Below are 114,916 nucleotides of genomic sequence, written 5' to 3' on the forward strand. Positions count from 1 at the left end.
GGCTCTCGCTGCCTTTACGGCGCAGGATGGCGCGAATGCGGGCCAGCAGCTCGCGCGGCTCGAAAGGCTTGGGCAGATAGTCGTCGGCGCCCAGTTCCAGACCGATGATGCGGTCCATGGGATCGCCCTTGGCGGTCAGCATCAGCACGGGGACCTGTGCCGGAGTGCCGGGCATGGAGCGTATGCGACGGCAGACCTCGAGACCGTCCATGTCGGGCAGCATCAGGTCAAGGATCACCAGGTCAGGCAGCTCGACCGAGCCACCATCGCTGGGCTGCAGCTGTTCGAGGCCGCTTTTGCCGTCAGCCATATGGGTCACTTCCAGGCCGTTATTGCCCAGGTAATCGCTCACCATTTGCGCCAGGCGAACGTCGTCCTCAATCATCAGAAGTTGGTGCGTGCTCATAGGGGGCAGTGTAGTCATGCTCGCGCCTCGGTATTTCTTCAAGACGTCATGCTGCAGCACGCAGGTGACCTGCTCTTGTCTGGTGCGTAAAGTTGGGTAAACGCCAAGTCACTCAAAAACAATAGCTGTCAGTGCTTACCCATCAATCGTCAGAGCCAATTTTTACTCTGGATGCCAGGAAAATCAGCAGCAGCACGGGGAAGCCCATCAGCGCCGTGGTGTGGAAAAACGCCTCGTAACCATAAGCATCGACAAACGCCCCCGAGAAGCCCGCCAGCCATTTGGGGGCCAGCAGCATCATCGAACTGAACAGCGCATATTGCGTGGCCGAGTACTGCACATTGGTCAGGCCCGAGAGATAGGCGATGAAGGCCGCCGAGGCGATTCCCCCGGCGAGATTGTCGGCGCTGACCACCCAGACCAGCGCCGAGACATCGTGGCCGCGCGTAGCCAGCCAGGCAAACAGAATATTGGTGCAGGCCGACAGCACGGCGCCCAGCATCAGCACGCGCATCACGCCCCAGCGCACGGCCATGGTGCCGCCCACAAAGCCCCCCAGCAGCGTCATGATGACGCCGAACACCTTGGTCACGGCAGCCACCTCTTCCTTGGTATAGCCCATGTCCACATAGAACGGATTGGCCATGATGCCCATGACCACGTCGCTCACGCGATACAGGCCGATCAGCGCCAGCAGCAACAACGCCTGCCAGCGGTAGCGGCCTATGAAGTCGGCAAACGGAGCGATCAGCGCACCCTTGATCCACTCGGCCGCATTGCGTGCCGGTGCCATGGGACGAGCTTCAGGCTCGGGCGAGAGCAGCACTGTGATCATGCCCACCAGCATGCTCGCCGCCATGGCCGTGTAGGCCACATGCCAGGCCTGCACCATATAGCCCTGCACATCACCTTGAACCTGGGCCGCTACCCACAGCACGCCGGCGCCAGCCCAGATCATGGCCAGGCGATAGCCGGTCTGGTAGGTGGCCGCCAGAGCCGCCTGATCGTCGACCTTGGCGGACTCGATGCGATAGGCATCCAGCGCGATATCCTGCGTAGCCGAGCCGAAAGCCACCAGCACCGCGCACAGCACCAGCGGCTGCAGGGATTGCTTGGGGTCCATGAAGGACATGCCGAGCAGGCCCGCCACGATCAGCAGCTGCGAAAACAACAGCCAACTGCGGCGACGCCCCAGCATCCGCGTCAGTGCCGGCAAGGGCAAACGGTCCACCAGCGGAGACCACACCCATTTGAAGGCATAAGCCAGACCCACCCAGCTCAGGAAACCGATCGTCGTGCGATCGATATCGGCCTCGCGCAGCCAGAAACTCAAGGTACCCAGCACCAGCAACAGCGGCAGGCCTGCCGAAAAACCCAAAGCCAGCATGCGCAGGCTGGTGGGCTGGGCATAGACCTTGAAGGCCTGGCTCCAGCTGCGCTTGGGCTTGATGACGACATCTGCGGAGGAGGGGTTGCGACTTGTTTGGGACGACTCGGTCATGGTCTGGTTCTCTGAGGCAGAGGGCATTATCGGTTGCCCACGCCAGTCGCCGGGCGCTACCATTACCGCGACCGTCGTCTCTTTCTGTAAGCAGGATTGCCCCATGAGCCGTGACACCGCATCTCCGCGCCCTGTGCTTGACCAGGCACAGACCTCGGTGCGCAGCTACAGCGGCGAGCATCAGGCCCATGCCCATGACCATGCCCAGATTCTGTTTGCGCTGCAGGGCCGCATGGAGCTGGAGGTGGGTGGCAGACCCAGCTTTGTGGACAGCGCCTGCGGCATGGTCATACCCGCAGGTACCGGCCACGGCTATCTGGCAGCACCGCAAACCCAGGTGCTGGTGATCGACGCGCCCATGACCCAGGGGCTGGACAAGCTGCGCCGCTTTGCCGTGCCCCCGGCGTTGCGCTTTCCGCAATCAAGCCTGTCAGCCGCCGCGCAGATGGCGCTGGTGCTGCAGGCTCCCACCTTGCTGCAGCGTCGCGGCATGGATCTGCTGTGGCTGCAGCGCCAAGTACAGGCGGCTTTGCATGAAAGCTGGCCCACGGCCCGGCTGGCGGACCTGGTGCATCTGAGCGTGGCCCAGTTCCACGCCCGTTTCGTGGAACTGACGGATCGCACGCCGCAGGACTGGCTTCGCGGCCTGCGTCTGGACGCTGCCGTGCTGCAGCTCAGAAAGGGGGCGGCACTCGAAGCGACCGCACTGCGCTGCGGCTACGCATCGGCCAGCGCCCTGGCCTATGCACTGCGGCGCGAGCGCGGCCTGACATCGCGCCAGCTGCGCGAGCGCCGCTGAGCCACCCCTCGCACTTCAAGCGTTTCTCGACAGATGAGCAGCCCTGGCCCGCGCATGATGGCTCGCTCATGTCTGTCACTTCCGCTATCTCTTCTCCCTCGCCCCGCAGCGCCTTGGGCCCTGTCGGCCTGGTGCTGGCCGCCGCCATGCTCTGGGGCACCACGGGCACGGCACAGCATTTCGCGCCTGCACAGCTCTCGCCCTACTGGGTGGGCGGCCTGCGCATGGTCATGGCCGCGCTGTTCTTTGGCGCGCTGGCGCTGCTGCTGGACCGAGGCCATGCGCGCCAACCCATGCGCTGGGCGCGCATCGTGTTCTGCGGCCTCTGCATGGCCATCTACAACCTCAGCTTCTTTGCCGGCGTCAAGGCCAGCGGTGTGGCCCTGGGTACGGCGCTGGCCATAGGCAGCGGCCCCATCTGGGCCGGCCTGATGCAGGCCGTGGTGCAAAAGCGCATGCCCAGCCCTCAATGGTGGCTGGGCACCTGCACCGGCGTTGGCGGAGGCATTGTCATGGCGCTGGCCGCCACCGACAGACAGCATCTGCCATGGGCGGGCATGGCCCTGTGTCTGCTGGCCGGTCTGTCCTATGCCGCCTACGCGCTGGTCAACCAGGCACTGGTGCTGCAATCGCGTGTGGCCACGGTCAATGCCTGGGTGTTTGCCTGCGCGGCCCTGCTGTCACTGCCCGTTTCGGCCTGGCTGGGCGGGCCGCTGCAGATCAGCGCCGGCGGCTGGGCCGTGGTGATCTATCTGGGCATGTTCGCCACGGGCTTTGCCTATCTGCTGTTCTCCGTGGGCCTGCGCGGCATGTCTGCCGCGACCGGCGTGGCACTGAGCAAGGCCGAGCCGATTACCGCTTTTGCGCTGTCGCTGTTGGTGGTTGGCGAGCGCCCCGCCTGGTGGTCCGTGATCGGTCTGTTCGGCGTGATCGGTGGTCTGTGGCTGGTAGTACAGGCAGAGCGCAAGACTGCAGAAACCGTCTGACCCGAGGCAGGCTGCAGCTCGCATAGACTTGGCGCTTATGCACGCCCTCATCTCATCCCTGCGCCTGCCCGCCACCCGCAACTGCCTGCTGCCCGCACTGGTCTGTGCTGCGCTGATGCACGCGCCAGCGCAGGCTCAGGTGGAGGTAGGCAAGGCCTCGGTGATGCGCCAGCTGGTACCGGCCGAGACGCTGGAAAGCTCTGCGACCCAGCAGTACCAGGAGCTGCTGCAAAAGGCCAAGGCCCAGGGCGCGCTGGCAGACGCCGGCAACCCGCAGCTGCAACGCCTGCGCGGCATTGCCCAGCGCCTGATTCCCTATGCCGTGCAGTGGAACCCGCGCGCCAGCCAGTGGCGCTGGGAGGTCAATCTCATAGGCAACAAGCAGATCAACGCGTTCTGCATGCCCGGCGGCAAGATCGCCTTCTACACAGGCATCATCGACCAGCTCAAGCTCACGGACGACGAGATCGCCATGATCATGGGCCACGAGATGGCCCATGCCCTGCGCGAGCATTCGCGCGAGCAGCTGGCCAAGAACCAGGCCACCAGCATAGGCATATCGCTGGGCGCGCAATTGCTGGGTCTGGGCGATATCGGCAATGCCGCTGCACGCCTGGGCGGGCAATTGCTCAGCCTCAAGTTCAGCCGCAATGACGAAAGCGATGCCGACCTGGTCGGGCTGGAACTGGCCGCACGCGCCGGCTACAACCCGCAGGCCGCCGTGAGTCTGTGGCGCAAGATGGGTCAGGCCACGGGCGAAGGCGGCATAGGCTTTCTCTCCACGCATCCGACGGGCCCCGATCGCATACGCCAGCTGGAGGGTAACGTGCCGCGCGTCATGGGCTTGTACGAGCAGGCACGCAGGCGCTGAACACCAGCGACCAGGCAGCTGAAAACCCGCTTTGCGTCAGCCATGCGGCGCTCTATATTGGGCTGTGACGAGCGCACAGCCACAGGAGTGATCGCATGCAGGCCCTGGACACCCATGACGTCTTCAACCAGTTCGATGAGCTGACCGGCATCAATCTGCTGCAAGCCGACGCTGCCTTGCAGGAAGTGCTGCAGCGCCAGCAGGCGCAGAGCTTTGTGCCGGCCCTGAAACGCTTTGCGCAACAGCTTGGCGAGAAGCACAACTGGGAGCATGCCGAGCTCGCCAACCGCCATACCCCCGAGCTGCAGCGCTTCGACGCGCGCGGGCGTGTGCAAGATGCCGTGGAATTCCACCCCAGCTGGCATCGCCTCATGGAGCTGTATCGCAAACAGGGCCTGATCTCCTTGCCCTTCGAGAGCCCAAGCCGCGGCCGCTGGAGCGCCTGGGCCGCCGGCTTTTACCTGCACGGCCAGGTGGAGCAAGGCACGTTATGCCCGGCCACCATGACCACGGCGGCCATCCCCGTTCTGCAAAAAGAGCCCCAGCTATGGAGCCAGTTGCAGGCCCGGTTGTTCAGCCACGAGTACGACGCACGCGATCTGCCCTTGGACCAGAAAAAATCCATCTGGATAGGCATGGGCATGACGGAAAAACAGGGCGGCTCGGACGTGCGCGCCAACACCACAGTGGCTCGCCCCGTGCATGAGGGAGGTCGCGGCGGCGAGTATCTGCTGCGCGGCCACAAATGGTTTTTCTCGGCCCCCATGTGCGACGCCCATCTGGTGGTGGCTCGCATGGCCACGCCAAGCGGTGAGCTCGGCGGTCATGCCTGTTTTTTCGTGCCGCGCTGGCGTCCCGACGGAAGCAAGAACCCCGTGCGTGTGCAGCGCCTCAAGGACAAGGTAGGCAACCGCAGCAACTCCAGCTCGGAAGTGGAGCTGCAGGACGCCTGGGGCATTCTCATGGGCGAGGAAGGCCGAGGCATTCCCACCATCATCGAAATGGCCAGCTACACGCGGCTGAACTGCGTGCTGGGCAGCGCGGCCATTTTGCGCAGCGCCACCGTGCAGTCGATTGCCTATGCGCGCCAGCGCTCGGCCTTTGGCAGACATCTCGCGGATCAGCCGCTGATGGCCACCGTGCTCGCGGACCTGGCACTCGAAAGCGAAGCCTCCATGCAACTCGCCATGCATCTGGCTCAGGCCTATGAGTCGGAGGCCGAAGGCGATCTGCTGGCCCGCGCCTGGAAGCGCATCATGACTCCAGCCGCCAAGTTCTGGGTCTGCAAGCGCTCGGTGGAGATCACGGGCGAAGCCATGGAGGTCTTTGGCGGCAACGGCTATGTACAGGACAGCATAGTCGCGCGCCTGTTCCGTGAAGCGCCGGTCAACTCCATCTGGGAAGGCTCGGGCAATGTGATGTGTCTCGACGTTCTGCGCGCCATGGGCCGCGAGCCTGAAGCCACGCGCCTGCTGTTGCAGGATCTCGGCGATATGGCTGCCGACCAGCCCCTTCTGACGGCGATGGCGCAATCGCTGGCCAAACGCCTGTCCGGTTCCCCCGAGGCACTGGAGCCGCAGGCCCGCCGACTGGTGCAGGACTTGTGTCTGCTGGCCCAGGCCTGCCTGCTGCACAGGCATGCGCCCGCCCACATGGCCGATGGCTTCATCCACACCCGCCTGGGCGCACAGAACGGAGCCATGGTGGTAGGGGCATTTGACCCCGCAGGACTTGACATCGCCGCCGTGCTGGAGCGTGCCCTGCCCCTGTGAATACCGTCAGGCTGCGACCAGCACTTTCAGCTGCTTGAGGCTTTGCGCCACGCTCTTTCCGCTGGTGTCCAGCACATGATCGGCCTTGGAATAAAAGGCCGATCGGCCGTCCAGAATCCGGCGCAAATCATCCATGGCCTCGGGGTTGGCCGCCATGGGCCGCGTGTCGCCCTGGGCCACGACACGGCTCATATGCTCATCGGGCTGGGCCTGCAGCCAGACTGTGGTGCAATGGCTGAGCAGTTCGTTGAAGGTCGCGGGGTCCGAGACAATGCCTCCCGGGGTGGCAATCACCACGTCGCTGTAGATCTGCACGGCCTCTTCGAGTGCACGGCGCTCGTAACGGCGATAGGCGCCAGCTCCATAGAGGTCATAAATCTCGCGCACGCTGCAACCGGCCACTCGCTCAATCTCCTGGTTCAGCTCGAGAAACGGCACATTCAGTTGCTCGGCCAGCATACGCCCCAGCGTGGACTTGCCCGCGCCGCGCAGGCCTATCAGGGCAATGCGCGAAGCCCGGTGCGGATCGCCCATGGGCGCCGTTCCCAGAATCTCTCCGGCGGCCAGTCGCACGCGCTGCAAATCGGCCTCGCTGCGGCCTTCCAGCAATTCGCGCAGCAACAGCCATTCGGCACTGGCCGTCGTCACATCGCCCAGCAGCTCGGCCATGCTGCACTGAAGTGCATGTGCGATCTGCTGCAGCACCAGGATGGAGACATTGCCCGTGCCGTATTCGAGATTGGCCAGATGGCGCTCCGACACCACGGCGGCCGAAGCCAGCCCACGGCGCGTGAGACCGCGGCGCGCACGCAGATTGCGCACCCTCTCGCCCAAGGCCTGCAGCAACGGGCTTTTGCCCGCCTCATCCCCTTCCGCAACCGACGCGGATGCCATGTCTAACTGATCCATAAAGCTCCTCAGAGGCCGTGAATGATAAACAGTCGGGGTTAACGCGAATCATGCAATATATTGCTTGACACTGCATTGTCTCGTATTTATCTTTTGATTGCACGCACAATATTGCATGTTTCACCGAAGATTTGATGCTGATCAGAACAGCACTTCAGGAGACCCCCATGACTGAGTTACTGGCCAACCATGTGGCTGGCCGCTGGCAAACCGGCAGCGGCCGGGGCAGTTTGTTACGCGACCCGGTACTGGGAGCCGAGCTGGTGCGTGTCGATGCCACAGGGCTTGATCTGGGCGCCGCCTTTGCCTTCGCACGCGACACCGGAGGCAAGGCCTTGCGAGCCCTCAGCTACGCCCGGCGCGCCAGCCTGCTGGCCGATATTGCCGCCGTGCTGCAAAGCCGCCGCGACGCGTATTACGAGATATCCACCGCCAACAGCGGCACCGTCAGAAACGACACCGCCGTCGATGTGGACGGCGGCATCTACACTCTGAACCAATACGCCAGATGGGGCGCGGCGCTCGGCGATGCGAGGCATCTGAGCGACGGCGAAGCCGTGGCGCTGGCCAAAGACGGTGCCTTTCTGTCCCGGCATATCCAGGTCCCGACACGCGGCGTGGCGCTGTTCATCAACGCCTTCAACTTCCCTGCCTGGGGGCTGTGGGAGAAGGCGGCACCGGCCCTGCTCTCGGGCGTGCCCGTCATCGTCAAGCCGGCCACGGCCACCGCCTGGCTGACCCAGCGCATGGTCAAGGATGTGATCGATGCCGGCATATTGCCGCCGGGCGCTTTGTCCATCGTCTGCGGCAGCGCTGCCGGATTGCTGGATCAGCTGCAACCCATAGATGTGGTTTCGTTCACGGGGTCTGCGGAGACGGCTTCGACCATACGTTCTCACGCGGCCATAGCCCGCCACTCGGTGCGCAGCAATATCGAGGCCGACAGCGTGAATTGCGCGCTGCTGCTGCCCGGCCATGGCCCGGACAGCGAAGCTGCCGCCTTGCTGGCGCGTGAGGTGGTGCGCGAAATGACGGTCAAATCCGGCCAGAAATGCACGGCCATACGCCGCGTGCTGGTACCACAAGCTCTGTACGACGGTATGGCCCAGGCCCTCGGTGCGCAACTGGCAAAGATCGCCGTGGGCAACCCGCGCAACGACGCCGTACGCATGGGATCTCTGGTCAGCCGCGAGCAGTACGACAGCGTGCAGCAGGGCCTGGGCCGGTTGCTGGAGCACACCACGGCCCTGCATGACGGCCGGCGTAATGCGCTGATCGATGCCGACCCGGCGATTGCCGCCTGCGCCCAGCCCGTGCTGCTGGGAACACAGGACCCCGATGGCAGTGCACTCGTGCATGACATGGAAGTCTTTGGCCCGGTGGCCACGCTCATGCCCTACCGTGACCTGGCACATGGCCTGGCACTGGCGCATCGCGGCCAGGGCTCGCTGGTCTGCTCGATCTACGGCGATGACGACCAGGCCCTGGCCGCAGCCGCCACCGATCTCGCAGCCAGCCACGGCCGCGTGCACGTGGTCACGCCCGCTGTCGCCAGGCTGCATACGGGCCACGGCAATGTCATGCCCCAGTCCCTGCATGGCGGTCCGGGCCGCGCCGGCGGCGGCTCCGAACTCGGCGGCCTGCGGGCACTGGATTTCTATCATCGCAAAAGCGCCATACAAGCCGCACCACAGCTTCTGCAGGCACTGGCCGAAACGACGGGAGCATGAGCCATGACCGACTTCAGCCAAGCCTTCAACTTTGCCCAGCATCTGTTTGATCTCAACCAGGGGCGCGGTGACAAGAACGCCTACACCGATGACCAGGGCACGCTCAGCTATGCTCAGTTGCAGGAGCAGGCGCGCCGCCTGGCCCATGGCCTGCTCGCTGCCGGCATCCATCGCGAGGAGCGCGTGCTGCTGGTCATGCACGATATGCGCGAGTGGGTGATCTCATTTCTGGGAGCCATGTACGCAGGCGTGGTGCCGGTGGCGGTGAATACCTTGCTCACTGCTGCCGACTACGCCTATATGCTCGAGCATTGCCGTGCTCAGGCGATCGTGACCAATGGCGCGCTGGTTGCCGTGGTGCAGCAGGCCCTGGAGCAGGCGCAGCATGAGGTCAACCATATCTGGGTCGCCAGGCCCGATGAAGCACCGCAAGGCCTGCCGCCGGCCTTCGAGCCGCTGCAGCCCTGGCTGCAGCAGCAAATGCCGCTCGCTCATGCCGCCAGAACCATGGGCGACGACCCCGGCTTCTGGCTGTATTCCTCAGGCTCCACCGGCAAACCCAAGGGGGCGGTGCATACCCACGCCAACCCCTACTGGACGGCCGAGCTGTATGGCAAACCGGTGCTGGGCCTGAACGCAAACGATGTCTGCTTTTCCGCCGCCAAGCTCTACTTCGCCTACGGCCTTGGCAATGCCCTGACCTTCCCCCTGAGCGTGGGAGCCAGCGTGGTGCTGATGGCCGAGCGCCCCACGCCGGAAGCCACTTTCAGGCGCTGGACCGAGCACCAGCCCACAGTGTTTTTCGGAGCGCCTACGGGCTTTGCGGGCATGCTGGCTCACCCCACCCTGCCGGCACGCGAACAGGTCAGCCTACGCATGTGCTCGTCGGCAGGCGAAGCCCTGCCGGCCGAGATTGCCCAGCGCTTCAAGACCCACTTCGGCGCCGATATCGTGGACGGCATCGGCTCCACCGAAATGCTGCATATCTTCCTCTCCAACCGCCCGGACGATATACGCTACGGCAGCACCGGCAAACCTGTGCCCGGCTATGCGGTGGAGCTGCGCGGCGAGGACGGACAGCCCGTGGCCGATGGCGAGATCGGCGACCTCTACATCAAGGGCCCGAGCGCGGCCCTGATGTACTGGGCCAACCGCGACAAGACGCGCGACACCTTCCAGGGTGCCTGGCTCAAGAGCGGCGACAAATATGTGCGCGATGCCGACGGCTACTACACCTATGCAGGCCGCAGCGACGACATGCTCAAGGTCAGCGGCATCTATGTCTCGCCCTTCGAGGTCGAATCCACGCTGCAGCAGCACCCTGCCGTACTTGAGGCGGCCGTGATCGGCGTGACCGACGAACAGGGCCTGACCAAGACCAAATCCTATGTGGTGTGCAAGCCCGGACAGAGCGCCAGCGAGGCTGAACTCAAGGCCTTTGTAAAGAATCGGCTGGCCGCCTACAAATACCCGCGCTTCATTGAATTTGTCGATGAGCTGCCAAAGACCGCGACAGGAAAGATCCAGCGCTTTCGTTTGCGTGAGCTGGAATCCAAGCCGCGCTAATTGCTTATCGCAAGGTTGCAAGAAGCTATCAAAACAGTAGTCACAAACTAGGGCAATCGCTGGTATTGCTTTAAACCTAAAGTTGTTAGAGTGCGCTCGTGCATCAGTGCCAACCCCAGCACCACAGCCAGTCATAACCGTTGATCTGAGAGTAAGCCGGCATTCGTCCATCAACCAGCAGGAGACAAGCATGAGCAAGCAATGGGCAATATGGAGCGCAATCGCACTGGCTGCCGCCGCAAGCGGCAGCAGCGCCATCGCGCAGGAGAAGATCAAGGTCGGCTTCATGCTGCCTTTCAGCGGCACTTATGCAGCCCTGGGCGTGGCGATCGAGAACGGCTTTCGCATGCAGGTAGCCGAGCAAGGCGGCAAGCTGGGCGGGCGCGAGATCGAATACTTCAAGGTCGACGATGAGTCAGATCCCGCCAAGGCAACGGACAACGTCAACCGCCTCATCAAGCGCGACAAGGTCGATGTGATCATCGGCACCGTGCACTCCGGCGTGGCCATGGCCATGGCCAAGGCCGCCAAGGAAAGCGGCACCGTGCTCATCGTGCCCAATGCGGGAGCCGATGCAGTCACCGGCCCCATGTGCGCTCCCAATATCTTCCGAAGCTCCTTCTCCAACTGGCAGACGGCCTACCCCATGGGCGTGGTCGCAGCCAAGGAAGGCAAGAAAAATGCCATGACCCTGACCTGGAAGTACGCTGCCGGTGAAGAGGCCGTCAACGGCTTCAAGGAAGGCTTCGAGAAAAGCGGCGGCAAGGTCAGCAAGCAGCTGACGCTGCCGTTTCCCAACGTTGAATTCCAGGCTCTGCTGACCGAGATCGCAGCGGCCAAGCCCGATGCCGTGTTCTCCTTCTTCGCGGGCGCAGGTGCCGTGAAATTCGTCAAGGACTATCACGCCTCGGGCCTGTCCAAAACCATTCCGCTCTACGGACCGGGCTTTCTGACCGACGGCACGCTGGACGCTCAGGGCGAGGCCGCCCAGGGCATGCTGACCACGCTGCACTATGCCGACGAACTGGGTACGGCGCGCGATCAGGCCTTCCGCACCAATTACGCCAAGAACTACAAGCTGCAGCCCGATGTCTATGCCGTGCAAGGCTATGACGCCGCACAGATGCTGGCCGTGGGCCTGAAGGCCGCCGGCGGCGACATCGGCAAGAAGGATGTCTTCCGTACAGCCATCGAGAAAGCCACGATTGCCAGCCCGCGCGGCGACTTCACCTTGAGCAAGGCCCACAATCCCGTGCAGGACATCTATCTGCGCAAGGTTGACGGCAAGGAGAACAAGAAGATCAGCGTGGCAGTAAAGGCTCTGGCGGACCCAGCCCGCGGCTGCCGCATGTAATAGACGCGAGCCATACCGCCCTCGATACCTGCTTGCTCTGTCCTGCCGCACCTTCGGTGCCGCCTGCGACAGAGCACCTCGTCTCCAGCGCGAATCGACGATTCGCCGGGCTGTATGCCCCGCTTTGCAGCCTCCTGCTTCAACAAGGATTGCCGTGGATCTCGCCACTTTTCTGGTGCAGTGTCTGAACTCTGTTCAGTACGGACTGCTTCTGTTTCTGCTGGCCTCCGGCCTGACGCTGATCTTCGGCATCATGGGGGTGATCAACCTCGCCCATGGCAGCTTCTACATGATCGGTGCCTACGTGGCGTTCTCGCTCGCACCGTACCTGGGCCAGCATTTCATCATCATGCTGCTGGTCGGCGTGGTGCTGGCCGTGGTGCTGGGCTATTTTCTCGAATGGGCATTCTTCAGCTTTCTCTACGAACGCGATCACCTGCAGCAGGTGCTGATGACCTATGGCCTGATTCTGGTGTTTGAAGGCCTGCGCGCCATCCTCGTGGGCAACGATGTGCATGGCGTGGAAAAGCCTGCCTGGCTGGCCGGCAGCTTCCCTTTGATGGGCATGATGCAGTACCCCTGGTACAACGTGTTTGCAGCCGCTGCCTGCCTGCTGGTGGCGCTGCTGATGTACTACACCGTCAACCGCACGCGTCTGGGCATGATGATTCGTGCCGGTGCCAGCAACCGCGACATGGTGCGCGGCCTGGGCATCAACATCAAGCGCCTCTACCGCATCGTCTTTGCCGTGGGCGTGGCCCTGGCGGCCCTGGCCGGGATGATCGCGGCGCCCATGAGTTCGGTCTACCCCAATATGGGCTCCAGCGTGCTCATCATCTGCTTTGTGGTGGTGGTCATCGGCGGCATAGGCTCGATCACCGGCGCGCTGATTGCCTCGCTGCTGGTGGGCTTTGTGGATACCTTCGGCAAGGTGTTCTTCCAGGAACTCAGCGGCATGAGCATCTATCTGCTGATGGCCGTGATCCTTGTATGGCGCCCGGAAGGCCTGATGGGCAAGAGATGATGAAGCTCCCCCTGAGTCGCTTCGCGCCTTCCACCCTTGCTCGCCACGCGAGACGGGGACAACACCTTCGCTGCGGGGCGGCCGGTCAGGCCCTTGCCCCATGTCCCCTGCTTGGCTCACGCCAATTCTGCAAGCAGTGTCAAGGATCACTGATATGAGCGACACCTCCTATACGCCGCTGCCGCAATCCAATCAGGCCTATGCAGAAGCACCGGCCGTCACCAACCAGAGCCGCCCCATTCGCGCCAAAAGCGTGTGGGTAGCTGTGGTGCTGCCGCTGGCTGTTGCAGCGCTGCTGGCTGCCGCACAGCCCTTCTGGTCGGCCTATCTCTCCGATCTGGTCGTCAAGATCATGATCCTGTCCATCTTTGCACTGAGCCTGCATATCCTGGTGGGCGGCGCAGGGCTGGTCAGCCTGGGCCATGCGGCCTACTTCGGGCTCGGTGCCTATGCGGCGGTGAAGGCAGCCGGCCAGGACGGCAGCAACTTTCTCGTCATGCTCGGCGCCGCCGTCGGTGTCTCGGGCCTGTATGCGCTGTTGGTGGGCGCCCTGAGTCTGCGCACCAAGGGCGTGTACTTCATCATGGTCACGCTGGCATTCGCGCAACTGGCTTTCTTTGTCGTGCACGACGTGGGCTATTTCGGCGGCAGCGACGGCATCTACCTGATGCAGCGCCCGGCCATAGGCGCACTGGACATGGAAAGCAGCAGCACGCAGTACTTCGTGGTACTGGCCGCGCTGGTGCTGGTCTATGCCTTCATCGCCATGCTGCGCCACTCTCGCTTCGGCCATGCGCTGGCCGGCATTCGCGTCAACGAGCAGCGCATGCGCGCTGCCGGCTTTGCCACCTACGGCTACAAGCTCGCCGGCTTTGTGATTGCCGGTGCGCTGGCGGGTCTGGCGGGCTTTCTGCTGGCCGCACGCGATGCCGTGGTCAACCCCGAGCTGCTGGCCTGGCACCACTCCGGCGAGGTATTGCTGATGCTGATTCTGGGTGGCGTGGGCTCGCTGCGCGGTGCCGTACTGGGCACCATCACCTTTGTGCTGCTCAAGGAGCTGCTGAGCACGCATGCCATCGTTGGCAATGCCGCAGATCACTGGCAGCTGACGCTTGGCATCTCCATCATCGCGCTGGTCGCGCTGCTGCCCAAGGGGCTGGTAGGCATCAACGACAAATGGCAGAAGAAGGCAGCGGCGCGGACCGGCAAGTCGCCAGAAGCTGCCGAGCAAGGAGCGGATCATGGCTGATACAGGCAATGCTCCCAAGATGTCCGTGCGCGGCCTAACGCGGCGCTTTGGCGGGCTGGTGGCCGTGAACAATGTGGACCTGGATCTGCATCAGGGCGAGGTCCATGCCGTCATCGGCACCAACGGCGCAGGCAAGTCCACGCTGATCAACATGCTCTCGGGCGAGATAGCGGCCAGCAGCGGCAGCATTGCACTTGAAGGCCGGGACGTCACGCAGATGCCGCAGCCACTGCGCGCCAAGGCCGGCATCGGCCGCAGCTACCAGCGCACCACCATCTTCCCCGAGTTCACGGTGCTGGAGAACTGCCGGCTCACGGCCCAGGCCCAGGCGCTGCCCAGGCCCTGGCGCATCTGGGAGTCAGCCCAGCATTGCGCAGCCAGCATGCAGCGGGCGCAATCTGCGCTGCAGCGCGCCGGTCTTGCCCAGCATGCCGGGCGCCTTGCCGGCAGCCTGAGCCATGGTGCCAAGCGTCAGCTGGAAGTCGCCATGTGTCTGGCCACAGCGCCGCGCGTGCTGCTGCTGGACGAACCTCTGGCAGGCATGGGCGCCGAAGAGACAGAACGCATGCTGGAGCTGCTGCAGGAGCTCAAATCCGCGCATGCCGTGCTGCTGGTGGAGCACGATATGGATGCCGTTTTCCGCATCGCCGATCGCATCACCGTCATGGTCAACGGCAGCGTGGTAGCCACGGGCACGCCCGATCAGATTCGCAACGACCCGGTCGTGCGCACCGCCTATCTGGGAGAAGAAGAACATGCTTGAAACAAGGCACCCCCTGAGCGGCTCTGTCGCTTCCCCCTCTCTCGCTGCGCGGGAGGGGGACGGCACCATCGCTGCGGGGCAGCCCTTGCTTGCTGCCTCTGGCACAGGCACGCGCCCACTTTCAGGGCCTTCGAACCATGCCATGTTCAGCCTGCAGGAAGTGCACAGCTTTTACGGCGACAGCCATATCCTGCATGGCATCTCGCTGGATCTGCCCCAAGGCCAGGCCGTGGGCCTGCTGGGCCGCAACGGCATGGGCAAGACCACGCTGATCCGCACGCTGATGGGCTATGTGGCGGCACGTTCGGGCCGGGTGTTTGCCGACGGCAAGGAGGTAACGAATTCCGCCCCCGAGAAAATGGCGCGTCTCGGCATTGGCTACGTCCCCGAAGGGCGCGGCGTTTTCCCCAATCTCTCCGTCAAGGAAAACCTCTTGATGAGCGCCAGAGCCGGCCTGGACGGCAGCCGGGGCTGGACCTACGAACGTGTGCTGGAAACCTTTCCACGCCTCAAGGAGCGACTGTCCAACGGCGGCGATCAACTCTCGGGCGGCGAGCAGCAGATGGTCTCCATCGGCCGCGCACTGATGACCAATCCTCGCCTCATGATTCTGGATGAAGCCACCGAGGGCCTGGCTCCGCTGGTGGTGGCCGAAATCTGGCGCGTGATTGCACAGATTCGTGAAACCGGCATCTCCACGTTGATCGTGGACCGCGATTACAAAAAGGTGCTGGCCCATACCGACAAGGCCGTGGTGATGGAAAAAGGCCGACTGGCCTTGCAGGCTCAGTCCGCGGATCTGCTGCTGCAGCCGGAGAAGTTGTCGGTGTTGTTGGGAGTTTGACTGTCGTCTTGTTTTGATAGCTGTTCACGCCTGATAGATAAGCTTTTGAGACTTCCTCTGTTTGATGTTTGGAGTGAAACTGGGTACCTGATTTATGGACAGAGGCCGGGACTCGCCCCGGCTGGCGACCTACTTTCTAGCGCGCTAGAAAGTAGGCAAAGAGCGCTATCCGATTGCCTGTGTCCCTGCGCTTCGCTCCGGGTAAACCTGCGTCACACAATTCAGCCTACGGTGCCGCCCAACTCGCTGCGCGGCATGCCGCTGCGCTCAGACAAACGGCGGCAAGCCAGTTCACAAAGCAATGCTGTCCTGCGGCAGCATTGCCCGCAGCCTGAACCGCGTGCCGCAGGCACAGCCAGACGGGTGGGAGCGGACAGCCTGCAAGACTTGTGGCGAAATCAGGCTCAATCGCTTATATGAATTGCGGTTGCAGCTATCAAATTTATCTCGGAGCTATCCTGTCTCCGGTATTGCCCCTTGTGCCCACGCCTGCGACGGCAGCCTCTTGTGGCGCGCGGCTGCACCGTAGAGTGCAGACGCATCGTCATCACTTTTACGGCAATGTGTTTGAACGAAGAGCGAAGCTCGAAGTGAGTTTTGCCGTACAGCAACAAGAGGTTGTCGGCGCAGGTTGCCCACAGGCGAAGCCGGAGGGACGTGGGCAGTAGGGGCCTGCTCTTTGCCTACTTTCTTGCGAAGAAAGTAGGTCGCCAGCCGGGCGAAACCCGGCCTATATCCTCAAAACAAAGCAGTTTCGCAAACAAAAAACCTACTGAACCCCACCCAACGAAGCCGCATCCAGCCGCGCATTCTTGGCTGCCTCTGGCGGCAGGATCGCCATCGTCAGGCTGCAGTTGCAGGTCAGCTTGCCCTCTTCATCGCGCAGCTCCACCGCCCAGACATGCGTGGTGCGCCCCAGGTGCGTGGGCCGCGCCGTGGCGGTGATCCAGCTGCCCTTGCGGCCTGCTCGCACATGATTGGCAGTCACGCCCAGGCCCACGCAGCGATAGCCTTCGGGAATGCTGCAGGCCGCGGCCATGGAGCCCAGCGTCTCGGCCAGCACCACGCTGACACCGCCGTGCAAAATGCCATAGGGCTGGCAGGTGCGTTCATCCACATGGATGCGGGCGCGTACATAGTCGTCGCCGTATTCGGTGAACTCAATGCCCAGGTGGGAAATTGCAGTGTTTGCGCTGCCTGCGTTCAGCGCTTTCAGATCGAGCTCTCGGGTCCAGATCGCCATACCAGTCCTTGTGGTGCATGAAAAAAGGACGCTCTTTGCAGAGCGTCCTTCGATGCTAAGGACTTGGAGCAGCAGACGCCAGCACCAAGCGGACTAGTACACGGCGACCAGTTCACCAGCTACCAGATCAGAGACACCAAGCAAGAGCCTAGGCGGCCCCGCCGCCCCGCAGCAATGGTGTCGTCCCCCTTGGGGGAAGCCGCAAAGCGGCTCAGGGGGTAACTCAGCCCCGCATATCGCCCTTGTCCATGAAGCGCTGATGCCAGGACAGTGCCTCGGTCAGGATATGCGGCGTGTGCTGTGCACCCTGCTGGCGCGAGCGGTCGAAATAATCCTGCAACTGGGCGCGGTAGTCCGGATGGGCACACCTGTCGATGATGACTTGCGCACGCTGCTTGGGCGACAGGCCACGCAGATCGGCCAGACCCTGCTCGGTGACGATGATCTGGGTGTCATGCTCGGTGTGGTCCACATGCGAGCACATGGGCACGATGCAGCTGATCTTGCCGTCCTTGGCCACCGAGGGCGTGACAAAGAAGGACAGATAGCCGTTGCGGGCAAAGTCGCCCGATCCGCCGATGCCGTTCATCATGCCCGTGCCCATGACATGGGTGGAGTTGATGTTGCCGTAGATGTCGGCCTCGATCATCGAGTTCATGGCGATGATGCCCAGGCGGCGCACCAACTCGGGGTGGTTGGAGATTTCCTGCGGGCGCAGGATGATGCGCTCGCGGTAGAAGTCGATGTTGTCCTCGAAGTCCTTGTAGGCCGCAGCAGACAGCGAGATGGAAGTGGCCGAGGCCTTGCTCATCTTGCCCGCGCGCAGCAGATCCAGCATGCCGTCCTGCAGCACTTCGGTAAAGCCCAGCAGGTTCTCGAACGGGCCGGTCAGCAAGCCTGCCAGCACGGCATTGGCCACATTGCCCACACCCGACTGGATGGGCAGCATTTCCTTGGGCAGGCGGCCCATCTTCATCTCGTGGGCCAGGAAGTCGATGATGTAGCCGGCTATTTTCTGGGAGTTCTCGTCCGGTGTGGCAAACACATTGTCGCGGTCGCCCTTGTGGGTCTCGACCACGGCCACGACCTTGGCGGGGTCCACCTTCAGGTAGGCATCGCCGATACGGTCATCGGCATGCGTCATGTTGATGGGCATGCGGCGCGGCGGGATGGCCGTGCCGTAGTAGATGTCGTGCATGCCCTCCATCCGGGCGGGCGGCTTGGTGTTGACTTCCAGAATCACCTTGTCGGCGATCTCCAGCCAGGTCTTGTTGTTGCCCACGGCCGTCGACGGGATCAGCAGACCATCGGCGGTCACGCCCAGCACCTCGATCACGGCGATGTTCATATGGCCCAGAAAGCCGAACCAGGCATGCTGCGCCACATGGGACAGGTGCATGTCGATGAAGTCGATCTCACCCGAGTTCACGGCCTTGCGCGCGATGGGATCGGTGTTGAAGGGCAGGCGCTGACCCAGTGCGTGGGCTTCGGCCATCACGCCGTCGCATTCGGCGGCGGTGGACGCGCCGGTCCAGACATTGATCTTGTAGGGCTTGCCCTGGGCATGCTCTGCCTTGGCACGGGCCGCTATGGCCTGTGGCAATGCCTTGGGATAACCGGCTCCGGTAAAGCCGCTCATGCCGACATTGACACCGTGGGGAATCAGGGCGGCGGCCTCTTCGGCCGTCATGACGCGCGAGAGGAATTCTGGGTAACGTACGCGATCTGCGATGGACATTGCATGCTCCAAACTCAGAGGCTCCGGCCCGGCACGCGAGCCTGACCGGCGCCAACGCGCTGGCATTCTTGCGGCTCATGCTCGGCGCTCAGACTGGCACCTCTAAAAAAAACCGCCCGGGTAGGGCGGCATATCTCCAGAGAGAAATGTTACCAGCGCGGAACATTAACACCGGGATTCTCGGCAAAGGCCCCGCGCTGCTGTCAGGGGAATGTTCCCTCGATTACATGTTGGCACTCACTTGGCCTGTACCTTGGTTTCAGATTTGCGCTCGCCCATGGTCAGCAGCGCATACAGGATGATGGCGCCAAAGGTGGCGCAGCCGATGCCGCCCAGCGCGAATTCGCCGAACCTCAGCGTGAATTCTCCGGTACCCAGGATCAGGGTGATGGCAGCCACGATCAGATTCTTGGTGTCGGAGAAGTCCACCTTGTTGTCCACCCAGATCTTGGCGCCGGCAATGGCGATCAGGCCGAACACCACGATGGAGACACCGCCCATCACGGGCAGGGGAATGGCCTGGATCAGCGCACCGAACTTGGGCGAGAAGCCCAGCAGCACGGCCAGCAGGGCCGCCACAAAGAACACGGCCGTGGAGTAGATGCGGGTCGCCGCCATCACGCCGATGTTTTCGGCATAGGTGGTCACGCCTGTGCCGCCGGCTGCGCCGGAGACCATGGTGGCCACGCCGTCACCGATGAAGGCACGACCCATGTATTGGTCCAGGTTCTTGCCCGTCATGGCGGTCACCGCCTTGATATGGCCCAGGTTCTCGGCCACCAGGATGATGACCACGGGCACGATCAGCAGCATGGCATTGCTGGTGAACACCGGCGCATGGAAGCTGGGAATGCCGAACCAGGCGGCATTGAGCACGCCGCTCAGATCCACGGGCTTGCCCCAGCCCAGGCCGTTGGTGAAGACGGCGTAGAGCACGCTGGCAATGATCAGGCCGATCAGAATCAGCAGGCGCTGCAGCATGCCGCGCGTGAACACCGCCACCAGCGCCACGGAGACAAAGGTCAGCGCCTGCATCCAGGACTCGAAGTTGTTGGACGCCATGTTCTTGATGGGAATCGAGGCCAGGTTCAGGCCGATGATGGCCACCACGGCGCCCGTCACCACGGGCGGCATGAAGCGTTCGATCCAGGCCGTGCCCACCATCTGCACCAGCAGGCCGACCAGCATGTAGACAAAGCCGCAGGCAATGATGCCGCCCAGCGCCACGCCGATATTGGCGTTGGCAGGTCCCTGGCTGGCCACGTAGCCGGTGGCGATGTTGACCACACCGATGAAGGCAAAGGAAGAGCCCAGATAGCTGGGCACCTTGCCGCCGGTGATGAGAAAGAAGATCAGCGTGCCGATGCCACTCATCAACACCGCCAGATTGGGATCGAACCCCATGAGGATGGGAGCCAGCACCGTGGAGCCGAACATGGCGATCACGTGCTGGATACCCATCAAACCGGTCTGCGTCCAGGGCAGTCGCTCATCGGGGCCGATGACGCCACCGCCCTGCAAGACATCGGACGATCGCTCCGTCCATTGAAACATTCCCATCCCATCGCTCCTTGGAGATATCAAAAACGGAGCAGATTATGGCAAGCAGTGCTTGCCCGCTGGGGTCGTGCAAGCACTGGTAAACCAGGGACTGTGGTCTCTTGCACACGCGGGAAAACGGCGGCAGAACGTCAAACTATCAAATACATAGCTTCCAGCGCCAACCCATCAATGACTTCATTGATAAATAGATATGAAGTGATTGATCAGCAAGCGCAAGAAGCTATCAAATTCATTGCTTCTGCTGCAGCGCGCGCGCAATGCGATCGCGCTTGACCGTAGGCTTGGGCACCTTGAACGGGAACCACATGCGCACATCCTCCTCCAGCGCGATGCCGTGCATGAAGTTGTAGATGGCCTTCTTGAGCGCCGCGCCCAGTGCGTCGTGATCGACGCCCGTGGGGTCGATGAAGGGACGGTCGTTCTTGGCAAAGTTGCCCTCGGGCAGCGGCGGCAGCTCGATGCCGTATTCCTCGGGGTTGAGGCCCACGGGCGAGTGCACGGTGCAGCTGAAGCGGTGAAAAAAGCCGCTTTGGATACAGCCGTTGAGGAACAGCTGGCGCACATACTCGAGCGCGTCCACCGTGTCCTGCACGGTCTGCGTCGGAAAGCCGTACATCAGATAGGCATGGACCAGGATGCCTGCCTCCGAAAACGCCTTGGTCACACGTGCCACCTGGTCCACGGTCACGCCTTTTTTCATCAGCGCCAGCAGCCGGTCGGATGCCACTTCCAGGCCGCCGGAGATGGCGATGCAGCCGCTGTCGGCCATCAGCTCGGCCAGCTCGGGCGTGAAGGTCTTCTCGAAGCGAACATTGCCCCACCAGGAGATGCCGGCGTTGCGCGCAATCAGCTCCTGCGACAGCGCCTTGAGCGCCTTGGGCGGCGCGGCTTCATCGACAAAGTGAAAGCCGGTCTGGCCGGTCTCGGCGACGATGGCCTCGATGCGGTCGGCCAGCACGGCGGCGCTGGCGCCCTCGTAGCGGCCGATATAGTCCAGGCTCACATCGCAGAAGCTGCACTTCTTCCAGTAGCAGCCATGGGCCACGGTGAGCTTGTTCCAGCGCCCATCACTCCACAGACGGTGCATGGGGTTGAGCATGTCCAGCAGCGACAGGTATCGGTCCAGCGGCAGGCCGTCCCAGGTGGGCGTGCCGACCTCGGCAAACGCGATGTCGGATTCCATCATGTTGATGTACTGGACCTTGCCACCTTCGTCATCACTGCCGCGCACAAAAGTGCGCACCAGGCGCGATCTGCCACGCTCGCCGCGCAGGTGCTCGAGCAGCGCCAGCAGCGGGCGTTCGCCCGCATCCAGGGTCACGAAATCGAAGTAGTCGAACACGCGCGGCTCGGCCAGCTCGCGCAGCTCGGTGTTGACAAAGCCGCCGCCCAGCACGGTGGCGATCTGCGGGAAGCGCCGCTTGATGGTCTGGGCAATGCGAAACGCCGCATAGGCCGAGCCCGGAAAGGGCACGGACAGCAGCACCACCGTGGGCTGGTGGCGCTCCACGGCCTCCAGCGTCAGGCGCTCCAGCACTTCGTCCACCAGATTCGGCTCTGCCGCCAGTGCGCTGGCCAGCGGATCGAAGCTGGGCTGGCTGCCGGCCAGCGATTCGGCATAGCGCACGAACTCGAAGCGCTCGTCCACGGCATCGCGCAGCACATCGGCCAGATCGTTGAGGTATAGCGTGGCCAGATGCTTGGCCTTGTCTTGCAGGCCCAGGGCGCCAAAGGCCCAGCCCAGCGGATCGCCGTCTTCCTCGTCCTCATACACATCGAGCGTGGCAAAGCGTGGGCCTTCGGGCAGAAAGTGGCGCCCCACGATGCGATGGGCCAGCGTGGAGTCTCGCCCCTGCAAAAACGCAATCGTGGGCGCGATCGTGGCCAGATAGCGCTCCTGCTGCGCGACAAAGGACTGGACGGCAGGCGTGTGCTGCCTGGCAGGCAGACTCTGGATGCGCTCGGCCACGGCGCGCAGGCCATCGGGCGAGAGCAGTTGCAGCACCAGGGCCAGTGCCAGGTCTTCCTGCATGGCGGTGATGCCGCGCGAGCGCAGAAAGCCGGTCAGATAGGCCGTGGAGGGGTAGGGAGTGTTGAGCTGCGTCATCGGCGGAATGACGGCCAGCACGCGGGTGGGCAAAGCGGACATGGGGTGCGGGTCGCCGGCATGCGCCGTTGACGGTGTAAACAGGCCCCGATTATCGGTTTGACCGCTCAGCTGTGCTCGTGTGCGCCCATACAGCCGACCGCGCTGCTGCACAGGTGACATCTGGCGGGGCCACCACCAATGACTTGCAAGGGCTGCAGCGCTAGGCTGGACCCATGTCTTCCGCACCGCAACACCCCGCTCCCTATATCCCTCAGATCCGGCTGTACCAGAACTGGCTGCATGAAACGCGCGGCCTGAGCTTTGCCGACTATGACTCGCTGTGGCGCTGGTCGACCAGCGATCTCGATGCCTTCTGGCAAAGCATCTGGGACTACTTCGATCTGCAGTCGCCCACGCCGCACAGCGCGGTGCTGGCCGGGAACACCATGCCCGGTGCGCAGTGGTTCCCGGGCGCGCAAGTGAACTATGTGCAGCAGGTGCTGCGCCATGTCCAGCCGGCCCATGCCGCCGGCATGCCGGCCGTCATCAGCCGCAACGAGCAGGGTCTGCAGCGCGAGCTGAGCTGGCCCGAGCTGCAGCGCCAGGTGGCGGCCCTGGCCCTGCATCTGCGTGCCCAGGGCGTCGCCAAGGGCGACCGCGTCGCGGCCTATCTGCCCAATATTCCCGAGGCCATCGTCGCCTTTCTGGCCTGCGCCAGTCTGGGCGCCATCTGGAGCATCTGCGCGCCCGACATGGGCACCCATGCCGTGCTCGACCGTTTCAAGCAGATAGCGCCCAAGGCGCTGATCGCTGTGGACGGCGTGCATTACGCAGGCAAGGACATAGACCGCCGCGAGGTCCTGCAGGAGCTGCGCCAAGGCCTGCCCAGCGTGCAGCACGTGGTGCTGGTGCCCAATCTGGATACCTCGATAAAGATAGCCGACACCGCAGACTACACCAACGTTACCGCACGAAATGATGCGGAGACGGCAGCCTTCACGCCAGAGTGGCTGCCCTTCGACCACCCGCTGTGGATCGTCTACTCCAGCGGCACCACGGGCCTGCCCAAGCCCATAGTCCACGGCCATGGCGGCATGGTGCTGGTGGCCTTGCAGCTCAAGGCCCTGCACAACGACATCGGCTGCAGCTACGAGCCCAATAGCTGGGGCGAGCGCTACCACTGGTACAGCTCCACGGGCTGGGTGATGTGGAATGCCCAGGTCTCGGGCCTGCTGGGCGGCACGAGCTGCGTGATCTTTGACGGCAGCCCCGGCGGCAGCAAGGACAAGCCCGACTGGGGCACGCTGTGGCGCTTTGCGGCCGAGACTGGCGTGACCAGCTTTGGCTCGGGCGCGGCCTTCTATGCCAACTGCATGAAGGCCGGCCTTGAGCTGTCCACCTGCGGCGACCTGTCGCGCATACGCGGGCTGGGCAGCACGGGCTCGCCGCTGTCTGCTGAAGTTCAGCAATGGGGTACAGACCAATTCGAGAAACTGGGCCGCGCCAATATTTGGTGGAATAACTTATCCGGCGGCACCGACTTCGCGGGCGCCTTTATCGGCGGCAACCGCGATCTGCCGCTGGTGCCCGGCGTCATGCAATGCCGCCAGCTGGGCGCCGCCGTCGAGGCCTGGAACGAGCAGGGCCAGCCCGTGATGGACGAGGTCGGCGAGCTGGTCTGCACCCAGCCCATTCCCTCCATGCCGCTGTTTCTCTGGGGCGATGCGGACGGCAAGCGCTATTTGTCGAGTTACTTCGATATGTACCCGGCTGGCCATGGCCGCCAACCGGGCGGCGGCGATGGTGACGCCGAAATGGGGCCTGTTTGGCGTCATGGCGACTGGATCAAGCTGCTTGGCGAGGGCGGCTGCATCATCTACGGTCGCAGCGATGCGACCATCAACCGCCATGGCCTGCGCATGGGCACCAGCGAGATCTACAGCGCCGTCGAGGCCCTGCCCGAGGTGCTGGACAGCATGGTGGTGGATCTCGAATATCTGGGCAAGGACAGCTATATGCCGCTGTTTGTGGCCCTGCGTCCGGGCGTGGAGCTCGATGCGGCGCTGCGCGAGCGCATCAACAAGGCCATCCGCTCGGCGCTGTCGCCCCGCTTTGTGCCCGACGATATCTTTGCCGTGGCCGAGATACCACGCACGCTCAGCGGCAAAAAGCAGGAGCTGCCCATCAAGAAGCTGCTGCTGGGCCAGCCGCTGGCCAAGGTGGTCAACAAGGACGCCATGGCCAACCCAGGCTGCCTGGACTGGTACGAAGGCTTTGCCAGGGAATATCTGGCCAGGACAGAAGCAGGCACAGTGTCCTGACGCGGCAGGCGCGGTGCGAGGGCCTGGGTGGCCCCCACCGCCTTGCAAAGGATTACCGTCCCTTCTTGGGGATCAGTGCCCCTGAAAGCGGGCAGCTCTCTTTTCGCGCCAGGCCGCACCGCCTTCCTTCAGATCGGCCGAGGCGATGGTGGCCTGCACGGCAGCATCGATGCCGGCCTTGTCATGCACGCCGCGGGCAATGGCGTTGAGATGTTTCTTCATTCCCAGCAAGGCCAGCGGCGCCATGCCGGCCAAGGTGGTCTGCAGCTGCATCACGCGCTCGCCGATATCGGTGCCGTCCACCAGATCGGTCAGAAAGCCGCAGTCCTTCATGGCCTGGGCCTGCAGCTTCTCGCAGCTCAGGAACAGGCGCTTGGCCGTATCCACACCCAGGCGGGTCACATAGCGCTCCAGGCCCGAGAGGTAGAAATGCAGGCCCAGCCGCGCGGCGGGCATGAACATCTGGCTGTTGGCCCCGCCCACGCGGAAGTCGCAGGCCAGTGCCATATCGGTGGCGCCGCCGAACACGCCGCCCTGAATCGCGGCAATGGTGACGGGACGGCAGTTCTCGATGGCATCCACCATCTCGCCGAAGGAGCTGCCCTCGTTCTGGCTGTTGGCGATCTCGCCAATGTCATAACCGCTGCAGAAATGCCTGCCCACCGCCTGCAGCGTCAGCACCAGCACCGCGGGGCTGGCGTTGACCTCGTCGATCTGACGGCGCAGCACGATCAGGTCTTCGGGCAGCAGTTTGTTGGCAACTTCGGGACGGCGCAAGGTGATGCTGGCACAGGCGCCCTGGATCAAAAGCTCTGGAGACATGACTGTATTTTCATCCAGACCTGCACAGACAGAGGCCTCTGAGGTGCATCAAGTGTTGCAGTGCAAACACTCGGTGACCATATCTTTTGCCGGTAGGCAGGTACACTTTGTCGTCCTCATAGAGCACCTGATGTGCGCTGATCCCATCCATGTCTGTTGAATCGACCGGCGCCGAGCGCCCCAGCTTTGACCTCAAGAGCGCACAACTGCCGGTGCTTTCCGTGGTACTTCGCAGCACCGACATGCAGGCGCTGGCCCAGGATCTGGCCCGCCGTCTTGCCGACGACCCGGACTTCTTCGACAACGACCCTGTGCTGATCGACCTCAGCCAGGTGCGCGAAGCAGAGGAAGAAATCGACTTCCCGGCCCTGATCGAGGCCCTGCGCAACCACCGCACAGTGCCCGTTGCCGTGCGCAGCGGCAGCGAGGCCCAGATGGAAGCAGCCAAGGCCCTTGGTCTGAGCGCAGCCCCCGATGCCATGCCGACGCGTCGCGCCGAGCCGGAAATCCACGAAATCATTCGCGAAGTGGAGGTCGAGGTGCCTGCTCCGCTGGCCGATGCCGTCATCGTGGACCGGCCGCTGCGCTCGGGCCAGCGCGTCTATGCCAAAGGCACCGACATTGTGGTTCTGGACATGGTCAGCTATGGTGCCGAGGTGATTGCCGACGGCAACGTCCATGTCTATGCGCCGCTGCGCGGCCGCGCCGTGGCCGGGGCCAGCGGCAACACCAGCGCAAGAATTTTTAGCACTTGCATGGAGGCGCAACTGCTTTCCATCGCAGGTATCTACCGCACAATTGAAACCGATCTCCCCAAGGACGTCGCCGGCAAAGCTGCCAAGGTGCGCCTGGAGGGAGAAAGAATCGTTATCGAACCGGTATGAGAGACACACCGGACACCCTATCAACCTGCCCCATTTGTCTTAAAGGAATCGTGCAAACATGGCCAAAATCGTCGTCGTGACCTCTGGCAAAGGCGGTGTCGGCAAGACCACCACCAGCGCCAGCTTCGCATCCGGCCTCGCACTGCGCGGCCACAAGACCGCAGTGATTGACTTCGATGTGGGTCTGCGCAATCTCGATCTGATCATGGGCTGCGAGCGCCGCGTGGTCTATGACCTCATCAATGTCATCCAGGGCGAAGCCAATCTGAACCAGGCCCTGATCAAGGACAAGCAGTGCGAAAACCTGTTCGTGCTGGCCGCTTCGCAGACCCGAGACAAGGAAGCCCTCACGCAGGAAGGCGTGAAGAAGGTGCTGGACGACCTGTCCGCCATGGACTTCGAGTTCATCATCTGCGACTCGCCCGCCGGCATTGAAAGCGGCGCACTGATGGCCATGCACTATGCCGAAGAGGCCCTGGTGGTGACCAACCCCGAAGTCTCGTCGGTGCGTGACTCGGACCGTATCTTGGGCATGCTCAGCTCCAAGACGGAGCGAGCGGTCAAGGGCGAGCGCATCAAGGAGCATCTGCTGATCACGCGCTACAACCCCAATCGCGTGGAAGACGGCCAGATGCTGTCGCTGGAGGATATCCAGGACATTCTGCGCATCGAGCTGATCGGCGTGATCCCCGAATCCGAAACCGTGCTCCAGGCCTCCAACCAGGGCATTCCCGCCGTGCACATGCAAGGCACGGATGTGGCAGAGGCCTATCAGGACGTGGTGGCCCGATTCCTGGGCGAAGAAAAACCCATGCGCTTTACCGAAGCCGTCAAACCCGGTTTCTTCAAGCGCATGTTTGGCGGGAGGTAAGCCTGATGTCCATGTTGTCGTTTCTGCTCGGAGAGAAGAAGAAGTCCGCCTCGGTCGCCAAGGAGCGACTGCAGATCATTCTCGCGCGCGAGCGCGTGGGCGGCGAAAGTGGCAAGCCCGACTATCTGCCTGCCCTGCAAAAAGAGCTGATGGCCGTGATTTCCAAGTATGTGGACATCAACCCCAATGACATCAAGGTACAGCTGGAGCGCCAGGAAAACCTTGAGGTTCTGGAAGTCAAGATCGAGCTGCCGGACGCCGCGCGCGGCTGATACCAACTCATCTATCCATAGCGCTAGCGCTTGATGGACAAGGAAATGGGCCTGAAAAGGCCCATTTTTCATTGCGATGCCGCCGCGCGGCCCTGCACCCTGCGAAAGCGTGGGGTGTCATTCCTCATTCGCGCACCGGCTCGCGCATGGTCACCAGCTCCTCGGCCACGGTCGGGTGTATGCCTATGGTCGCATCGAACTGCTGCTTGGTCGCGCCGCATTGCAGCGCCACGGCAAAGCCCTGCATCAGTTCGCCCGCGCCCTCTCCCACCATATGCACGCCGCGCACGCGCTGGTCGGCCTTGGAGACGATGAGCTTGAGGAAGACGTTCTCGGGCTCGGCCCCCATGCGATTGGTCAGCGGCCTGAAGCCGGACTGGAAAACCTGCACTGCGCCGAAGCGCTCGCGCGCCACCTCCTCCGACAGGCCCACGGTGCCCACCTGCGGATGGGAAAACACCGCCGTCGGCACCAGCTCGTAGTCGGGAGCGCTCTTGCCGCCCTGGCCGAACAGATGATGGGCGAGCACCGTCCCCTCAGCCAGCGCCACGGGTGTCAGAGCCATGCGATCGACCACATCGCCCACGGCATGGATGGAGGGCACGTTGCTGCAGAAATGCTGATCCACCTCGATGGCGCCCTTGTCGTTGACCTTGACACCCGCAGCCTCCAGCCCCAGGCCTGCTATCAGGGGAACGCGACCCGTGGCGTACATCACGCAGTCCACCGCCAGCTGCTCGCCGCTCTTGAGCTGCAGGTGCAGGCCGTCCGCCTGCTTGCTGATGGCCTGGATTTCTTCACCCCAGCGAAAGTTCACACCCAGCTGAGCCATTTCCTGGCCCAGATGCAGACCCAGGTCTGCATCAAAGCCGCGCAGCAACTGCTGGCGGCGATGCAGCAGAGTCGTCTCGGCGCCCAGGCCGTTGAAGATGGAGGCAAACTCCACGGCGATATAGCCTCCGCCCACGACCACCACCCGCCTGGGCAGATGCGGCAGATGGAAGGCCTCGTCAGAGCTGATGGCATGCTCTACACCAGGAATATCGGGCAGGCTGGGCGTTCCGCCCGTTGCAATCAGGATATGGCGGGCATGGATGGTCTGGCCGTTCACCAGCACGCTATGCGGCCCCGAGAGCGCCGCACGGCCATGGATAAGGGTAATGCCTGCGCCGGCCAGCATGCGGCCGTAGACACCGTTCAGGCGCTCGATTTCGCGGTCCTTGTTGGCAATCAGCGTGGGCCAGTCGAAGCGCGGCTGCTCCAGCTGCCAGCCAAAGCCTCGGGCCTCCTCGGCCAGCTGGCTGAAGTGCGCGGCATGGCTGAGCAGCTTCTTGGGGATGCAGCCCACGTTGACGCAGGTACCGCCCAATTGGGCAGCCTCCACCACAGCCACACGGGCCCCCAGGCCGGCAGCCACACGGCTGGCGCGCACGCCGCCCGAGCCACCGCCTATGACCAGAAAATCGTAATCAAAGTCTTGTTGCTGCATGTCCTGTCTCGCTGTTTGGGAGGTTCAAAGCAGATGCTTTCTGCTTTGAACTCTACAAGACAAGACTGCCGCAGGTGGTTTAACGCAGCGTTAAACCACCTGCACGACCCAGTTTGATTGGCGGGAGGCTCAGAACGGTTTGTCGCCCACGACCGTGGCGCGATGCATGCGGCGCACGGCCGGGAAATAGTCCTGAATTGCGTAATGCTGGGTAGAGCGGTTGTCCCACATGGCAATGGTGTTGGGCTCCCAGTGCAAGCGCATCTGGTATTCCAGAATCGCAGGCTGGCGCAGCAGATAGTTCATCAGATCCTGTTGCTGGGCATGAATTTCGTTGGCCGAGCGGAAGCTGTCGAAGTTCGAGCTGAAGTTGGCGAAATGCGTGACGAAGGTCTCGTTGACGTAGAGAATCTTTTGGCCGCTTTCGGGGTGGGTGCGCACCACCGGGTGCACCACGGGCGGGTATTTGCCACGCGCCTGGGCCTGCTCTGCGGGCGTCATGCGCGCACCGAACGAGGGCAGGATGTCATGCACGGCATACAGGCCGGCGATCTGCTGCTTGCGCGTCTCGGGCAGCTGCTCGTAGGCCTGCTCCATATTGATCCAGACCGTGTCGCCGCCGACCTCGGGGCATTCCACGCAGCGCAGCACCGAAGCCATGGAAGGCGTCTCGCGCCAGGAGACATCGGTGTGATAGACGTTCTCGGTGCCAGGGATCTTGCTGTTGCCGCCCAGCAGCACCAGTTCGGCATGGTCGGGGTGATGGGGAAATACCGGATGCAGCTCCAGCTCGCCGAAGCGGCGCGCAAACGCCACATGCTGGGCAGGCGTGATGTTCTGCTCGCGAAACACCAGCACCTTGTGCGCCACCAGCGCCTGGCGCAGCTCGCGCGCCTGCTCCTCGCTCATGGGCTGGCGCAGGTCTATGCCCGAAACCTCCACGCCGATGGCGGGTGAGATGCGCCTGAGCTCGATACCCGTCCTGCTTGCCACGGCCACCTTGAGCTGGGTATGGGCCGGCCTGTCTTCGCAATCGATCATGATGTGTCTCCAAAGCGTTGCAACCACTGTCCTCGGGCCTGACGCGGCAGGCCTGGGGGCAATCTAGGGCGGGCCTTGGAGATCGGTATCGTTCAAGCCGACTAGGTAGGGTTCCCAGTCGGCAGCCGGCCTTACCTGACGAAGCCGTGGGCGTGCATATGGCCCGAGTGGTAGAGCAGCGGCGCGCGGTCGGCATGGTGCTCGCAGCGTTCCACCTCGCCGATGAAGAGCAGATGGTCGCCTTCCTCATGCTGGCGCAGATTGCGGCACTCGAAGACCGCGCTGCAGCCCTCGAGCAGCGGCACGCCATGCTCGGAGTCATGGTGCTGCGTATGGCTGAAACGGTCCGCGCCCTTGCGTGCAAACAGCTCGGCCAGCGGCTTTTGCGAAGCCGCCAGCACATGAATCGCGTAATGCATGCTGTGGCGGAACACGGGCAGTGAGTTGGCCTTCAGACCCAGGCTCCAAAGCACCAGCGAGGGCGCCAGCGACAGTGCGTTGAAGGAGCTGACCGTGGAGCCCACCGCATGGCCCTCTGCACTGCGCGCCGTGATGATGGTCACGCCGGTGGCAAATTGCCCCAGCGCATCGCGAAATTCGCGCTGCGAGAAAGGCAAGGCCGAACGCAAGACGGAGGTAGGCAAGGCGGAGTTCACGAAATTCAGAGCTCAGGTCAGCGACCACAACGGTGCGCCACGGTTCAAGATCAGCAGATCCAAAGAGCATCTGCAGGACTTGATCAATTATCAACTTGAACCTTGCCGGTCACAATCCGTAAGGGCTTAAGGCCAGAATCATCAATTTTGATAGCTTATCGCGCAGTAATGCAAAGGCCTGCAGGCCTAAACCTTCATCAATCCTGGGTCTGAGCTGCCAGCAGCCCTTGACCGGCCTGCTGCGCCAGCCAGCCGCCGACCTTGGCTTTGCTGCAGCGTTGCAGCTGAATCAGCAGCTCGTGCTCGGGCCAGGGCAAGGCATGGCGCTCGCACAAATCCTGCTGCATGCGGGCCAGCAGGGCTGCCGCCATCTCGGCATCGGCCAGCGCCCGGTGGGCGCGGCCCGTGGAAGGCAGGTGCAGGTAGCGCGCCAGATTGCCCAGGCTGTGGCTGGGCGCCTGCGGGTAGATGCGGCGCGACAGCAGCACGGTGCAGGCAAACAGCTGGGGGGCGGCTTCGCCCGCCAGCGCCAGCTCGGCCTGCCAGAACTTGCTGTCGAACGATGCGTTGTGGGCCACCATGGGCGCAGCGCCCACAAAGCGGGCCGCATCGCGCATCACCTCGGCGGCGGGCGGCGCCGTGCGCAGCATGGCATTGGTGATGCCGGTGAGTTCGGTGATGAAGGGCGAGACCCAGGCCCCGGTCTGCATCAGGCTCTGGAAACGGTCCACCACACGGCCCTGCTCCAGCAGCACGATGGCCACCTCGGTGGCCCTGGCACCCTGGGCGGGCGTCATGCCCGTGGTTTCGAAGTCGATGACGGCAATCGCAGCACTCATGACTGCATTGTGCCGTGGCCGGCGCCTCAGTCCTGGCCCAGCTCGTCTTCGCCGGGCAGACCCAGGCTCTGCACCACATGCTCGAGTATGCGGAACAGCTGCTCGCTCTCGGCGCTGCCCAGTTGCTCCTCGATCTCGGTGTAGATGGTCTCGAAGTGCGGCACGATCTGGGCCACCATCTCCTGGCCTGCTGGCGTGAGGGCGAACTCGGAGCCCCGCAGGTCGGCCACATGGCGGCCGCGCTTGATGAGCAGGCGTCCTTCCAGCGTCTTGAGCAGGCGCGAGAGGCTGGGCATGCTGATGAAGGTCAGCTGCGACAGCTCCATGGGACGCAGACGCTTGTCGGCCACCCACATGATGCGCAGCACGCGCCATTGCTGCTCGGTCAGGCCGTGCGCACGCAGCGAGGGACGAAAGCGCACCATGACCGCCTCGCGGGCCTTGAGCAAAGCCATGGGCAATGAGCGCGCGAAGGAACGTGAGGTTTCAAGGGCAGGAGTGATGTCGTGCTGGATCATGGCATGGACGAGTTGCTGGCGTGATTGTATGTAAGAGCCCCACGCAGCGATACCGTCAATCCGGGCAAAAGAGTCAGCCAGCCCGTACTCGTCCTGCAGTCCTATGCCCTGTCTCAGGCCGACGCAATCCGCGCGCCGCGTGCGACCTCGGGTGCCGGCTCATCCCAGAACCGGAAATCCAGCGCCGGGCGCTCACCGCTCATCAGCGCCGCCATGGCCTTGCCCGAGCCTGCACCATGCGTCCAGCCCAGGGTGCCATGCCCGGCATTGACCCAGATTCCGGCAGCCTGGGTCGCACCGATGCAGGGAATATTGCTGGGCGTGGCTGGCCGCAGACCGCACCAGAACTGCGGATCGCCACCCTGCTCGGGCAGGCGCGTGTCGCAGACGCCGGGCATCAGCTCCTCCACGCGCCTGACCAGCATCTCGCAGCGCGCCCTGGCCGTGGGCGTGTCCAGACTCAGATCGAAGCCACCCAACTCTATGGTGCCGGCTACCCGCAGTCGGTTGCCCAAACGGCTCATGGCGACCTTGCGGCTGTCGTCGATGGTGGAGACCATGGGGGCTTTTTCAGGCCGCAGCAGCGGCAAGGTGGCGCTATAGCCCTTGCCCGGATAGATGGGAACCTTCACGCCCAAAGGCTTGAGCAGCAACGGCGTGTAGGAGCCGCAGGCGACCACCACGGCATCCGCGCTCAGCATGCGCGGGGCGCCATCGCTGCCGTCGCGAATCTGCACCTGGGCAGGCTTGCCCCGACGCGCCGACTGCAGACTCAGGATGTCGTGGCCGTAGAGGAATTGCACACCGGCCTGGGCACAGAGATCGGCCAGCTTTTCGGTGAACAGACGCGCATCACCGGACTCATCGGTGGCGGTGAAGGTGCCGCCCGCAATCTGCGCCGCATAGGGCGTGAATGCTGGCTCGATGGCCAGCAGCTCGTCGCGGCTGACCAGACGACGCTGCACGCCGTATTGCCGCATCAGCTCCACGCCTTCGGCGGCCTCGGCAAACGCCTGCGGGCTGCTGTAGAAATGGGCAATGCCGCGCTCCAGCCGCTCGAACTCGATACCGGTCTTCTGGACCATGTCCTTGAGCGCCAGATGGCTGTAGGCGCCCAGCGCCACGATCTGCTGCACATTGCGCGCAAAGGCACGGTCGTTGCACTGGGCCAGGAACTGCAGGCACCAGCGCCATTGCGCGCTGTCGGCCTGGGGCCGCAGCAGCAGAGGAGCCTCTTTGTCGAACATCCATTTGAGCGCCTTCCAGGGCGCCTGGCGATTCGCCCAGGGCTCGCAGTAACTGACCGATATCTGGCCGCCATTGGCATAGCTGGTCTCCAGGGCCGGACCGCTCTGGCGGTCCACCACGGTGACTTGGTGACCGCGCTCGCGCAGATGCCAGGCGGTGCTGATGCCGATGATGCCGGCGCCCAGGACGATGATGTTCATGCGGCCAGTGTCTGCACTCTTGCAGGCAAACAAAAGCAGCATTAAATTTTCAGCAGTTTCATCAGAAATGCTAATGGAATTGCCATGAATTCCTGGGACCCTGTTGCGCTGGAATGCCTGGCCGCCATCGTGGAGGAAGGCGGCTTCGAGCGCGCGGCGCAAAGGCTGCACATCACCCAGTCGGCGGTGTCCCAGCGCCTGCGGGCGCTGGAAGCTCAGGTGGGCTCGGTGCTGGTGGAGCGCACGCGTCCCGTCAAGCCCACCAGCGCCGGGCGGCTGCTGCTCAAGCATGCCAAGCAGCTGCGCCTGCTGCGCGCCGATCTCGCTCATGAGTTGCAGGAGCTGGCACCGCAAACCGGGCAGAGTCTGGCCGGAGAAATCGTCTCCATCGCCATCAATGCCGACAGCATTGCCACCTGGGCCATGACGGCTCTGGACGAGCTGGTGAAGAGCGGCCTGCCGCTGGAGGTGGTGGTCGACGACCAGGACTTCACGCAGGAGCTGCTGCGCTCGGGCCAGGTCATGGGCTGCGTCACCACGCTGAGCCAGGCCCTGCGCGGCTGCACGGTGCAGCCCCTGGGCGCCATGCGCTATGTGGCCGTGGCCTCGGCCGAGTTTGCCCGGCAAAGACTGCCGCAGGGGCTGACGCGCAAGAACTTCAACCAGCTGCCCTATCTGTCCTTCAACCGCAAGGACGATATGCAGGCCGAATTCGTGGCGCGCTGCCTGGGCCTGCGCAATGTGTCGCTGCAGCACCAGATCCTGCTGCCCAGCTGCGAGGCGCAGGTGCGTGCCGTACGTGCCGGCTGGGGCGTTGGCGTGCTGCCGCAACTGCTGGTGCAGCCCGCGCTGGATGCCGGTGAGCTGATCGACGTAGCAACAGGCCATGCACTGTCCATCGCATTGTTCTGGCATTGCTGGAATCTGGAGTCACGCGTGCTGGCCCGTGTCAGCCAGGCCTTGCTGGGCAAGGCCCGCCAGGTGCTGCAAGCGGTTTGATGCAGACAAGAAAAAAGGCCGTGCTTTGCAGCGCGGCCTTGAGAGCTTGATGTCAAACGGAGGTACTTTGGTTTTTGTAGCTGTGGACGCTCATCTAGCCTTGATTTGAAGCTGAATTAAGCCTGATACGCATGTAAATCAAGCGCAAGCAGCTATGAAAATCAGCGAATCAGCAGCACGGGAATGGTGCAGCCCGCCAGCACCTGCGAGCTGACCGAACCCATGACCAGACGGCCCAGCGCACCGTGGCCATGCGTGCCCATGGCGATCAGGTCGAACTTGCCGTCCTGGGCGGCATGGATGATGGTGTCGGCAATGGGGCCGACCTTGGCGATGCTTTGCGCCTCGACGCCACGCCCCTTCAGGAACTCCAGCACGGGCTGCAGGATCTTGGCGGATTCTTCGTCGTAGTACTGCTCCACCACTTCCTTTCCCAGCGCAGCGCGTGCACGAGGCGGCAGCAGCGGCTGCACGGTGATGATGGTGTACTCATGGCCCGTGCCCAGCATCTCCTGATGCGAGGTCAGATAGGCCAGCATTTTCTGGGTATAGGCACTGCCGTCCACGGCGAGCAAGATCTTCATACCAATTTCTCCTTGTTGATGTCTCAAGCCTAAGGGCTGGGGACAGTCAGCATCTTGACTTGGCTCAAGTCAATTGTCGATGCCGGCAGAAAGTCATCCTGCTCTCCCTTGCGGGCATAGCCCAGGGGATTGGCCACCACACGGCATTGCCATTCGCTGCCGTCATCGCGCTGGCCGCACGCGATGTAGTCGCTGGCGCAATGCAGATGGCCGTGCAGCCAGAGCTGGGCATGGGGCAGAAAGTCGTCCATCACATTGCAGAAACCGGCCGTGCCGGGTACCAGGCCGTAGCGCGGATCGGCACTGCGCAGGCTGGGTGCAAAGTGGGTCACGGCCACCGTGGGTCCGTCAAAAGGCTGCTGCAGCGCAGCGCGCAGCCAGTCCTGGCAGAGCAGGCTTTCCTCGCGCATGGGCGCGGCCAGAAACGGCTCGCCCTGGCGACTGCCGCCTGTCTTTTGCAGATAGAAATTGGCGGCGCGAAAGGCCTTCTCGCGCAGCTTGTGCAAGCGCGTGGCATCGCTCACGCCTTCATGCATGGCCATGGCGTCGAAGTCGCTCCACAGCGTGGTGCCGATGAAACGCACCCCGTCCATGACCACGGTTTCACGATCGAGCCAGATCAGGCCCAGCCTGTCGCACACACGCTGCAGGCGCAGCCTTGCCTCGTCGAAGTCCTGCATGTCGTATTCGTGATTGCCGGGCACGAACAGCACGGGTGTGGGCCAGTTGGCGTATTGCGGCAGCGGCGAGAAACGCTCCAGCCCGAAGTTTTCGCCGTCGACCTGGGTGCTGCTCTGGTAGGAGCCGATGTCGCCGGCCAGCACCAGCACATCGGCGCCCGCGGCTGGCTGGGCCACGAATTGGGGGTGGACTTCGAGGTGCAGGTCGGACAGCAGCTGGATCTTCATGTGGCTAGTTTAGTCAACCATGGTGAGTGACCTGGGCCGAACCGTTGGCAAAGGTGATCTCGGCCGAGCGCGTCAGCGTTTTCAGCAGCCAGTCATAGGCCTGCGGGTGCGGGCCGCGCCGACGCCACAGTGCATCCACATGCACGGGCGTGACATCGAAGGGCAGATCGCGCAGCTCCAGCTGGTCGCTCATGCCGGTCACGGGCACAAAATGGCGCGGCAAGATGGTCAGCAGATCGGAGTTGAGCACCACGCGCGCCGCAGTGAAGAACTGGTTGACGGTGAGCACCACTTCACGCGAACGCCCCAGCGAGGCCAGGGCCTCGTCGATGAAGCCAAAGGAGCGGCCCGAAAAGCTGACCAGCATATGGCGTGCCGCGCAATAGTTGTCCAGCGTCAGCGGAACATGCGCCAGCGGATGGCCTTTGCGCATCACGCACAGGTACTCGCCCTCATACAGACGGCGGCTGTCAAACGCCACCAGACCGCCAGCCTGGGCACGCGCCGTCAGATCGGCCAGTACGGCGGGGAAATAGCCCACGGCCATATCGGCCTCGCCATCATCGAGCAAGGGCCTTGGATCGCGCGTGGTCAGCGGCAGCAGGCGTATGCCCAGGCCCGGTGCCTCGCGCGCCAGAATCGGGTACAGCGGCGGAATCAGCGTGGCGGCCGTGGCATCGGCCATGGCGATCACGAACGTGGTGGCGGCCGTCTCGGGATCGAACTCATCGGGTGCGAGTGCACCCTCCAGATGCTGCAAGGCCTCGCGTATCACCGGCCACAGGGCCTGGGCACGCGGCGTGGGCTCCACACCCTGTCCCTGGCGCACCAGCAGCTCGTCGCCCAGGACCTCGCGCAGCCGGCGCATGGCATTGCTGACCGCCGGCTGGGTGATGCTGAGCTTGTGCGCCGCACGCGTGAGACTGCGCTCGGACATGACCTCGTCGAAGACGCGCAGCAGATTGAGATCCAGAGAACGAAAGTTCAAAGACATGGCATCACCCAATACATCACTGCTGTGAATGCTACAGATTCAAAATATAAATTTGAACACACCTAGGGTAATCCCTATAGTTACACCTATTCCCCGGGCAATTCGCCAAAAGCGTGGGTCAAAGGGTTAACTGCCATGAGCAACTTTATTTACAACTCCTACTGTGTCGAGCACCCTGGTGTGGTGCGTATCTATCAAGCCAGCGATGAACGCATGGCCGCCATTGCCGCCGAGCACGAGGCGCAATCCCAGTCCAGGTCGTACTGGATGGTGCTGGCTGTAGTGCTGGCCGCCCTGGCCGCCGGCGTCTTCCAGGCCACCGAAACCTGGAGCGACGGTCATATGATGGCTGCCTGGATGGTTCTGTGGGCCATGGCTTTTGCCAGCATTGCCCTCTTCTCCACTCCCGCACGCCGTGCCATCAATCTGGTGCGCACCGGCTACCGCGCCTGGGTCAAGAGCCGCCAGCAAGCTGCTGCCGATGAACGCGTCTGGAACGCCGCGCTGCAAGATGCCCGCCTGATGGCCGATCTGGCCCGTGCCATGGATCGCCAGAGTCGCTAAGCGCCCGGACTGCTCCCCCGAAGAGCCGCTGCCCACAAGGCCGCGGCTTTTTTCATGCCCGCTCGCGCGTCATGCGTCATGAAATGAACGCCCATCCCTTGTCCGACAAGCGCCAACAGCTATCAACACAACGGCTCAAAAACAAAAAGCCCTGCGGCCAACGGCCTGCAGGGCTTTTTTATTCTGTCAAAGGCTTAGGCGGACAGACGCTCTTCGAGCTTGGCCTTGGTATCCAGCATGGCCTTGGGCAGGTTGTAGGCCAGCTTGTCGAAATGCTCGCCGTGCAGCTTCATTTCCTCGGCCCAGGCCGCCTTGTCGATATTGGTCACGCTGTCGAACTGGGCAGCGTCGAAGTCCAGACCGCTCCAGTTGATTTCGGCGTACTGGGGAGCAATGCCAAAGGCGGTTTCCTGGCCTTGGACCTGGCCTTCCAGACGGTCGATCATCCACTTCAGAACGCGCATGTTCTCACCGTAGCCAGGCCAGACGAACTTGCCTTCGGCATTCTTGCGGAACCAGTTGGTGGTGAAGATCTTGGGCAGGGTTGCTCCCTGGCCTTCGATCTTGGCGCCCAGATCCAGCCAGTGCTGGAAATAGTCGCTCATGTTGTAGCCGGCAAAAGGCAGCATGGCGAAGGGGTCGCGGCGCACCACGCCTTGTGCACCAAAGGCGGCAGCGGTGGTCTCGGAGCCCATGGTCGCTGCCATGTACACGCCCTCGGTCCAGTCACGGGCTTCGGTCACCAGAGGCACGGTGGTCGAGCGGCGGCCGCCGAAGATCATGGCATCGATCTTCACGCCGGCGGGATCGTCCCAGGCTTCGTCCAGCGCAGGGTTGTTGGTGGCAGCCACGGTGAAGCGGGCATTGGGGTGGGCGGCCTTGGCGCCGGTTTCCTTGGCGATCTGGGGCGTCCAGTCCTTGCCTTGCCAGTCGATCAGGTGATCGGGCAGCTTGCCCTGGTCCTTTTCCATGCCTTCCCACCACACGTCGCCGTCATCGGTCAGGGCCACATTGGTGAAGATCACGTTCTTGTCCAGGCTCAACATGCAGTTCGGGTTCGTGAGCATATTGGTGCCGGGAGCCACACCGAAGTAACCGGCTTCGGGGTTAATGGCGCGCAGCGAGCCGTCGGCCTGGGGCTTGATCCAGGCGATGTCGTCACCGATGGTCGTGACTTTCCAGCCGTCGAAGGCCTTGGGCGGCACAAGCATGGAGAAATTGGTCTTGCCGCAGGCCGAGGGGAAGGCCGCAGCCACGTGGTACTTCTTGCCTTCGGGGTTGGTAACGCCCAGGATCAGCATGTGCTCGGCCAGCCAGCCCTGGTCACGGCCCATGGTGGAGGCGATACGCAGCGCAAAGCACTTCTTGCCCAGCAGCGCATTGCCGCCGTAGCCCGAGCCGTAAGACCAGATCTCGCGGGTTTCGGGATAGTGAACAATGTACTTGGTCTTGCTGCAAGGCCAGGTGGTCTCGTCCTTCTGGCCTGCGGCCAGAGGTGCGCCGATGGTGTGCACGCAGGGCACGAACTCGCCGCTGGTGCCGATCACGTCATACACGGCCTTGCCCATGCGGGTCATGATCTTCATGTTGACGGCCACATAGGGGCTGTCGGACAGCTCGATACCCACGTGGGCGATGGGCGAACCCAGCGGGCCCATGGAGAAAGGCACCACGTACATGGTGCGGCCAGCCATGCAGCCGTCGAACAGCGGGTTCAGCGTGGCGCGCATTTCCGCAGGTTCCATCCAGTTGTTGGTGGGGCCTGCGTCTTCCTTCTTGGCGGAGCAGATATAGGTGCGGTCTTCCACGCGAGCCACGTCCGAAGGATCGGTCCAGGCCAGGAAGGAGCCGGGGCGCTTGGCCAGGGGCTTGAAGGTGCCGGCATCCACCAGCTGCTGGCACAGCGCGTCATATTCGGCTTGCGAGCCGTCGCACCAGTGGATCTGGGCAGGCTTGCACAGCGCGGCCATTTCGGCGACCCAGGCAATGAGCTTGGGGTTCTTGACGTAGTCGGGAGCCTGGATGTTCAGGCTTTGCACAGCGGCGTTCATGGGGGAAGTCCTTCAATTAAAAAACCAGTTTTTCAAAGAAGCATCCTCGGCTGCGTCTTTGAAAAAAGGCTTTTGAAGGTGTCTCGCTTGCTTTCCCTAGCGCTTGTTGGCGCCTGAAATCCGTCTGAAATAGTCAAAACAACCTTGTTTTGAATAGCAGCGGGAGATCGATTTTAGGTAGGAGCCTTGAATTTGTCAGCAAATCACCGGCAATATCTATGCATTCTGCGCATCAATATATGCATGCCGCATTCATTCATAACCTGCACAGACGTAAAAAAACCCCGCGTCGCGGGGTTGGGCTCGAGAAGGTTGGAATGCCTAGGCCATGTTCACGGCAATAAAGGCCAGCAGGAACATCATCACGGCGCCAGCGGCGGGAATGATGATGGGGATATAGGGCACAACGGCTTCAGCCGCATCCTGTGCCTCGTGGTTCACTGCGGAATCATCTGACATGTGATCAATGCTCCTCCTGAAAGCAGGCGGTGAAACAAGCAAGCTCTGCGGCCATTCTAGGCACAGCCCTGGCGACATGGCTCAGGGAAAGCCATAGCCACCTTTTGCGCTCAGACCCGCCCCTATGTCCGCCAATGGCGAACAGCACTTCTTCGATGTCGACCATGCGCAGATAAGTTCGCACTCGGAGTGCAACAGCATATGCTGGGCTTGCGGACGACCCGGCGCCGATTGCGAAATCGATGTGCACTGTTCCGCGTCAGATCGCAGCGCCGAAGTCCCTCACTGAAAGGATGGCTTCTATGGTTAGCGCTTCTTTCCTGTTCTGGCTGATCCTGCTGATGCTGGTGATTGGCCTGGGGACGGCGTCGATCCGGATTTTTCGCGAGTATGAGCGCGGCGTGGTCTTCACGCTGGGGCGCTTCTGGAAGGTCAAGGGGCCGGGACTGATCTTCATCATTCCCGCCATCCAGCAGGTGGTACGGGTCGATCTGCGCACCGTGGTCCTGGAGGTCCCCGCGCAGGATGTGATCTCGCGCGACAACGTCTCGGTCAAGGTCAATGCCGTGATCTATCTGCGCGTGGTGGATGCGGAAAAGGCGGTGATCCAGGTGGTCAATTATCTGGAGGCCACCAGTCAGCTCGCGCAAACCATGCTGCGCTCCGTATTGGGCAAGCATCAGCTCGACGAAATGCTGGCAGAGCGCGAATCGCTGAACCTGGACATCCAGCAGGCGCTGGATGCGCAAACCGACACCTGGGGCATCAAGGTCTCGAACGTGGAGATCAAGCAGGTCGATCTGACCGAATCCATGATCCGGGCGATCGCACGTCAGGCCGAGGCCGAGCGCGAACGCCGCGCCAAGGTGATTCACGCCGAAGGCGAATTGCAGGCTTCGGAAAAACTGTCTCAGGCAGCGAAAGTTCTGGCGCAGGAGCCTCAGGCCATCTTGCTGCGCTACCTGGAGACGCTGACCGTGATCGGCGCGGACAGAAACACCACGGTGGTGTTCCCCTTGCCCATGGACCTGGTGACCCCGCTGATCAAGAAAATCACGCCCCTGCAGGCCTGAGCAAGGCCTGCAGGCTCAAGCCTCACACCAGGGCCGCCTCCATGCCTGCGCGGCGCAATTGCTCCAGCACCTCGCTCACATGGGCGTGGCCGCGTGTCTGCAGCACGAACTCGATCTCCACATTCTGCGCGGCCAGCATGGTGAAGGCACGCTGGTGATGGACTTCCTCGATATTCGCGCCAGCTCCGGCCACCGTGGCCGTGATCTGGGCCAGCACGCCGGGTACGTCGCGCGCGCTGACACGCACACGCGCCAGACGACCGGAGCGCACCATGCCGCGCTCGATGATGGCAGCCAGCAGCATGGGGTCGATATTGCCGCCCGACAGCACCAGACCTATTTTCCGGCCCTTGAAGCGAGCGGGATAGCGCAGCAAGGCCGCCAGGCCCGCCGCCCCTGCGCCTTCGACCAAGGTCTTCTCGATCTCCAGCAGCATGAGCACGGCCTGCTCTATATCTCCTTCGTCCACCAGCAACAAATCGTCCACGCAGCGCTGCACCACCTCCTGGGTGATGATGCCTGGCTGGGTCACCGCAATGCCCTCGGCGATCGTCGAAGTCCCCATGGGAAGATCTGTGTGGCGCAGCGCATTGACCATGGAGGGAAAGCGCTGCGTCTGCACGCCCACGATCTCCATCTCGGGCTTGATGGCCTTGGCTGCCGTGGCAATGCCCGCAATCAGACCGCCGCCGCCAATGGCAATGATCAGCGCATCCAGATCGGGCTGTGCCTGCAGGATTTCCAGCGCCAGCGTGCCCTGGCCCGCAGCAATCGCCTCGTCGTCATAGGGGTGGACAAAGGTCAGTTGCTGCTCCTGCGCCAGCTGATAGGCATGGGCTCGCGCCTCGGCCAATGTGTCGCCATGCAGCACCACCTCGGCACCGAAGCCGCGCGTGCGCTCCACCTTCACACCGGGAGTGAAGCGCGGCATGACGATGACGGCACGCAGACCCAGCCTTTGAGCGTGATAGGCCACGCCCTGGGCATGGTTGCCCGCACTCATGGCGACCACGCCGCGTGCGCGCTCGGCATCGCTGAGCATGAGCAGCTTGTTCAGCGCGCCACGCTCCTTGAAGGATGCAGTGAACTGCAGGTTCTCGAACTTGAGATAGACCTGCGCCCCCGTGATCTGCGAGAGCGTGCGTGATTCCACAAAAGGGGTTTGAAGGACGGCGCCATTCAGGCGCGCAGCGGCGGCTTGGATATCTGCAAAGGTCAGCATGGTGGATCCATTTTGCAAGCAGCTCATCACCCCGCGCCAGTGCTGGGTTTGCGAATCAAAGCCATCCAGCTCGGTTGCTCAGTAATTGCTAGCTAATTGCCCTTTCCTAGCAAGGTAATAGCCGCCAAAACACTTCAAATCCGGCGCCGTTCTGCGAACTGTGAGCACCTAAGGATTTCCCTTGGTTTCAGCGAAACATGCAACATAGTGCCTAAATCGACGTGCTTTTTTTCGATGAATCTGCATAATTGTGCTAACACCGAGTCAGTAACTGCACTATCTTTCATCTCAGCAGGAGCCGAGCATGCAGCAGCAAACCAACGTCGATTACCGCACCGAGCCCAGCCAGTACCGGCACTGGTCGTTTGAAGTGGATGGCAATATCGCCCGGCTCAAGCTGGACATTGCCGAGGACGGCGGCATACGCCCCGGCTACAAGCTCAAGCTCAACAGCTATGACCTGGGCGTGGATGTGGAGCTGCACGATGCGCTCAACCGCATCCGCTTCGAGCACCCGCAGGTGCGCTCCGTGATCGTCACCAGCGGCAAGGAGCGCATCTTCTGCTCAGGTGCGAACATCTTCATGCTCGGTGTCTCGTCCCACGCCTGGAAGGTGAACTTCTGCAAGTTCACCAACGAGACGCGCAACGGCATGGAGGACAGCTCCCGACACGACGGACTCAAGTTCGTTGCCGCCGTCAACGGCGCCTGCGCGGGCGGCGGCTACGAGCTGGCTCTGGCCTGCGATGACATCGTGCTGATCGATGACCGCTCCTCCTCGGTATCGCTGCCCGAGGTTCCGCTGCTGGGCGTTCTGCCCGGCACCGGCGGGCTGACGCGCGTGACCGACAAGCGCCATGTGCGCCACGACCTGGCCGACATCTTCTGCACCAGCGTGGAAGGCGTGCGCGGCCAGCGCGCCGTGGACTGGCGACTGGTGGACGCGATTGCCAAGCCCGCGCAGTTTGCCGAGGTGGTGCAACAACGTGCCACGGCGCTGGGCGAAAGCAGCGCGCGCCCGGCGTCCGCCCAGGGCATACAGCTGGCCAGACTGCAGCGCGAGGAAAGCCCGGACGGCCTGCACTATCGCCATGTCAGCGTGCAGATCGATCGCAGCAAGCGCAGCGCCACCATCACGGTCAAGGCCCCCCGTGGCGAACAGCCCGCCAGCCTTGAAGCCATAGAAGGCGCAGGCGCCGCCTGGTGGCCACTGGCCATGGGCCGCGAGCTCGACGACGCCATCCTGCATCTGCGCACCAACGAGCTCGATGTGGGAACCTGGATTCTCAAGACCGAGGGCGATGCACGCGCCGTGCTGGCGGCGGGCCAGACCCTGGTGACGTACCACGATCACTGGCTGGTGCAGCAAACCACAGGCCTGCTGCGCCGTACCTTTGCACGCCTCGATGTGTCGTCGCGCTCGCTGTTCGCCTTGATCGAGCCCGGCTCCTGCTTCGCCGGCATGCTGGCCGAGCTGGTCTTCTGCGCCGACCGCGCCTACATGCTGGTGCTGCCCGACGAGCCCGAGCGCGAGCCCGTGATCGAGCTCGATGAATTCAACTTCGGCCTGCTGCCGCTGGTCAACGATCAAAGCCGTCTGCAGCGTCGCTTCTATGAGGAGTCTGAGCCCCTGGAAGCCGCGCGCGCTGCCGTGGGCAAGCCGCTCAACGGCGATGCGGCGCAGCAGCTCGGACTGGTCACCGCCGCGCTTGACGATATCGACTGGGAAGACGAGATCCGCATCGCCATGGAAGAGCGCGCCGCCATGTCGCCCGATGCGCTCACGGGTCTGGAAGCGAACCTGCGGTTTGCCAGCCAGGAAAACATGGTCACACGCATCTTCGGACGCCTGTCCGCCTGGCAGAACTGGATCTTCAACCGCCCCAACGCGGTCGGAGAAAAAGGGGCTTTGAAGCTCTACGGCACCGGACAGAAAGCCGGCTTCGATTTCAACCGGGTATGAGCCATCTGCCCCGGGCCGGCAACGGTCCTGGCTCGGCATTAGACGGTTGGGCAGCGCCAGTTTCACAGCGAATACACGGCTTCATGAATCGGCAAAACATCACAGGAGACACCCCATGAGCAGCATCGACTACAGCCAGAAGATTCCCAACAACGTGGACCTCAGCGGCGACCGCACACTGCAGCGCGCCCTGGAGAGCTGGCAGCCCAATTTCATCCGGTGGTGGGACGATGTGGGCCCCGAAGGATCGACCAACCACGAGGTCTATCTGCGCACCGCGGTGAGCGTGGATCCGCAGGGCTGGGCGCAGTTCGGCTACGTCAAGATGCGCGACTATCGCTGGGGCATTTTCCTGAACCCGGCGGATCAGGAACGCAGCATTCATTTTGGCGATCACAAGGGCGAGAAAGCCTGGCAGGACGTACCCGGCGAGCACCGCGCCAACCTGCGCCGCATCATCGTCACGCAAGGCGATACCGAGCCCGCATCGGTGGAGCAGCAGCGCCACCTGGGCCTGACCGCGCCGTCCATGTACGACCTGCGCAATCTGTTCCAGGTCAATGTGGAAGAAGGCCGCCATCTCTGGGCCATGGTCTACCTGCTGCACAAGCATTTCGGACGCGATGGACGCGAGGAGGCCGAGGCTCTGCTGGAGCGCCAGAGCGGCGATGAAAACAACCCGCGCATTCTGGGCGCCTTCAATGAAAAAACGCCGGACTGGCTGGCGTTCTTCATGTTCACCTACTTCACCGACAGAGACGGAAAATTCCAGCTCGCAGCACTGGCCGAGTCCGCGTTCGATCCGCTGGCGCGCACCACCAAATTCATGCTGACCGAAGAGGCGCACCACATGTTTGTCGGCGAGTCCGGCGTCTCGCGCGTGCTGGCCCGCACCTGCCAGGTCATGAACGAGCTCAAGACCGACGATGTGAACAAGCTGCGCAACGCGGGCGTCATCGATCTGCCCACGATCCAGCGCTATCTGAACTTCCACTACAGCGTGACCATCGACCTGTTTGGCGCCGACCAGTCGAGCAATGCGGCCACCTTCTACAGCTCGGGCCTCAAGGGCCGTTACGAAGAGGGAAAGCGCGAGGACGACCACAGACTGCACGACCAGAACTACAAGGTGCTGGAAGTGGTGGACGGCAAGTTGCAGGAGAAGGAAGTGCCCATGCTCAACGCCTTGAACGAGGTGCTGCGCGACGACTACATCAAGGACAGCAATGCCGGTGTGGGCCGCTGGAACAAGGTGATGGAAAAGGCCGGAATCGACTTCCGCCTGACGGTGCCGCACAAGGCCTTCAACCGGCAGATCGGCGCGCTGGCAGGCGTGCGCATCAGCCCCGACGGCCGTCCCGTGAGCGAGCAGGAATGGTTGGCCAGGAAGAACGAGTGGCTGGCCAGCGACGACGACCGCAGCTTTGTCGCATCGCTGATGAAGCCATGCCTGGAGCCCGGCAAGTTCGCCGGCTGGATTGCCCCACCGGTCATGGGTATCAATCGCCAGCCCGTGGACTTCGAGTATGTGAAATTTTGATCCCCCCTGAGCGGCTGAGCCGCTTCCCCCAAGGGGGACGACATCCTCGCGGCGGGGCGGCCCTTGCTCGATGTCACTGAGTTGGGTTGCCACGGTTTGGAGAACGAAATGAGCACCATCACGCTGATTGAAAACGGCATCCTGAAGCAGCATCTGATCGACCCGGAAATCTGCATTCGCTGCAATACCTGCGAGGCGACCTGCCCCGTGGACGCCATCACGCATGACGACAACAACTATGTGGTCATGGCGGACAAGTGCAACGGCTGCATGGACTGCATCTCGCCCTGCCCCACCGGCTCCATCGACAACTGGCGACTGGTATCGGCAAGCAAGCCCTACAGCGTGGCCGAGCAGCTGGGCTGGGAGAGCCTGCCCGAAGAGCTTTCTGCCGATGCACTGACCGCCGCGCAGACGGCCGAGAATGCCGGCGATGTGCAGGATCTGAGCCAGGCCCAGGCCGTGATCGCAGCCGCTGCCGGTCTGGCCGAAAGCGGCGCTGCGCAAGTCTTTCGCGCAGCCAGTTATGGCGCCACCACGCCGCCCTGGTCTGCCGCCCATGCCTACACCAATCTGCATGGTCCCAAGGCTGCGGTGACGGCCACGGTGGTGGGCAATCTGAACTGCACGGAAGCCGGCTTCGACAACGAGACCCACCACATCGTGCTGGACTTCGGTGCCATGCCTTTCCCGGTGCTCGAAGGTCAGTCGCTGGGCATTGTCCCGCCCGGTTTGGATGCCGGCGGCAAGCCCCATGTGGCGCGCCAGTACTCGATTGCCAGTGCCCGCAATGGCGAGCGCCCCGGCTACAACAATCTGGCATTGACCGTGAAACGCGTGGTCGAGGATCACCAGGGCCAGCCCGTGCGCGGCGTGGCCAGCAACTATCTCTGCGATCTGCAGGTGGGTGACAAGGTGCAGGTCATAGGCCCGTTCGGCAGCAGTTTTCTCATGCCCAATCACCCGCGCTCGCACATCGTGATGATCTGCACCGGCACGGGCAGCGCGCCCATGCGCGCCATGACGGAATGGCGCCGCCGCCTGCGCAAGAGCGGCAAGTTCGACAGCGGGAAACTGCTGCTGTTCTTCGGTGCGCGCACGCCTCAGGAGCTGCCCTATTTCGGCCCCCTGCAAAACCTGCCCAAGGATTTCATCGACATCAACTTCGCCTTCTCGCGCGTGGCCGGCCAGCCCAGGCGCTATGTGCAGGACGCCATGCGCGAGCGCTCGGCCGATCTCATGGAGTTGCTGCGCGACGACAACACGCACATCTATGTCTGCGGCCTCAAAAGCATGGAGGACGGCGTCGTGCTGGCCCTGCGTGACGTGGCCCAGCAAGCAGGCCTGGGCTGGGAGGAACTGGGCGCCAGACTCAAGCGCGAAGGACGTCTGCACCTGGAAACCTATTGAGGCCTCGAGCCCCGCGAATCCTGTGGACGGAAAACAGGATTCGCGCATCAACGCTGCGGCTGCATGTCATGCCCTTGACAGCGCAGCCCCTGCCAGCGCCCTACAGTGCAACGACCATAACCCACGAAAGACATGGCATGAATGCACGGGCGAACTTTCTGCGCATGCAAGACAGCACGCGTGAAGACTGGCAGTTGATCGGCGGCGAATTTGCACAGTTCAGCCAGGGCCTGCCCGAGCGGGTGATGGCCCATCTGAAGCTGCTGGAAGGCGACTATGGCGGCTTTCCGGTGGACCGCTACACCCACTCGCTGCAAACCGCCACGCGCGCGCTGCGCGACGGCCGTGACGAAGAGTATGTGGTGTGCGCGCTGCTGCACGACATTGGCGATACCCTGGGGTCCTTCAACCACCCCGACATTGCCGCAGCGATCCTCCAGCCCTTTGTGAGCGAGGCCAATCACTGGATGGTCAAGCATCACGGCATCTTCCAGGGCCATTACTTCTTCCATCACATCGGCCTGGACAGGGACATGCGCGAGCAGTTCCGGGAACATCCGCACTACCAGCGCACGGCCGAGTTCTGCGAACTCTATGACAATCCGGCCTTCGATCCCCGGGCCGAGACCTTGCCCCTGAGTGAATTCGAGCCCATGCTGCGCCGCCTGATGCAGCGGCCCCGGCAAAGCATCTACAAGGCCGCCATGGACTCGGAGATGCGGGACGCCCGGAAGTCCTAGCACGTGCCGGCAAACCACCATTAAAAGATGAGCTGACACCGTACACCCATCAACAGATCTGGCCGTGATTCGATACCTATCTGTTGTACAGCAAGCGATTGCAGCTCATCTTTTTACAGGGCTCTGGCCCTCCCTCGCCGCTAATGTGCGTAGGCGTCCTGCGCCAGCGCGCAGGCCAGTATCCAGGCCGGGTCCACCAGCTCGGCGCCACGGGCCTGCGATGCCTGCGGCAGGGCCAGCGGAATCTCGGTGCAGCCCATGATCACGGGCACGGCGCCATGGCGCTGCAGCAGCGGTGCAAGCGCCTCGCCGAAGCATTGCACGGCCAGCGGCATGTCGCCTTGTTTCACGCCCTCGTATATGCCTTGCATGAGCCGGGCTCGCCCCGCCTGTCCGGGGCGCAGCGCGGCAATGCCGCAATCGGCCAGCGCTGCGTCGTAGAGCCCGCTGTCATAGGTGCCGTCCGTGGCCAGCACCAGGGCTTGGCGCGCGCCGCCTGCCTTCAGGTACAGCGCCGTCTGCTGCGCGATGTGCAGCACGCGCAGCTGCGGGAAAAGCGCCTGTATCTGCCCATGCCAGGCATGGGCCGTGTTGCAGGCCAGGGCCACGCTGCGCACGCCCAGGGCCGCGAGCCGGCCCGCGCCCTGCAGCAGATGCGCAGCCGGGCCCTCAGGTGACTGCGGATCGCGGCGCAGCGCCTGTGTGCGATCGGGCATGGGCAGTTGCACCAGCCAGTGCTCGGGATAGGCCTGGTCATGCACGGGCAGGCCCTGGTCCTGCAGGTGCCGGGTGCAGGCCTGCACGAACAGGCGCACGAAATCCGCGCCCGCTGCAGGCCCCATGCCGCCGAGAATGCCGACCGCCTGCATCTCAGAACGCCGGCTTGTCGCCGCGCTCCTGCAGGTTGCGCTGCAGCTGCTCGCTCATGGGCAGACCCAGTGCCGCGTTCTTGGGCGGAATGGGCTGCATGAACCATCTGTCGTAGAGCCTGGCGAAGGCGCCAGACTTCATCATGTCGCCGATCACGCCATCCACCAGCTGCTTGAACTGCGGGTCGTCCTTGCGCAGCATGCAGGCATAGGGCTCGACCTGCAGCGCATCGGCCACGACGTGGAAATCCCTGGGATTCTTGGCGTTGGCGATCAGGCCGTAGAGCAGGATGTCGTCCATGCCGAAGGCCGCGGCGCGGTCGTTCTCGACCAGCAGAAAGCCGTCGGCATGGTCCTTGGCCATGACGATGTTCATGCCCCAGCCCTGCTCGGCATTGGCCTTGCGCAGCACCTGCAGATTGGTGGTGCCGGTGGTGATGGCCGCCGTCTTGCCCTTGAGATCTGCATAGCTCTGGATGCCCGAGCTCTTCTTCACCAGCAGCCGCGTACCGGTGTAGAAGTGGTTGATGGCAAAGCCCACCTCCTTGGCCCGCACCGTGTTGTTGGTGGTCGATCCGCACTCCAGGTCTATGGTGCCGTTGGCCAGCAGCGGCATGCGGTTTTGCGAGGTCACGGCCTGCCAGCGCACCTCCAGCGCGGGCAGGTTCAACTGCTTCTTCACAGCTTCGGCCACCGTCTGCGAAAGCTCCACGGTCATGCCTATGGGCTTGCCGTTGTCCAGGTAGCTGAAGGGCACGGAGGACTCGCGGTAGGCCAGCGTGATGCGCCCGCTGTCGCGCACCTTGGCCAGGGTATCGGCATGGACAGCGCCCAGAAAACCCAGGCCCAGTGCCGCACAAAGCACGGTGGAGTGAAGTTGCATGCGGTGTCTCCTCTTCGGTGGTGGATGTGCCGCCAGTGTAGAAAGCGCGCCAGGCTCCGGAGGATGACAATATCGGGCTGATCCATGCCCCTGGTTTATGGGTGGCAGCGCAGGCACTGCCATGCTCCGGGTAAACACCGCAACCGAGGGCCGCCCGGCCGCACGCATACATCGACATCGCGCGGGCAGACCATAACCTGGGTGCATACCCTGCATGCCAAATGCCATGGCTGCGCAGCCCCGTACGGGCCTACAGTGCGGCAGCATGGAGAAACGATCAATGCATGTCTGCATCGTGGGCGCCGGCATCGTCGGCCTGGCCACTGCCTATGCGCTGCAGCGCGCGGGCTGCCGCGTCACTGTCCTGGAGCGCGGGCCCGGCCCTGCAGCGGGCGCCAGCGGCGGCAACGGCGCGCAGCTCAGCTATTCCTACGTGCAGCCGCTGGCCGATCCCGGCATCTGGAAGATGCTGCCGCAGCTGCTGCTGGAAAAGGACTCGCCGCTGGCCCTGCGCCTGCGCGCCGACCCCGCCCAATGGGCCTGGGGACTGCGCTTTCTGGGCGCCTGCAATGCACGCGCCTCCATGGCCGGCACGCAGGCGCTGCTGAGGCTGGCCGCTGAAAGCCGGCAGGCCTTCGAGAGCCTGCAAGCGCAGGAGTCCCTGAGCTGCGCATTGCACACGCCGGGCAAGCTGGTGCTGTACCACACGCAGCAGGGCCTGGATGCCGCGGCCCGGCAGGTGGCCCTGCAATCGCGCCTTGGCGGCGCCAGCCAGCAGGTGGTGGATGCCACCGCCACCGTGCGCCTGGAGCCCGCGCTGGCCGGCTACGCGGGCCGCATGGCAGGCGCCGTTCACACCCCCAGTGAAAGCGCTGCCGACTGCCGCCAGCTGTGCGAGCAGTTGGCGGCGCTGCTGGCCGCGCGCGGCGCCGAGCTACGCTACGACACCGAGGTGCTGGGCTTCGAGCGCCAGGGCGACGCCGTCACCGGCCTGCGCACCGCCGCAGGCCTGCTTCAGGCCGAGCACTACGTGCTGGCCAGCGGCTGGGAAAGCCCGGCCCACGCGCGCCAGCTGGGCCTGCGCATTCCCGTCTATCCGCTCAAGGGCTACAGCATCACCGTGGACATAGCATCCGACCACAACCAGGCCGCGCCGCGCGTGAGCGTGACCGACACCGCGCGCAAGGTGGTGTTCGCACGCCTGGGCGAGCGCCTGCGCGTGGCCGGCATGGTGGAGATCATCGGCCGCGACACACGCATCGATCCGGCCCGCATCGACAGCCTGCGCCGCTCCACACAGCAGGTCTTTGCCCAGCTGCCGCTGCAGGGCTCGCTGCATCCCTGGAGCGGCATGCGCCCGGCCACGCCCACAGGCCTGCCCATCACCGGCCGCCAGCGCGGCGGCCCGCGCAATCTGTGGCTGCAGACCGGGCATGGCGCGCTGGGCCTGACGCTGGCTTTCGGCTCGGCACAGCGGCTGGTCGCGCAGATGCACGCTGCCTGAGCGCGGGCCTGCTCAGGACTCTCTCAGAAGCTCCTGCAGGGCCTTGCGCATTTCCTGGGTCATGGCGCGCGCCAGCACCGAGCCCGGGCGCTGGGGCAGGCTCAGCGCGTTCACTCCCACGGTGATGCGCGGCAGCAGCGGCACCACATGCACTCGGCGCCGGTCGGCCGCCAGGGCCGTGCAGCCGTCCATGATGGCCGCGCCCAGCCCGTATTCGGCCATGGACAGCGCCGCATGATAGGTCTGCACCGTCACCACGGGCGACAGCCCCACGCCATGCTCGCGGCAGGCCTGGCCCAGACGCATGCCCAGCGGGTCGCGCGCATCGAGCGCGACCACAGGCAGATCGGCCAGGTCCTTGAGCTCCATGCCTTCGGCGCGCACGCGCGAAGGCGGAAGCAGTCCCTTGGGCAAGACGCAGAACATGTCCACTTCGGCCAGCAGCTCGTGCTCCAGCGCGGGCTGACCCACGGAGCTGATCACAAAGCCCACATCGGCCTCCTGCAGCAGCAGGGCCGACACCACCTGCGGCGTGTGCAGCGCCTGCACGTGCACCTGGACCTGCGGATGGCGACGCCTGAAGCCCGCCACGGCGCGCGGCAACACCTCGCGGCTGAGCGCAAATACCGTCAGCACATTGAGCCGGTCGGCCGACTGGCCATGACGCAGATTGGCGGCCAGGCGCTGCACCTCGTCGAGCTGCTCGAACAGCTTCTCGATATGCGGAAACAGGGCCAGCGCTTCATTGGTCGGCGTCAGCCGCCCCCGCGCGCGCTGGAACAGCGCAAAGCCCATCTGCAACTCGGCATGCTGCAGCGTGCGGCTGACTGCGGGCTGGGTGACGTTGATGAGGCGCGCGGCCGCGCTGACGCTGCCGGTCTGCATCACGGCATTGAAGACTTCGATATGTCGCAGACGCATGCCCGGCCTCCTGCCACCGCCTCACTCGGACTGGGCGCGCGCCAGGCGTTCGCTCTTCCAGTACACATCGTCGCCGCCGTCGAGGCGGTTGAGCACGCGGGCCAGCACAAACAGCAGATCGGACAAGCGATTCAGATACTGGCGCGGCGCGGCTCGCATGGCCTCGGCCTGCTCCAGCGCCACCACCTGGCGCTCGGCACGGCGCGCCACGGTGCGGCATACATGGGCCTGCGCGGCAGCACGCGTGCCGGCCGGCAGGATGAACTCCTGCAGGCGCGGCAACTCTGCGTTGTAGTGGGCCAGTGCGTTGTCGAGCTGCAGCAGCGCATCGTCCTTGAGCAGCTCATAGCCCGGCATGGACAGCTCGCCGCCCAGGTTGAACAGCTGATGCTGGATGTCGATCAACAGGTCGCGCACCTCCTGGGGCATTGGCTCGCACAGCAGCAGGCCGATATGCGAGTTCAGTTCATCCACATCCCCCATGGCATGCGGGCGACCGCTGTTCTTGGAAACGCGGGTGTTGTCTCCGAGGCCGGTGGTTCCGTCATCTCCGGTGCGGGTGGCGATTTGCGTGAGGCGGTTGCCCATGGGTCATCCCTTGTCAAAGCTGCGAGTTTTCAGGGCCGGCGCGGCCCTCAGATACTGCCGCCATTGTGCGTTACAGCCCGCAGGCAAATGTAGTCTGAGGCAACAGCAGGCAAAAGTGCTGGCCCTTTGCCGCCTCACAGGGTGCAATGCACTCCTGTTATCGCATAGAGAAGGAATGCCATTCATGAACAAGAAGAATCTGCTCAATTGCAAGGTCTCGTCATTCGAAGTCGTCAGCGTGGTGCTGTTTTCTGCGCTCACCCTGGGCGGGGGCATGGCTTTTGCGCAAACCGGCGGCGGCAACGCCGGCAACAACAAGGAGCCTGCGCGCATCGTGCAGTCGGGTTCCGCCACCGGCGTGCAGCAGGCGCCGACTGCAAAAAACAGCGTGCAAGCGGCCTTCGAGCGTGCCGACGCCAATCGCGACGGTCAGCTCAGTGCGCAGGAAGCACGCCAGCTGCCTGTCATCTCCCAGCGCTTTGAAGAGATCGACAGCGACCGCAACGGCCAGCTGTCACGCGCCGAATTCGACAAGGGTGCTCAGCAGTACTGAGGCCTTGCCGCGGCGCTTTCCTGATCACGCCGCAGCGCCGAGTTCCTCCTGCGGCAAGGCAAACTCGGCCCCGGCATAGTCCAGGTGAATCTCGAACTCGCGGCGCAGCAGGCGCTGCGCCCAGTCTTCGACCAGGCTGCGCTGCGCAGCACTCACCCGCCCCCCCATTTCCAGCCGCACCAGGCTCGGCTCCTCGAGGCCAAAGGCACGATAGCCACCCAGCGGCAGCAGACCCCGGGCATGGTCCTCGACAGCGCGAAACAAGGCTTCGCCGGAATCGCAGATCGCCGAGGCCACAAACACCTCGGGGTCACGTTCCACCCAGTTCAGCACATTGCCGATCTGCGCCACGCCATGCGCCCGGCAGGCCTGCGTGACGCCGGGGCGGCCGCCATCCAGCATGGCAAACACAATGTCCAGGCCCGTCTGCTCGATCATTGCCGAGACACAGGTCCGGGCCCAGCCTGGGCGATGCTGGTGACCGCAGAACTGGGTGACGAGTTGCCCCTCAAAACCGGCGTGCCTGAGACCGTCCGCATAGGCCGCGCGGCCACGCAGACCCGGCGGCACCTTCTCGCCTGAGAAATGCCCCACCTTGCCCGTCTTGCTCCACTGGCTGGCCAGCACGCCGGCGAGGAATGCCGATTGCTCCTGCAGCACCTCGTAACGTGCCACATTGGCTGCCGCCCAGCTGCCTTGCGTGACCGCAAAGGCCTGCTCGGGCCAGAGCTCGGCCAGGATCTGCACCGGACCGTCACCCTGACCGCCATGCGCAAGAATCAGCGCATAGCGGCCGCCGCACAATGCGGACATTTCGGCGGCGCGCTGCTGCGCCGACTGGCCGGCCACCCAGAGCACATCGACCTCGTGGCCGGCATCTCTTGCCTTGTGGGCTCCGCGCAGTCCCGACTCGTTGAAACTGCCCTGCCCTTCGGGGCCAAACAGCACCACGGCATAGCGTGGCTTACGGGGTGAATACAGTTTCTCGCTGCTCATCGTTGTCTCTTCTGCTTAAAGTTTTGCACCTGTCTTTTTCGCGATATCTCCCCAGGCCAGATGCTGGTCCGCAATCAGCTGGGTGAAGGCCTTGGATTCCATATCCCGGGTCACGAATCCCTGGGCTTGCAGCGTCTGTGCAAACTCGGGACGCGCGCTGATCTGTCGCACCGCGCTGGCGATTCTTTCGGCCAGCGCCCTGGGCAAGCCGGCGGGAGCCGAAATGCCGACGAAGTTTTCGGAGACCAGCTGCGCCAGCCCCAGCTCGGCCACGCTGGGCACCGCCGGTGCCTGGGCTACGCGGCGTGGCGATGTCAGTGCCAGCAGCTTGAGCCGGCCCTGCTTGTGCAGCGCGATGTTCTGCGGCAGCGCATCGATGGCCAGCTTGATATGGCCGCTGAGCAGATCCGCACGCATGGGGCCGGCGCCGCGGTAAGGCACATGCTCCATGGACAGCTTGAGCGTCTGCGCAAACTGCTCGCCCACCAGATGCCCCACCGAGGCAGCGCCGCCGCTGCCAAAGGCCACGGGGGCAGGCTGCTCCTTGATCCAGCTCACCAGCTCGCTCAGGCTGTTGGCGGGCACCGAGGGATGCACGGCAAACACCGTAGGCACGGCGCCGATATAGGCCAGGTGTTCGAAGCTGCGCAAGGGGTCGTAACCAGGGCTTTGCAGCAGCGATGGTGCTATCGACAGCGCCGCCGAATTCGATACCAGCAGCGTGTAGCCGTCGTTGGCGCTGTGCGCCACGATCTGCGCGCCAATCGACGAGCCCGCGCCGGGCTTGTTGTCTATGACCACGCTCTGGCCCAGCTTCTCGGCCAGCGCGGGAGCCAGCACCCGCGCCACGATATCGCTGGAGCCGCCGGGCGGAAAGGTCACGACCAGTTTGATGGGCCGCGCCGGCCAGGCCTGGGTCTGCGCCGCACGCACATGCCATGCCGCGCCCAGCATGCCTGCGGCCGACACCCCGGCCAGCCCTTGTATGAATGATCTGCGACCCGTATCGCGCATAGCTCCGCCCTCCGAACTGCTTTTGGTTTGAAGCGAGCTCTGCAGCGCACGCCATGAGGCTTGCCAATATAGGCACACCCGGCACAAACCCTAAACACTGATTTCTCATTAGCTAGGGCGGAACTTATCTATGTGCCCGCGCCAGACGGCTGCGCCACGACGAAACCGCGATCTCTGCCAGCTCCAATGGGCATGCGCCATGCGTAGCGATCGCGACCTTGAGCGGCATGGCCTAGTACCCAATACGTACACGCCCGGACCGGGCCAGGTGGTATTCTTTTTCTCCTCTGGAGACCCCGATGAACGCACCTGTTGCCCATACCTCGCTGCAGCCCGATTTCGTGCAGCGCCCCATCCCCGAAGAATTTCTGCAGGCTCTGCAAACACGTTTCGGCGGCCAGTGCTCCACGGCCTTGGCCGTGCGCGAGCAGCATGGCCGCGACGAAGGCGCGATTTCCGCGCCCCCTCCGGCAGCCGTGGTGTTTGCCGAATCCACCCAGGACGTACAGGATGCCGTCAAGCTCTGCGACCAGTACGGCGTGCCCGTGATTGCCTATGGCGCCGGATCCTCGCTGGAAGGCCATCTGCTGGCCGTGCAAGGCGGCATCACCATCGACGTCAGCCGCATGAGTCGCGTGCTCTCGGTCAACACCGAAGACCTGACCATCACCGTGCAACCCGGCATCACGCGCAAGGCGTTGAACGAGGCCATCAAGGACACCGGCTTCTTCTTTCCCATCGACCCCGGTGCCGACGCTTCGATTGGCGGCATGACCTCGACCCGCGCCAGCGGCACCAATGCCGTGCGCTACGGCACCATGCGCGAGAACGTGCTGGCCCTGGAAGTAGTGACAGCCAGCGGCGAAGTGGTGCGCACAGGCAACCGCGCCAAGAAGAGCGCCGCCGGCTACGACCTGACCCGCCTGCTGGTGGGCAGCGAAGGCACGCTGGGCATCTTCACCGAGATCACGCTGCGCATCTATCCGCTGCCCGAAGCGGTCAGCGCAGCCATCTGCTCTTTTGCCAGCATCGAGAGCGCCGTGCACACGGTGATCCAGACCATCCAGATGGGCATTCCCATCGCTCGCGTGGAACTGGTCGATGTGAATTCGGTGCGCATGGTCAATGCCTACAGCAAGCTGTCCCTGCGTGAAGAGCCCATGCTGCTGATGGAGTTCCACGGCTCGCCCACGGGCGTGAAGGAACAGGCCGAGATGGTTCAGGACATTGCCCATGAATTCGGCGGCAATGCCTTTGAATGGGCAGAGCGCCCCGAAGACCGTACCCGCTTGTTCACCGCGCGCCACAACGCCTATTTCGCAGCCGTCTCCAGCGTGCCCGGCTGCCGCTGCATCACCACCGATGCCTGTGTGCCCATCAGCCGCCTGGCCGATGCGCTGCTGGAATGCGTGACCGAGGCCGATGCCAGTGGCATCCCCTACTTCCTGGTCGGCCACGTGGGCGACGGCAACTTCCACTTCGGCTACCTGATCGACCCCGACAACGAAGCCCAGCGCCAGCAGGCCGAGCAGCTCAACCACACGCTGGTGGCACGCGCGATCGCGCTGGGCGGCACCTGCACGGGCGAGCACGGCATCGGCATCCACAAGCAGGGCTTTTTGCTCGAAGAGGCGGGAGCCGGTGCGGTGCAGATGATGCGCGCCATCAAGCAGGCTCTTGACCCCAAGAATATCCTGAACCCGGGCAAGATCTTTCAGCTGCAGTAAGCAGCGCTCGCGGCACTTGCTGAAGACGCACAAACCATGAAAAAAGGGCCTGCAGTTGCAGGCCCTTTCTGTTCTCGGATCGGCGCTTTACTTGCCGACCTTGAGCTGACCGCCACGACCCAGGCCGCCCTTGACTTCCTGTGCCTTGTAGTTGCGCAGCGAGATCACCATATTGTTGTAGGCATCCATGAAGGCAGCGACCGTGGCCTTGCCTTCGGGTGAGCGCGAGAAGCCGCCCAGACCGCCGCCCACGCCACCGCCGAACGCGCCCATGGCTGCGCCGAAGTTGGTGGCTGTGGAGTTGCCTTCGGAGATGGAGATCTGCACGCCAGAACGGATGTCGAACATGCTCAGCGTCACCACCGAAGCCTTGCTCTGCATGGCACCGCCGATCAGCGTACCCACATTGCCGAACAGACCGCCCACGCCCGCAGCCAGCTGACCGGTTGCATCGTTGTCGATGATGATGGAAGGCTCCATGTAGTAGTCGGCTGCCACGCGCTGTCCCTTTTGCTGCTTGGAGCCGGCGCGGAATTCACCGGAGTTGCGCTGCTTGTCGGTGATCGCCGACATCTTGCTTTCGGTGCGGTTGTTGCCGATGGAGGTGATCACAAAGCAGTTGGACTGCTGCACGGCCAGACGGATCAGGGGCTCGATGGTCGTGATCTTGGTGGCGGCGCCAAAGCTGGCATACCATTCCTTGCCGCGACCGTCGTCCACGGCCAGCGTACCCAGAGGAGCATCGCAACGCTCGAGCGTAGAGTTCGCATTCACGCTGGTTGCGCCGCCCGCCGCGCCAGTGGCAGCCGTGGGAGCCGTACCCGTGGAAATGGTGCCGCCGCCGGGGGTCACGCAACCGCCCAGTGCCAGGGCCGATGCGATGGCTGCCAGACGCAGCGTTGTCTTCTTGGACATAGTGTGATGCTTTCAAAAAAATAGAAAATGCTGCAGCGCTCACAGCGCCTCAGCGGTAATACCAACCCGACGAGCCCCACACCATGTAGTAGGGCGCGCCCACATACCAGCCATTCCAGGACTTGCGCTCATCCTCGATGGCCTGATAGCGTGCATGAGCATTCTGTTTGGCGGCTTGCGCCTGGGGCAGCAGGCGCTTGGCTTCCTTGAAGCCCTTGGCGGCAGCACGCGACAGCCAGGCCTCGGCTTCGGCGGGGTCCGGGCCCATTTCTTCAAAGCCCAGCAGATACAGACGGCCCAATGCAAACTGGGCCTGACCGTTACCGGCATCGCCGGCCTTGCGCATCCACTCGATGGCCTGATAGCTGTTGCGCTCCACGCCATCGCCGCGCAGATAGCGCAGCCCCAGGTCATAGGCTGCGCGAGGATCGGCCTCGGCTTTTTGCACCAGTGCCGCCAGGCGGCGCTCTGCCTCGGGATTGACGGGCTCGCCACGGAAAGTCGCGACATTGCGCGGCAGCTCGGAACAGTTATTGCCTTCGCACAGGCGCACGGTGGGCGAAGCAGGTGCCAACTGCTCCTGCGGTGTCTGTACCGCGCATGCTGTCAATGCAAGAGCCGCCAATGAAAAGGTGGGGGCGAGCAGGCGCATGGATGTCTCCTCTGAATTCTCAGCCGCTGAAAGCCGAAAAGTATACATAAGCAAAAATCAGTAATTTTTACGACGAGTTGACAACACGCATACCCCACCAAAGAGGGGTATCACGCACAAAATGCAAAACTCCGACAAGGCCTTGTCTGCATTGCGGTGTCCTGGAGCCTGTGATTGACGGATACATTTCAAAACTCATGACAAAAAAATGGCTTGCCTCGACCTGGCCTCTGCCTGCATTGCTCGTCTGGTTGCTCGCCTGGGTGATCTTTGCGGGTCTGGCGCGCCTGCTGCCCTGGTGGCTGGCCTTGCTGGTCGCCGGCAGCTTCAGCACGGCGGCCAGTCTCTGCGGGCCCAACTGGTGGCGCAGGCTCATCATTGCGGCCGGGTTTCCGCTGTCGTTTCTGGTGCTCAGCGCCAGCCAGTTGCCCGCCTGGGGCTGGCTGCTGCCTCTGGCCTTGCTGCTGCTGATCTACCCGCTCAATGCCTGGCGTGATGCCCCCGTCTTTCCAACGCCGTCCAATGCGCTCAAAGGACTGGCAGAGGTCGTGCAGTTGCCGGGGCAGGCGCTGGTGCTGGATGCCGGCTGCGGCATGGGCGATGGCTTGCGCGCACTGCGCAGTGCGCTGCCGCAGGCCCGCCTCAATGGTCTGGAATGGAGCTGGCCACTGGCGATTGCCAGCGCCCTGCGCTGCCCCTGGGCACGCGTGCGGCGTGGCGATATCTGGCTGGCCGACTGGAGCGGCTATCAGCTGGTCTATCTGTTCCAGCGGCCCGAAAGCATGGGCCGCGCCGCTGTCAAGGCTGCCACCGAGATGCAGCCCGGCAGCTGGCTGGTGAGCCTGGATTTCCAACTGCCTGGTGTGGAAGCGACGGCATGCCTGCAAGGCAATAGCCGCCACAAGGTATGGATCTACGCCATGCCGCTGGATGGCGCAGAACGCAGCTGAGGCGCTTTATTTGGCTCCGCCGCTGGCCTTGCTCACGTAGAGAGAAACGGCAGCGATATCGGCTTCGCTCATTGTGGCCTTGAAGGAGGGCATGGAGCCGATGCCGTCCTTCAGAGCACGTGCCACGCGGGCCGCATCGGGCTGCAACTCGTCCAGCACCGGGCCTATGGCACCTTCCGCACCAGCGTCCTTGAGGGTATGGCACACCGCGCAGGCAGGGACTGCAGCAGTGGTGAACAGCTCTTTGCCGCGCGCCATCTGGGCAGCCTGATCGGCGTGGGCAGCAGTACCCGCCAGGACGGTCAGCAAGAGGGCGGCGAGGGTGGGTTTTGTCTTCATCATTGTTCTTGGTGAAATGCGATACATCGGGGTTTTGATACCCATCGCCCGGCGCCCCTTCTTCGGCACCCGGCATGGGTAGCGAGTGCGGCGCTCAGGCCACGGTGACAGTGACGGCGTGGTCGGCCCAACTGGTGTTGTTGTAGCCGCTCTGGTTTTCACCACGCGTTTCGGGCTGCACATTGCCCTTGACGTCGGTAGCGCGGCTGGCCAGGGTGTAGGTACCCTTGGGCAGCTGTGCCTGCAGCACGAACTGGCGCCAGGCATACTTGCCCATATCGGGGCCAATCAGGCGCGCCTGCTTCCAGGTCTTGCCGCCGTCGATGGAGACTTCCACCCCCTTGACGGCGTTCATGCCGCCGAAGGCCACGCCCTGAATCTGCACCAGGCCGGAGGCCTGGTTGCCGTCTTCGGGGATGGGGCTGTTGATCCAGGACTTGACGCTCATTTCCTGCACCGAAGGCTGGCTGGGGTCGCCCTTGCTGCCGGGGGGCGAGATGCGGTAGCCGTGCGACATGATGTGCGCTTCGCTTTCCTTGACGGTAAAGGCCAGCTGCTTGATGTACTTGATGTTGTTCACGCCGGTGTAGCCGGGCACGATCAGGCGCAGCGGGCCGCCATGGGCCAGAGGCACGGGCTCGCCGTTCATCTCCCAGGCAAGCAGCGCGTCCTCCATGGCCGACAGAGGCACGGAACGCTCCACCAGCACGCTCTTGGGGTCCAGTCCTGCGGGCAGCACCTCTCCGCCCGTTCCCGTCATGTAGACCATGCCGTCGGCCACGCCGCCCAGGGCCTTGACCACCTCGCGCACTGGCACGCCGCTCCAGACCACGCAGCCTGCAGCGCCTACGGTCCATTGCGTACCGCTGGGCTTGGTGGGGAAGAAGGCGCGGCCATTGCCAGAGCATTGCAGCACCATGGTCACAGTTTCCAGGCCCAGCTTCTTGAGCTCGCCAACGGTCAGCTTGGCGGGCTTCTTCACGCCATCAATCTGCACCGCCCATGCATCGCGATCGGCCACGATGGACTCGGAAGGCGTGGGCAGGTTGTTGCGCACATAGAGCTGGTTGGTGGGCGTGACCACGCTGGAGCCAAACGCGCTGCGCTTAGTCTCGATGGTGGTGGAGCTGTGCACGATCACGGCATCGGCATTCTTGAAGCCGGCATAGCCTGGTAGAGGCTTGGCTGCGGGTGCAGCCGCCTGGGCCATGGCCTGGCTCTGGAAGCTTGCCAGACCGGCTGCAGCCAGCGCGCTGGCGCTACCGGCGAGCAGGCGACGACGCGGCAGGGATGTGGGTTGTTGCATGGTGTCTCCTTGGTAATTGTGGTGAATGCTCAGCGCGAAAAATCCGGTTCAGCCATCGGCTTTCTCAGGGGCCCCAAGAGCGCGTGATGCCACGGCCAGAGCCTGTTTCTTCTGTGCGATCAGCACCAGCGGGCGGCCTTCGCGCGAGCGCACCACCTGCCAGTAGCTGTTGGCCCACCAGCCCTGGCCGTCGGCAATCCGTTGGGGCTGCTCGAAGGCCAGCACGGTAACGATGCCGCCTTTTTCAAAGAAAGTGGTCAGGTGATAGGCGCGACTGCCGTCGATGTCGCAGGGCCGCATGAGCTGGGTATAACCAGGCAGCTTCTGGTCGACAGGCCAGTCCATATGCCTGGCAATCTCGGCCTCCGGGATGAACTGACCACGCAGCGTGCGCTCGTAATACTCATGCTCGATGGCCGAGCGCACCATCTGCGGCGGGCGCAGGCTCAGCACGCTGCCCGCAGCGACGCTGCCGACGATCACTGCGGCACACAGTGCATGCAGGCCACGACGGGCATGCCATGGCGTGTGGCGCAGCAAATGGGTCGGCGGCTCGCCGGGCTCGAAAGCCAGCGCCAGCTCGGCACGGGCACGCAGGTCGAAATCGGTGTCTTCGGGGCGGTCTTGGTGTTTCATGGTGCGCGCTTTCTCAGCGGTATCACGCCGGCAGCTGCGGAAGATTCGGTGGTGGCCCCGGCGGGACGGCGCGCAGGCTCCTGCAGTGCCGTCTTGAGCGCTTCACGTGCCCGCGCCAGGCGAGAGAGCACGGTGCCTGGTGCAATATCCAGCGCCTCGGCCATCTGGGCCGTGGGCATGTCGTCAAAGTAGTAAAGCACCAGCACTTCACGATGGATGGGGGCAATGCGGCTCAGCGCCTTGACCACGTCCAGCTGCGCATCGAGTGCGTCGTGGTGATTCACGCCCTGCTCACAGGCTTCATCCAGAGACTCGGTCTGCGATTGCACAGGATCGAAGTGCCTGAAGGCATGACGGCGCATGATCTGGAACAGCCAGGCCCTGGCCATGCTCTGGTCGCGCAGCTGGTGGCGAAAGCGCCAGGCGCTGGTGAAGCAATCCTGCACCACATCCTCGGCTGTGGCGCGCGAGCCCGTCAGCGCCCAGGCGCTGCGCAGCAAAAAGCGGTAATGCTCGCGCACCCACTGGTTGTAGCGCGACTCGGCAGAGAAGATCATGGTGATAAAGAGCGCAGGCCTGCTGCTTTCATTCCATGCCGCTGCAAATATTTTCTGGAGCCACCCGGAAAATAGAGATAAGGCTTGCAGCCCTTTTCAATCAATCGCTGGTGGCCATGACTTTGGTGTGCATGCCAAAGAACTGCGCAGGCGGCATGCCCACCGTGCGGCGCACCATGGCGCTGAAAGCGCTGGGACTGTAGTCCAGCTCGGCCGCAATGCGCTGAATCGGCCAGTTGCGCGCTGCCAGGCTGACGGCATGGGCCAGCACCACCTGCTGGCGCCACTGGGTAAAACTGCATTCCAGTTGCTGGCGAAACAGTCGCGCCACCGTGCGCGGACTGGCCCCGGTATCGCGCGCCCAGTCCTCCAGCGTTTCGTTGCGCGTGGGATCGGCCAGCACGGCCTCGCAGAGCTGGCGCAAGCGCTTGTCCTGGGGCAGGTTCACGCCCAGCTGCACGGCACTGGCACGGCGCAGCTCGTCGAGCAGCAGCTGGCTCAGATGGTGCTCGCGTGCCCTGTCCTGCTCGCACAGCTGCTGGCTGTCATCGGGCAGCGTGGGCAGCTCGTGCACCACGGCGCGCAGCAGATCCGAGGCATTGAGCACCCGGCACTGGCGCCAGGCCGCCTCTTCGCCGGGGGCCACATCGGGGCCGCAACGCCCCTGGGTCTGATAGAAGTACAAGGTGCGCAGATCGGCGCTTTCCACCATGGTCATGGCATGCTCCATGCCCGGCGGCACCCACAGCACGCGCGAGGGCGGCACGATATAGGTGCCCTGCGCTACCGTCAGGCGTATGGTGCCCGTGGTGGAGATGGCCAGCTGCCCCCAGGGATGACGGTGCGGCTTGACCTGGGTGTCGGCCTCCAGCCAGCGACATTTGGCCCGCACCGGACGCTGTGCCGTGGGTATGTAGAGATGGGGTGTCAGCGTCTCCACATAGGCGCTGGCCTTGCCTGCGCGCAGGGGCTCGGGGTCGTGGAGGCTGGACATGATGGTTGGCTGGCTTGCGATAGCAATTGGCAGACTATCGCATACAAGACGCGAGCAGTCTGCCTAAGATGCGACATATGAACCGCCCTGCCTCCACAACACCTCAAAACCAGGCGCCAGAGACACTGCGCAGTGACGCGCGCACCATCAGCCTCATCGGTCTGGCCCATGGCTCGTCGCATTTCTTCCATCTGCTGCTGCCGCCGTTGTTTCCCTGGCTGATCAAGGACTTCGGCTACAGCTATGCCGAGCTCAGCGTCATGGTCTCGCTGTTCTTCATTGTTTCCGGCACCGGCCAGGCACTGGCCGGCTTTGCGGTGGACCGCTTTGGCGCACGCCCGATTCTGTTTGCCGCCCTCGGCAGCTTTGTGGTGGCAGGCCTGATTGCCAGCACGGCCCAAGGCTACAGCATGCTGCTGGCAGCCTCCTTTTTTGCGGGCCTGGGCAATGCGCCCTTCCACCCCGTGGACTTCACCATCCTCAACAAGCGCGTGTCGCAGCAGCGCATAGGCCATGCGTTCTCGGTGCATGGCCTGTCCGGCAACCTAGGCTGGGCGCTGGCGCCGCTGTTCATGGCGGGCATCACCACGGCCACGGGCTCCTGGCGCCTGGCCTGCCTGGGCGGAGCCCTCTGCGCAGCCGTGGTGCTGGCCATCATGGTCTTCAACCGCGACGCGCTCGATGATCGCGCCGAATCCGCCGGAGCTGCCGCCAAGCCCGCTGCCGGAGCCATTGCCGCACCTCAGGAACACCCCATGGCCTTCATGAAGCTGCCATCGGTGTGGCTGTGCTTTTCCTTCTTTTTCTGGAGCACCTGCGCGCTCAGTGCCATCCAGAGCTTTGCCAGCCCGGCCCTGCAATCCATGTACGGCCTGCCGCTTTCCGTGACGGCGCTGATCGTCACCGGCTATATGCTGTGCGGCGCTGCCGGCATGGTCGTGGGCGGCTTTCTGGTCGGCCGCGTGCAGCGGCTGGAGAAGGTGATCTCCATCTGCATGCTGGGCTCGGGCCTGTTGCTGTTTGTCGTCGGAACGGGCTGGCTGCCCGGCATGGCGGCGGTGGTCGTGGCCTCAGTCGCCGGTCTGGGCACGGGCTTGGCCGGCCCCTCGCGCGACATGCTGATCAAGCGCGCAGCGCCCCCCGGCGCCACGGGCCGCGTCTACGGCACGGTGTATTCGGGCCTGGATCTGGGCTTCTGCCTGGCGGCGCCGGTCTTCGGATACATGCTGGACCACCAGATGAGCAACGCCGTGTTCTACGGCTCGGCGATTGCGCTTGTACTGTCTGTGGTCTCGGCCGTCATCGTCGGCGACGGAGTGAGCAAAAAGACCAAATCCCATCTGGCGGCGGCCTGAGCAAACGGCGCAACCCACCAAGCCCTGCCCGCGCAAGCTGCAGGGCTTTTTTGTCGGCGCGAGAGATCAAGTTACCCTGGTATTTATCCCTAGGCCGGCAGCCCGGAGGCCGCAAACACGGCTGCTAAGCTGAATTCCCTCAGCGGCGCATCACGCCGCTTTCCTGCCGCGGCCCTATCCGGGAGCGGCCCGCCCCCCAAGGAGAATTTCTATGCGTTGGAACACGCCCTCTGCCCCTTTGCTGCGCGCCCTACCCCTGGCCCTGGTGCTGGCCTTCGGCTCTGCCCAGGCTGCCCCTCAGGCCGAATGGCTGGAGCATGCGAAAAAGGAGCAGCAGCCCTATCTGGATACGCTGCGTGATCTGGTGCACATCGAGTCCGGCAGCAAGGATGTGGCGGGCGTGAAGAAGATCGCCGAGTACATCGCCGGCAAGCTGCGCGCGCAGGGCGGCAAGGTCGAGGTGATCGAGCCCAGCGACATCTACCGCCTCGATGACACGCCCGAGAAAGTCGGCCCCATGGTGCATGCCGAATTCAAGGGCAAGGGCAGCAGCCGCATCATGCTGATTGCGCATATGGACACCGTCTATCTGCCCGGCATGATCAAGGACCAGCCCTTTCGCATCGACGGCGACAAGGCCTATGGCCTGGGCATTGCCGACGACAAGCAGGGCGTGGCCCTGATCATGCATATCGTGCCCCTGCTCAAGAAGCTGGGCATCGAGGACTACGGTACGCTCACGGTGCTGATCAACGGAGACGAGGAAATCAGCTCGCCCGGAGCACGCAGCACCATCACCCGACTGGGGGCCGAGCAGGACGCTGTGTTCAGCTTTGAAGGCGGCGGCACCGACGGCAGCCTGCGCCTGGCCACCAGCGGCATCGGCGCCGCCTACCTCAAGGTCACGGGCAAGGCATCTCATGCGGGCGCCAAGCCCGAAGACGGCGTGAATGCGCTGTACGAGCTCTCGCATCAGTTGCTGCAGATGAAGGATCTGTCCCAGCCCCAGGACGGCCTCAAGCTCAACTGGACGGTGTCGAAGGCCGGCACCAACCGCAATGTGGTTCCCGCCGAAGCCACGGCCCAGGCCGATGCCCGCGCACTGCGCGTGGCCGACTTCACGGCGCTGGAAAAAGCCATGCAGGACAAGATCGGCAACAAGCTGCTCCCCGCCAGCAAGGTGGAGCTGAAATTCGAAGTGCGCCGCCCGCCGCTGGAGGCCAATGCCACGGCACGCAAGCTGGCCGCCCATGCCCAGGGCATTTATGAGCAGGAGCTGAAGCTGCCCATGAAGGTCATGGACAAGGCCACGGGTGGCGGCACAGATGCGGCTTTCGCGGCCCTCAAGGCCAAGGGCGGCGTGATCGAGGGCTTCGGCCTGTCGGGCTATGGCGCGCATTCCAACGATGCCGAATACGTGCAGATCAACACCATCGCACCGCGCCTGTATCTGGCCGCCCGCATGATCCAGGACCTGTCGCGCGGCCAGATCAAGTAAGCGCTTTTGATAGCTGCTTGCGCCTGATCTGCTTCGGTTTACGTAAAGAAGCGATCTGAAAATCAACAGGAGCTTGCGCTGCAAGCTCCTTTTTTATTTCCAGCTACTTACGCGAACAGGAAGACACAGCCGTCATTTTCATCGAGAGCACACCATGCCTGATCTGAATTGGCGTAATCCGTATTTCCAGGGTTCTGTCGCCTAGCCAACAGACCGCTGACGCACGAGTCTCTACATTCATCGAATCAACGATGAAGGAGAGCCGCCCGTGAGCCAAGAGCCCTTGAACATCCCCAGCGTGCAGCATCTGGTCAGCCCCGAGGAATGGCAGCTGCGCGTGGATCTGGCCGCCTGCTACCGGTTGGTGGCGCTGTACGGCTGGAGCGATCTGGTCTTTACCCACATCAGCGCGCGGCTGCCGGGCCCCGGACATCACTTTCTCATCAACCCCTACGGGCTGATGTTTGACGAGATCACGGCCTCCTCGTTGATCAAGGTGGACCTGGGCTGCAACAAGCTCATGGACTCGCCCTTCCCCGTGAATCCGGCCGGCTTCGTCATCCACAGCGCCGTGCACGAGGCCCGCGCCGATGCGCAATGCGTGATCCATACCCACACGCGTGCCGGCGTGGCCGTGGCGGCCCAGAAGCAAGGTCTGCTGCCCATCAGCCAGCAAAGCACCTTTGTCCTGGGGTCCCTGGCCTATCACGTCTACGAAGGCGTGGCCTTTCGCGAGGACGAGAAGCCGCGCCTGCTGGCCGACATGGGCGGGGCCAACTTCCTCATGCTGCGCAACCACGGTCTGCTGACCTGCGGCCCCACGATTGCCGACGCCTTTCTGTCCATGTACATCTTCGAGTCCGCCTGTCAGATCCAGATCTCTGCCCAGTCCGGCGGCGCCGAACTCACCGAGGTCGATCCGCAGATTCTGCAGGGCATCGCCCATGCCATGAAGGTACAGACCGGCGGCATGGGCGGCCAGTTTGCCTGGCCCGCTCTGCTGCGCAAGCTCGACAGAATCGACCCCGGCTACCGCAGCTGAACGCTGCGCGCGCACAAAAAAAGAGCATCCCGAGGATGCTCTTTTTGCTTGCTCCGGCCAAAGAATCAGACTTCGCCGCGCAGCTTTTCGATGATGCCGTTGAGCTCCTCCAGCGAGCCGAACTGGATGGCGATCTCGCCCATTTCCTGCTGCTTGCCGTGGCGGCGTACGGTCTTCTTGATACGCACTTCGACATCGGCGGTGAGCAGGTCGGACAACTCTTCCTCGATGCGTTTCACGTCGCGCGACTTGCCATCTTTCTTGGCTTTCTGGCGCGTCAGATTGAACTCGGCACCGATCTTCTTGACCAGCGACTCGGCCTCGCGCACCGACATCTTCTTGGCCGCGATCTGGTTGCCTGCCGTGATCTGGGTGGCACGGTCCAGCGTCAGCAGCGCCCGCGCATGGCCCATGTCGATATCGCCGGCCATCAGCATGGTCTGCACGGGCTCGGCCAGATTCAGCAGGCGCAGCAGATTGGTGGCAGCACTGCGCGAGCGGCCCACGGCCTGCGCGGTCTGCTCGTGGGTCAGGCCGAACTCCTTGACCAGACGGGCCAGCCCCTGCGCCTCTTCCAGCGGGTTCAGGTCTTCGCGCTGAATGTTCTCGATCAGCGCCATGGCCGCAGCGGCCTCGTCGGGCACTTCGCGCACCAGCACCGGCACCTCGGACAGACCCGCGATATGCGCGGCACGGAAGCGCCGCTCGCCGGCAATGATTTCGTACTTGCCAGCGTTGTCGCCCCTGGAGAGCTGGCGCACCAGAATCGGCTGCATGATGCCCTGGGCCTTGATGCTCTCGGCCAGCTCATACAAGGCGCCTTCGTCCATGCGGGTGCGCGGCTGGTACTGGCCGGCCACCATCACATTGAGCGCCAGGCTGCTCGGCAGATTGGCCTGCTGCCCGCTCGCAGCGGCCTGTTCTGCTTCACTGACTTTGGGGCCCAGCAGGGCTTCCAGACCTCGTCCCAGGCCCTTGGGTTTCTTAGTCACCATTGCTGAATTCTTTCTTTAAAGGGAGAGCAGCAGCTCATGCCCGGCTTCCCACAGTCCCAGTCCGCTGGCCGTGTTGATATGGCCTGCGGCGCCCGCATTCACAAAACGGCTGCCCCAGCCCTGTGCCATGGCCTGCGCGCGCGCTACAGAGCAATTGGGGTCGTTCTCGCTGCCCACCAGTATCGACGGGAAGGGCAGCTTTTGCAGCAGCACGGGCGACCAACCCGGCAGGACGCCGTGCAGACTCTCCTGCTCGGTGTCGCCGGGTGCCACCAGCAACGCACCACGCACCTTGCTCCTGGCAACCTGAGAATGTGCCGCCCACCAGGACACCAGCACGCAGCCCAGGCTGTGCGCCACCAGGGTGACGGGAGCCGGAGCGTCGAGCACGGTTTCCTGCAGGCGAATGCTCCAGTCGCCGCGCAGCGGATGCTGCCAGCTATGCTGCTCCAGCCGCTGGTAGCCATACCGGTCCTGCCACAGACTCTGCCAATGGCCGGGATCGGAGTTCTGCCAGCCGGGCAGCAACCAGACATGCTGCGGGTTCAGTGCTTCAGAGGTCATGACGGTTGGCGATGGCTGGATGGGAGACTGGGAGCTGTTTCACGTGAAACACTCACATTTTCTTGATGCGGCGCACCATCTCTTCGGCGAACTCGACAAAGGCCTTGCTGCCCTTGGCCGAGGCATCGAACACCACGCCGGGCAGGCCGTAGCTGGGTGCTTCGGCCAAGCGCACATTGCGCGGAATCACGGTATCGAACACCTTGTCGCCGAAATGCTCCTTGAGCTGGTCGCTGACCTGCTGCTGCAGCGTGGTGCGCGGATCGAACATCACGCGCAGCAGACCGATGATCTGCAGGTCGGGATTCATATTGGCATGCACCTGCTTGATGGTGTTGACCAGATCGGTCAGACCTTCCAGTGCAAAGTACTCGCACTGCATGGGCACGATCACGCCATGCGCCGAGCACAGACCGTTCAGAGTCAGCATGGAAAGCGAAGGCGGGCAATCGATCAGCACGAAGTCGTAGTCGGCAGCCACGGCCTGCAGAGCGGTCTTGAGGCGCTCGTTGCGGCGCTCCAGCGAGACCAGCTCGATTTCGGCACCCGACAGCTCGCGGTTGGCGCCCAGCACGTCATAGCCGACCTGCTCGGACTTCTGAGCCACTTCCTTGACGCTGGCGTTTTCCAGCAGCACATCGTAGACCGTCAACTCCAGCGCGCGCTTGTCCACGCCGGAGCCCATGGTGGCATTGCCCTGCGGGTCCAGGTCGATCAGCAACACACGCTGGCCGACCTTGGCCAGACCGGCTGCAAGATTGACCGTGGTCGTGGTCTTGCCCACTCCACCCTTTTGATTGGCAACGCAGAAAATTTTGGCCATTGAACTTCTCTTTTAGTTGGCGGCCAGCTTGAGGCCAAAACCGATCAAAAACACACCGGCTGTTTTTTCCAGCCACTTCACCACGGCCGGGTTGGCACGCAAGCGCTCGGCCAGCACCGTGGTCAGCATCACCACGATGACGCTGTAGATAAAGGTAATTGCTGCCACCGTGGCTGCCATCACACCAAAGGTGATGGCGCCCTGATGCCGGGCCGGGTCCACGAACATGGGAAAGAAGGCCATGTAGAACACGATGGCCTTGGGGTTCATCAGGGTGATCAAAGCACCCTGGCGGAAATACTGGCGCGGCTGGATTTCAATGGCCGGCGCATCGCCAGGCTTGGCCGTGAGCAGCTTGTAGCCCAGCCAGGCCAGATAGGCCGCCCCCACCCATTGCACGGCATGGAAGGCCGCCGGGTAGGCGGCCAGCACCGCAGCCACGCCGGCTACAGCCAGCCACATCAGCACCTGGTCGGCAGCCATCACACCCAGGCAGCAGGCGACGCCGGCTCTCCATCCGCCCTTGCCCGTGGAGGTAATCAAGGCCAGATTGCCTGGTCCAGGGATCAGCAAGAAGACGGTAACGGCGGCTGCAAAAGCGCCGTAATCAGAGATGCCAAACATTCAAACCCTGCGCGATGGAAAACAGCAAGTTTATGCGAGGGCCGTGACCGGCGCATCTGCATTGCACAGATGTTGCCTGACACAGTATGTAAAAAGGCACTTTGCTCCCCTTGGAAACAAAGTGCCCGACCAAGCTTTACCGCTCAAGAAGCCAGTTTCAACCAGATCACGCAGCGCTCGGCATCCAGGCCGGGAACCTGTAATGGTTCCACGTGAAACACCTTCACATCGGCAGGCAGCGCAGCAATTTCCTCATCGGGGTGCTTGCCCTTCATGGCAAACCAGATGCCGTCATCGGCCAGCGCCTTGCGCGACCAGGTGGTGAAGTCCACCAGGGATGCAAAGGCGCGGCAGCTGATGACCGGATACCGGGTCTTGAGGTTTTCCACCCGGTCATGAATGCCGCGCAGATTGGGCAGGCGCAAGGATGCAGCCACCTGCTGGATGAAAGCAGCCTTCTTGCCCACAGTATCCACGCAGTTCACATCGATCTGCGGGCAGCAGATGGCAAACACCACACCGGGCAAACCACCGCCGGAGCCCACATCCAGCAGCGGCAGGCGCTTGCCCTCTTCCTGCGGCAGGCAGTTCACATGCCGCAGCAAGGCGGGTACGGCGGCTAGGCTGTCGAGCAGGTGATGCGTCAGCATCTCCTGGGGATCACGCACCGACGTCAGGTTGTAGACCTTGTTCCATTTCTGCAGCAGATCCATGAAGGACATCAGCAGATCGATCTGCGCCGGAGCCAGTTCCAGCTTCAGTGCCTGAACGCCCTGCTCCAGTTGGGTACGCAAAACCTGGCTCATGCGGAAGCCTCTTCATTCTGATTGGCAAAGCCCTTGAAGCCGCCTTTTTTCAGATGCACCATGAGCAGCGAGATGGCGGCAGGCGTCACTCCCGAAATACGCGAAGCCTGACCCAGGGTTTCGGGCCTGTGCTTTTGCAGCTTCTGGCGCACCTCGAAGGAAAGTGCCGCCACCTGCATGTAGTCGAAGTCCAGCGGCAGACGCAGGCGCTCGAAATGCGCAGCGCGTTCGACTTCATCCTTCTGGCGGTCGATATAGCCAGAGTACTTGGCAGCGATTTCCACCTGCTCGATCACTGGAACGCTGAGTTCGCCCAGCGCCTCGGGCTGCACATCGGCACAGGCGTACTTGCCCTGGTTCATGCCCATGAGCTTGTCGTAATCCACACCGGGGCGACGCAGCAGGTCGAACAGGTTGTATTCGCGCTCCATGGCCTTGCCCAGCACGCGCTCGGACTCTTCCGGAGCCACGACACGCGGGTTCACCCAGGTGGACTTGAGGCGCTCTGTTTCACGTGAAACAGCATCGCGCTTGCGGCTGAAGGAATCCCAGCGCGCATCATCGACCAGACCCATCTGGCGGCCCGCTTCGGTCAGGCGCATATCGGCATTGTCTTCACGCAGCTGCAGGCGGAACTCGGCGCGGCTGGTGAACATGCGGTAAGGCTCGGTCACGCCCTTGGTAATCAGATCGTCGACCAGCACGCCCAGATAGGCCTCGTCACGGCGCGGCATCCAGGGGCCTTCACCACGGCACTGCAGCGCTGCGTTCAAGCCGGCGAACAGGCCCTGGGCGGCCGCCTCTTCATAGCCGGTCGTGCCATTGATCTGACCCGCAAAGAACAGACCTTGAATTTGTTTGGTCTCGAAACTGCTCTTGAGCGAGCGGGGATCGAAATAGTCGTACTCGATGGCATAGCCGGGACGCAGGATATGCGCGTTCTCCAGACCCTTCATGCTTCGCACCAGTTCGTACTGGATGTCGAACGGCAAGCTGGTGGAGATCCCGTTGGGGTAGAACTCGTGCGTGGTCAGGCCTTCGGGCTCCAGAAAGATCTGATGGCTTTCCTTGTCCGCAAAACGGTTGATCTTGTCTTCCACGCTGGGGCAGTAACGCGGACCTACACCCTCGATCTTGCCGGTGAACATGGGACTGCGGTCAAAGCCGCTGCGGATGATCTCGTGCGTACGCGCATTGGTGTGCGTGATCCAGCAAGGCATCTGCCGGGGATGCATGGCACGGTTGCCCATGAAGCTGAATACAGGCACTTCACCCTCGTTCACGCCGCCAGGCATGCCGTCGCCGGGTTGTTCCTCGCACTGGCTGAAATCGATGCTGCGGCCGTCGATGCGGGGGGGCGTGCCGGTCTTCAGGCGCCCCTGTGGCAGCTTGAGTTCCTTCAGGCGTGCCGACAGGCTCACGGCCGGAGGATCTCCGGCACGGCCTGCTGCATAGTTGTTCAGGCCCACGTGAATCTTGCCATCGAGGAAGGTACCCGCGGTCAACACCACGGTGCGGCTGCGGAACTTGAGACCCACCTGGGTGACGGCACCGACCACGCGGTCGCCCTCAACCATCAGATCATCCACGGCCTGCTGGAAGAGCCAGAGATTGGGCTGGTTTTCCAGCATCTCGCGAATCGCGGCCTTGTACAGAATGCGGTCGGCCTGGGCGCGCGTCGCGCGTACGGCCGGGCCCTTGGAGCTGTTCAGGATGCGGAACTGGATGCCGCCCTTGTCTGTCGCCAGGGCCATGGCGCCGCCCAGGGCATCGACCTCCTTGACCAGATGGCCCTTGCCGATACCGCCGATGCTGGGGTTGCAGCTCATCTGCCCCAGGGTTTCGATATTGTGGGTCAGCAGCAATGTCTTGCTGCCCATGCGCGCAGCGGCCAACGCAGCCTCGGTGCCGGCGTGGCCGCCACCGACCACGATCACATCAAATTCCTGTGGGTACAACATATTCCTGCTCCGGGCCAAGCCCGGCCCTTGCCCCTGCACGAAGCAACCATGCCTCGGCTCTCATGGCAGGCGGACATGTTCTCGCGCCATGTCCAGCCCTGCGGGGAACCTGCAATTTTCCCACCATTGGCGCAACAATGCCTTGCCAGGGGGGTTTCACGTGAAACATGGCGGCCTGAAGCCCGGCCTAGATGTTTGCCCTGATAGCCCCGTCTATGCATGAAAAATGCAATCGCTCTGTGCTGCAATCACTGCATGCAAATTCTCATTTTTGCGGGCAGCACCCGCCAGGACTCGTACAACCGCAAGCTGGCCAAGGTGGCAGCCTCCATCGCGGAACAACAAGGCGCACAACCCAGCCTGCTGGAATTGTCGGACTACGACATTCCGCTCTACAACGCCGACCTCGAAGCGCAGGGCACTCCAGCCGATGTCATTCGCCTCAAGCAGGCCATGCACAGCCATGCGGCCTGGATTGTCTGCAGCCCCGAGTACAACGGCAGCTACCCTGCCCTGCTCAAGAACGCGATTGACTGGGCTTCCAGCCCGGTCAAGGGCGATGCACAGTGGTCTGATGGCGTCCTGCCCTTTCGCAACAAGGTCGTCGGCATGGCCAGTGCCTCGCCTGGAGGTCTCGGCGGCCTGAGAGCCCAGTCTCACCTCGCAGCGCTGCTATTGAATCTGGAATGCTGGGTAGCACCGCGCAGCCATGCAGTGAGCCATGCGGCAGAGGCTTTCGATGCCCAGGGTCATCTGCTGCGCGCGCAGAACCAGCAAGGCATGGAGGCTCTTGTGCAGCAGGTGCTGTGGGCTGCAGGGCGCCTGGGCTGAGCAATCTCCTCTCCGATCCGGACTTCTGCCGGCTGCGCATGCATATGAAGTGCAACCGGTTTAGCATGGGCGCTTGTCTTTTCATCGCATAGAGAGCCACTCACCATGAAGCTTTACTACAGCCCCGGCGCTTGCTCCATGTCTCCGCACATCGTGCTGCATGAAGCAGGCCTGCCGCATGAAACCGTGATGGTCAGCACCAAGAGCCACAAGCTCCAGGACGGAACGGATTACTACGGCATCAATCCGCTGGGTTACGTGCCCTTTCTGGTGCTGGACAACGGCGACACCTTGCACGAAGGTCCGGCCATTGTTCAGTACCTCGCCGACCTGGCCCCCGAAAAGAACCTGGCGCCGGCCAACGGCACCGTGGCACGCTACCACCTTCAGGAATGGCTGAATTTCATCAGCACCGAGGTGCACAAGGGCTTCAGCCCCTTGTTCAGCCCCGCAACGCCCGAAGACTTCAAGCCTGTGCTGCTCGGCAATCTGTTCAAGCGCCTGAGCTGGGTCAACGAGCAGCTCGCCAACAAGTCCTATCTGATGGGCGATCAGTTCACCGTGGCCGATGCCTACTTTTTCACGGTCACAGGCTGGGCCCAATTTGTAGGCCTGGACATCTCTGAACTCCAGCACCTTCAGGCTTATCGCGAGCGCATTCTGGCGCGCCCTGCAGTGCAGGCTGCCATGAAGGCAGAGGGCTTGCTCAAGTAAGTTTTTCGACATCCATGCAAACTGAGAACGTGTTTACGATCTCCTCGCGCCGCGACAGAGGCTTTGCGGGATGGGATGCTAGGGGGCGGCCCCCCGCGCGCGATACCGCAGCAATAGCCGTGCTATTGCGAGGATTCGCAACGCCGCAGAGCACCCGCAAAGACACTGTCCCGGAGGGTTGGAGCGAAATCGGGCGATTTTTGCGCGCTGACTCTTGCTTGCACCCCGTTGCAAGCGGCGAGCCATCGCTTCGAATTCATCCCGATTGCGCTCCAACGCGGCTGCGTAGAGATCGTAAATACGTTCTAAGAGCTCGGTACCCCACCGAGCTTTTTTCATCTGGAGTTCTGCATGACCTCATTGTTCGAACCGATTGAAGCAGGCAGCCTGCGTCTGCCCAACCGCATTGCCATGGCACCGCTGACGCGCAACCGCGCCCCCGACGCGATACCCACGCCGCTGATGCAAACCTACTACGTCCAGCGCGCCTCTGCCGGTCTGCTGATCAGCGAAGGCACGGCCATCAGCCACCAGGGACAAGGCTATGCCGATGTGCCCGGTCTTTATGGCGAAGAGCAACTGCGGGCCTGGAAAAAAGTCACCGATGCCGTGCATGCCAAGGGCGGCCGCATCGTCACCCAGCTCTGGCATGTGGGTCGCATCTCCCACAACGTGCTGCAGCCAGACAGCCAGTCCCCGGTCGCGCCCTCCGCGCTGACGGCCCGCTCCAAGACCTATGTGATCGACAAGCAGACGGGGCAAGGCCAGTTCGTCGCCACCTCGGCACCGCGCGCACTCCGGCAGCAGGAGCTGCCGGGCATTGTTCACAGTTTCGCCACCGCCGCGCGCGAAGCCGTACAGTCGGCGGGCTTCGATGGCGTGGAGCTGCATGCAGCCAACGGCTATCTGCTCGATCAATTCCTCAAGACCGGCACCAACCAGCGCAGCGACGACTACGGCGGCAGCATCGAGAACCGCGCCCGTCTGGTGCTGGAATGCGTGCGCTCCGTGGCCGATGCCATCGGTGCCGGAAAGGTCGGCATCCGCATCTCTCCGGTCACGCCAGCCAATGACATCGTGGACGAAAACCCGCAGGTGCTGTTCGAATATCTGGTGCGCCAGCTCGCCCCGCTGGGCCTGTCCTATATCCATGTGATCGAAGGCGCAACAGGCGGTCCGCGCGAGCTGGCGGATCGTCCCTTCGACTACCAGGCACTCAAGCAGGCCTATCGCTCTGCAGGCGGCAAGGGAGCCTGGATGGTCAACAACGGCTATGACCGCCAGTTGGCCGCGCGCGCTGTGGAAAGCGGCTATGCCGATGTCGTGGCCTTCGGCAAGGCCTATATCTCCAACCCCGATCTGGTGCATCGTCTGCGCGACGATCTGCCGCTCAATGCCTGGAACAGCGAACGTTTCTACGGGGGCGGTGCCGATGGTTATACCGACTACCCGGCACTCGCCAGCCAGTAAGCACCGCCCATCCAGCTCCGGCCCTTTTCCGATCGCGCCGGCAGTCATTGGGAGGAAAACAAAAAGCCCGGTGCATCACTGCAATCGGGCTTTTTTCATGGAACGAGCCGCTCAGGGATGAGCCGCTCAAGGCTTATGCATGTTCCAGCAATTGCGCCTTCTGACCGGGCAAAGCGGTCTGAGCGGATGCAGGCACCGCCGGTGCCATGCCGGGATGAGCCGTGCCTCTGGGGCTGCGCATGACTGCATGCATCGCGCCGCCGGCCAGCTTGAACTGGCTGACCAGCTGTGCCAGTCGCGCCGCCTGCTCGCGCAGCGATTCTGCGGCGGCGGCAGACTCTTCCACCAGGGCCGCATTCTGCTGGGTCATGCGGTCGATATCACCCACGGCCTGATTGACCTGGCCGATGCCCAGCGACTGCTCGCTGGACGCCGCCGTAATCTCGCCGATGATGTCGCCCACGCGCTGCGCGCTGTCCACGGTCTCCTGCATGGCCTTGCCTGCGCTCTCCACCTGGCGCGCGCCCACGTCCACGGTCTGCACGCTGGTGTTGATCAACGATTTGATCTCGTTGGCGGCCTGGGCCGAACGCTGGGCAAGGCTGCGCACCTCGGCCGCCACCACGGCAAAACCACGGCCCTGCTCGCCGGCACGGGCTGCTTCCACAGCGGCATTCAGCGCCAGGATATTGGTCTGGAAAGCAATGGAATCAATCAGGCCGATGATGTCGCCGATCTTGCGGCTGGAGGCCGAAATCTCCTGCATGCTGTTGACGGCCTGGCCGACAATCTCTCCGCCCTGCACGGCCGTCGAAGAGGCCGAAGCTGCCAGCTGGTTGGCCAGCTGCGAAGACGATGCGGTCTGCTGCACCGTGGCCGTCAGCTGAGCCAGCGACGCGACGGTTTCCTGCAGATTGCTGGCAGTCTGTTCGGTGCGGGCCGACAGATCCTGATTGCCCGTGGCAATTTCCTGGCTGGCCGTGGCGATATTGCCGCTGGCATCGCGCACCTGGGCCACCGTGGTGCTCAGCGATTGCTGCATCTGGTCCAGCGCACGCTGCAGATCCGTCAGCTCATCCTTGCCGCTGACCTCGACCCTGTGCGACAGATCGCCGCCGGCAATCGTCAGTGCCATCTGGCGGGCCACTTCAAGCGGACGGCAGATGGACAGCATGTTCAGCAAAGTCAGCGGAATCACCACCACCAGCGCCAGGATCACGGCCGCCACAAACATCCAGCGTGTCTGGTCGGCCACGTCGCGCTCGGCTGCGGCCAGTGCATTGGCCTGCTCACGCAGCAAGTTGTCCAGCTGCGCCAGCAGCTTGTCGGCCTCCATGACTTCGGCCAGAGCCTTGCCGCTCATGCGGTTGGCCGTGGTGGCCGAGTCATAGCCACCGGCTTCAAGCTGGCGCGCAACAGGCTCGAAGAGCTTTCGATAAGCGTCGATGTGCCCAATGATGCTCTTGGTCAGCTGTGCGTCCTGCGCGTTCTGGTCGGTCACAAACTTGCCCAATGTCACCTTGGATTTGTCGATGAACATGACCCATTGCTGATAGGCCTTGCGCACCTCTTCGGGCTTTTCGTACTGGATGACCATGTCCTTCTCGCTGGAACGGATGCCACCCAACTCGGTGCGCAACTGCGCCATATGGCCCGATTTGACAAAGGCGTTGCTCAGAAACTCCTGACTCATGTCCTGGATGCGGAACATGCCCAACATCCCGGCGCCCCCCAGCAGACTCAGCAACACCATCACCACACCAATGGCGCCCAGCATGCGCGTGCGGATGGTGAAGCCCCGCATCATTTCCAACAGACTCATGAATCCCTCTCCACTTTGAACGACTGGCATTGTCGGGCCAGAACTTGCAAATTGTTTCAGATTGTCACCGACACCAAGAAAAACCCGTGACTGCGATGCCCAAGCCATGGCGATCAGCAATATGACAAGTTCTTATCGGCAGTCTTTGCGGCTTATCAACCCTGCCGGCTTCATGTCTTGTCAAAGGCTTGACCTTGCCATGATGTTAGGGTTAACCATTCAAGACATGGAGTCCGCCAGTCCGGTCGACTCACTTTCTGAAGGAGCCATCCATGCAACAAGTTTTTGAAGTTCAAGGCATGACCTGCGGCCACTGCGAACGCGCCGTCACCAATGCCATCCAGGGCGTCGATGCCCAGGCGCAGATCAGGATCGACCGCGCCGCCAACCGAGTGGAAGTCGAAACCGGCGCCAGCCGCGAGGCCGTGGCAGCCGCCATTGCCGAAGAGGGCTACAAGGTAGCCTGAGCGCAGCCTCACCCACCGCGCCAGCACCTCACGCGAGCCACCAGAAGGCCGCTGGCGCGTTTTTTCAGGATCGTCCATGCCCAACCACCCATCGACACAAAAAATCGCTCAAAACTGGCCTGTCGTCATCGGCGAGGCTGCACGCCGCGCCGGGGTTTCTGCGCGCATGGTGCGTCACTACGAGTCACTGGGCCTGCTGCCACCCGTGCACCGTACCGACAGCGGCTATCGCCAGTACACCGAAGCCGATGTGCATGCGCTGCGCTTCATCCGCCGCGGGCGCGATCTCGGCTTTTCCATGGACGAGATCGCCACCCTGCTCGGCCTGTGGCAGGACCAGGGCCGCGCCAGCAGCCAGGTCAAGGCCATCGCGCAAAAGCACATCGCCACGCTGACCGAGCGCATCGCCGCCATGCAGTCCATGCAGCGCACGCTGCAGACTCTGGTGCATTGCTGCCATGGGGATGACAGGCCGGACTGCCCCATCCTCGACGACCTGGCCAGCGCGGACACCGACCTGACTCCGGCCCATCACGAACCCTGGGCTCCCACTCCGAGAAGCCGGCGCAGGGCTGCGGCCTGAGGCTGCTCATGGGTTTCACGTGAAACCATCGCCGCCCACGCAGGGCCGCGTCAACAATGAGACATGTTGCACTGCAGCAAATACTGCAGAATACTCTGTGCGATGAATGCGGTTGCTCTCATTCATCTTTTCAAATCACTCAAGCACAAGCATTGCCAACGCGATGCAGGAGACAAACCATGAGCACCAGAGACATCTTCGTTGTCAGCGCCGCGCGCACGGCCATCGGCACTTTTGGCGGCAGCCTCAAGGACGTTCCCAACGCCCAGCTGGCCACCACCGTGGTCAAGGCCGCCATTGCGCGTGCCGGCATCGCTGCCGACACTGTGGGTCATGTGGTGATGGGCAACGTCATCCCCACCGACACGCGCGACGCCTACCTGTCCCGCGTGGCGGCCGTGGACGCCGGCTGCTCCATCGAAACCCCGGCCTACAACGTCAACCGCCTGTGCGGCTCTGGCCTGCAGGCCATCGTCTCGGCAGCTCAATCGATTGCGCTGGGCGACTGCGAAGTGGCCATTGGCGCCGGCTCCGAATCCATGAGCCGTGGCCCCTACTTCGACATAGCCGCGCGCTGGGGCGCACGCATGGGCGATGCCAAGAGCATCGACTACATGCTGGGCATCCTGCACGACCCCTGGCAAAAAATGCATATGGGCATCACTGCTGAAAACGTGGCCGAGCGCTACAAGATCAGCCGCGTGATGCAGGACGAGCTGGCCGTCATCAGCCAGCAACGCGCCGCTGCCGCCATCGAGGCCGGCCGCTTCAAGGAGCAGATCGTTCCCGTGGAAATTGCCAGCCGCAAGGGCGTGGTGCTGTTCGACACCGACGAGCATGTGCGCGCCGCCACCACGCTGGACACCCTGGCCGGCATGAAGCCCGCGTTCAAGAAGGAAGGCGGCACGGTCACTGCCGGCAACGCCTCCGGCATCAACGACGGCGCAGCTGCCGTGCTGATGATGAGCGAGCAGGCCCTGAAGTCTTCCGGCGCCAAGCCCATTGCCCGTCTGGTCGGCTACGCCCACGCCGGCGTCGATCCCGCATACATGGGCATCGGCCCGGTCCCTGCCACGCAGAAGGTGCTGGCACGCACCGGCCTGAAGATTGAGCAGATAGACGTGATCGAAGCCAACGAAGCCTTCGCCGCCCAGGCCTGCGCCGTGATTCAGGAGCTGGCTCTGGACCCTGCCAAGGTAAACCCCAGCGGCTCCGGCATCTCCCTGGGCCACCCCGTGGGTGCGACCGGCGCCATCATCACCACCAAGGCGCTCTACGAGCTGCAGCGCACTGGCGGCCGCTATGCGCTGGTGACCATGTGCATCGGTGGCGGCCAGGGTATCGCCGCGATTTTCGAACGCGTCTGAAGCACATATTCCAGGCGTCTAATACGCCCATGAAAAAGGCCTGCCAGATCGCTCTGGCAGGCCTTTTTTGATAGCTTCTTGCGCTTGCTAGTGCTTGATTTCAGCATTAATAAATACTGAATTCATTGCCTGTAAAGCGCAGACAGCTACATCATCCATAGCGTCAAAACGGTGCCTCTTCCGGGGCCGTATCGGCGGGCGCCGTGGCCGGCCCGGTGACCGTCCCCTGGCTCCGCCCCTGTGCCAGACGCACGGGCAGGGTTTCTGCGGCAGGAGCCGACGACAGCGATGCAGGCAGGCCGTCGCCCAGGCCCGTGCGCCCTTCCCCGCCCAGCGCCTCGATCAGATCGGGAATCAGGCGCGAGAGCTCGCCCGTGGCAATCGCCACATCGGTATCGAAACCGCCATCGTCCTGGCTGTTGCCGTCCATCACTGCGTCAAGCAACGCGATCTTCTTGATCTGCAGACCTTCGCTGAGCACAAAGCTCACGCGGTCATCCCAGGTCATGGCCAGCTTGGTCGGCAACTTGCCATGCTCGATGTGCTGGCGCACCTCGTCGATATCGAGCGGGTGGCGCGCATAGCGCACCACGGCCTTGGACTCATCGGCGGCCTTGAGCTCGCACTCGCGGTCTATGGAAAAACCTGCGGGCGGCTCCTGCGTCATCAGCCAGTGCGCCATGGCAGCCTGCGGACTGGTTTGCGTATCCAGCAGCGCCAATGCAAAGCCGGGCAGGCCTTCCACCAGCAGAGTCACGATCTCGTCGGCACGACCTTGCGCACTGGTATCGAGCACCAGCGTGCGCGCCTGCGCATCGATCCAGACCCACATGGCTCCCTGCTTGGTGAAGGCCATGGGCAGCAGGTCCAGCTTGGCCTCGTCCTTGAGCTCTTTCTTTTCCTTCTTGCCGGGCTTGCGGCCCTCGGTCTTTTCGATGTGCTCGGCCTTCTCGTTGACCTTGCGGTTGAGCACGCTGGCCGGCAGCATCTTGGACTCGCTCATGAAGCGCATCACCCACTGGCCGGCCACGCTTTCCGCCAGCGGGCCATGGGCCTCGCCGCGCGGCGGCACCCAGCCCACGGAACGCTCCTGGGTCGCGCCGCACTCCTCAAACACCGTCTTTTGCAGCGCATCTTCGAGCTGCTGCAGATCGCCCTGCCAGCTCTCGGCAATGCGATAAACAATCATGTTCTTGAACATCAAAAACCTTTGCTAAACCTTCAATCGTCGCCAGCTCCTGCAGCTGGATCTCGCGGAAAAAAATCGGCCGCCAATGCAGCCCATGCATGCATTGTTGCGCAGTCGCAGCCACTCAAACTTATCAAATCTTTACAGAGCGGCTGCAAAACCTCACGTCTCAGAAACATGGGGGGTCCACACTTCAGTCATCCGCTACCGAATGCCCATTCAGGAGCAAGACCAGGCGGCCACTTCTTCCACTTCAACCGAAAAGGAAACAGACATGACCCGCTTTCGCCAGACATTGACCGGCGCCGCTGTTGCAACCGCCCTGCTCGCCTCGCTGAGCCTGCCCAGCTTTGCCCAGACTACTCCCCCCGCTGAGCAGCCTGCTGCAGCTCAAAAAGCACCCGAGCCGCACAAGCACCAGCGTGGTGACAAGCGCGGCGACCGCATGGAGCATATGAAGCAGCGCATGGAAAAACTCAAGGCCGATCTGAAGCTGACGCCTGCGCAGCAAGCTGCCTGGACCACCTACACGCAAGCCATGAAACCCGGTGAGCGCCCTGCCCCCGGCGACCGCGAAGCCTTTGCCAAGCTGACCACGCCCGAGCGCATCGACAAGATGCGTGAAATGCGCGGCAAGCGCATGGCGGAAATGGACCGCCGTGCCGAAGCCACCAAGGCCTTCTACGCCCAGCTCAATGCCGAGCAGAAAAAGACCTTCGATGCAGCCACCCTGCACATGCATCACCAGCGCGGTGAGCACCATCATGGCCACCATGGCGGCAAACCCGGCCAAGAGCGTCCCGCAGCTCCTGCCCCTGCGGCAAAGTAAGCCGAGTTCAATCGCCTTCTCCATAAAAGCCCCCGGTCGTCATGACCGGGGGCTTTTTTCATTTCGATATCAATTGGCTGACTACCAACGCAAGCGCTTGCCGACAGAACATTTATTCACAAGCTTCTAAATTCATATCCACAGAGGGAGCGAAATCAAGGCATTGTCGTAGTATCGATATCGCGACCAGATTTCAAGCATTTAGATGGCAATTGACATGAAAAAACTGCAATTAGCAACAAATCTTGTAGTCCCCATGCTGATCGGCCTGGCAAGCCCCATGCTTCATGCACAGCCTGTGCAATCCTCGAGCAGCGCCCTCTATCTGCAATACGGCTCGGCGGAGCACAGCACCGACAGCTGGACGGGCGGCGTCATCCTCCCCTGGAACTGGAGCTACGCCCTTGGCTCGGGTCGAATGACGGGTTACTGGGATCTCTCTGTCAGCCGCTGGTCGGCCGACTATCAGGGCGGCAATCGTTCAACCTGGGTTCTGGGAGCACAACCCACATTACGCTGGCGCCCCTCTCAAGGCCAGTCTCCCTGGTTCCTCCAAGCCGGCCTGGGCGTGAGCTATGCCATCAACCACCGCTTCATCACCGATCACAAGGAATTTTCGACCCGCTACAACTTTGCCAGCCATATAGGCATCGGCTACCTGTTTGGCGAGCAACTGAAAAACGAGATCAGCCTGCGCTTCGAGCACCAGTCCAATGCAGGCATCAAGCGCCCCAATCCGGGAGAGAACTTTCTTCAACTGCGATACGCACGCCACTTCTGAATTCCCGGGGCAGCGCCATCCGGGTCGACCTGGCCGCCCAACGGGCGGCTTTTTTCATGCTTTGCAGCAGTCGCACGACCTGTGAATAAACATGGTGATAAAAGACATGGAAATTTTCTGTTTTCCACAGACAGGCTGGCTTCTGAAAAGTTGTTCCCAAATCAAGGACATCGGCAGCCCATGTCAGGCCACAGACTTTTATAAAACGTAAGTTATTGATTTTTAATGATCAAAAACACTTATCAACAATTAAGTGGACTACTTACTATTACTACTAAGTAAAAAGATAAGACTAGAAATAACAACTTTGGTCGAAGTTTACACAGCAATCGGACATGGACTGAATAAAAAAGGAGGTCGATCAGGTCGGCTTCAAGAAGTTCTTGCTACATCACACCCTCGATATCCGATGTGCTCAAGCATGGCTTCATCAGTTGTTCACTATAAAAATAGTAGCTAAAAACTCATATATATCAATAGATACAGAGTGTTTATTGACAATCAACGAGTAAATGAATTTCTGTGGATAACAACCTATCAACTTTCATGTTTTCCACAAAAATATGGAAGAAGCCAAAGTTGTTCATGAATCAAGGACAGCAGCAACCGTCATTTGTCTCCATGTTTGTCATCACACAAGATGCTTGATTTACCTTGAGTTTTAGAAGTTATCAACAGCAGGTGCCAAGTCTTACTACTACGACTATATTTTTATAAAACTTCTAAAGAACAACTGAAGGTGAAGCCGCTGGAAAGAGTCAGACCCATGCAGAATTGCGGCTGATCAGGTGCTCCAATCCCTTTGATTCAGAGGGAAGTCCAGAAAAAAAGGGCTTTGGGAAAATTGACGCGCCAGATCTCGAAAAATTGGCGTAAGATGCGCCTCCTCAATGATTGGAGGTGGGGATAAATTCCCGTCCAAGAGTCTTTGAAGCGACTGTTATCCACAGAATGTTATGAACAGCTGGGGGAAACTGGCCAGAAGTGCGTGCAATCGATATCAGCCATGATTGCGCCCTGCTCATTCAAAAAAATTCAATGATCTATAGATCATTGTTTTAAAAGAACTTTTCGCTTGTCGGTGAAGCAAGACTCGGCCCAGATGTGGCAAGCGCTGGGAAAGTGCGGCACCCGCCAACACCGACAGGTCTGAAATCCTGAGTTGCTCAACAGCCATGAGGTCGACAGCGCACCTGCCCGGCTGCGCCGCTTCGGGCAAGACCTTGCGGGTTGCCAGTCCTGCAAGACGGATGCCGTCTCGCATTGCCCGGCAACTGTTAGAAAAATTACAACTGCGCGGAGTGCACCGGGACTGAGCGAAAGTGCGCAGGAAGGGCGCTGCAGCAGTGCAGAAAAGAGCCATGCTGCAAAGGCCTGGAGCGCTGAAAACCTGCCTCAGGAATGGCGCAAAAGAGCAGCGAAACGGCCTTGGATCAGCAGTGTGAAAGGCGCGCTTCGCTCAGGACGTCAAGGCATTGAAACAGGGCGCCGTTGCAGCGTGAAGGGCGGCAGGCCCTTGATGAGCAATTGGCCGTAGCTGGTGCCCGTCAGGCGGCGGTCATAGCAGTACACATGGGCCTGGTCTTCCTCGGTCCGGATGGCACGGCCTACCCACTGGGCCAGGCGAATGGCCGTGGCCGGCACCACCAGCTCGTTGAAGGGGTTGCGGCCGCTGCTGCGCAGCCATTCGGCTCTTGCCTCGCCAACAGGGTCATCGGGCGGAGCAAAGGGCAGCTTGGTGATGAACAGGGACTCGCAGAGCGCTCCGGGCAGGTCCAGTCCTTCGCCAAAGGACTGCATGCCGAAGATGATGGAGGGCTCGCCCATCGCCACGGCCTCACGATGGCGTGCCAGCAGAGTCTGGCGGGGCAGGGCGGTCTGCACCAGCACCTGGTTGCGCATGCTGGTGGAAAGCGCGTCCACGGCCTGGCGCATCTGCTCGCGGGATGTGAACAGGACCAGTGCGCCGGCCTCTATGCGGCTCAGATCGTTCAACAGGGCCTCGACCATCTCCTCGGTAAAGCGGGCGGCTTCGCGCGGGTCTGAGGCCGTTTCACGGGCCACCAGCGTGCCCTGGCGCGCATAGTCGAATGGGCTGGGCACTTCCAGCGTGGTGACAGAGGCGTCATTGGTCAGCCCCGCTTCGCGCAGAAAGAAGTCGAAGTGGCCGCAGCTGGTCAGCGTGGCGGATGTCAGCACCGCACCGCGTACCTGCGACCACAGGTGCTGGCGCAGGGTGGATCCGGGCTGTATGGGGCTGGCATGGGCCTTGACCACGATGAACTCGCCGTCCATCTCCAGCGTGAACCACTTGGCATGGGGCACCATCTTGCCGTCGCCATCGCTCTCGTTGTTCTGCAGCAGCAATTGCGTGGTGTTGAAGATGGCTTCCAGCCTGGGCGCCAGGGCGCCTACCTGCGCATAGACGGTGGACAGGCGCTGTGCTTCCTCGGGTTGTTCCTTGATTTCGGCACGCAGAGCCTTGGAGACGGCACGCAGCGCATCCAGAAAGCCGTCGGCATGGTGCGCAATCTGTCCCAGAGGCTCCAGAAGGGCCTCTGGCAGCATTCCGCGGGGTGCCCGTACCCTGGCTGGCCCATAGCTGTCTTTCTGCGATTTGAGAGTCTCTCCGTAGTGCTCCATGACCAGCCGCGCCAGCTCCTGCATCTGCTGGCGCAGCTGACCCGCATGCTTGGGCACGTCGGCCAGTTCCTCGACTTCGGCGACCTGGTTCACGCGCAGCGCACGGCTGGCCAGCTTGTCGATCCAGCCCAGGCGGCTCAGATCCATCTCGCCGGCAAACTGGTCCAGAGCCGTAGAGGGCAGGTGGTGGGCCTCATCGAGCACGAGCAGGCAATTGTCCAGCTCGGGCAGCAGCTTGGAGCCCAGCGAGGAAAGCAGCAAATCATGATTGGCGACAATGACTTGCGCCGCCACCAGGTCTTTGCGGCGTTCGTAATAGACGCAGTTGCCGAAGGCTGGGCAGTGCTTTCCGGTGCATGAAGAGGACTCGGCTGCCACGGGGCTCCAGGCCTCGGCCTCAGGCGGGGTCTCCAGCGAATCGCGGTCGCCGTTCCAGGCCTCCGTGGCCAGCGCATCGGCCATGGATTTGTAGAACTGCATGCGGGCCTGCAGTTCATGCTGAGGACGGCTGAACTTGGTCTGGCCCTGCTCATCGCCAAACAGATCGTCCATCTCGTCCTGTGCTTCCCCCGTGCTCGCCAGACGTTCCAGCTTGAGTTTGCAGACAAAGCGGCCACGCCCCTTGGCCAGTGCGAATTTGAATGGCTGGTCCAGCTTTTGCGCCAGGGCCGGCAAATCCTTGTTCACCAGCTGTTCCTGCAGCGCCACCGTGGCTGTGGAGATCAGCACGCGCGTGCCGCGTGACAGCGCCATGCGAATGGCCGGAATGCTGTAGGCCAGCGATTTTCCGACCCCGGTTCCGGCTTGCACGACAGCGATGGCACGACGCGGTTCCGGCTCGCCTTCATCGACTTTTCCGAGCTGGGCCTGACTCAGCGTTTGCGCGATCTGGGCCGCCATTTTTCGCTGTCCATCACGACTGCGAAACCCCGGCATGGCCCCGACCACGGCATCAAAGGAATTCAGGGCCTCTTCAGCCCACTTTTTTTCATGCATTTCAGCGTTTTTTGAGACGCAAAGACGCTGTGCTTTGGCGTTTTATAAGTATTCGTACAGAGATATGTATCAAATAAGATTGAATTTCTTATGTGATACGGCATACAAAACAGGGGAGTTTGTATGTTCTGCGCTTGTATCCAGTGGGCGGTTTCAATGAAACTTTTCCACCACTTGTATGTGACTTGTTCATTGTAGTTGTGGATTCCGTCCATGGTAGTTACCAAGAAACTTATCCACAGGGAGATCCGAGAATTGGCCTGTACATATCCTGGAGACAACCATGTATTCATGTCTGTGGATATGGTTGTTAAATTTTTATGAATAAAAAACTTTTTCTAGATTTCGATACTGCTGATGTTTTTCGGGATCTGCATAGTTTTCAAGCGCTGTGAGTAAGTTTGTCCATGGCTTACATCGCTCTTGCAGGGTATGGAGTTCTCGGTTTATCCACAGGTTCGACGGATCTGCTTCTGAAGGCATTCAGGCTCTGAATTTTCCACTGATGACGGTCATACCGCTGGTTTGTATGCCAGAGCGGTCATTTCTGTTGAAATCCGTGGTGCAGAGGAGGGAGGGGCGCAATCTATCCACTGCGTGGATAACTTCAAAGCTCTACTTTTAATAGTAGATATCCATTGCTTATCAATGGATTGATCGTGTTTTCTGAGGAATTCAGATATGAGGCGTGGCCTTGGCTTAGGTCACGATTTTTGGCTACTTTTAATACTCATGTATGAAAAAATACATGAAAAATGCCTGTTTTTTGAGCAATTGACAGATGCAGTCAATGAATTGCCTGAAAAACGGGCAATTCATCAAGTCTGCAGGCTGATTTCCCTGTTCAGCCCTGGCCCGGCTGCTCTCTGGTCGTTCTCGTGCCTGTGTGCCTGTGTTCGGTCTTACCAAACCGTAATGCGTGTGTCATCCACGCAGCTGGGGGCTGTTCCTAGCATGGTGGCATCACTGCAAGTGAAGCCGCGGACCAGCTCGTCACTTGCCAGTCATGGAAAAGGGTGAACGATGAACAAAAGCCTTGTGGGACTGCCGGGAGCGGCACATTTACCAAACTGGACATGGGCAAGACTGCCGGTGGTGGCTGCGGCCATTGCCGTGGCGGGTCTGTTGGGTGGCTGTGATGCCTCCAAGGCCACCGAGGAAGCGAAGAAACCGGTTGCGCAGCTGCCCAAAGGCTTTATTCAGGTCAAGCCGGAATCCGTGAAGATGCTGGAGATCGCGCCCGTGGCCGATCCGCAAGGGGTGCAGATGGCCTGGGCTCCTGCGCACGTGGCATTTGTCGAGGATCGTGTGGCTTCGGTTGCAGTGCCGTTATCGGCGCGTGTCGTGGCTGTCAATGCGCATGTGGGCGATATGGTCAAGGCCGGTGATTTGCTGGCGACGCTGGTCAGCCCCGATGCACTGCGCACCCGCTATGACGTGGCTGCGGCCAAGACTGCACACGACGTGGCTGTGGTGGAAGCCCAGCGCCAGCAGACCATGGTGGACAAGGGCGTGGGCGTGGAAGTCGATCTGCGTGCCGCGCAGGCCAAGCTGCGTGAAACCTCGCAGGAGCTTGGTCGTGCACAGGGCACGGCAGCGCTGCTGGGCTCCGGTGGCGGCGATCGGATCGAGCTGCGCGCACCGCGCGCCGGCATCGTGGCCGAGCGCAAGGCCGTGGTGGGTACCGCTGCCGAGCCGGGAGCGGCGCTGTTCATGATTGGCGATCCCCAGGCCATGAATGTGGTCGCTGAGGTGTTCGAGTCCGATCTGCCAGGCATTCGTCTGGGCAGTTCCGTACAGGTCGAGGTACCGCAGCTGCCCAAGCCGATCAAGGGCACGGTCCGTCATCTGGGGGCTACGCTGGACAAGGAGTCGCGCCGCGCTGCCGTGGTGGTGGAGCTGAGCGAACAGAACCCGGTGCTGCGTCCCGGCATGCAGGCCAAGGTGGGTGTGCAGTTGTCGAATCTGCAGGAGATGCTGATTCCCGTCACTGCCGTGCTCATCAAGGATGAGAGCCGCAGCGTGGTCTATGTGCAGCATGAGAACAACCAGTTCGAGGCACGCGTGGTGACGCTGGGGCGTCCATCGCGCGGCATGGTGCCGGTGATCAGCGGCCTCAAGGTCGGTGAGAAGATCGTGGTGCGTGGTGGCCTGCTGCTCGACGGCGCGGCCAGTCAGCTGCTGTAGTCCCGGCAGGAGTCTGAACCATGCTGCGTTCATTTATTGCATTTGTCGTCCATCGCCGGCTGCTGGCGCTGTGCGCCACGCTGGCGATTGCCATCTATGGCGTCTACGCCTATCTGCAGACGGCCATCGAAGCCTATCCTGACGTGACCAATGTGCAGGTCGGCGTGATCACCCAGGCTCCTGGCCTGGCTCCTGAAGAGGTGGAGCGCCAGATCACCCAGCCGCTGGAGCGCGAGCTCAACGGCACGCCGGGTCTGATATCGCTGCGTTCGGAGAGCTATTTCGGTCTCTCCATGATCAACCTGGTCTTCAACGACGACGCGAAAAGTTTCACCGCGCGCGCCGAGGTTTCGCAGCGTCTGCCGCAGGCGGATCTGCCCAACGGCGTGACGCCTGAAATGGCGCCTGACTACACGCCGCTGGGCAAGATTTTCTACTATCGCCTGCAAAGCGACAGGCACACTCTGGCGCAGCTGCGCACCGAGCAGGAATGGCATGTGGTGCGCGTGCTCAAGCAGGTGCAGGGCGTGGCCGACGTGGTGAGCATTGGCGGCTTCGTCAAGGAGTTCCACGTTGAAGTGGACCCCGAGAAGCTCTACAGCCTGGGTCTGTCGCTGGACGATGTGAGCGATGCACTTTCCAAGTCCAACCGCAACGTCGGTGGTGGCCTGATGCGCCGCGGCGAACAGTCCTTCATCATTCGCGGTATCGGCCTGTTGCGCAATCCGCAGGAGATTCAGGATGTGGTCGTTGCCATGCGTGGCAAGGCTCCCGTGACCATCGGTGACGTGGCGCGTGTCGCGCAGTCGCATACGCCGCGTCAGGGCTCGGTGGGCATGGACGACCAGAACGATGTGGTGCAGGGCATTGTGCTGCTCAAGCGCGGCGCCAACCCTTCCATCGTGCTCGATGACATTCATGCCAAGGTCGATGAGCTCAACAGTGGCGGCCTGCCTGAAGGCATGCACATGGTCACCAACTATGACCGCTCCGATCTGGTGGGCCATACGCTCAAGACCGTGCAGCACAACCTGCTGTTCGGGGCCACGCTGATCGTGGCCGTGCTGTGGCTGTTCCTGCGCAGCCTGCGTGGCTCGCTGATCGTGGCCACCGTGATTCCGCTGTCGCTGCTGGTGGCCTTCATCGGCCTGCACTGGCTGGGCATGCCCGCCAATCTGATCTCCATGGGAGCCATCGACTTCGGCATCATGGTGGACGGTGCCGTGGTGCTGGCCGAGAACATCATCCGCAATGCACGCCAGCGAAAGCCGCAGACGGCGAACGACATGCGCCACATCATTGTGGATTCGGCCGTTGCTGTGGCCAAGCCCACGCTGTTCGCCATGGCCATCGTGATTGCGGCGCTGATTCCCGTGTTCTCGCTGCAGAGCATCGAAGGCCGCATCTTCCGCCCGCTGGCCATGACCTACAGCTTTGCCCTGCTGGGTGCGCTGGTGTTTGCCATGGGGCTGGTGCCCGCGCTGTGCGCCCTGATGCTCAAGCCCAAGCATGTGATGGTGGAAGAGCCCAAGATCTTCGACCGCGCGCATCATGGCTACCAGCACTGGATCGCCAAGGTGCTGGGCGCCGCCAAGCGCCGCATGGCTGTGATTGCCGTGTTCGTGAGCGTGCTGGTGGTGGCCGGGGTTTCAGCCAAATGGCTGGGCACCGAGTTCCTGCCCGAGCTCGATGAGGGCGATGCCTATGTGCTGGTACAGATGCCTGCCTCCATCTCGCTGGAAAAAGGCCAGGAAGTGCTGCGCGATGTGCGTCTGCGTCTCAAGGTCTTCCCCGAGGTGATCACCGTTACCACGGAGCAGGGACGCCCCGAATCGGGAACCGACAACGAGACGCTCAATCTGGCCAAGGTGCTGGTGCGCCTCAAGCCTCATGGCGATTGGCGCAAGGGCTTGACCAAGCCCGCGCTGATCGAGGAAATGCGTGCGACGCTGGGTGAAATCCCCGGCGTGGCCTTCAACTTTGCGCAGCCCATTCGCGACAGCGTGGAAGAGTCCACATCGGGGGCGCGCGGCCAGGTGGTACTCAAGCTGTTCGGCCCCGATATTCCCACCCTGCGCGGCATTCTTCAGCAGACCAAGTCGCTGGTGAAAGGCATCGACGGAGTGGTTGACCTGGACCTGTATCGCGATGCTCCGGCACCGCAGGTGCATGTGCAGTTCGATCGCCAGGCCCTGGCACGCCAGGGCATCGCCATGGAAGACGCGCAAAAGACGCTGGAAGTGGCCCTGGCAGGCAATGTGGCCACCACTCTGTGGGAAGGTGAATTCCCCGTACCGGTGCGCGTGCGTCTGCCCTATGTGGACCGCATGGACGAAGAGCGCATTCGCAACATCGCCATACCGCTGCCCGATGGTGGTTCGGTCCCCCTGGGATCGGTAGGTACGGTCAGCATGAAGATCGGCAACTCCTCCATCTTCCGCGAAGGCAATGCGCGCTATATGGCGCTCAAGTTCAACGTGGAAGGCCGCGACATCGGCTCGGTGGTGAAGGACACGCTGGCCACCTTCAAGCAGAACGTGAAGCTGCCCGAAGGCTACCAGGCCGTCTGGGGCGGCGAGTGGGAGAACCAGCAGCGTGCGGCTGCACGCCTGAAGGTGGTGGTGCCGCTGTCTCTGGTCATCGTCTATGCCCTGCTGTTTGGCGCGCTGGGTCAGGCCCGCAGCGCCGGCATCATCCTGTTGTGCGCGCCGTTCGCCATGGTGGGTGGCATCGCAGCCTTGCATCTGGCACACATCGAACTGTCCATCAGTGCGGCAATCGGCTTTATCGCCTTGCTGGGGCAGGTGGCCCTGGCGGGCTTGCTGGTGGTCTCTGCGGTCGAGGATTTGCGCCGCCAGGGCATGCCCTTGATGCAGGCGCTGATCGAAGGTGCAGCCGAGCGCATGCGCTCCATCATTCTGGTGGCGTTGCTGGCGCTGCTGGGCCTGCTGCCTATGGCACTGTCTACCGGCGTGGGTAGCGAAACCCAGCGCCCCTTTGCCTCGGTCATTGTCGGCGGCATGGTGGTTCTGCCACTGGTGGCGCTGGTGTTGCTGCCCGTGCTGTATGCCTTGCTGGGCCCCAAGAGCATGTTGACGCAGGAAGAACGTGATGAAAGCGCTCAAGATGAATAAGTGGCACTCTCTGGCCATGGCCGCAGCACTGTGCTGCGGCGCTTTCAGCGGCACAGGCCATGCTGCCGAGGCTATGGATGCAGCCGCACAGAGCAATGCTGCAGCGGGCCGTCTGGCGGCCCCTGCACAGCCTGTGACCCTGCAGGAATATCTGCGCATCGTCGTGCAGAACCAGCCCAATCTGGCGGCAGATCGCATGCAGCTGGATCTGGCCAAGGCAGACAGCAAGACGGCTGCCACCATACCCAATCCCGCCATGCACTACTCCAGCAAGCGCGGAGAAAAGGAATGGGGTGTGGAGCAGGCCGTCCCCATCTTCGGCCAGCGCGGCATGCGCATCGAGAACGCCAGGCTGGGCGAGAAGGCCGCCGCGGCCAATGCAGATGTCGCAGTCGCCGTCACCATGAGCGATGCAGCCCATGCCTTCAATGAGCTGCTGGTGGCCCAGCAGCGCTATCAGGTGTGGTTGGCTGCCCGTGATGAGCTGGAGAAGGCCGGCAACATCGTCAAGGGCCAGATCGAGGCAGGCACGCGCAGCCGCTATGACGGCGCGCGCCTTAACCTGCAACAGGCACAGATGAGCATGCAGGTCAGCAAGGCCCAGGCCGCCTTGCGGGATGCTGCATCACGCGTGGCCAGCATTGCCGCCTTGCCGCAATGGCAGGTGCGTGTGGAAGGCAGCCTGCAGGCCACTGACATTCGCAAGGCAGCCAGCTACGAGCAGCTGTGGAACCAGGCGCAGAACCAGTTGCCGAGTCTGCGTGCCGCGCAGGCCGAGCTCGACAGGTCGCGCCAGAAAATCAAGCTGGAGCAGCGTGAAGCATTGCCCACGCCATCCTTTGGTCTGGCCCGCATTCGCAACAGCGTGGACGGCAGTTTCAACCAGGTGGGCGTGAGCGTGGAGATCCCGCTGTTCGACCGCCGTCAAGGCCCCATCGAGCGCGCCAAGGTCGAGGCCGATCAGGCCGAGCTGCGCCGCGATGCGGCTGTGCTTGCCGCCCAGTCCGAGTTGCAGCGCGCCCTGCAGCAGCTGTCGCTGCGCCGAACGGCCGTGCGCGACTACGAGAAGGAAGGGCTGGCGCAGATTGCGCCGCTGCACCAGATGGCACAAGACGCCTACAAGCTGGGCAAGGGCACGATTCTGGAGCTGATCGATGCACTGGGCTCGATCACCGAGCACAGGCTGGAGCATCTGGAGCTGGTCAAGGACATGCTGGATGCGGAATGGGAAGTGCGTCTGGCCAGCGGTGATCTGCCACAGGTGCAGCCTTGAGCGAGGCGAGGGAGATGGCACAAACCCCTGTACCACCTCCTGATGCTGCTGCATCGCCGGCTGCGAAGGTGGAGGCAACGGCTTATAGTGTCTGTCCACCAACGGCCAGAGACAGACTCAGCATGTACCGCTACCTCATCATCGAAGACGATGCGCTCAACGCGCGTTACATCGCTGAAGGGTTGCGCCAGCAAGGCGCGCATGTCAGCGTCTGCGGTGACGGCGTGCAAGGTATTGCACAGGCCGTTGGCGAGAACTGGGATGTCATCATCCTCGACCGCATGTTGCCCAATGGCTTTGACGGGCTGCAGATTCTGCAGACACTGCGCTCCATGGGAAAACAGACGCCGGTGCTGGTGCTCAGTGCCTTGTCTGCCACGGACGAGAGAGTGCGCGGGCTCAAGGCCGGCTGCGATGACTATCTGACCAAGCCCTTTGCATTTTCCGAGCTATCGGCAAGGCTCGAAGCCCTGGTGCGCCGCGCCCAGATCCCGGCTCCCACGCGCGAGATGCAGGTGGCCGATCTGCGCGTCAACCTGATTTCGCGCAGCGCAGAGCGCGCCGGCCAGCCGCTGTCGCTGCAGCCGCGCGAGTTCCGCCTGCTGGCGTTCCTCATGCAGCACGCGCACCAGATCGTCACGCGCACCATGCTGCTGGAGTCGGTCTGGGATTACCGCTTCGATCCGCAGACCAATGTGATCGACGTGCACATCAGCCGCCTGCGCAGCAAGGTGGACAAAGGCTTTGCCACGCCTCTCATCCATACCGTGCGCGGTGTGGGCTACAGCCTTTCGGACCAGCCGCAAGACCTGCCCGAGGTGGTCTGATGATGCGCTCCAGACCCTGGAGTTCGCTGGCCTTCAGGCTGGCTCTCAGCTATGGCGGCCTCCTGGTTCTGACCATGGCCATTGTGCTGGCCGTCTTCTATGTGCAGACCGTGGGCGTGGTGCGGGTGAGGCTCGACAAGCAGGCCGAAAACCATGTGCGCAGACTGACCGAGCACTCAGCCAAATACGGCCCTGGAGCACTGGAAAGCGAGATATTGCAGACCATTCGTGACGGTGTGAATACCGACACGGAAATCCTCATTCTCATGAACCCGCAGGGCGAGACCATTGTCAGCAACGCCGAGGTCTATCCTCCGCGCAAGCTCAGCATCATGGGCGTGCGCGAGCTGACCGTGAAGCGCAACGGGCGGCTGATGGTGGGTCGGGTTGCCGTGGTCGAAATGCCCAATGGCAATCTGCTGGCCGTAGGCAGCGACATGCAGCTGCAGCGCGACATGGAGGAGCTGTTCGGTCAGGCCAGCTTGCTGGCGGCCGTTGCAGCCTGCATCATGGCCCTGATAGGTGCCATGGTCTTCAGGCGTGTGGTGGATGAGCGCGCGGCAGCCATTCGCAACACCATGTCGCGCGTTGCAGCGGGCGATTTGCGCCAGCGCATTCCGGTCGATCAGCGCGGTGATGAATTCACGCTGCTCAACCGCGATATCAACTCCATGCTCGATCGGCTCGAGCAGTTGATGGAAGGCATACGTCATGTCTCCAACAGCATTGCGCACAATCTCAGAACGCCGCTGACGCGCATCCTGCTGCGCCTGCGCAACGCGCAGCAGGCCAGCCCCGAAATGCAGTCCGCCACGCTGGCGCTGGTGGCCGAAGAAGTCGCTGAACTCGGTGTGGTGTTCGAGAAGCTTTTGCAGATTGCCGAAGTGGAAAGCGGAGCCAGCCGCAAGAGCTTTGCGCCGGTTGACCTGCAGGCCTTGCTGGTCGATGTGGTGGACTTCTACGAGCCGCTGGTGGAAGACGCCGGCGGCATTCTCAGGCTGGATGTGCAGCAAGGCGTTCAGGCCCTGGGCGATGGTGACTTGTTGGCCAGTGCCGTCTCCAATCTTGTCGATAATGCTATTAAATACGGAGCATCATCCGATGATGTTCATGGCGCTGACGTGCTGTTGCGTGCGGCCCCGGCGCAGGAGCAGGGCAGCGATGGCGCATGGGGGGTGGAGATCACCGTGCAGGACCAGGGACCGGGCGCAGATCCTCAGACCCTGGAGAAAATGACCACCCGTTTCTATCGCGCAGAATCGGATCGCCCAGGCTACGGACTGGGCCTGGCCAGCGTGCTGGCCATTGTCCAGCTGCATGGCGGCAAGCTCAGTTTTCACAACGCCAATCCGGGCATGGTGGCGCGCATCTGGCTGCCTGCTGTGGCCGATGTCTGAAGCGCTGCCCAGAAGCTTTCAGATCTGCGAAAGCGCCTTGTTGCCGTAGGCGCAGAACCCCGGTTTGGGCCCCTTCTTGGGATGCAATCTGCAGGTCTCCGGGCGTTTTTCATAGACCGTGCAACGGCGCGTGTTCTTGTCCAGAAAATTGCAGTCTCCGCCTGCCCGGCGGGCCATGGTGAAGATCTCGTGCTTGGGGTTGAAGTGGTCGATCAGGCGCATCTTCAGCAGCCGCTTGGCGATCAGCTTGGGCTCGATGTTTTCGACCTCGAACGGGTCCACCAGCTCCAGGCGCACCAGATCCGGCAGGCGTACCTCCAGCGGCATGGTGCAGCAATTGGCTGCGCAGCTGTCGCACATGCCGGCCTTGTACTTGCTCCAGGTTTCCAGGCGGTCGACGTCAACAATGCGGATGGAGGATTTCATTTCGGGTGGGGCACTTCTGGGAGAAGCGCGATGCTGCCATGAGATGTCGATGTCTGCCTTGCGCCATTGCTATGAGCAGACCCGGTTCATGGGATTGAGCCGGCTGCGTAGCAGCCTACACTGCATAGGCACATCACCATCCACGGGAGAACGATTTTGGCAAGCCAAACCACGCTTTACTACGCAGCTGGCACCTGCGCGCAGGCAGTACTGATTGCGCTTTATGAGGCCGATGCCCAGTTCACGCTCAAGACGCTGAGCTTTGCCGACAACGAGCAGCGCAGCCCCGAATACCTGAGCATCAACCCCAAGGGAAGAGTGCCCGCGCTGGCCACGGAACACGGCGTGCTGACCGAGACTCCCGCGCTGCTGCTGTATGTGGCGCAGACCCATCCGCAGGCAAGGCTGGCGCCGCTTCATGATCCCTTCGCGTTGGCGCAGATGCAGGAGTTCAATGCCTATCTGGCATCGACCGCGCACATCGCCCACGCCCACCGTCCGCGCGCTTCGCGCTGGGCCGACGACGAGGCCGCCCAGGCCGCCATGCGCGCCAAGGTGCCGCAGAACATGCGCGAATGCTTTGCCGTGATCGAACAGCACTATCTGGGCGACAAGACCTGGGTGATGGGCGAGCAGTTCACCGTAGCCGACGGCTATCTCTACACCGTGGCCGGCTGGCTCAAGGGCGACGGCGTGGACATTGCCGAATTCCCGCGCGTGGCGGCCCATTTCGAGCGCGTGAAGGCCAGGGCTTCGGTGAAGAGGCTGGGCTGACAGTATTTCAAATGTCTGACGTGAAGGGATAAGAAATACGCCTGCCAGCGTATCGGTGAATTGCCATAGCGCTTGTGATGAGGGCTATGGCAGGCCTGATTGCGTCCCAATGGGAGAGGGCCATAGGCTCTCTTCGCGGTACGCGATAGCGCGATCACTCGCTCAAAAAAGTGGGCGAGGAAATCATGGGTCTGAGCCAGGCTGGCACTTACAGGGTCCAGGCCATGGGTAGTGGAACGGTGCCGGAAAAGGAAAAAAGCCTATTCGGCAGAAATCATCGAAAAGGTGAATGGCGTGTTCGAGGTCGAATTGACCGACGGTGAGCAACTTCTGTATGTCGGTGGTGTGCTTAAGGGCCAGTTGTTGGAAGAGCAGATGCTGGTCAAGCGGTCTGCAACGAGCAGTTCAACAGCTCACCGGATCTGCGCAATTCGCTGTGCAACACCATCATGAATGGCCTGGGGTGATCGGCAAATAAGGTGCAACTAGACATTGAGTTCAGAGTGGCTTCCGTGTATCTGGGCAACTTTATGCAATGCTGAAGGCAAAGGCGGATTTGGATTCCCGGAACCAGCGTAGTTCCGCTGCAGCAGCACGGCCCAGAGCTGGCAAATCCCATCTTGTGAACATCGGGTGTGATGCTGAAATTGCTCGAATTTCAACGCAAATCAGCCTGAAGCGATCTCCTGGTAGCCGCTAGCCGCTATCAGATCCATGGCCTCGGTGCTCTTGGCTTTGGCCACAGTGGCAGGCGTGTGCCTGATCCTGGACCGTCCCGGGGTCTCCAGAACCACTCTCCCCTTGGCGCACATGCATGGGCCATTGCGTGCGCTAGGCGTTTTCACACTGCTTTTGATCCGTGACACGGTATTTGTCATCCCCTTTGAGGCTAGGGAAAACAATGATTTTGGATATATTTATTTTTAAAGTAATACGTGCCATATTCATCCAAAATCATAAATGCCCGTTCCCACGCGGGCCCTGTGAAGGATCTTGCGATGGCAGAACGCTCGTTTGTCGAAGAGGTCAAGAAGCTGCGCCTGGGCGCGGGCGAGGTATTCCACGGCGAGGGCATCCTGGCAGTGACCAAGGCTCTGCTGGAGTCGGGCGTGAACTACGTCGCGGGCTACCAGGGCGCGCCCATCTCGCACCTGATGGACGTGCTGGCCGATGCGCAGGACATCCTGGCCGAGCACGGCATCCGCTTCGAGAACAGCGCCAGCGAGGCCACGGCCGCCGCCACGCTGGCCGCGTCGGTCAACTACCCGTTGCGCGGTGCCGTGACCTTCAAGGCCACGGTGGGCACCAACGTGGCGTCCGATGCACTGGCCAACCTGGCCTCGGGCGGCGTCAAGGGCGGCGCGCTGGTGATCGTCGGCGAGGACTATGGCGAGGGCTCGTCCATCATGCAGGAGCGCAGCCACGCCTTCGCGATGAAGTCGCAGATCTGGCTGCTCGACCCGCGCCCCAACCTGCCGGGCATTGTGCAGGCTGTGAAGGACGGCTTCGAGCTGTCCGAGGCCAGCAACACGCCGGTGATGCTGCAGTTGCGCATCCGCGCCTGCCATGTGCACGGCCAGTTCACCGCCAGCGACAACCGCCGGCCTGCCTACACCATCGAGCAGGCCATGGCCCGGCCGCAGCGCGACGTGGACCGCATCGTGCTGCCGCCGGCGAGCTTCCTGCACGAGCAGGAAAAGCTGAAGCAGCGCTGGCCGGCGGCGGTGCGCTTCATCGAGGAGCGTGGGCTCAATGAGTTCTTCGCTGAAGGCTCGGACGACATCGGCATCGCCTGCCAGGGCGGCAGCTACAACACCCTGATCCGCGCGCTGCAGCAACTTGATTTGGCCGATGCCTACGGCAACACGCAGATTCCGCTGTATGTGATGAACGTGGCCTATCCGCTGGTGGATGGCGAGCTGCTGCGCTTTTGCGAGGGCAAGCGCGCCCTGCTGGTGGTGGAGGAGGGCCAGCCCAACTTCGTCGAGCAGAACGTGGCGACCATCCTGCGCCAGGCCGGCTCGGCCACCCAACTGCATGGCAAGGACGTGCTGCCCGCCGCGGGCGAGTACACCACGGCCGCCGTGTTCAAGGGGCTGCGCGCCTTCCTCGAAGCACATGGCCGGCTGCAGCCGCAGCCCGCGCCGCGCAAGATCATTCCGCTGCAGCCTGCTCCGCCGGAGCCGGAGCGCCCGATTGAGGCCAGCGTGCAGGCGCGCCCGCCGGGCTTCTGCACCGGCTGCCCCGAGCGGCCGATCTTCACCGCCATGAAGCTGGTCGAGCGCGAGCTGGGCGAGCACCATGTAAGCGCCGACATTGGCTGCCACCTGTTCTCCATCCTGCCGCCCTTCAACCTGGGCAACACCACGATGGGGTACGGCCTGGGCGCCGCAGGGGCGGCGGCCTTCAATCCCCCGCAGCCGAAGGAAGGTGGCAAGCGCGTGATCTCGGTCATGGGCGATGGCGGCTTCTGGCACAACGGCCTGACCAGCGGCATCGCCAACGCGGTGTTCAACAAGAGCGACAACCTGACCATCGTCGTCGATAACAGCTACACCTCGGCCACCGGCGGGCAGGACATCCTCTCGTCGGCGGCACAAAACCCCACGCGCAGCACCAACCATGCGATCGAGAAGGCGGCGCGCGGCGTGGGCGTGAACTGGGTGAAGACCGTGCGCCGCACCTATGACTTGAAGACCATGGTCGGCACGCTGCGCGAGGCGCTGACCACCAAGGAGCAGGGCCCCAAGGTGCTGGTGGCGCAAAGCGAATGCATGCTCAACAAGCAGCGCCGCATCAAGCCGCAGCAGCGGGCCGCGGCAGCGCGCGGCGAGCGCGTGGTGCGCGAGCGCTTCGGCGTCGATTCCGACACCTGCACGGGCGACCATTCGTGCATCCGCCTCTCCGGCTGCCCGTCGCTGTCTATCAAGCCCAACCCCGATCCGCTGCGCACCGACCCGGTGGCGACCGTCATCGACAGTTGCGTGGGCTGCGGCCTGTGCGGCGAGGTGTCGCACGCGGCGGTGCTCTGCCCCTCGTTCTACCGCGCGCAGATCGTGAGCAACCCCACGCGCTGGGACCGCCTGCGCCAGCGCCTGCGCGGCGCCGTGATCGGCTGGCTGCAGGGCCGCGACCAGCGCCGCCTCGACCGCCATGCCTTTTGAACTGACACTGCCATGAAAACCCAACCCATCAAGATTGCGATCCTCGCCATGGGCGGCGAGGGCGGCGGCGTGCTGGCCGACTGGATCGTCGATCTCGCGGAGCACAACGACTACATCGCCCAGACCACTTCGGTGCCCGGGGTGGCGCAGCGCACCGGCGCCACCATCTACTACGTCGAGCTGTACCCGGCGGAGCAGGCGCGCCGCGACGGGGCGCAGCCGGTGCTGGCGCTGATGCCGCTGCCGGGCGACGTAGACGTGGTGCTGGCGTCCGAGCTGATGGAGGCCGGCCGCGCGGTGCAGCGCGGCCTGGTCACGCCGGACCGTACCACGCTGATCTCTTCCACGCACCGCGTCTATGCCATCGCCGAGAAGACGGCCATGGGCGACGGCCGCGTGGACGACGCCCAGTTGCTGGCCCATGCCGGGCGAGCCGCCAGGCGCTTCGTGCGCTTCGACATGGCCGCGGCCGCGCAGGCCAGCGGCAGCGTGGTGAGCGCCGTGCTGTTCGGCGCGCTGGCGGGCACGGGCGTCCTGCCCTTCAACCGCGCGCAGTTCGAGGCCACGATCGAGCGCGGTGGCGTGGGCGTCAAGGCCAGCCTCAGGGCCTTTGGCGGCGCATGCGATCAGGCGCAGCAGGCGGACAGTGCATCGCCTGCAACGGCAATAGCCGCAGCCGCCGTGGCCACGCCGCGCGATCCCCAGGTGGCGGCGCTGCTGCAGCGCGTGGAGCAGGGCTTTGCGGCCGACGCGCGGCCAGTGATCATCGAGGGCGTGCGCCGCATGCTCGACTACCAGGACCCGGACTATGCCGCGCTCTACCTTGACCGTCTGGAGCGGGTGCAGGCGCTGGCCGAAGGCTCCGGCCTGCTGCTGCGCGAGACGGCGCGGCATCTCGCGCTGTGGATGAGCTACGAGGACACCATCCGCGTGGCCGACCTCAAGACGCGCGCCCAGCGCTTTGCGCGCGTGCAGTCCGAGGTGGGGGTGCAGCAGGGCCAGCAACTGGCGATCAATGAATTCATGCACCCGCGCATCGAGGAGATCTGCGAGACCCTGCCGGCCAGCCTGGGCCGCTGGCTGCAGCGCCCGCATGCCGTGCACCGCCTGCTGGCGCGCTTCACGCGCGAGGGCCGTGTGGTCGTCACCAGCTCGCTGCGCGGCTACCTGTTGCTGTGGGGCCTGTCGCGGCTGCGCGGCATGCGGCGGCGCACGCTGCGCTACGAGATCGAGAACACGCGCATCGAGCAGTGGCTGGCGCACATCGAAGCGGCCGCGCAGCACAACCCCGCGCTGGCGGTGGAGGTGGCGCAGTGCCAGCGCCTCGTCAAGGGCTACAGCGACACCCATGCGCGCGGCCTGGCCAACTACCTGCACCTGATGGACGCGGTGCGCGCAGCGGGCCGGCGCCTGGCCCCGGCCACGCTGCGCGAGCTGCGCGAGGCCGCGCTGGCCGATGAACACGGCAAGGCATTGCGGGCCGCGCTCGCGCGCCATGCCCTGGTCTGAAGGAGAACCTCCATGGAAACGATTGCTGTCGAAGTCGTCGCCGCCGACCAACTGAATCCGCTGATCCGCCGTTTCACGTTGCGCGCGGCGGATGGCGGCCTGCTGCCGGGCTTTGCCGCAGGCGCCCATGTGCGTGTGCAGGTGGGGCTGCAGGGGGAGGCTCAGGGTGAGGTGCAGGACTGGCGCCACTACTCGCTGGTGAACACCGATGCCGGCGCCGATACCGGCCTGCCGCAGCCGCACTACACCATCGCGGTGCGCCGCGAGGACGAGGGCCGTGGTGGCTCGCGCTGGATGCATGGGCTGCAGCCGGGTCAGTGCATCGCGATCGAGCCGCCGAAGAATGATTTTCCGCTGGGCGCGCACGTGGGCTGCGCGGTGCTGGTGGCCGGGGGCATCGGCATCACGCCATTGGCCAGCATGGCGGCGGCACGCCGCGCCGCTGGCCTGCCGGTGCGCATGCTCTACGCGGGCCGCAGCCGTGCGCTGATGGCCTTTCTGCCAGAGCTTCAGGCCCTGCTTGGCGAATCGCTGGCCGTGCATGCCGATGAAGACCAGGGCGCGGCGCTGGATGTGGCCACCTTGCTCGATGGCTGCGCCGGCGAGGACCAGCTTTATGTGTGCGGCCCGCGCGCAATGCTCGACGCAGTGCTGGCGGCCACCGATGCGCGCGGCTGGCCGCGCGAGCGGGTGCATTTCGAGCTGTTCACCACGCCGGTGGCGGCCGTGGGCGACCAGCCCATCGATCTGGTGCTGGCACAAAGCGGCCGGCAGCTCACCGTGCCGGCCGGCCAGTCGATCCTCGACTGCCTGATCGAGCACGGCTGCGATCCGCTGTTCGACTGCAAGCGCGGCGAATGCGGCGTCTGTGCCGCCGAGGTGATCGAAGGCGAGATCGACCACCGCGATGCTGTGCTCAGCGCCGCCGAGCGTGCCGGCGGCAAGGTGATGCAGATCTGCGTCTCGCGCGCCCGCAGTGCACGGCTGGTGCTCGATCTCTGAGCCTGCGCTTTGCCTCTTTGCCTCTCCCACCGATCCGATTCCAGGAGCCTGCGATGAAATCCACCACTCTGTCCCGCCGCCAAGTGCTCTCCCTGCTGCCGCTGGCAGCGGCGCCCTCGCTGGCTCTGGCCGATGGCAAACCCATCGAATGGGTGGTCGGCTACGCCCCCGGCGGCGGCTCCGACACCGTGGCGCGCATGCTGGCCGAAGCCATGGGCAGGTCCATGGGTCGCAGCATCATCATCATCAACAAGCCCGGCGCCGGCTCGAACATCGCGGGCGACTACGTGGCCAAGGCGCGCGACGCGGAGCATATGGTGTTCACCGCGGACTCGGCCGTGATCGCGGCCAACCCCTTCCTCTACAGCAAGCTGACCTACAGCGCGGAAAAGGACTTCGCGTCGGTGGGCACCATCGCCCGCTTTCCGCTGGTGCTGGTCGTGCAGCCGAATGCCAAGCCCAGGAATCTCAAGGACTTCATGGCCTGGGTGCGCAGCGATCCTGCGGGCATGAGCTACGGTAGCCCCGGCACCGGCAGCCCGCACCACCTGGCGACCGAGCTGTTTCGCCAGCAGACCGGCCTGACGCTGACGCACGTGCCCTACCGCGGCGCGGCGCCGGCCATTGCCGACGTGGTCGGCGGGCAGCTGCCGTTCATGTTCGTCGATACCTCCAGCGGCGGCGCATTCATCACCTCGGGCAAGGTGCGCGCCATCGGCGTGGCCAGCGCCCAGCGTCTGGCCAGCATGCCCGACATCCCCACACTGTCCGAGCAGGGACTGTCCGGCTTCGAGGCCTCGGCCTGGCAGGCGCTGGTGGCGCCTGCCGGCGTCAGCGCCGCGACGGTGAAGACGCTGAACAAGCACCTGGTGGACGCGTTGAGCTCCGCCGACATCCGCGCCCGCATGCAGACCCTGGGTATCGAGCCGTTGCCCGGCACGCCGCAGGAGCTGGCGCGCTTCGCAGCCCAGGAGCGTGAACGCTGGGGCCGCGTAGTGCGCGAAGCCAACATCAAGCTGGACTGAAGGAGGCGCCATGTCCGAATACCGCGACAACCCGGCAGCCATCCGCGCCCTGGTACGCGACACCGAGGTGCACAAGGACTGCTACATCCATCCCGAGGTCTTTGCACTGGAGATGGAGCAACTGTTCGCCAACACCTGGGTCTACGTGGGCCACGCCAGCCAGGTGCCTCAGCCCGGCGACTACTTCGCGACCACCGTGGGCGACCAGCCGGTGGTGATGGTGCGCCACACCGACCAGAGCATCAAGGTGCTGTACAACCGCTGCGCGCACAAGGGGGTCAAGGTCGCGCCCGACGGCTGCGGCAGCACCGGCAAGTTTTTCCGCTGCCCCTACCATGCCTGGACCTACCGCACCGACGGCAAGCTGCTGTCCATCCCGCTGAAGAAGGGCTACGAGAACACCGGCCTGGAAAGCTGCGAGGCCAGCAAGGGCCTGGCCGCCGTGAGCGCGGTGCAGGTGTACCGCGACTTCGTCTTCTGCCGGCTGAACCCAGAGGGCATGGGCTTCGAAGAATTCTTCGGTCCCTCGCTCTCGACGCTGGACAACATGGTCGACCGCTCCCCCGAGGGCCGGCTCGAGGTGGCCGGCGGCGTGATGCGCTACATGCACCGCTGCAACTGGAAGATGCTGGTCGACAACCAGACCGACACTTGCCACCCCATGGTCGCGCACGAGTCCTCGGCCGGCACGGCCGTTAAGGTCTGGGAGAACGCGCCGGAGGGCACGCCCAAGCCCATGGCGGTGGAGCTGTTCGCGCCCTTCGTGAACCCCTACGAGTTCTTCGAGAACATGGGCATCCGTGTCTGGCCCAACGGCCACGGCCACACCGGCGTCAGCGACTCCATCCACGCCGCCTATTCGCCTGCGCCCGGCTACTGGGAGAGCATGGTCGCTACCTACGGCGAGGAGCGCGCGGAGGCCATCCTCGGCGATGTGCGTCACAACACCGTGTACTTCCCCAACATTATGGTCAAGGGTCCGATCCAGACGCTGCGCATCTTCCGCCCGCTGGCGGCCGACCGCACGCTGGTGGAGAGCTGGACCTTCCGACTAGTGGGTGCGCCAGATCTGCTGCTGGAGCGCACGCTGATGTACAACCGCCTGGTCAACGCGCCCACCTCGGTCGTCGGCCACGACGACCTGGAGATGTACGAACGCGCCCAGCAGGGCCTGGCCTCGCGCGGCTCGCAGTGGGTGAATGTGGGCCGGCTGTTCGACCCGGCCGAAAAGGCGCAGGAAGACGCGCAAGCAGGGGCCGTGACCAACGGCACCAACGAATGGCAGATGCGCAGCCAGATGCGCGCCTGGGTGCGCTTCATGACGGCCGGCATGCGCGAAGGAGCGGCGGCATGAGCCGCCAGCGCAACGGCCTGGCGCCGCACCGGCTGCGGGGCGCCGCAGGCTTGGGCCTGTGCGTCGCGCTGCTGGCCGGCTGCGTGGGCTCCGCGCCGAGCGTATCGGACCGCACGGTCGTGATCAAGCGCGACAGCCATGGGGTGCCGCATGTCTACGCCAAGGACACCTACGGCCTCTTCCACGGCTTCGGTTACGCGGTCGCCGAGGACCGGCTCTACCAGCTCGAGATGGCCAAGCGCTCGGGCAACGGCAGCGTGGCAGAGGTGCTGGGGCCGAGCTACGTGGCCACCGACACCGCCACGCGCTCGAACATCGACCCGGCCAGCATCCGGCGCCAGCTCGATGCGCTGGGCGCGGACGACCGCGCCATGTTCGAGGGCTATGCGGCCGGCGTCAACGCCCGCATCCGCGACGTGCTGGCCGACCGGGGCAAGCTGCTGCCGCGGCAGTTCATCGACAACGGTTTCCTGCCCGTGGACTGGACGGCCGACGACGTCGCCCTGGTCTGGATAGGCCTCATCCTGAACCGCTTCTTCGCCGGCACGGTCGAGCTGGGCAACCTGACCCTGCTGCAGCAGCTGCAGGCCGCGCGCGGCGATGCCGCCGGCCAGGCGCTCTACGAGCAGATGCGCTGGCTGGAGGACCCCACCGCGCCGACCATCGTGCCGCCCGGCACCGGGCGCGCGTCGGTGGCCCGGCGGGGGTCCGGTGCCGGCCGGCTGGCACCCGTCTCGGCCCAGGCAGCCGCCGATTTCCAGGCGGCGCAGGCCGTCCGCCTGGGCCTGGAGGCGGCGCAGCAGATGCCGACCGCCAGCAACGCCATGGTGCTGGCGCCGCAGCGCACCCGCGAGGGCGCGGCGGTGCTCTACAACGGCCCGCAGCAGGGCTTCAACAACCCGTCCTTCGTGCATGGCATCGGCCTGCATGGCGCCGGCTACGACCTGACGGGCGCCACGCCCGTGGGCCTGCCGGCGGTGCTCTTCGGCACTAACGGCCGCATCGCCTGGGGCTCCACGGTGGGCTCGCTCGACACCAACGATCTCTACCAGGAAGCGCTGAATCCCGCCAACCGATACGAGTACCGCTACCAGGGTGCCTACCGGCCCATGGCGCTGCGCACCGACGAAATCCGCGTCAAGGGCGAGGCGCCGCGTCGCATTGACATCTATGCCACCGTGCATGGCTTCGTGCAGAGCTGGGACCTGGCCAACGGCCGCGCCTACACGCTGCGCAGCAGCTGGCAGGGGCGCGAGGTCGAGACCCTGCTGGGCTGGGCGCAGGCCGCGCGGGCGCGCGACTGGCCGCAGTTCCTGGCGCAGGGTGCCCGCGTCAGCGCCTCCATCACCTGGTTCTATGCCGACGTGGCCGGCAACATCGGCGCCGTCGGCCTGGGCAGCCTGCCGCAGCGGCCCGCGGGGCAGGACATCCGCTTCCCGGCGCGCGGCGACGGCAGCATGGAGTGGCAGGGCCTGCTGCCGTTCAGCGCCAACCCGCGCAGTTACAACCCGGCGCAGGGCTACCTGGCGAGCTGGAACAACCAGATCGCCGAAGGCCTGCGTGCCGACGGCGCCAACTTCTCGCACGTGGACCGCGTGGCCGAGCTCCATGCCCAGCTGCGCGACGCGGGCCCGCTGTCGGCCGAGGATATCTGGAAGGTGGCCGAGAACGGCGCGCTGGCCGACCTCAATGCACGCTATTTCGTGCCGCTGATCGCGCACGCGGCGGCCGGCCTGCCGGCCGATGCGCCGGCGCGCCGCGCAGCCGACCTGCTGTCGCGCTGGGACTTCCGCAACCGTGCCGCCGGCGAGGTCTACGATAACAACGCCACCACGGTGCTGCGGGCCTGGCTGGACGCCATGGTGCAGCGGCTGCTGGCGGACGACCTGCCGTCCACGGTGCTCGCCGGCTACACCGGCCTGGGCTACCCCAACCTGACGGCGCGCGGCTCGCCCGGCAGCGTGCAGCCGGCCGCTGCCGCTAAGCTGATCTGGAACGCCTTGAGCGGCCCCGCCGTCGGCGTGCCGCAGCGCTTTGACTTCCTGAACGGCCAGGAGCCGCAGGCCCTGGTCCGGGCGGCGCTGGACGATGCGGTTAACGGGCTGACTCAGCGCCTCGGGCCCGACATGGCCCGCTGGACCACGCCTGTGGTGCGGCACCGTTTCGCCAGCAGCAACGCCATCGGCGTGCCCTGGGCGGGTGCCGACGAGCAGCCGGAGCTGCCTTTGTACCTGAACCGCGGCACGCTGAACTATCGCGTGGTGTTGCGCCCCGGCGCCGTACAGATGTGCTCGGTCGCCGCGCCGGGCCAGAGCGGCTTCGTCGGCCCGGACGGACGCCGCGACCGGCACTATGGCGATCAGCTGGCGCTGTTCCGCGACTTTGGCTGCAAGCCCGAGCGACTGACCCTGGCCGAGGTCGATGCCGACCTGGACAGCACGCGCACGCTGCGCTACTGAGGAGTCTTCTATGACCCAAGCTTCCCCTGCACCGAGCGTCACTGACCAGCAGCTCATCGACTTCGTGCTCGACGAAGCGGCCCTGCTCGACGAGCAGCGCTGGGGCGACTGGCTGGCCCTGTTCACCGAGGATGGCCGCTACTGGATGCCGCTGGCCCACGGCCAGACCGACCCTCTGCTCCATGCCTCGCTGCTGTACGAAGACCGCTTGCTGCTGCAGGTGCGCATCGAGCGCCTGCGGGGCACGCGCACCTTCTCGCAGCAGCCCGCGAGCCGCTGCCACCACCTGCTGCAGATGCCACGCGTGACGGCGCGCGACGATGCGGCCGGCACCTATACCTGCCGCACGGCCTTCCACTACATCGAGACGCGCCAGGACGAGCAGACGCTGTACGCCGGCTGGGCCAGCCACGAGCTGGTGTGGCAGGCCAACGGCGCGCTGCGTATGCGGCTCAAGCGCGTGGACCTGGTGAACTGCGATGCCGCTTTCGGCAACATGCAACTCTTCATGTGAGGCCCCTTGCGATGTCCACTGCCATTGAATCCTTCGCACCTGCCGGCCGCACATTGCCGGCGATGCTGGAGCAACAGTGCCGCCGCTTTCCCGAGCGCACGCTGCTCGTCGCAGGCGATACCCGCTGGCGCTACGCCGACGCGCTGCGCACAGCCCAGGCCATGGGCGCGGTGCTGCAGGCCGCCGGCATCAGTGCCGGCGACCGCGTGGCGCTGATGTGCGGCAACCGTGCCGAGTTCCTGCAGGCCTTCCTGGGCTGCGCCTGGATCGGCGCCGTCACCGTGCCGGTCAACACCGCCGCGCGCGGTGCCACGCTGCGGCACATCCTGGCCAACTCGGGCGCCCGGCTGTTCGTAGCCGAGGCCGAAGGGCTGGCGGCGCTGCGCGGGTTGGAAGACCGTGATGGTCTGCCACTGGAGCGCGTATGGCGCATAGACGCGCCGCAGGAACCCGGCACCGAGCCTTTTCCGGCACCGGGTGATGCGCTGGTGGATGCCGCACCAGTGCAGCCTGGTGACACGCTGGCCATCCTCTACACCTCGGGCACGACGGGTCTCTCGAAGGGCGTGTGCTGCCCGCATGCGCAGTTCTACTGGTGGGGCCGGCATACCGCCGAGCTGCTGGAGTTGGGCGATGGCGAGGTGCTGCTGACCACGCTGCCGCTGTTCCACACCAACGCGATGAACGCCTTCTTCCAGGCCCTGCTGACCGGCTCCACGCTAGTGGTGGAGAAGCGCTTCTCGGCCTCGGGCTTCTGGGCCGCGCTGGTGCGGCACCAGGCCACGGCCACCTATGTGCTGGGCGCGATGGTGCCAATCCTGCTGTCCAAGGAAGCGACGCCGCACGACCGCGCACACCGCGCGCGCATTGCGCTGGCGCCCGGCGTTCCGCCACGCTTTCATGCGCAGTTCAGCGAGCGCTTCGGCATGCGCCTGCTCGACGGCTATGGCTCTACCGAGAGCAACTTCGTCATCGGCCTTGATGCCGAGCAGCGCCCCGGCAGCATGGGCCGCATCGTGCCGGGCTTCACTGCCCGGGTGGCCGACGAGCACGACGAGGACGTGCCGCCTGGCACGCCCGGCGAGCTGCTGCTGCGCGCCGACGAGCCTTTCGCCTTCGCCACCGGCTATTTCGGCATGGCAGACAAGACCGTGGAAGCCTGGCGCAACCTGTGGTTCCACACCGGCGACCGCGTGGTGCGCGATGCCGACGGCTTCTTCACCTTCCTCGACCGGCTCAAGGACGCGATCCGCCGGCGCGGCGAGAACATTTCATCCTACGAGGTCGAGCAGGTGCTGCTCAGCCACCCGGCCGTGGCCGTGGCGGCGGTGTTTCCGGTGAAGAGCGAGCTGGCCGAGGACGAGGTCATGGCCGCCATCGTGCCGCGCGAAGGCGCCGCGCTGGACCCGGTGGAGCTGGTGCGCTTCTGCGAGCCGCGCATGGCGTATTTCGCGGTGCCGCGCTACCTCGAGTTCATGGCCGCGTTGCCCGCCACCGAGAACGGCAAGGTGCAGAAGTTCAAGCTGCGCGAGCGCGGCATCACCGCGCAGACCTGGGACCGCGAGGCGGCCGGCATCCGGCTCAAGCGCTGACCCCGAAGGAGCTTCCATGCGAGCTTTGCCCTTCCTGAAACGATCTTTGGCCCTGCTGCTGTGCAGCGCCTGCCTGGTCTGCGGCGTGGCGGCGCAGGATGCCTATCCCGGCAAGCCTATCCGCATCATCGTGCCCTTTCCGCCCGGCGGCGGCAGCGACCTTGTGGCCCGCACCGTGGCGGCGCGCCTGGGCGAGCGCTGGAAGGTGCCCGTCATGGTGGACAACAAGCCCGGCGGCAACACCATCATCGCTGCCGAGGCGGCCGCCAAGGCGGCGCCAGACGGCTACACGCTGTTCGTGGCCATCGATTCCACGCTGGCCATGAACCAGAGCCTGTACGGCAAGCTGCCCTACGACCCGGCCAGGAGCTTTGCGCCGGTGACGCTGGCCATCACCATGCCCATGGTGCTGGCGGCGCACCCGTCGGTCAGTGCGCGCACGGTGTCCGAGTTGCTGGTGGCGGCGCGTGCGCAGCCCGGCAAGCTGGCCTATGCGCATGGCGCCATGCCGGCGCAGGTGGCGGGTGAGGTCTTCAAGAGCGCGACCGGCGCGGACCTGCTGGCCGTGCCCTACAAGGGTGGCGCGCCAGCGATGACGGATACGGTGGGCGGCCAGGTGCCGCTGATCTTCGATGCGCTGGGCCCGGCTATGCCCTACATCAAGGGCGGCAAGGTGCGTGCGCTGGCGGTGACTAGCGCGCAGCGCAACCCGCTGCTGCCCGACGTCCCCACGCTGGCCGAATCCGGCGTGCCCGGCATCGATCTGCTGACCTGGATCGGCTTCGTGGTGCCGGCCGGCACGCCCCAGCCCGTCATAGCCAAGCTGCACCAGGAATTGGCCAGCATCCTGCAGATGCCGCAGACGCGCGAGCTGTTGTCCGGCGTGGGCATGACGGTGGTGGCCGGCACGCCCGAGCAGTTCGCGCAGACCATCCAGGGCGACACCCAGAAATTCGGTCGCATCATCCGCGCGGCCGGCATCAGGCTGGACTGAACATGACCGCATACATCCGACGCAGGGGCTACGAGGGCGTGGCGCTGGCCGTGCCCGTCACTGTGCCCTACGAACGCTACTCCATCCATGGCGCGCACTGGTTTCTGGGCCAGGCCGTGCGTGGCCTGCTGCAGGGCAGCGGGCTGGCCAAGGAGCAGATCGACGGCCTCACGGTCAGCAGCTTCTCGCTGGCGCCCGACACGGCTGTGGGCGTGACCCAGCACCTGGGCCTGTCGCCGCGCTGGCTGGACCACATCCCCACCGGCGGCGCCTCGGGCGTGATGGCGCTGCGCCGCGCGGCCCGCGCCGTGCAGTGCGGCGACGCCGAGGTGGTGGCCTGCGTGGCGGCCGATACCAACCATGTGGATTCGTTCCGCCAGACGCTGGGCGCGTTCAGCGACTTCGCCCGCGACGCCAGCTATCCCTATGGCGCGGGCGGGCCGAACTCGATGTTCGCCTTCATCACCGCCAGCTATATGCGCCGCTACGGCGCGCATCGCGAGGATTTCGGCCGCATCGCGGTGGCCCAGCGGGCGAACGCGCTGCGCAACCCCAACGCACTGTTCAAGAAGCCGCTGACCCTCGATGAGTACATGGCGGCGCGGCCGATCTCCGATCCCATACACCTGTTCGACTGCGTGATGCCCTGCGCCGGCGCCGAGGCCTTCCTGGTGATGGCGCCCGAGCGAGCGCGCGACCTGGGTCTGCCGCATGTGCTGCTGCGCGGCGCCATTGAGCGCCACAACGCCTATGCCGACGACCCGGTGATGCTGCGCGGCGGCTGGCGCATGGACTGCGCCGATCTGTATGCCCAGGCCGGCTTCGCGCCGCAGGACATCGACCTGCTGCAGACCTACGACGACTACCCGGTGATCGCGATGATGCAGATTGAGGACCTGGGCTTCTGCGACAAGGGTGAGGGCCCGGCCTTCGTGCGCGGGCACGACCTGACGTATGCCGGCGACTTTCCGCACAACACCAGCGGCGGCCAGCTCTCGTGTGGGCAGGCGGGCGCGGCTGGCGGCTTTCTCGGCATGACGGAGACTCTGCGCCAGCTCACCGGCCAGGCCGGCGAGCGCGGCGTGGCGGGCGCGCGCACCGGGCTGGTGGGCGGATTCGGCATGGTGACCTACGACCGCTGCCTGTGCACCGGGGCGGTGATCCTGGAGACAAGCGAATGAAAGACCCCCACGTTCGGCACTGCGTGTGCTCACTGCCCCCCGAGGGGGCGCGGCGCTCTCCTAGGGGCGGCCCGGCGGAGGCGCCATGACCATGCCCTTCATCAAGCCCCCGCGCAAGAACCCGGTGCTGCGCACCCCGCAGATCAACCTGCCGCCAGCCGCGCGCGGCCGCGTGGCGCTGGGCCTCACCGCTGCGGCGGCCGAAGGCCGCTTCGCGCTGCAGGTCTGCGCCGACTGCGGCGCCGTGCAGTACCCGCCGCGCGAGGCCTGCCACCGCTGCCTGTCGCCCGAGCTGCCCTGGCAGCTGCAAAGCGGCGCAGGCGAGCTGCTGGCCATGACCACGCTGGCGCACAGCAACGACCTGTACTTCCGCGAGCGTCTGCCCTGGCGCCTGGGCATGGTGCGGCTCGACGCCGGCCCCAGCGTCATGGTGCATCTGCATGGCGAGGTGGGAGCTGCGCCCTGCCGCGTGCGGGTGCAGGCGCATCTCGACCGCGCCGGCCAGGCGGTGCTGATCGGATACCCCGAGAAAGGAACGGAGAACATGGCTGACGACCCCATGCTGCGCGAGATGGCCAGCGACCCGAAGTACCGCAAGGTGCTGGTGACGGACGGCAAGTCCGCCACCGGCCAGGCCGTGGTCCGCGCCCTGGTCAAGGCCGGTGCCGACCTCGTCTGGGTCGGCCATGCAGAGCCCTGGAAGCAACTGCCCGGCCTGGCGGAGCTGGCGGCCCTGCCGCAGGTCACGCTGGTGCCGCTGGATGTGACCGACGAGCGCTCGGTCGGCACGCTGGCCGGTCAGATCGGCGGCAAGGTCGACATTGTGGTCAACACGGCCGAGCTGCACCGCAGCTTTGGCATCGCGGCGCGGCGCGGCACCGACGTGGCCAAGGCAGAGATGGAGGTCAACTACCTCGGCCTGCTGCGGCTGGCGCAGTGCTTTGGCCCGGCGCTCAAAGGCCGCTCGGCGGATGGTGCCACGCATGCAACGGCCTGGGTCAACCTGCTGTCCATCTATGCGCTGGCCAACTTCCCGCCGCATGGCACCTTCTCGGCCTCCAAGGCCGCGGCGCTGTCGCTGGCGCAGTGCCTGCGCGCCGAGATGCGGCCCGCGGGCATCCGCGTGGTCAACGTCTTCCCCGGACCCATCGACGACGAATGGAACCAGAACCTGCCGCCCCCGAAGCTGGCGCCGGCGGCGCTGGCCTCGGCCATCGTCAAGGCGCTGAAGGACGGCGTGGAGGACATCTATCCCGGCGACGTCGCCCAGGAATGGCTGGAGCGCTGGCGCCACAACCCCAAGGTACTGGAGCGCGAAATCGCCGCTGGAGGATATTGACATGCAGACCCCCCTCGAACTCCTCGGCGGCATGGCGCTCGCCCTCGCCACCGGCCGCATCCGCATCGTCGACCTGACGCAGACGCTGAGCCCCGACTTCCCCGCCATCGCGCTGCCGCCCGAGATGGGCCAGTGCCAGCCCTTCCGCATCGAGCAGATCTCGGCCTACGACGAGCGCGGCCCCGGCTGGTACTGGAACAACTTCTCCTGCGGCGAGCACACGGGCACGCACTTCGACGCGCCCATCCACTGGATCTCGGGCCGCGACCTGCCCAACAACGCGGTGGACAGCATCCCGGCGCAGCACTTCATCGCGCCGGCCTGCGTGATCGACTGCAGCGCCCAGGCCGCGGCCGACCCGGACTACCTGATGGGCGTGGCCGACATCGAGCGCTTCGAGGCCGCGCACGGCCGCATCCCCGAAGGCCACTGGGTGCTGATGCGCACCGACTGGGCGCGGCGCTGGTCGCAGGCGCGTGATGCCGAGGCCTTCCAGAACTTCGACGCCAGTGGCCAGCACACGCCGGGGCCGGACACCGAGGCTGTGCGCTTCCTGGTCGAGCAGCGCGGCGTGCTGGGCTTCGGCACCGAATCCATAGGCACCGACGCCGGCCAGGGCTACCACCTGCGCCCGCCGTACCCTTGCCATTCGCTGATGCACGGCGCCGGCAAGTACGGCCTGCAGTGCCTCACCAACCTCGACCAGTTGCCGCCCACCGGCGCGCTGGTGGTGGCGGCGCCCTTGAAGATCGAGAACGGCAGCGGCAGCCCGCTGCGCGTGCTGGCACTGGTGGAGGGCAAGGCATGAAAGCGAACACGAGCGCCGCACGGCCGCCCGAAGGCGCGAGCGCCCCCTTGGGGAGCAGCGAACCTCGCGCAGCGGGGAGCGTGGGGGCCAACAAGATCGCGGCGGTGACGGGTGGCAGCGCCGGCATCGGAAAGGTCATCTGTGAACAACTGCTGGAGCAGGGCTACGAAGTCGTCTCGCTGGCGCGGCGGCGCACCGAGATCGACCACCCCCGGCTGCACAGCATCGAGGTCGACCTGGCCGACCGCGCCGCCACGGCCGAGGCCGTGCAGGCCATGGTGCGGCGGCACGAGGTCACCACCATCGTGCACAACGCCGGTGTGATCCGCGCCGCGCTGCTGCCCGACGTGAAGCTCAGTGACCTGGATGCGCTGGTCGACCTGCACCTGGGCTGCGCTGTGCAGATGCTGCAGGCGGCGCTGCCGGCCATGCGCGCGCGCCGGTTCGGCCGCGTGGTGCTGCTGTCGTCGCGCGCCGCGCTGGGCCTGGCCACGCGCACCAGCTACTCGGCCACCAAGGCCGGCATGCAGGGCATGGCGCGTACCTGGGCGCTGGAGCTGGCGCCCGAGGGCATCACCGTCAACGTGGTCGCGCCCGGGCCCATCCGCACCGACATGTTCTACGACGTGGTGGAGCAGGGCAGCGACCGCGAGCGCCAGCTCGCCGCCTCGGTGCCCGTGCGCCGGCTCGGCGAGTCGGCCGACGTGGCGCGCGCCGTCGGCTTCTTCGCCGATGCGGCCAACAGTTTCGTCACCGGCCAGGTGCTCTACGTCTGCGGCGGCACCAGCGTCGGCAGCCTGGCACTGTAGGACCATTTCCAGGAGCATATTGATGGCCTCACGTTTTCACTATCCACGCCGCCGAGACCTGCTGGCTTTGGCAGGGGCTATGACCATGGTCGGCACTCCGGCGCTGTCCCAGGCTGTCTGGCCCGGCAAGCCCGTACGCTTTGTTGTGGCTTTTCCTCCGGGAGGATTGGCCGATGTGCTGATGCGCCTGCTGGTACCTCAACTGAGCGAAGCGCTTGGTCAGCCTGTGATTATCGACAACCGTAGCGGTGCCAGCGGTAATGTCGCTGCAGTGGAGGTGGCACGCAACGGCAGCGATGGCCGCACTTT

General features: G+C 63.6%; 101 protein-coding genes (2 of these 101 only partly in view). 58 read left to right on the plus strand and 43 right to left on the minus strand.

From position 1 onward, the window contains the following. Both EIC84_RS12120 and EIC84_RS12125 read right to left on the minus strand, forming a co-directional pair. A protein-coding gene (locus tag EIC84_RS12120; protein WP_034363143.1) for a response regulator crosses the window boundary here: on the minus strand, positions 1-424 show its 5' portion. The gene continues 326 nt to the left of window position 1, outside the view; only the first 424 of its 750 coding nucleotides appear in the window; it begins with the start codon at positions 422-424; its stop codon lies off the left edge, out of view. Between the two features lie 124 nt (positions 425-548). After that, positions 549-1,907, minus strand: a complete 1,359-nt coding sequence (locus EIC84_RS12125; protein ID WP_223305695.1) for an MFS transporter — start codon at positions 1,905-1,907, stop codon at positions 549-551. Between the two features lie 103 nt (positions 1,908-2,010). Between EIC84_RS12125 and EIC84_RS12130 the strand changes: the two genes are divergently transcribed. From EIC84_RS12130 to EIC84_RS12145, 4 genes are all read left to right on the plus strand, one after another. Continuing rightward, complete coding sequence (locus EIC84_RS12130; RefSeq protein ID WP_003069633.1) at positions 2,011-2,706, plus strand: AraC family transcriptional regulator; 696 nt, start codon at positions 2,011-2,013, stop codon at positions 2,704-2,706. Positions 2,707-2,819: 113 nt separating this feature from the next. After that, positions 2,820-3,692: a DMT family transporter gene (locus tag EIC84_RS12135; protein WP_003069635.1), complete on the plus strand. Its 873-nt coding sequence runs from the start codon at positions 2,820-2,822 to the stop codon at positions 3,690-3,692. 37 nt (positions 3,693-3,729) lie between these two features. Next, positions 3,730-4,563, plus strand: a complete 834-nt coding sequence (locus tag EIC84_RS12140; RefSeq protein WP_003069637.1) for a M48 family metallopeptidase — start codon at positions 3,730-3,732, stop codon at positions 4,561-4,563. 95 nt (positions 4,564-4,658) lie between these two features. Beyond that, on the plus strand, positions 4,659-6,335 hold the full coding sequence (locus EIC84_RS12145; RefSeq protein ID WP_003069639.1) for an acyl-CoA dehydrogenase family protein: 1,677 nt from the start codon (positions 4,659-4,661) through the stop codon (positions 6,333-6,335). 6 nt (positions 6,336-6,341) lie between these two features. Here the strand turns inward: EIC84_RS12145 and EIC84_RS12150 are convergent, their stop codons facing one another. After that, entirely contained in the window at positions 6,342-7,244 is a 903-nt protein-coding gene (locus EIC84_RS12150) for a helix-turn-helix transcriptional regulator (RefSeq protein WP_034351280.1), read from the minus strand. Positions 7,245-7,411: 167 nt separating this feature from the next. Between EIC84_RS12150 and EIC84_RS12155 the strand changes: the two genes are divergently transcribed. The 7 genes from EIC84_RS12155 to EIC84_RS12185 all read left to right on the plus strand — a co-directional run bounded on the left by EIC84_RS12155 (position 7,412) and on the right by EIC84_RS12185 (position 15,774). Then, positions 7,412-8,974 (plus strand): 3,4-dehydroadipyl-CoA semialdehyde dehydrogenase, encoded by a 1,563-nt coding sequence (locus tag EIC84_RS12155; protein ID WP_003069643.1) that lies wholly within the window; start codon positions 7,412-7,414, stop codon positions 8,972-8,974. 3 nt (positions 8,975-8,977) lie between these two features. Further along, positions 8,978-10,540 carry a benzoate-CoA ligase family protein gene (locus EIC84_RS12160; protein ID WP_003069645.1) on the plus strand — a complete coding sequence of 521 codons (1,563 nt, stop codon included), beginning with the start codon at positions 8,978-8,980 and terminating at the stop codon, positions 10,538-10,540. 190 nt (positions 10,541-10,730) lie between these two features. Beyond that, positions 10,731-11,894 (plus strand): ABC transporter substrate-binding protein, encoded by a 1,164-nt coding sequence (locus tag EIC84_RS12165; RefSeq protein ID WP_003069648.1) that lies wholly within the window; start codon positions 10,731-10,733, stop codon positions 11,892-11,894. A 154-nt stretch (positions 11,895-12,048) separates the two neighbouring features. Beyond that, entirely contained in the window at positions 12,049-12,918 is an 870-nt protein-coding gene (locus EIC84_RS12170) for a branched-chain amino acid ABC transporter permease (RefSeq protein ID WP_003069650.1), read from the plus strand. Positions 12,919-13,072: 154 nt separating this feature from the next. Then, on the plus strand, positions 13,073-14,167 hold the full coding sequence (locus EIC84_RS12175; RefSeq protein WP_003069651.1) for a branched-chain amino acid ABC transporter permease: 1,095 nt from the start codon (positions 13,073-13,075) through the stop codon (positions 14,165-14,167). Then, the gene (locus EIC84_RS12180; protein WP_003069654.1) at positions 14,160-14,930 is read left to right on the plus strand and encodes an ABC transporter ATP-binding protein; all 771 of its coding nucleotides are present in this window, start codon (positions 14,160-14,162) and stop codon (positions 14,928-14,930) included. The genes EIC84_RS12175 and EIC84_RS12180 overlap by 8 nt, the downstream gene beginning before the upstream one ends. Positions 14,931-15,072: 142 nt before the next feature. After that, complete coding sequence (locus tag EIC84_RS12185; RefSeq protein WP_003069656.1) at positions 15,073-15,774, plus strand: ABC transporter ATP-binding protein; 702 nt, start codon at positions 15,073-15,075, stop codon at positions 15,772-15,774. A 769-nt stretch (positions 15,775-16,543) separates the two neighbouring features. Here the strand turns inward: EIC84_RS12185 and EIC84_RS12190 are convergent. From EIC84_RS12190 to EIC84_RS12205, 4 genes are all read right to left on the minus strand, one after another. Next, a complete protein-coding gene (locus tag EIC84_RS12190) occupies positions 16,544-17,017 on the minus strand; it encodes a PaaI family thioesterase (protein ID WP_003069658.1) in 474 nt (157 codons plus the stop codon). A 223-nt stretch (positions 17,018-17,240) separates the two neighbouring features. Continuing rightward, a complete protein-coding gene (locus tag EIC84_RS12195) occupies positions 17,241-18,755 on the minus strand; it encodes an acetyl-CoA hydrolase/transferase family protein (protein WP_003069660.1) in 1,515 nt (504 codons plus the stop codon). 237 nt (positions 18,756-18,992) lie between these two features. After that, on the minus strand, positions 18,993-20,315 hold the full coding sequence (locus tag EIC84_RS12200) for a solute carrier family 23 protein (protein WP_003069662.1): 1,323 nt from the start codon (positions 20,313-20,315) through the stop codon (positions 18,993-18,995). Between the two features lie 232 nt (positions 20,316-20,547). Further along, positions 20,548-22,467, minus strand: coding sequence for a B12-binding domain-containing radical SAM protein (locus EIC84_RS12205; protein WP_003069664.1), 1,920 nt, complete (start codon positions 22,465-22,467; stop codon positions 20,548-20,550). A 173-nt stretch (positions 22,468-22,640) separates the two neighbouring features. Between EIC84_RS12205 and EIC84_RS12210 the strand changes: the two genes are divergently transcribed. Continuing rightward, the gene (locus tag EIC84_RS12210) at positions 22,641-24,728 is read left to right on the plus strand and encodes an acetoacetate--CoA ligase (RefSeq protein WP_003069666.1); all 2,088 of its coding nucleotides are present in this window, start codon (positions 22,641-22,643) and stop codon (positions 24,726-24,728) included. A 72-nt stretch (positions 24,729-24,800) separates the two neighbouring features. Here EIC84_RS12210 and EIC84_RS12215 read toward each other — a convergent pair whose 3' ends face one another. Next, positions 24,801-25,550 carry an enoyl-CoA hydratase/isomerase family protein gene (locus EIC84_RS12215; RefSeq protein ID WP_003069668.1) on the minus strand — a complete coding sequence of 250 codons (750 nt, stop codon included), beginning with the start codon at positions 25,548-25,550 and terminating at the stop codon, positions 24,801-24,803. Between the two features lie 149 nt (positions 25,551-25,699). Between EIC84_RS12215 and minC the strand changes: the two genes are divergently transcribed. Genes minC through minE form a run of 3 tightly spaced genes read left to right on the plus strand, consistent with a single transcriptional unit; the run spans position 25,700 to position 27,577 of the window. Then, entirely contained in the window at positions 25,700-26,434 is a 735-nt protein-coding gene (gene minC / locus EIC84_RS12220) for a septum site-determining protein MinC (protein ID WP_003069670.1), read from the plus strand. Between the two features lie 58 nt (positions 26,435-26,492). Beyond that, complete coding sequence (minD, locus tag EIC84_RS12225; RefSeq protein ID WP_003069672.1) at positions 26,493-27,305, plus strand: septum site-determining protein MinD; 813 nt, start codon at positions 26,493-26,495, stop codon at positions 27,303-27,305. A 5-nt stretch (positions 27,306-27,310) separates the two neighbouring features. Beyond that, complete coding sequence (gene minE, locus EIC84_RS12230; RefSeq protein ID WP_003071985.1) at positions 27,311-27,577, plus strand: cell division topological specificity factor MinE; 267 nt, start codon at positions 27,311-27,313, stop codon at positions 27,575-27,577. A 124-nt stretch (positions 27,578-27,701) separates the two neighbouring features. Here minE and gorA read toward each other — a convergent pair whose 3' ends face one another. The 6 genes from gorA to EIC84_RS12260 form a co-directional block, all read right to left on the minus strand. After that, on the minus strand, positions 27,702-29,066 hold the full coding sequence (gorA, locus tag EIC84_RS12235) for a glutathione-disulfide reductase (RefSeq protein WP_003065201.1): 1,365 nt from the start codon (positions 29,064-29,066) through the stop codon (positions 27,702-27,704). Positions 29,067-29,195: 129 nt separating this feature from the next. Beyond that, a complete protein-coding gene (locus EIC84_RS12240; protein WP_003065203.1) occupies positions 29,196-30,107 on the minus strand; it encodes a TauD/TfdA family dioxygenase in 912 nt (303 codons plus the stop codon). 131 nt (positions 30,108-30,238) lie between these two features. After that, positions 30,239-30,763, minus strand: coding sequence for a flavin reductase family protein (locus EIC84_RS12245; protein WP_034362054.1), 525 nt, complete (start codon positions 30,761-30,763; stop codon positions 30,239-30,241). A 197-nt stretch (positions 30,764-30,960) separates the two neighbouring features. Further along, positions 30,961-31,602 carry a PolC-type DNA polymerase III gene (locus EIC84_RS12250; protein WP_003065207.1) on the minus strand — a complete coding sequence of 214 codons (642 nt, stop codon included), beginning with the start codon at positions 31,600-31,602 and terminating at the stop codon, positions 30,961-30,963. A 26-nt stretch (positions 31,603-31,628) separates the two neighbouring features. Next, a complete protein-coding gene (gene hpaR / locus EIC84_RS12255) occupies positions 31,629-32,120 on the minus strand; it encodes a homoprotocatechuate degradation operon regulator HpaR (RefSeq protein WP_003065209.1) in 492 nt (163 codons plus the stop codon). 113 nt (positions 32,121-32,233) lie between these two features. After that, a complete protein-coding gene (locus tag EIC84_RS12260) occupies positions 32,234-33,610 on the minus strand; it encodes a D-amino acid dehydrogenase (protein WP_003065211.1) in 1,377 nt (458 codons plus the stop codon). A gap of 42 nt (positions 33,611-33,652) precedes the next feature. Between EIC84_RS12260 and EIC84_RS12265 the strand changes: the two genes are divergently transcribed. Next, positions 33,653-34,567 carry a LysR family transcriptional regulator ArgP gene (locus EIC84_RS12265; protein WP_003065212.1) on the plus strand — a complete coding sequence of 305 codons (915 nt, stop codon included), beginning with the start codon at positions 33,653-33,655 and terminating at the stop codon, positions 34,565-34,567. Positions 34,568-34,728: 161 nt separating this feature from the next. Here the strand turns inward: EIC84_RS12265 and EIC84_RS12270 are convergent, their stop codons facing one another. Genes EIC84_RS12270 through EIC84_RS12280 form a run of 3 tightly spaced genes read right to left on the minus strand, consistent with a single transcriptional unit; the run spans position 34,729 to position 37,053 of the window. Beyond that, positions 34,729-35,151, minus strand: coding sequence for a universal stress protein (locus tag EIC84_RS12270; protein ID WP_003065214.1), 423 nt, complete (start codon positions 35,149-35,151; stop codon positions 34,729-34,731). A gap of 29 nt (positions 35,152-35,180) precedes the next feature. Then, positions 35,181-36,059: a metallophosphoesterase gene (locus EIC84_RS12275; protein ID WP_003065216.1), complete on the minus strand. Its 879-nt coding sequence runs from the start codon at positions 36,057-36,059 to the stop codon at positions 35,181-35,183. A gap of 13 nt (positions 36,060-36,072) precedes the next feature. After that, complete coding sequence (locus EIC84_RS12280; protein WP_034351561.1) at positions 36,073-37,053, minus strand: LysR family transcriptional regulator; 981 nt, start codon at positions 37,051-37,053, stop codon at positions 36,073-36,075. A 135-nt stretch (positions 37,054-37,188) separates the two neighbouring features. Here EIC84_RS12280 and EIC84_RS12285 point away from each other — a divergent pair, with 135 nt between their 5' ends. After that, on the plus strand, positions 37,189-37,617 hold the full coding sequence (locus tag EIC84_RS12285) for a hypothetical protein (RefSeq protein WP_003065220.1): 429 nt from the start codon (positions 37,189-37,191) through the stop codon (positions 37,615-37,617). Positions 37,618-37,811: 194 nt separating this feature from the next. On the opposite strand, the gene EIC84_RS12290 is transcribed toward EIC84_RS12285, so the two are convergent. Then, complete coding sequence (locus tag EIC84_RS12290; RefSeq protein WP_003065223.1) at positions 37,812-39,668, minus strand: phosphoenolpyruvate carboxykinase (GTP); 1,857 nt, start codon at positions 39,666-39,668, stop codon at positions 37,812-37,814. A 321-nt stretch (positions 39,669-39,989) separates the two neighbouring features. After that, positions 39,990-40,127, minus strand: coding sequence for a hypothetical protein (locus EIC84_RS25970; RefSeq protein WP_003059912.1), 138 nt, complete (start codon positions 40,125-40,127; stop codon positions 39,990-39,992). Positions 40,128-40,429: 302 nt separating this feature from the next. Here EIC84_RS25970 and EIC84_RS12295 point away from each other — a divergent pair, with 302 nt between their 5' ends. After that, entirely contained in the window at positions 40,430-41,200 is a 771-nt protein-coding gene (locus EIC84_RS12295; RefSeq protein ID WP_003065227.1) for a slipin family protein, read from the plus strand. Between the two features lie 22 nt (positions 41,201-41,222). Here the strand turns inward: EIC84_RS12295 and EIC84_RS12300 are convergent, their stop codons facing one another. Next, complete coding sequence (locus tag EIC84_RS12300; protein WP_003065229.1) at positions 41,223-42,422, minus strand: threonine ammonia-lyase; 1,200 nt, start codon at positions 42,420-42,422, stop codon at positions 41,223-41,225. A gap of 304 nt (positions 42,423-42,726) precedes the next feature. Here EIC84_RS12300 and boxC point away from each other — a divergent pair, with 304 nt between their 5' ends. From boxC to EIC84_RS12320, 4 genes are all read left to right on the plus strand, one after another. Continuing rightward, positions 42,727-44,385 carry a 2,3-epoxybenzoyl-CoA dihydrolase gene (gene boxC / locus EIC84_RS12305; protein ID WP_003065231.1) on the plus strand — a complete coding sequence of 553 codons (1,659 nt, stop codon included), beginning with the start codon at positions 42,727-42,729 and terminating at the stop codon, positions 44,383-44,385. Positions 44,386-44,500: 115 nt separating this feature from the next. After that, positions 44,501-45,925, plus strand: coding sequence for a benzoyl-CoA 2,3-epoxidase subunit BoxB (gene boxB, locus EIC84_RS12310; protein WP_003065233.1), 1,425 nt, complete (start codon positions 44,501-44,503; stop codon positions 45,923-45,925). Positions 45,926-46,033: 108 nt separating this feature from the next. Further along, positions 46,034-47,335 carry a benzoyl-CoA 2,3-epoxidase subunit BoxA gene (boxA, locus tag EIC84_RS12315; RefSeq protein ID WP_003065235.1) on the plus strand — a complete coding sequence of 434 codons (1,302 nt, stop codon included), beginning with the start codon at positions 46,034-46,036 and terminating at the stop codon, positions 47,333-47,335. 137 nt (positions 47,336-47,472) lie between these two features. Further along, a complete protein-coding gene (locus EIC84_RS12320; RefSeq protein ID WP_003065237.1) occupies positions 47,473-48,075 on the plus strand; it encodes an HD domain-containing protein in 603 nt (200 codons plus the stop codon). Between the two features lie 140 nt (positions 48,076-48,215). Here the strand turns inward: EIC84_RS12320 and EIC84_RS12325 are convergent, their stop codons facing one another. Then, positions 48,216-48,944: an aspartate/glutamate racemase family protein gene (locus EIC84_RS12325; protein WP_003065239.1), complete on the minus strand. Its 729-nt coding sequence runs from the start codon at positions 48,942-48,944 to the stop codon at positions 48,216-48,218. 1 nt (position 48,945) lies between these two features. Further along, complete coding sequence (locus tag EIC84_RS12330) at positions 48,946-49,827, minus strand: amino acid ABC transporter substrate-binding protein (protein WP_003065241.1); 882 nt, start codon at positions 49,825-49,827, stop codon at positions 48,946-48,948. Positions 49,828-50,107: 280 nt separating this feature from the next. Between EIC84_RS12330 and EIC84_RS12335 the strand changes: the two genes are divergently transcribed. Next, a complete protein-coding gene (locus EIC84_RS12335; protein ID WP_003065243.1) occupies positions 50,108-51,331 on the plus strand; it encodes a D-amino acid dehydrogenase in 1,224 nt (407 codons plus the stop codon). A 12-nt stretch (positions 51,332-51,343) separates the two neighbouring features. Here the strand turns inward: EIC84_RS12335 and EIC84_RS12340 are convergent, their stop codons facing one another. Both EIC84_RS12340 and EIC84_RS12345 read right to left on the minus strand, forming a co-directional pair. Beyond that, on the minus strand, positions 51,344-52,252 hold the full coding sequence (locus EIC84_RS12340; protein WP_003065245.1) for a LysR substrate-binding domain-containing protein: 909 nt from the start codon (positions 52,250-52,252) through the stop codon (positions 51,344-51,346). Positions 52,253-52,273: 21 nt separating this feature from the next. Beyond that, complete coding sequence (locus EIC84_RS12345; RefSeq protein WP_003065247.1) at positions 52,274-52,840, minus strand: cob(I)yrinic acid a,c-diamide adenosyltransferase; 567 nt, start codon at positions 52,838-52,840, stop codon at positions 52,274-52,276. Between the two features lie 184 nt (positions 52,841-53,024). Here EIC84_RS12345 and EIC84_RS12350 point away from each other — a divergent pair, with 184 nt between their 5' ends. Then, entirely contained in the window at positions 53,025-53,393 is a 369-nt protein-coding gene (locus tag EIC84_RS12350; RefSeq protein WP_003065249.1) for an EF-hand domain-containing protein, read from the plus strand. 24 nt (positions 53,394-53,417) lie between these two features. Here the strand turns inward: EIC84_RS12350 and EIC84_RS12355 are convergent, their stop codons facing one another. After that, positions 53,418-54,389, minus strand: a complete 972-nt coding sequence (locus tag EIC84_RS12355) for a BMP family protein (protein ID WP_003065251.1) — start codon at positions 54,387-54,389, stop codon at positions 53,418-53,420. A 15-nt stretch (positions 54,390-54,404) separates the two neighbouring features. After that, positions 54,405-55,403, minus strand: a complete 999-nt coding sequence (locus EIC84_RS12360) for a tripartite tricarboxylate transporter substrate binding protein (RefSeq protein WP_003065253.1) — start codon at positions 55,401-55,403, stop codon at positions 54,405-54,407. 299 nt (positions 55,404-55,702) lie between these two features. On the opposite strand from EIC84_RS12360, the gene EIC84_RS12365 reads away from it, so the two are divergent. Then, positions 55,703-57,130, plus strand: coding sequence for an FAD-binding oxidoreductase (locus EIC84_RS12365; protein ID WP_003065255.1), 1,428 nt, complete (start codon positions 55,703-55,705; stop codon positions 57,128-57,130). A gap of 87 nt (positions 57,131-57,217) precedes the next feature. On the opposite strand, the gene EIC84_RS12370 is transcribed toward EIC84_RS12365, so the two are convergent. Next, a complete protein-coding gene (locus EIC84_RS12370) occupies positions 57,218-58,045 on the minus strand; it encodes a hypothetical protein (protein ID WP_003065256.1) in 828 nt (275 codons plus the stop codon). A gap of 49 nt (positions 58,046-58,094) precedes the next feature. Continuing rightward, a complete protein-coding gene (locus EIC84_RS12375; protein ID WP_003065258.1) occupies positions 58,095-58,697 on the minus strand; it encodes a tetratricopeptide repeat protein in 603 nt (200 codons plus the stop codon). Positions 58,698-58,894: 197 nt separating this feature from the next. Between EIC84_RS12375 and EIC84_RS12380 the strand changes: the two genes are divergently transcribed. Further along, positions 58,895-59,647 carry a class I SAM-dependent methyltransferase gene (locus tag EIC84_RS12380; protein WP_003065259.1) on the plus strand — a complete coding sequence of 251 codons (753 nt, stop codon included), beginning with the start codon at positions 58,895-58,897 and terminating at the stop codon, positions 59,645-59,647. A 6-nt stretch (positions 59,648-59,653) separates the two neighbouring features. Here the strand turns inward: EIC84_RS12380 and EIC84_RS12385 are convergent, their stop codons facing one another. The 5 genes from EIC84_RS12385 to EIC84_RS12405 all read right to left on the minus strand — a co-directional run bounded on the left by EIC84_RS12385 (position 59,654) and on the right by EIC84_RS12405 (position 63,479). Further along, the gene (locus tag EIC84_RS12385) at positions 59,654-59,989 is read right to left on the minus strand and encodes a cytochrome c (RefSeq protein ID WP_034362057.1); all 336 of its coding nucleotides are present in this window, start codon (positions 59,987-59,989) and stop codon (positions 59,654-59,656) included. A gap of 91 nt (positions 59,990-60,080) precedes the next feature. Beyond that, a complete protein-coding gene (locus EIC84_RS12390; RefSeq protein ID WP_003065262.1) occupies positions 60,081-61,292 on the minus strand; it encodes a sulfite oxidase in 1,212 nt (403 codons plus the stop codon). Between the two features lie 48 nt (positions 61,293-61,340). Further along, entirely contained in the window at positions 61,341-61,928 is a 588-nt protein-coding gene (locus EIC84_RS12395; protein WP_003065264.1) for a hypothetical protein, read from the minus strand. Beyond that, a complete protein-coding gene (locus tag EIC84_RS12400; protein WP_003065266.1) occupies positions 61,925-62,485 on the minus strand; it encodes an RNA polymerase sigma factor in 561 nt (186 codons plus the stop codon). Before EIC84_RS12400 ends, EIC84_RS12395 begins: the two co-directional genes overlap by 4 nt. A 100-nt stretch (positions 62,486-62,585) precedes the next feature. After that, positions 62,586-63,479 (minus strand): helix-turn-helix domain-containing protein, encoded by an 894-nt coding sequence (locus EIC84_RS12405; RefSeq protein WP_003065268.1) that lies wholly within the window; start codon positions 63,477-63,479, stop codon positions 62,586-62,588. A gap of 77 nt (positions 63,480-63,556) precedes the next feature. On the opposite strand from EIC84_RS12405, the gene EIC84_RS12410 reads away from it, so the two are divergent. The 3 genes from EIC84_RS12410 to EIC84_RS12420 all read left to right on the plus strand — a co-directional run bounded on the left by EIC84_RS12410 (position 63,557) and on the right by EIC84_RS12420 (position 67,374). Continuing rightward, positions 63,557-64,834, plus strand: a complete 1,278-nt coding sequence (locus EIC84_RS12410; RefSeq protein WP_003065270.1) for an MFS transporter — start codon at positions 63,557-63,559, stop codon at positions 64,832-64,834. A gap of 211 nt (positions 64,835-65,045) precedes the next feature. Then, positions 65,046-66,332, plus strand: coding sequence for a M20/M25/M40 family metallo-hydrolase (locus tag EIC84_RS12415; protein WP_003065272.1), 1,287 nt, complete (start codon positions 65,046-65,048; stop codon positions 66,330-66,332). 268 nt (positions 66,333-66,600) lie between these two features. Next, positions 66,601-67,374 (plus strand): class II aldolase/adducin family protein, encoded by a 774-nt coding sequence (locus EIC84_RS12420; protein ID WP_003065274.1) that lies wholly within the window; start codon positions 66,601-66,603, stop codon positions 67,372-67,374. A 65-nt stretch (positions 67,375-67,439) separates the two neighbouring features. On the opposite strand, the gene EIC84_RS12425 is transcribed toward EIC84_RS12420, so the two are convergent. From EIC84_RS12425 to mnmG, 6 genes are all read right to left on the minus strand, one after another. Continuing rightward, a complete protein-coding gene (locus EIC84_RS12425) occupies positions 67,440-68,369 on the minus strand; it encodes a ParB/RepB/Spo0J family partition protein (RefSeq protein WP_003065276.1) in 930 nt (309 codons plus the stop codon). 15 nt (positions 68,370-68,384) lie between these two features. Next, on the minus strand, positions 68,385-68,933 hold the full coding sequence (locus EIC84_RS12430; protein ID WP_003065279.1) for an alpha/beta hydrolase: 549 nt from the start codon (positions 68,931-68,933) through the stop codon (positions 68,385-68,387). Positions 68,934-68,985: 52 nt separating this feature from the next. Continuing rightward, positions 68,986-69,756 carry a ParA family protein gene (locus tag EIC84_RS12435; protein WP_003059963.1) on the minus strand — a complete coding sequence of 257 codons (771 nt, stop codon included), beginning with the start codon at positions 69,754-69,756 and terminating at the stop codon, positions 68,986-68,988. A gap of 12 nt (positions 69,757-69,768) precedes the next feature. After that, complete coding sequence (locus EIC84_RS12440; protein WP_003065281.1) at positions 69,769-70,380, minus strand: LysE family translocator; 612 nt, start codon at positions 70,378-70,380, stop codon at positions 69,769-69,771. A gap of 143 nt (positions 70,381-70,523) precedes the next feature. After that, positions 70,524-71,186 carry a 16S rRNA (guanine(527)-N(7))-methyltransferase RsmG gene (rsmG, locus tag EIC84_RS12445; RefSeq protein ID WP_003065284.1) on the minus strand — a complete coding sequence of 221 codons (663 nt, stop codon included), beginning with the start codon at positions 71,184-71,186 and terminating at the stop codon, positions 70,524-70,526. Continuing rightward, on the minus strand, positions 71,183-73,147 hold the full coding sequence (gene mnmG / locus EIC84_RS12450; RefSeq protein ID WP_003065286.1) for a tRNA uridine-5-carboxymethylaminomethyl(34) synthesis enzyme MnmG: 1,965 nt from the start codon (positions 73,145-73,147) through the stop codon (positions 71,183-71,185). The genes rsmG and mnmG overlap by 4 nt, the downstream gene beginning before the upstream one ends. A 255-nt stretch (positions 73,148-73,402) precedes the next feature. On the opposite strand from mnmG, the gene EIC84_RS12455 reads away from it, so the two are divergent. The 3 genes from EIC84_RS12455 to EIC84_RS12465 all read left to right on the plus strand — a co-directional run bounded on the left by EIC84_RS12455 (position 73,403) and on the right by EIC84_RS12465 (position 76,162). Beyond that, the gene (locus EIC84_RS12455; protein WP_003065289.1) at positions 73,403-73,978 is read left to right on the plus strand and encodes an NADPH-dependent FMN reductase; all 576 of its coding nucleotides are present in this window, start codon (positions 73,403-73,405) and stop codon (positions 73,976-73,978) included. A 105-nt stretch (positions 73,979-74,083) separates the two neighbouring features. Beyond that, the gene (gstA, locus tag EIC84_RS12460) at positions 74,084-74,692 is read left to right on the plus strand and encodes a glutathione transferase GstA (protein ID WP_003065291.1); all 609 of its coding nucleotides are present in this window, start codon (positions 74,084-74,086) and stop codon (positions 74,690-74,692) included. A 351-nt stretch (positions 74,693-75,043) separates the two neighbouring features. Then, positions 75,044-76,162: an alkene reductase gene (locus EIC84_RS12465; protein WP_003065293.1), complete on the plus strand. Its 1,119-nt coding sequence runs from the start codon at positions 75,044-75,046 to the stop codon at positions 76,160-76,162. Between the two features lie 133 nt (positions 76,163-76,295). Here EIC84_RS12465 and EIC84_RS12470 read toward each other — a convergent pair whose 3' ends face one another. Continuing rightward, complete coding sequence (locus tag EIC84_RS12470) at positions 76,296-77,984, minus strand: methyl-accepting chemotaxis protein (RefSeq protein WP_003065295.1); 1,689 nt, start codon at positions 77,982-77,984, stop codon at positions 76,296-76,298. A 272-nt stretch (positions 77,985-78,256) separates the two neighbouring features. Here EIC84_RS12470 and EIC84_RS12475 point away from each other — a divergent pair, with 272 nt between their 5' ends. The 3 genes from EIC84_RS12475 to EIC84_RS12485 all read left to right on the plus strand — a co-directional run bounded on the left by EIC84_RS12475 (position 78,257) and on the right by EIC84_RS12485 (position 80,401). Next, complete coding sequence (locus EIC84_RS12475; protein ID WP_003065297.1) at positions 78,257-78,451, plus strand: heavy-metal-associated domain-containing protein; 195 nt, start codon at positions 78,257-78,259, stop codon at positions 78,449-78,451. Between the two features lie 76 nt (positions 78,452-78,527). After that, the gene (cueR, locus tag EIC84_RS12480) at positions 78,528-79,034 is read left to right on the plus strand and encodes a Cu(I)-responsive transcriptional regulator (RefSeq protein ID WP_003065300.1); all 507 of its coding nucleotides are present in this window, start codon (positions 78,528-78,530) and stop codon (positions 79,032-79,034) included. Positions 79,035-79,213: 179 nt separating this feature from the next. Continuing rightward, the gene (locus EIC84_RS12485; protein ID WP_003065301.1) at positions 79,214-80,401 is read left to right on the plus strand and encodes an acetyl-CoA C-acyltransferase family protein; all 1,188 of its coding nucleotides are present in this window, start codon (positions 79,214-79,216) and stop codon (positions 80,399-80,401) included. Positions 80,402-80,564: 163 nt separating this feature from the next. Here EIC84_RS12485 and EIC84_RS12490 read toward each other — a convergent pair whose 3' ends face one another. Next, positions 80,565-81,602, minus strand: coding sequence for a recombination-associated protein RdgC (locus EIC84_RS12490; RefSeq protein WP_003065303.1), 1,038 nt, complete (start codon positions 81,600-81,602; stop codon positions 80,565-80,567). 262 nt (positions 81,603-81,864) lie between these two features. On the opposite strand from EIC84_RS12490, the gene EIC84_RS12495 reads away from it, so the two are divergent. Continuing rightward, positions 81,865-82,419 carry a Spy/CpxP family protein refolding chaperone gene (locus EIC84_RS12495; protein ID WP_003065306.1) on the plus strand — a complete coding sequence of 185 codons (555 nt, stop codon included), beginning with the start codon at positions 81,865-81,867 and terminating at the stop codon, positions 82,417-82,419. A 217-nt stretch (positions 82,420-82,636) separates the two neighbouring features. Beyond that, the gene (locus tag EIC84_RS12500; protein ID WP_034362061.1) at positions 82,637-83,200 is read left to right on the plus strand and encodes an acyloxyacyl hydrolase; all 564 of its coding nucleotides are present in this window, start codon (positions 82,637-82,639) and stop codon (positions 83,198-83,200) included. Positions 83,201-84,667: 1,467 nt separating this feature from the next. Here EIC84_RS12500 and dinG read toward each other — a convergent pair. Continuing rightward, positions 84,668-86,839, minus strand: coding sequence for an ATP-dependent DNA helicase DinG (gene dinG / locus EIC84_RS12505; protein WP_003065309.1), 2,172 nt, complete (start codon positions 86,837-86,839; stop codon positions 84,668-84,670). A gap of 1,023 nt (positions 86,840-87,862) precedes the next feature. Between dinG and EIC84_RS12510 the strand changes: the two genes are divergently transcribed. The 5 genes from EIC84_RS12510 (at position 87,863) to EIC84_RS12530 (ending at position 95,657) form a co-directional block, all read left to right on the plus strand. Beyond that, the gene (locus EIC84_RS12510; protein WP_034347924.1) at positions 87,863-89,026 is read left to right on the plus strand and encodes an efflux RND transporter periplasmic adaptor subunit; all 1,164 of its coding nucleotides are present in this window, start codon (positions 87,863-87,865) and stop codon (positions 89,024-89,026) included. Between the two features lie 20 nt (positions 89,027-89,046). Beyond that, positions 89,047-92,160: an efflux RND transporter permease subunit gene (locus EIC84_RS12515; RefSeq protein WP_003065314.1), complete on the plus strand. Its 3,114-nt coding sequence runs from the start codon at positions 89,047-89,049 to the stop codon at positions 92,158-92,160. Further along, the gene (locus EIC84_RS12520) at positions 92,138-93,433 is read left to right on the plus strand and encodes a TolC family protein (protein ID WP_003065316.1); all 1,296 of its coding nucleotides are present in this window, start codon (positions 92,138-92,140) and stop codon (positions 93,431-93,433) included. The genes EIC84_RS12515 and EIC84_RS12520 overlap by 23 nt, the downstream gene beginning before the upstream one ends. A 122-nt stretch (positions 93,434-93,555) precedes the next feature. Next, positions 93,556-94,260 carry a response regulator transcription factor gene (locus EIC84_RS12525; RefSeq protein WP_003065317.1) on the plus strand — a complete coding sequence of 235 codons (705 nt, stop codon included), beginning with the start codon at positions 93,556-93,558 and terminating at the stop codon, positions 94,258-94,260. Then, positions 94,260-95,657, plus strand: a complete 1,398-nt coding sequence (locus tag EIC84_RS12530; protein ID WP_003065318.1) for a HAMP domain-containing sensor histidine kinase — start codon at positions 94,260-94,262, stop codon at positions 95,655-95,657. Before EIC84_RS12525 ends, EIC84_RS12530 begins: the two co-directional genes overlap by 1 nt. An 18-nt stretch (positions 95,658-95,675) precedes the next feature. Here EIC84_RS12530 and EIC84_RS12535 read toward each other — a convergent pair whose 3' ends face one another. After that, complete coding sequence (locus EIC84_RS12535) at positions 95,676-96,083, minus strand: YkgJ family cysteine cluster protein (protein ID WP_003065319.1); 408 nt, start codon at positions 96,081-96,083, stop codon at positions 95,676-95,678. A 156-nt stretch (positions 96,084-96,239) separates the two neighbouring features. On the opposite strand from EIC84_RS12535, the gene EIC84_RS12540 reads away from it, so the two are divergent. The 16 genes from EIC84_RS12540 to EIC84_RS12615 form a co-directional block, all read left to right on the plus strand. Next, entirely contained in the window at positions 96,240-96,857 is a 618-nt protein-coding gene (locus EIC84_RS12540; protein WP_003065321.1) for a glutathione S-transferase family protein, read from the plus strand. Between the two features lie 231 nt (positions 96,858-97,088). After that, the gene (locus tag EIC84_RS12545) at positions 97,089-97,310 is read left to right on the plus strand and encodes a hypothetical protein (RefSeq protein ID WP_131361319.1); all 222 of its coding nucleotides are present in this window, start codon (positions 97,089-97,091) and stop codon (positions 97,308-97,310) included. A 545-nt stretch (positions 97,311-97,855) separates the two neighbouring features. After that, complete coding sequence (locus tag EIC84_RS12550; RefSeq protein ID WP_003065327.1) at positions 97,856-100,021, plus strand: indolepyruvate ferredoxin oxidoreductase subunit alpha; 2,166 nt, start codon at positions 97,856-97,858, stop codon at positions 100,019-100,021. A gap of 12 nt (positions 100,022-100,033) precedes the next feature. Then, positions 100,034-101,530 (plus strand): indolepyruvate oxidoreductase subunit beta family protein, encoded by a 1,497-nt coding sequence (locus EIC84_RS12555; protein ID WP_003065329.1) that lies wholly within the window; start codon positions 100,034-100,036, stop codon positions 101,528-101,530. 12 nt (positions 101,531-101,542) lie between these two features. Continuing rightward, entirely contained in the window at positions 101,543-102,532 is a 990-nt protein-coding gene (locus EIC84_RS12560; protein WP_003065333.1) for a PDR/VanB family oxidoreductase, read from the plus strand. A 53-nt stretch (positions 102,533-102,585) separates the two neighbouring features. Beyond that, positions 102,586-103,557 (plus strand): tripartite tricarboxylate transporter substrate binding protein, encoded by a 972-nt coding sequence (locus EIC84_RS12565; RefSeq protein ID WP_003065336.1) that lies wholly within the window; start codon positions 102,586-102,588, stop codon positions 103,555-103,557. 10 nt (positions 103,558-103,567) lie between these two features. Next, positions 103,568-104,911: an aromatic ring-hydroxylating dioxygenase subunit alpha gene (locus tag EIC84_RS12570; RefSeq protein WP_003065339.1), complete on the plus strand. Its 1,344-nt coding sequence runs from the start codon at positions 103,568-103,570 to the stop codon at positions 104,909-104,911. Continuing rightward, entirely contained in the window at positions 104,908-107,370 is a 2,463-nt protein-coding gene (locus EIC84_RS12575) for a penicillin acylase family protein (protein ID WP_134737314.1), read from the plus strand. The genes EIC84_RS12570 and EIC84_RS12575 overlap by 4 nt, the downstream gene beginning before the upstream one ends. Before the next feature lie 10 nt (positions 107,371-107,380). Further along, positions 107,381-107,884, plus strand: coding sequence for an aromatic-ring-hydroxylating dioxygenase subunit beta (locus EIC84_RS12580; protein ID WP_003070864.1), 504 nt, complete (start codon positions 107,381-107,383; stop codon positions 107,882-107,884). An 11-nt stretch (positions 107,885-107,895) separates the two neighbouring features. Then, a complete protein-coding gene (locus EIC84_RS12585; protein WP_003070863.1) occupies positions 107,896-109,476 on the plus strand; it encodes an ATP-dependent acyl-CoA ligase in 1,581 nt (526 codons plus the stop codon). Positions 109,477-109,492: 16 nt separating this feature from the next. After that, complete coding sequence (locus EIC84_RS12590; protein WP_034363498.1) at positions 109,493-110,470, plus strand: tripartite tricarboxylate transporter substrate binding protein; 978 nt, start codon at positions 109,493-109,495, stop codon at positions 110,468-110,470. A 2-nt stretch (positions 110,471-110,472) separates the two neighbouring features. Next, a complete protein-coding gene (locus EIC84_RS12595; protein WP_003070859.1) occupies positions 110,473-111,651 on the plus strand; it encodes a thiolase family protein in 1,179 nt (392 codons plus the stop codon). A gap of 85 nt (positions 111,652-111,736) precedes the next feature. Then, positions 111,737-112,990 carry an SDR family NAD(P)-dependent oxidoreductase gene (locus tag EIC84_RS12600; protein ID WP_134737315.1) on the plus strand — a complete coding sequence of 418 codons (1,254 nt, stop codon included), beginning with the start codon at positions 111,737-111,739 and terminating at the stop codon, positions 112,988-112,990. Between the two features lies 1 nt (position 112,991). Next, positions 112,992-113,798 (plus strand): cyclase family protein, encoded by an 807-nt coding sequence (locus tag EIC84_RS12605; protein WP_003064805.1) that lies wholly within the window; start codon positions 112,992-112,994, stop codon positions 113,796-113,798. Between the two features lie 80 nt (positions 113,799-113,878). Next, positions 113,879-114,607 (plus strand): SDR family oxidoreductase, encoded by a 729-nt coding sequence (locus tag EIC84_RS12610; RefSeq protein WP_003064804.1) that lies wholly within the window; start codon positions 113,879-113,881, stop codon positions 114,605-114,607. A gap of 22 nt (positions 114,608-114,629) precedes the next feature. After that, positions 114,630-114,916, plus strand: the beginning of a protein-coding gene (locus EIC84_RS12615; protein WP_003064803.1) for a tripartite tricarboxylate transporter substrate binding protein. The gene runs 703 nt beyond the window's last position; only the first 287 of its 990 coding nucleotides appear in the window; it begins with the start codon at positions 114,630-114,632; its stop codon lies off the right edge, out of view.

It is taken from the genome of Comamonas sp. A23 (genome assembly GCF_004522605.1).
In the GTDB taxonomy this organism is placed as follows: Bacteria; Pseudomonadota; Gammaproteobacteria; order Burkholderiales; family Burkholderiaceae_C; genus Comamonas; species Comamonas thiooxydans.

Bases quoted from the DNA above. Each gene is read 5' to 3' on its own strand.
- EIC84_RS12365 (WP_003065255.1), top strand. From the start codon at position 55,703: ATGAACGCACCTGTTGCCCATACCTCGCTGCAGCCCGATTTCGTGCAG.
- EIC84_RS12370 (WP_003065256.1), bottom strand. From the start codon at position 58,045: ATGTCCAAGAAGACAACGCTGCGTCTGGCAGCCATCGCATCGGCCCTG.
- boxB (WP_003065233.1), top strand. From the start codon at position 44,501: ATGAGCAGCATCGACTACAGCCAGAAGATTCCCAACAACGTGGACCTC.
- EIC84_RS12175 (WP_003069651.1), top strand. From the start codon at position 13,073: ATGAGCGACACCTCCTATACGCCGCTGCCGCAATCCAATCAGGCCTAT.
- EIC84_RS12380 (WP_003065259.1), top strand. From the start codon at position 58,895: ATGACAAAAAAATGGCTTGCCTCGACCTGGCCTCTGCCTGCATTGCTC.
- EIC84_RS12335 (WP_003065243.1), top strand. From the start codon at position 50,108: ATGCATGTCTGCATCGTGGGCGCCGGCATCGTCGGCCTGGCCACTGCC.
- EIC84_RS12210 (WP_003069666.1), top strand. From the start codon at position 22,641: ATGTCTTCCGCACCGCAACACCCCGCTCCCTATATCCCTCAGATCCGG.
- EIC84_RS12240 (WP_003065203.1), bottom strand. From the start codon at position 30,107: ATGATCGATTGCGAAGACAGGCCGGCCCATACCCAGCTCAAGGTGGCC.
- EIC84_RS12415 (WP_003065272.1), top strand. From the start codon at position 65,046: ATGCGTTGGAACACGCCCTCTGCCCCTTTGCTGCGCGCCCTACCCCTG.
- minC (WP_003069670.1), top strand. From the start codon at position 25,700: ATGTCTGTTGAATCGACCGGCGCCGAGCGCCCCAGCTTTGACCTCAAG.
- EIC84_RS12555 (WP_003065329.1), top strand. From the start codon at position 100,034: ATGAAAACCCAACCCATCAAGATTGCGATCCTCGCCATGGGCGGCGAG.
- EIC84_RS12265 (WP_003065212.1), top strand. From the start codon at position 33,653: ATGAATTCCTGGGACCCTGTTGCGCTGGAATGCCTGGCCGCCATCGTG.
- EIC84_RS12495 (WP_003065306.1), top strand. From the start codon at position 81,865: ATGACCCGCTTTCGCCAGACATTGACCGGCGCCGCTGTTGCAACCGCC.
- EIC84_RS12145 (WP_003069639.1), top strand. From the start codon at position 4,659: ATGCAGGCCCTGGACACCCATGACGTCTTCAACCAGTTCGATGAGCTG.
- EIC84_RS12205 (WP_003069664.1), bottom strand. From the start codon at position 22,467: ATGTCCGCTTTGCCCACCCGCGTGCTGGCCGTCATTCCGCCGATGACG.
- EIC84_RS12130 (WP_003069633.1), top strand. From the start codon at position 2,011: ATGAGCCGTGACACCGCATCTCCGCGCCCTGTGCTTGACCAGGCACAG.
- EIC84_RS12585 (WP_003070863.1), top strand. From the start codon at position 107,896: ATGTCCACTGCCATTGAATCCTTCGCACCTGCCGGCCGCACATTGCCG.
- EIC84_RS12190 (WP_003069658.1), bottom strand. From the start codon at position 17,017: ATGGCGATCTGGACCCGAGAGCTCGATCTGAAAGCGCTGAACGCAGGC.
- EIC84_RS12605 (WP_003064805.1), top strand. From the start codon at position 112,992: ATGCAGACCCCCCTCGAACTCCTCGGCGGCATGGCGCTCGCCCTCGCC.
- EIC84_RS12295 (WP_003065227.1), top strand. From the start codon at position 40,430: ATGGTTAGCGCTTCTTTCCTGTTCTGGCTGATCCTGCTGATGCTGGTG.
- EIC84_RS12180 (WP_003069654.1), top strand. From the start codon at position 14,160: ATGGCTGATACAGGCAATGCTCCCAAGATGTCCGTGCGCGGCCTAACG.
- EIC84_RS12570 (WP_003065339.1), top strand. From the start codon at position 103,568: ATGTCCGAATACCGCGACAACCCGGCAGCCATCCGCGCCCTGGTACGC.
- EIC84_RS12270 (WP_003065214.1), bottom strand. From the start codon at position 35,151: ATGAAGATCTTGCTCGCCGTGGACGGCAGTGCCTATACCCAGAAAATG.
- EIC84_RS12515 (WP_003065314.1), top strand. From the start codon at position 89,047: ATGCTGCGTTCATTTATTGCATTTGTCGTCCATCGCCGGCTGCTGGCG.
- EIC84_RS12600 (WP_134737315.1), top strand. From the start codon at position 111,737: ATGACCATGCCCTTCATCAAGCCCCCGCGCAAGAACCCGGTGCTGCGC.
- EIC84_RS12215 (WP_003069668.1), bottom strand. From the start codon at position 25,550: ATGTCTCCAGAGCTTTTGATCCAGGGCGCCTGTGCCAGCATCACCTTG.
- EIC84_RS12520 (WP_003065316.1), top strand. From the start codon at position 92,138: ATGAAAGCGCTCAAGATGAATAAGTGGCACTCTCTGGCCATGGCCGCA.
- EIC84_RS12350 (WP_003065249.1), top strand. From the start codon at position 53,025: ATGAACAAGAAGAATCTGCTCAATTGCAAGGTCTCGTCATTCGAAGTC.
- EIC84_RS12280 (WP_034351561.1), bottom strand. From the start codon at position 37,053: ATGTCTTTGAACTTTCGTTCTCTGGATCTCAATCTGCTGCGCGTCTTC.
- EIC84_RS12330 (WP_003065241.1), bottom strand. From the start codon at position 49,827: ATGCAACTTCACTCCACCGTGCTTTGTGCGGCACTGGGCCTGGGTTTT.
- EIC84_RS12430 (WP_003065279.1), bottom strand. From the start codon at position 68,933: ATGACCTCTGAAGCACTGAACCCGCAGCATGTCTGGTTGCTGCCCGGC.
- mnmG (WP_003065286.1), bottom strand. From the start codon at position 73,147: ATGTTGTACCCACAGGAATTTGATGTGATCGTGGTCGGTGGCGGCCAC.
- EIC84_RS12500 (WP_034362061.1), top strand. From the start codon at position 82,637: ATGAAAAAACTGCAATTAGCAACAAATCTTGTAGTCCCCATGCTGATC.
- EIC84_RS12200 (WP_003069662.1), bottom strand. From the start codon at position 20,315: ATGGGAATGTTTCAATGGACGGAGCGATCGTCCGATGTCTTGCAGGGC.
- EIC84_RS12275 (WP_003065216.1), bottom strand. From the start codon at position 36,059: ATGAAGATCCAGCTGCTGTCCGACCTGCACCTCGAAGTCCACCCCCAA.
- EIC84_RS12435 (WP_003059963.1), bottom strand. From the start codon at position 69,756: ATGGCCAAAATTTTCTGCGTTGCCAATCAAAAGGGTGGAGTGGGCAAG.
- EIC84_RS12285 (WP_003065220.1), top strand. From the start codon at position 37,189: ATGAGCAACTTTATTTACAACTCCTACTGTGTCGAGCACCCTGGTGTG.
- EIC84_RS12580 (WP_003070864.1), top strand. From the start codon at position 107,381: ATGACCCAAGCTTCCCCTGCACCGAGCGTCACTGACCAGCAGCTCATC.
- EIC84_RS12195 (WP_003069660.1), bottom strand. From the start codon at position 18,755: ATGTCCATCGCAGATCGCGTACGTTACCCAGAATTCCTCTCGCGCGTC.
- EIC84_RS12470 (WP_003065295.1), bottom strand. From the start codon at position 77,984: ATGAGTCTGTTGGAAATGATGCGGGGCTTCACCATCCGCACGCGCATG.
- EIC84_RS12455 (WP_003065289.1), top strand. From the start codon at position 73,403: ATGCAAATTCTCATTTTTGCGGGCAGCACCCGCCAGGACTCGTACAAC.
- EIC84_RS12560 (WP_003065333.1), top strand. From the start codon at position 101,543: ATGGAAACGATTGCTGTCGAAGTCGTCGCCGCCGACCAACTGAATCCG.
- EIC84_RS12155 (WP_003069643.1), top strand. From the start codon at position 7,412: ATGACTGAGTTACTGGCCAACCATGTGGCTGGCCGCTGGCAAACCGGC.
- EIC84_RS12575 (WP_134737314.1), top strand. From the start codon at position 104,908: ATGAGCCGCCAGCGCAACGGCCTGGCGCCGCACCGGCTGCGGGGCGCC.
- gorA (WP_003065201.1), bottom strand. From the start codon at position 29,066: ATGCAGCAACAAGACTTTGATTACGATTTTCTGGTCATAGGCGGTGGC.
- EIC84_RS12185 (WP_003069656.1), top strand. From the start codon at position 15,073: ATGTTCAGCCTGCAGGAAGTGCACAGCTTTTACGGCGACAGCCATATC.
- EIC84_RS12485 (WP_003065301.1), top strand. From the start codon at position 79,214: ATGAGCACCAGAGACATCTTCGTTGTCAGCGCCGCGCGCACGGCCATC.
- cueR (WP_003065300.1), top strand. From the start codon at position 78,528: ATGCCCAACCACCCATCGACACAAAAAATCGCTCAAAACTGGCCTGTC.
- EIC84_RS12355 (WP_003065251.1), bottom strand. From the start codon at position 54,389: ATGAGCAGCGAGAAACTGTATTCACCCCGTAAGCCACGCTATGCCGTG.
- EIC84_RS12250 (WP_003065207.1), bottom strand. From the start codon at position 31,602: ATGAGTGCTGCGATTGCCGTCATCGACTTCGAAACCACGGGCATGACG.
- EIC84_RS12465 (WP_003065293.1), top strand. From the start codon at position 75,044: ATGACCTCATTGTTCGAACCGATTGAAGCAGGCAGCCTGCGTCTGCCC.
- EIC84_RS12565 (WP_003065336.1), top strand. From the start codon at position 102,586: ATGAAATCCACCACTCTGTCCCGCCGCCAAGTGCTCTCCCTGCTGCCG.
- EIC84_RS12290 (WP_003065223.1), bottom strand. From the start codon at position 39,668: ATGAACGCCGCTGTGCAAAGCCTGAACATCCAGGCTCCCGACTACGTC.
- boxA (WP_003065235.1), top strand. From the start codon at position 46,034: ATGAGCACCATCACGCTGATTGAAAACGGCATCCTGAAGCAGCATCTG.
- EIC84_RS12425 (WP_003065276.1), bottom strand. From the start codon at position 68,369: ATGGTGACTAAGAAACCCAAGGGCCTGGGACGAGGTCTGGAAGCCCTG.
- EIC84_RS12300 (WP_003065229.1), bottom strand. From the start codon at position 42,422: ATGCTGACCTTTGCAGATATCCAAGCCGCCGCTGCGCGCCTGAATGGC.
- EIC84_RS12530 (WP_003065318.1), top strand. From the start codon at position 94,260: ATGATGCGCTCCAGACCCTGGAGTTCGCTGGCCTTCAGGCTGGCTCTC.
- boxC (WP_003065231.1), top strand. From the start codon at position 42,727: ATGCAGCAGCAAACCAACGTCGATTACCGCACCGAGCCCAGCCAGTAC.
- EIC84_RS12550 (WP_003065327.1), top strand. From the start codon at position 97,856: ATGGCAGAACGCTCGTTTGTCGAAGAGGTCAAGAAGCTGCGCCTGGGC.
- EIC84_RS12375 (WP_003065258.1), bottom strand. From the start codon at position 58,697: ATGCGCCTGCTCGCCCCCACCTTTTCATTGGCGGCTCTTGCATTGACA.
- EIC84_RS12340 (WP_003065245.1), bottom strand. From the start codon at position 52,252: ATGCGTCTGCGACATATCGAAGTCTTCAATGCCGTGATGCAGACCGGC.
- gstA (WP_003065291.1), top strand. From the start codon at position 74,084: ATGAAGCTTTACTACAGCCCCGGCGCTTGCTCCATGTCTCCGCACATC.
- dinG (WP_003065309.1), bottom strand. From the start codon at position 86,839: ATGCATGAAAAAAAGTGGGCTGAAGAGGCCCTGAATTCCTTTGATGCC.
- EIC84_RS12590 (WP_034363498.1), top strand. From the start codon at position 109,493: ATGCGAGCTTTGCCCTTCCTGAAACGATCTTTGGCCCTGCTGCTGTGC.
- EIC84_RS12475 (WP_003065297.1), top strand. From the start codon at position 78,257: ATGCAACAAGTTTTTGAAGTTCAAGGCATGACCTGCGGCCACTGCGAA.
- EIC84_RS12345 (WP_003065247.1), bottom strand. From the start codon at position 52,840: ATGGGCAACCGCCTCACGCAAATCGCCACCCGCACCGGAGATGACGGA.
- EIC84_RS12150 (WP_034351280.1), bottom strand. From the start codon at position 7,244: ATGGATCAGTTAGACATGGCATCCGCGTCGGTTGCGGAAGGGGATGAG.
- EIC84_RS12160 (WP_003069645.1), top strand. From the start codon at position 8,978: ATGACCGACTTCAGCCAAGCCTTCAACTTTGCCCAGCATCTGTTTGAT.
- EIC84_RS12510 (WP_034347924.1), top strand. From the start codon at position 87,863: ATGAACAAAAGCCTTGTGGGACTGCCGGGAGCGGCACATTTACCAAAC.
- EIC84_RS12395 (WP_003065264.1), bottom strand. From the start codon at position 61,928: ATGAAACACCAAGACCGCCCCGAAGACACCGATTTCGACCTGCGTGCC.
- minD (WP_003069672.1), top strand. From the start codon at position 26,493: ATGGCCAAAATCGTCGTCGTGACCTCTGGCAAAGGCGGTGTCGGCAAG.
- EIC84_RS12360 (WP_003065253.1), bottom strand. From the start codon at position 55,403: ATGCGCGATACGGGTCGCAGATCATTCATACAAGGGCTGGCCGGGGTG.
- EIC84_RS12405 (WP_003065268.1), bottom strand. From the start codon at position 63,479: ATGTCCAGCCTCCACGACCCCGAGCCCCTGCGCGCAGGCAAGGCCAGC.
- EIC84_RS12125 (WP_223305695.1), bottom strand. From the start codon at position 1,907: ATGACCGAGTCGTCCCAAACAAGTCGCAACCCCTCCTCCGCAGATGTC.
- EIC84_RS12490 (WP_003065303.1), bottom strand. From the start codon at position 81,602: ATGTTCAAGAACATGATTGTTTATCGCATTGCCGAGAGCTGGCAGGGC.
- EIC84_RS12595 (WP_003070859.1), top strand. From the start codon at position 110,473: ATGACCGCATACATCCGACGCAGGGGCTACGAGGGCGTGGCGCTGGCC.
- rsmG (WP_003065284.1), bottom strand. From the start codon at position 71,186: ATGAGCCAGGTTTTGCGTACCCAACTGGAGCAGGGCGTTCAGGCACTG.
- EIC84_RS12260 (WP_003065211.1), bottom strand. From the start codon at position 33,610: ATGCTGCTTTTGTTTGCCTGCAAGAGTGCAGACACTGGCCGCATGAAC.
- EIC84_RS12325 (WP_003065239.1), bottom strand. From the start codon at position 48,944: ATGCAGGCGGTCGGCATTCTCGGCGGCATGGGGCCTGCAGCGGGCGCG.
- EIC84_RS12535 (WP_003065319.1), bottom strand. From the start codon at position 96,083: ATGAAATCCTCCATCCGCATTGTTGACGTCGACCGCCTGGAAACCTGG.
- EIC84_RS25970 (WP_003059912.1), bottom strand. From the start codon at position 40,127: ATGTCAGATGATTCCGCAGTGAACCACGAGGCACAGGATGCGGCTGAA.
- minE (WP_003071985.1), top strand. From the start codon at position 27,311: ATGTCCATGTTGTCGTTTCTGCTCGGAGAGAAGAAGAAGTCCGCCTCG.
- EIC84_RS12140 (WP_003069637.1), top strand. From the start codon at position 3,730: ATGCACGCCCTCATCTCATCCCTGCGCCTGCCCGCCACCCGCAACTGC.
- EIC84_RS12320 (WP_003065237.1), top strand. From the start codon at position 47,473: ATGAATGCACGGGCGAACTTTCTGCGCATGCAAGACAGCACGCGTGAA.
- EIC84_RS12385 (WP_034362057.1), bottom strand. From the start codon at position 59,989: ATGATGAAGACAAAACCCACCCTCGCCGCCCTCTTGCTGACCGTCCTG.
- EIC84_RS12440 (WP_003065281.1), bottom strand. From the start codon at position 70,380: ATGTTTGGCATCTCTGATTACGGCGCTTTTGCAGCCGCCGTTACCGTC.
- EIC84_RS12410 (WP_003065270.1), top strand. From the start codon at position 63,557: ATGAACCGCCCTGCCTCCACAACACCTCAAAACCAGGCGCCAGAGACA.
- EIC84_RS12525 (WP_003065317.1), top strand. From the start codon at position 93,556: ATGTACCGCTACCTCATCATCGAAGACGATGCGCTCAACGCGCGTTAC.
- hpaR (WP_003065209.1), bottom strand. From the start codon at position 32,120: ATGATCCAGCACGACATCACTCCTGCCCTTGAAACCTCACGTTCCTTC.
- EIC84_RS12400 (WP_003065266.1), bottom strand. From the start codon at position 62,485: ATGATCTTCTCTGCCGAGTCGCGCTACAACCAGTGGGTGCGCGAGCAT.
- EIC84_RS12390 (WP_003065262.1), bottom strand. From the start codon at position 61,292: ATGCAACAACCCACATCCCTGCCGCGTCGTCGCCTGCTCGCCGGTAGC.
- EIC84_RS12165 (WP_003069648.1), top strand. From the start codon at position 10,731: ATGAGCAAGCAATGGGCAATATGGAGCGCAATCGCACTGGCTGCCGCC.